The 97,364-nt window shown below is 40.3% G+C and carries 80 protein-coding genes, 12 tRNA genes, 1 rRNA gene and 3 pseudogenes; 84 read left to right on the top strand and 12 right to left on the bottom strand.

The annotated features are described in order from the left end of the window. The first annotated feature begins 4 nt into the window (after nucleotides 1-4). From rrf to L1028_RS19145, 13 genes are all read left to right on the top strand, one after another. Nucleotides 5-121, top strand: a 5S ribosomal RNA gene (gene rrf, locus L1028_RS19205). A gap of 6 nt (nucleotides 122-127) precedes the next feature. Then, nucleotides 128-203, top strand: a tRNA-Asn gene (locus tag L1028_RS19200). A 1-nt stretch (nucleotide 204) separates the two neighbouring features. Beyond that, nucleotides 205-280: transfer RNA gene (locus L1028_RS19195), tRNA-Thr, on the top strand. 11 nt (nucleotides 281-291) lie between these two features. Next, a tRNA-Glu gene (locus tag L1028_RS19190) sits at nucleotides 292-366 on the top strand. Nucleotides 367-406: 40 nt separating this feature from the next. Next, nucleotides 407-482, top strand: a tRNA-Val gene (locus L1028_RS19185). 43 nt (nucleotides 483-525) lie between these two features. Then, a tRNA-Gln gene (locus L1028_RS19180) sits at nucleotides 526-600 on the top strand. Nucleotides 601-605: 5 nt separating this feature from the next. Then, nucleotides 606-678 (top strand) — tRNA-Lys (locus tag L1028_RS19175). Nucleotides 679-693: 15 nt separating this feature from the next. Then, nucleotides 694-777: transfer RNA gene (locus L1028_RS19170), tRNA-Leu, on the top strand. 6 nt (nucleotides 778-783) lie between these two features. Beyond that, nucleotides 784-858: transfer RNA gene (locus L1028_RS19165), tRNA-Gly, on the top strand. Between the two features lie 8 nt (nucleotides 859-866). Further along, nucleotides 867-943, top strand: a tRNA-Arg gene (locus tag L1028_RS19160). Nucleotides 944-972: 29 nt separating this feature from the next. Next, a tRNA-Pro gene (locus L1028_RS19155) sits at nucleotides 973-1,046 on the top strand. Nucleotides 1,047-1,058: 12 nt separating this feature from the next. Beyond that, nucleotides 1,059-1,132 (top strand) — tRNA-Gly (locus L1028_RS19150). Between the two features lie 14 nt (nucleotides 1,133-1,146). Continuing rightward, nucleotides 1,147-1,220, top strand: a tRNA-Pro gene (locus tag L1028_RS19145). A gap of 101 nt (nucleotides 1,221-1,321) precedes the next feature. Here the strand turns inward: L1028_RS19145 and L1028_RS19140 are convergent. Together L1028_RS19140 and L1028_RS19135 are read right to left on the bottom strand one after the other, a co-directional pair. Beyond that, complete coding sequence (locus L1028_RS19140) at nucleotides 1,322-1,735, bottom strand: ImmA/IrrE family metallo-endopeptidase (RefSeq protein ID WP_234537654.1); 414 nt, start codon at nucleotides 1,733-1,735, stop codon at nucleotides 1,322-1,324. A gap of 31 nt (nucleotides 1,736-1,766) precedes the next feature. Beyond that, entirely contained in the window at nucleotides 1,767-2,195 is a 429-nt protein-coding gene (locus L1028_RS19135) for a helix-turn-helix domain-containing protein (RefSeq protein WP_234537635.1), read from the bottom strand. Nucleotides 2,196-2,481: 286 nt separating this feature from the next. Between L1028_RS19135 and L1028_RS19130 the strand changes: the two genes are divergently transcribed. The 21 genes from L1028_RS19130 (at nucleotide 2,482) to L1028_RS19030 (ending at nucleotide 18,205) form a co-directional block, all read left to right on the top strand. Then, complete coding sequence (locus tag L1028_RS19130; protein WP_423803063.1) at nucleotides 2,482-2,976, top strand: ArpU family phage packaging/lysis transcriptional regulator; 495 nt, start codon at nucleotides 2,482-2,484, stop codon at nucleotides 2,974-2,976. A 424-nt stretch (nucleotides 2,977-3,400) separates the two neighbouring features. Beyond that, nucleotides 3,401-3,814 (top strand): phage tail terminator family protein, encoded by a 414-nt coding sequence (locus tag L1028_RS19125; protein ID WP_341482569.1) that lies wholly within the window; start codon nucleotides 3,401-3,403, stop codon nucleotides 3,812-3,814. Continuing rightward, on the top strand, nucleotides 3,811-3,990 hold the full coding sequence (locus L1028_RS19120; RefSeq protein WP_234537626.1) for a hypothetical protein: 180 nt from the start codon (nucleotides 3,811-3,813) through the stop codon (nucleotides 3,988-3,990). The genes L1028_RS19125 and L1028_RS19120 overlap by 4 nt, the downstream gene beginning before the upstream one ends. Continuing rightward, complete coding sequence (locus tag L1028_RS19115) at nucleotides 3,990-5,312, top strand: phage tail sheath family protein (RefSeq protein ID WP_234537623.1); 1,323 nt, start codon at nucleotides 3,990-3,992, stop codon at nucleotides 5,310-5,312. Before L1028_RS19120 ends, L1028_RS19115 begins: the two co-directional genes overlap by 1 nt. Before the next feature lies 1 nt (nucleotide 5,313). Then, on the top strand, nucleotides 5,314-5,784 hold the full coding sequence (locus L1028_RS19110; RefSeq protein WP_042131198.1) for a phage tail tube protein: 471 nt from the start codon (nucleotides 5,314-5,316) through the stop codon (nucleotides 5,782-5,784). Between the two features lie 118 nt (nucleotides 5,785-5,902). Continuing rightward, nucleotides 5,903-6,325 (top strand): phage tail assembly chaperone, encoded by a 423-nt coding sequence (locus tag L1028_RS19105; protein ID WP_042131197.1) that lies wholly within the window; start codon nucleotides 5,903-5,905, stop codon nucleotides 6,323-6,325. A 190-nt stretch (nucleotides 6,326-6,515) separates the two neighbouring features. After that, nucleotides 6,516-8,420 (top strand): hypothetical protein, encoded by a 1,905-nt coding sequence (locus L1028_RS19100; protein WP_234537620.1) that lies wholly within the window; start codon nucleotides 6,516-6,518, stop codon nucleotides 8,418-8,420. Nucleotide 8,421: 1 nt separating this feature from the next. Next, complete coding sequence (locus L1028_RS19095; protein ID WP_234537617.1) at nucleotides 8,422-9,174, top strand: LysM peptidoglycan-binding domain-containing protein; 753 nt, start codon at nucleotides 8,422-8,424, stop codon at nucleotides 9,172-9,174. 9 nt (nucleotides 9,175-9,183) lie between these two features. Next, the gene (locus L1028_RS19090; protein WP_234537595.1) at nucleotides 9,184-10,146 is read left to right on the top strand and encodes an XkdQ/YqbQ family protein; all 963 of its coding nucleotides are present in this window, start codon (nucleotides 9,184-9,186) and stop codon (nucleotides 10,144-10,146) included. 5 nt (nucleotides 10,147-10,151) lie between these two features. Beyond that, entirely contained in the window at nucleotides 10,152-10,448 is a 297-nt protein-coding gene (locus tag L1028_RS19085; RefSeq protein WP_234537660.1) for a DUF2577 domain-containing protein, read from the top strand. Next, nucleotides 10,445-10,876 carry a DUF2634 domain-containing protein gene (locus L1028_RS19080; RefSeq protein WP_234537592.1) on the top strand — a complete coding sequence of 144 codons (432 nt, stop codon included), beginning with the start codon at nucleotides 10,445-10,447 and terminating at the stop codon, nucleotides 10,874-10,876. The genes L1028_RS19085 and L1028_RS19080 overlap by 4 nt, the downstream gene beginning before the upstream one ends. After that, nucleotides 10,869-11,927 carry a baseplate J/gp47 family protein gene (locus L1028_RS19075; protein WP_234537590.1) on the top strand — a complete coding sequence of 353 codons (1,059 nt, stop codon included), beginning with the start codon at nucleotides 10,869-10,871 and terminating at the stop codon, nucleotides 11,925-11,927. Before L1028_RS19080 ends, L1028_RS19075 begins: the two co-directional genes overlap by 8 nt. A gap of 1 nt (nucleotide 11,928) precedes the next feature. Then, nucleotides 11,929-12,342 carry a hypothetical protein gene (locus tag L1028_RS19070; protein WP_042192112.1) on the top strand — a complete coding sequence of 138 codons (414 nt, stop codon included), beginning with the start codon at nucleotides 11,929-11,931 and terminating at the stop codon, nucleotides 12,340-12,342. A 1-nt stretch (nucleotide 12,343) separates the two neighbouring features. Beyond that, entirely contained in the window at nucleotides 12,344-13,366 is a 1,023-nt protein-coding gene (locus L1028_RS19065; protein WP_234537587.1) for a DUF2793 domain-containing protein, read from the top strand. Nucleotides 13,367-13,377: 11 nt separating this feature from the next. Further along, nucleotides 13,378-13,713 (top strand): hyaluronate lyase N-terminal domain-containing protein, encoded by a 336-nt coding sequence (locus L1028_RS19060; RefSeq protein ID WP_234537584.1) that lies wholly within the window; start codon nucleotides 13,378-13,380, stop codon nucleotides 13,711-13,713. Between the two features lie 3 nt (nucleotides 13,714-13,716). Beyond that, the gene (locus L1028_RS19055) at nucleotides 13,717-14,328 is read left to right on the top strand and encodes a putative phage tail protein (RefSeq protein ID WP_234537580.1); all 612 of its coding nucleotides are present in this window, start codon (nucleotides 13,717-13,719) and stop codon (nucleotides 14,326-14,328) included. 11 nt (nucleotides 14,329-14,339) lie between these two features. Then, nucleotides 14,340-16,085, top strand: coding sequence for a hypothetical protein (locus L1028_RS19050; RefSeq protein ID WP_234537577.1), 1,746 nt, complete (start codon nucleotides 14,340-14,342; stop codon nucleotides 16,083-16,085). A 350-nt stretch (nucleotides 16,086-16,435) separates the two neighbouring features. After that, the gene (locus L1028_RS19045) at nucleotides 16,436-16,627 is read left to right on the top strand and encodes a hypothetical protein (RefSeq protein WP_234537572.1); all 192 of its coding nucleotides are present in this window, start codon (nucleotides 16,436-16,438) and stop codon (nucleotides 16,625-16,627) included. 65 nt (nucleotides 16,628-16,692) lie between these two features. Beyond that, complete coding sequence (locus L1028_RS19040; RefSeq protein WP_234537570.1) at nucleotides 16,693-17,202, top strand: phage holin family protein; 510 nt, start codon at nucleotides 16,693-16,695, stop codon at nucleotides 17,200-17,202. A gap of 33 nt (nucleotides 17,203-17,235) precedes the next feature. Further along, complete coding sequence (locus L1028_RS19035) at nucleotides 17,236-17,910, top strand: M15 family metallopeptidase (protein WP_234537567.1); 675 nt, start codon at nucleotides 17,236-17,238, stop codon at nucleotides 17,908-17,910. A 13-nt stretch (nucleotides 17,911-17,923) separates the two neighbouring features. Beyond that, nucleotides 17,924-18,205 carry a holin gene (locus L1028_RS19030; protein ID WP_234537565.1) on the top strand — a complete coding sequence of 94 codons (282 nt, stop codon included), beginning with the start codon at nucleotides 17,924-17,926 and terminating at the stop codon, nucleotides 18,203-18,205. A gap of 103 nt (nucleotides 18,206-18,308) precedes the next feature. Here L1028_RS19030 and L1028_RS19025 read toward each other — a convergent pair whose 3' ends face one another. The 4 genes from L1028_RS19025 to L1028_RS19010 form a co-directional block, all read right to left on the bottom strand. Beyond that, nucleotides 18,309-19,619: an MBL fold metallo-hydrolase gene (locus L1028_RS19025; RefSeq protein WP_234537546.1), complete on the bottom strand. Its 1,311-nt coding sequence runs from the start codon at nucleotides 19,617-19,619 to the stop codon at nucleotides 18,309-18,311. Next, on the bottom strand, nucleotides 19,616-21,295 hold the full coding sequence (locus L1028_RS19020; RefSeq protein ID WP_234537511.1) for an ABC transporter permease: 1,680 nt from the start codon (nucleotides 21,293-21,295) through the stop codon (nucleotides 19,616-19,618). The genes L1028_RS19025 and L1028_RS19020 overlap by 4 nt, the downstream gene beginning before the upstream one ends. Before the next feature lie 5 nt (nucleotides 21,296-21,300). Further along, on the bottom strand, nucleotides 21,301-22,380 hold the full coding sequence (locus tag L1028_RS19015) for an ABC transporter substrate-binding protein (RefSeq protein ID WP_234537657.1): 1,080 nt from the start codon (nucleotides 22,378-22,380) through the stop codon (nucleotides 21,301-21,303). Nucleotides 22,381-22,466: 86 nt separating this feature from the next. After that, nucleotides 22,467-23,435, bottom strand: a complete 969-nt coding sequence (locus L1028_RS19010) for an ABC transporter ATP-binding protein (RefSeq protein WP_234537508.1) — start codon at nucleotides 23,433-23,435, stop codon at nucleotides 22,467-22,469. Nucleotides 23,436-23,601: 166 nt separating this feature from the next. Between L1028_RS19010 and L1028_RS19005 the strand changes: the two genes are divergently transcribed. From L1028_RS19005 to L1028_RS18950, 12 genes are all read left to right on the top strand, one after another. Further along, nucleotides 23,602-24,495, top strand: a complete 894-nt coding sequence (locus tag L1028_RS19005; protein ID WP_234537492.1) for a LysR family transcriptional regulator — start codon at nucleotides 23,602-23,604, stop codon at nucleotides 24,493-24,495. A gap of 236 nt (nucleotides 24,496-24,731) precedes the next feature. Next, complete coding sequence (gene ppc / locus L1028_RS19000) at nucleotides 24,732-27,524, top strand: phosphoenolpyruvate carboxylase (RefSeq protein ID WP_234537488.1); 2,793 nt, start codon at nucleotides 24,732-24,734, stop codon at nucleotides 27,522-27,524. 1,151 nt (nucleotides 27,525-28,675) lie between these two features. Then, the gene (sigW, locus tag L1028_RS18995) at nucleotides 28,676-29,242 is read left to right on the top strand and encodes an RNA polymerase sigma factor SigW (RefSeq protein WP_042192081.1); all 567 of its coding nucleotides are present in this window, start codon (nucleotides 28,676-28,678) and stop codon (nucleotides 29,240-29,242) included. Between the two features lie 122 nt (nucleotides 29,243-29,364). Continuing rightward, complete coding sequence (locus L1028_RS18990) at nucleotides 29,365-29,979, top strand: zf-HC2 domain-containing protein (RefSeq protein WP_234537484.1); 615 nt, start codon at nucleotides 29,365-29,367, stop codon at nucleotides 29,977-29,979. Nucleotides 29,980-30,197: 218 nt separating this feature from the next. Next, nucleotides 30,198-31,028, top strand: coding sequence for a diadenylate cyclase CdaA (gene cdaA, locus L1028_RS18985; RefSeq protein WP_234537481.1), 831 nt, complete (start codon nucleotides 30,198-30,200; stop codon nucleotides 31,026-31,028). Continuing rightward, complete coding sequence (locus L1028_RS18980; RefSeq protein WP_234537459.1) at nucleotides 31,021-32,478, top strand: CdaR family protein; 1,458 nt, start codon at nucleotides 31,021-31,023, stop codon at nucleotides 32,476-32,478. The genes cdaA and L1028_RS18980 overlap by 8 nt, the downstream gene beginning before the upstream one ends. Nucleotides 32,479-32,589: 111 nt before the next feature. Beyond that, a complete protein-coding gene (gene glmM / locus L1028_RS18975) occupies nucleotides 32,590-33,930 on the top strand; it encodes a phosphoglucosamine mutase (RefSeq protein WP_234537454.1) in 1,341 nt (446 codons plus the stop codon). Nucleotides 33,931-34,569: 639 nt separating this feature from the next. Further along, complete coding sequence (gene glmS, locus L1028_RS18970; RefSeq protein ID WP_234537429.1) at nucleotides 34,570-36,402, top strand: glutamine--fructose-6-phosphate transaminase (isomerizing); 1,833 nt, start codon at nucleotides 34,570-34,572, stop codon at nucleotides 36,400-36,402. 519 nt (nucleotides 36,403-36,921) lie between these two features. Beyond that, nucleotides 36,922-37,131, top strand: coding sequence for a hypothetical protein (locus L1028_RS18965; protein WP_234537426.1), 210 nt, complete (start codon nucleotides 36,922-36,924; stop codon nucleotides 37,129-37,131). A gap of 138 nt (nucleotides 37,132-37,269) precedes the next feature. Next, on the top strand, nucleotides 37,270-37,668 hold the full coding sequence (locus tag L1028_RS18960) for a hypothetical protein (RefSeq protein ID WP_234537408.1): 399 nt from the start codon (nucleotides 37,270-37,272) through the stop codon (nucleotides 37,666-37,668). Nucleotides 37,669-37,683: 15 nt separating this feature from the next. Further along, nucleotides 37,684-37,887: a helix-turn-helix transcriptional regulator gene (locus tag L1028_RS18955; RefSeq protein WP_060623236.1), complete on the top strand. Its 204-nt coding sequence runs from the start codon at nucleotides 37,684-37,686 to the stop codon at nucleotides 37,885-37,887. 48 nt (nucleotides 37,888-37,935) lie between these two features. Continuing rightward, nucleotides 37,936-38,142 carry a hypothetical protein gene (locus tag L1028_RS18950; RefSeq protein WP_234537405.1) on the top strand — a complete coding sequence of 69 codons (207 nt, stop codon included), beginning with the start codon at nucleotides 37,936-37,938 and terminating at the stop codon, nucleotides 38,140-38,142. Nucleotides 38,143-38,556: 414 nt separating this feature from the next. Here the strand turns inward: L1028_RS18950 and L1028_RS31335 are convergent, their stop codons facing one another. Then, complete coding sequence (locus L1028_RS31335) at nucleotides 38,557-38,682, bottom strand: hypothetical protein (RefSeq protein ID WP_279306884.1); 126 nt, start codon at nucleotides 38,680-38,682, stop codon at nucleotides 38,557-38,559. 856 nt (nucleotides 38,683-39,538) lie between these two features. Between L1028_RS31335 and L1028_RS18945 the strand changes: the two genes are divergently transcribed. Next, nucleotides 39,539-41,377 (top strand): right-handed parallel beta-helix repeat-containing protein, encoded by a 1,839-nt coding sequence (locus tag L1028_RS18945; protein WP_234537403.1) that lies wholly within the window; start codon nucleotides 39,539-39,541, stop codon nucleotides 41,375-41,377. Between the two features lie 54 nt (nucleotides 41,378-41,431). On the opposite strand, the gene L1028_RS18940 is transcribed toward L1028_RS18945, so the two are convergent. Both L1028_RS18940 and L1028_RS18935 read right to left on the bottom strand, forming a co-directional pair. Further along, nucleotides 41,432-42,997, bottom strand: a complete 1,566-nt coding sequence (locus tag L1028_RS18940) for a response regulator transcription factor (RefSeq protein WP_234537400.1) — start codon at nucleotides 42,995-42,997, stop codon at nucleotides 41,432-41,434. After that, on the bottom strand, nucleotides 42,994-44,829 hold the full coding sequence (locus tag L1028_RS18935; protein ID WP_234537396.1) for a sensor histidine kinase: 1,836 nt from the start codon (nucleotides 44,827-44,829) through the stop codon (nucleotides 42,994-42,996). The genes L1028_RS18940 and L1028_RS18935 overlap by 4 nt, the downstream gene beginning before the upstream one ends. 174 nt (nucleotides 44,830-45,003) lie before the next feature. Between L1028_RS18935 and L1028_RS18930 the strand changes: the two genes are divergently transcribed. The 23 genes from L1028_RS18930 (at nucleotide 45,004) to L1028_RS18825 (ending at nucleotide 82,047) form a co-directional block, all read left to right on the top strand. Continuing rightward, nucleotides 45,004-46,344, top strand: coding sequence for an ABC transporter substrate-binding protein (locus L1028_RS18930; protein ID WP_234537393.1), 1,341 nt, complete (start codon nucleotides 45,004-45,006; stop codon nucleotides 46,342-46,344). A gap of 91 nt (nucleotides 46,345-46,435) precedes the next feature. After that, complete coding sequence (locus L1028_RS18925; RefSeq protein ID WP_234537391.1) at nucleotides 46,436-47,314, top strand: carbohydrate ABC transporter permease; 879 nt, start codon at nucleotides 46,436-46,438, stop codon at nucleotides 47,312-47,314. Nucleotide 47,315: 1 nt separating this feature from the next. After that, the gene (locus L1028_RS18920) at nucleotides 47,316-48,140 is read left to right on the top strand and encodes a carbohydrate ABC transporter permease (protein WP_234537388.1); all 825 of its coding nucleotides are present in this window, start codon (nucleotides 47,316-47,318) and stop codon (nucleotides 48,138-48,140) included. A 74-nt stretch (nucleotides 48,141-48,214) separates the two neighbouring features. Continuing rightward, the gene (locus L1028_RS18915; RefSeq protein WP_234537384.1) at nucleotides 48,215-50,647 is read left to right on the top strand and encodes a glycoside hydrolase family 95 protein; all 2,433 of its coding nucleotides are present in this window, start codon (nucleotides 48,215-48,217) and stop codon (nucleotides 50,645-50,647) included. Between the two features lie 83 nt (nucleotides 50,648-50,730). Then, nucleotides 50,731-53,226, top strand: coding sequence for a glycosyl hydrolase family 98 C-terminal domain-containing protein (locus tag L1028_RS18910; RefSeq protein ID WP_234537381.1), 2,496 nt, complete (start codon nucleotides 50,731-50,733; stop codon nucleotides 53,224-53,226). A 2,058-nt stretch (nucleotides 53,227-55,284) separates the two neighbouring features. Further along, nucleotides 55,285-55,548 (top strand): hypothetical protein, encoded by a 264-nt coding sequence (locus L1028_RS18905; RefSeq protein WP_234537380.1) that lies wholly within the window; start codon nucleotides 55,285-55,287, stop codon nucleotides 55,546-55,548. A gap of 142 nt (nucleotides 55,549-55,690) precedes the next feature. Next, a complete protein-coding gene (locus L1028_RS18900; protein ID WP_234537376.1) occupies nucleotides 55,691-57,391 on the top strand; it encodes a TnsD family Tn7-like transposition protein in 1,701 nt (566 codons plus the stop codon). 64 nt (nucleotides 57,392-57,455) lie between these two features. After that, on the top strand, nucleotides 57,456-59,315 hold the full coding sequence (locus tag L1028_RS18895) for a TnsD family transposase (protein ID WP_234537374.1): 1,860 nt from the start codon (nucleotides 57,456-57,458) through the stop codon (nucleotides 59,313-59,315). 1 nt (nucleotide 59,316) lies between these two features. Continuing rightward, nucleotides 59,317-60,156 (top strand): TnsA endonuclease C-terminal domain-containing protein, encoded by an 840-nt coding sequence (locus tag L1028_RS18890; RefSeq protein WP_234537372.1) that lies wholly within the window; start codon nucleotides 59,317-59,319, stop codon nucleotides 60,154-60,156. Between the two features lie 9 nt (nucleotides 60,157-60,165). Further along, nucleotides 60,166-62,400: a Mu transposase C-terminal domain-containing protein gene (locus L1028_RS18885; RefSeq protein WP_234537354.1), complete on the top strand. Its 2,235-nt coding sequence runs from the start codon at nucleotides 60,166-60,168 to the stop codon at nucleotides 62,398-62,400. Then, nucleotides 62,387-63,484, top strand: a complete 1,098-nt coding sequence (locus L1028_RS18880) for an ATP-binding protein (protein WP_234537351.1) — start codon at nucleotides 62,387-62,389, stop codon at nucleotides 63,482-63,484. Before L1028_RS18885 ends, L1028_RS18880 begins: the two co-directional genes overlap by 14 nt. 29 nt (nucleotides 63,485-63,513) lie before the next feature. After that, complete coding sequence (locus L1028_RS31330; RefSeq protein ID WP_279306883.1) at nucleotides 63,514-63,642, top strand: hypothetical protein; 129 nt, start codon at nucleotides 63,514-63,516, stop codon at nucleotides 63,640-63,642. 93 nt (nucleotides 63,643-63,735) lie between these two features. Beyond that, nucleotides 63,736-64,053: a hypothetical protein gene (locus L1028_RS18875; RefSeq protein ID WP_234537348.1), complete on the top strand. Its 318-nt coding sequence runs from the start codon at nucleotides 63,736-63,738 to the stop codon at nucleotides 64,051-64,053. A gap of 258 nt (nucleotides 64,054-64,311) precedes the next feature. Next, nucleotides 64,312-64,599, top strand: a complete 288-nt coding sequence (locus tag L1028_RS18870) for a hypothetical protein (protein ID WP_234537346.1) — start codon at nucleotides 64,312-64,314, stop codon at nucleotides 64,597-64,599. 38 nt (nucleotides 64,600-64,637) lie between these two features. Continuing rightward, nucleotides 64,638-65,657, top strand: a complete 1,020-nt coding sequence (locus L1028_RS18865; RefSeq protein ID WP_234537343.1) for an RES family NAD+ phosphorylase — start codon at nucleotides 64,638-64,640, stop codon at nucleotides 65,655-65,657. Nucleotides 65,658-65,886: 229 nt separating this feature from the next. Continuing rightward, nucleotides 65,887-68,646: a TrlF family AAA-like ATPase gene (locus tag L1028_RS18860; protein ID WP_234537340.1), complete on the top strand. Its 2,760-nt coding sequence runs from the start codon at nucleotides 65,887-65,889 to the stop codon at nucleotides 68,644-68,646. Nucleotides 68,647-68,886: 240 nt separating this feature from the next. Then, nucleotides 68,887-73,020, top strand: coding sequence for a HEAT repeat domain-containing protein (locus tag L1028_RS18855; RefSeq protein ID WP_234537323.1), 4,134 nt, complete (start codon nucleotides 68,887-68,889; stop codon nucleotides 73,018-73,020). Between the two features lie 405 nt (nucleotides 73,021-73,425). Next, nucleotides 73,426-74,265, top strand: a complete 840-nt coding sequence (locus L1028_RS18850) for a TnsA endonuclease N-terminal domain-containing protein (protein ID WP_234537321.1) — start codon at nucleotides 73,426-73,428, stop codon at nucleotides 74,263-74,265. Between the two features lie 17 nt (nucleotides 74,266-74,282). Continuing rightward, a complete protein-coding gene (locus tag L1028_RS18845; RefSeq protein ID WP_234537298.1) occupies nucleotides 74,283-75,689 on the top strand; it encodes a hypothetical protein in 1,407 nt (468 codons plus the stop codon). Nucleotides 75,690-75,691: 2 nt separating this feature from the next. After that, entirely contained in the window at nucleotides 75,692-76,510 is an 819-nt protein-coding gene (locus L1028_RS18840; protein WP_234537295.1) for a hypothetical protein, read from the top strand. Then, entirely contained in the window at nucleotides 76,503-78,236 is a 1,734-nt protein-coding gene (locus L1028_RS18835; RefSeq protein WP_234537292.1) for an AAA family ATPase, read from the top strand. Before L1028_RS18840 ends, L1028_RS18835 begins: the two co-directional genes overlap by 8 nt. Before the next feature lie 16 nt (nucleotides 78,237-78,252). Next, nucleotides 78,253-80,067, top strand: coding sequence for a TnsD family Tn7-like transposition protein (locus tag L1028_RS18830; protein ID WP_341482568.1), 1,815 nt, complete (start codon nucleotides 78,253-78,255; stop codon nucleotides 80,065-80,067). Between the two features lie 123 nt (nucleotides 80,068-80,190). Next, the gene (locus L1028_RS18825) at nucleotides 80,191-82,047 is read left to right on the top strand and encodes a TnsD family Tn7-like transposition protein (protein ID WP_234537285.1); all 1,857 of its coding nucleotides are present in this window, start codon (nucleotides 80,191-80,193) and stop codon (nucleotides 82,045-82,047) included. A gap of 376 nt (nucleotides 82,048-82,423) precedes the next feature. On the opposite strand, the gene L1028_RS18820 is transcribed toward L1028_RS18825, so the two are convergent. Beyond that, nucleotides 82,424-82,783, bottom strand: coding sequence for a hypothetical protein (locus L1028_RS18820; protein WP_234537283.1), 360 nt, complete (start codon nucleotides 82,781-82,783; stop codon nucleotides 82,424-82,426). A gap of 107 nt (nucleotides 82,784-82,890) precedes the next feature. After that, nucleotides 82,891-83,139 (bottom strand): annotated as a pseudogene (locus L1028_RS18815) (N-acetyltransferase family protein); the annotation flags it as partial. 229 nt (nucleotides 83,140-83,368) lie between these two features. Between L1028_RS18815 and L1028_RS18810 the strand changes: the two are divergent. The 9 genes and pseudogenes from L1028_RS18810 (at nucleotide 83,369) to L1028_RS18775 (ending at nucleotide 93,504) form a co-directional block, all read left to right on the top strand. Further along, nucleotides 83,369-84,655, top strand: a pseudogene (locus L1028_RS18810) (IS110 family RNA-guided transposase). Between the two features lie 421 nt (nucleotides 84,656-85,076). Continuing rightward, nucleotides 85,077-85,187 (top strand): annotated as a pseudogene (locus tag L1028_RS31725) (S-layer homology domain-containing protein); the annotation flags it as partial. A gap of 168 nt (nucleotides 85,188-85,355) precedes the next feature. Then, nucleotides 85,356-86,432 carry a hypothetical protein gene (locus L1028_RS18805; protein WP_234537281.1) on the top strand — a complete coding sequence of 359 codons (1,077 nt, stop codon included), beginning with the start codon at nucleotides 85,356-85,358 and terminating at the stop codon, nucleotides 86,430-86,432. A gap of 95 nt (nucleotides 86,433-86,527) precedes the next feature. Next, complete coding sequence (locus L1028_RS18800; protein ID WP_234537277.1) at nucleotides 86,528-87,880, top strand: radical SAM/SPASM domain-containing protein; 1,353 nt, start codon at nucleotides 86,528-86,530, stop codon at nucleotides 87,878-87,880. Next, entirely contained in the window at nucleotides 87,870-88,103 is a 234-nt protein-coding gene (locus L1028_RS18795) for an acyl carrier protein (RefSeq protein ID WP_234537255.1), read from the top strand. Before L1028_RS18800 ends, L1028_RS18795 begins: the two co-directional genes overlap by 11 nt. A 541-nt stretch (nucleotides 88,104-88,644) precedes the next feature. Further along, the gene (locus tag L1028_RS18790) at nucleotides 88,645-90,510 is read left to right on the top strand and encodes a S8 family serine peptidase (RefSeq protein WP_234537252.1); all 1,866 of its coding nucleotides are present in this window, start codon (nucleotides 88,645-88,647) and stop codon (nucleotides 90,508-90,510) included. Between the two features lie 90 nt (nucleotides 90,511-90,600). Next, entirely contained in the window at nucleotides 90,601-92,358 is a 1,758-nt protein-coding gene (locus L1028_RS18785) for an ABC transporter ATP-binding protein (protein WP_234537232.1), read from the top strand. A 40-nt stretch (nucleotides 92,359-92,398) separates the two neighbouring features. Beyond that, complete coding sequence (locus tag L1028_RS18780; protein WP_234537230.1) at nucleotides 92,399-93,238, top strand: transglutaminase-like domain-containing protein; 840 nt, start codon at nucleotides 92,399-92,401, stop codon at nucleotides 93,236-93,238. Between the two features lie 59 nt (nucleotides 93,239-93,297). Beyond that, a complete protein-coding gene (locus tag L1028_RS18775; RefSeq protein ID WP_234537225.1) occupies nucleotides 93,298-93,504 on the top strand; it encodes a hypothetical protein in 207 nt (68 codons plus the stop codon). An 18-nt stretch (nucleotides 93,505-93,522) separates the two neighbouring features. Here L1028_RS18775 and L1028_RS18770 read toward each other — a convergent pair whose 3' ends face one another. Next, a complete protein-coding gene (locus L1028_RS18770) occupies nucleotides 93,523-93,834 on the bottom strand; it encodes a hypothetical protein (protein ID WP_234537224.1) in 312 nt (103 codons plus the stop codon). Nucleotides 93,835-93,855: 21 nt separating this feature from the next. Here L1028_RS18770 and L1028_RS18765 point away from each other — a divergent pair, with 21 nt between their 5' ends. The 5 genes from L1028_RS18765 to L1028_RS18745 all read left to right on the top strand — a co-directional run bounded on the left by L1028_RS18765 (nucleotide 93,856) and on the right by L1028_RS18745 (nucleotide 97,167). Continuing rightward, nucleotides 93,856-94,674 (top strand): amidohydrolase family protein, encoded by an 819-nt coding sequence (locus L1028_RS18765; protein WP_234537220.1) that lies wholly within the window; start codon nucleotides 93,856-93,858, stop codon nucleotides 94,672-94,674. Between the two features lie 185 nt (nucleotides 94,675-94,859). Further along, complete coding sequence (locus L1028_RS18760; protein WP_234537217.1) at nucleotides 94,860-95,249, top strand: hypothetical protein; 390 nt, start codon at nucleotides 94,860-94,862, stop codon at nucleotides 95,247-95,249. A 114-nt stretch (nucleotides 95,250-95,363) separates the two neighbouring features. After that, complete coding sequence (locus L1028_RS18755; protein ID WP_234537214.1) at nucleotides 95,364-95,687, top strand: hypothetical protein; 324 nt, start codon at nucleotides 95,364-95,366, stop codon at nucleotides 95,685-95,687. Further along, nucleotides 95,678-95,869 (top strand): hypothetical protein, encoded by a 192-nt coding sequence (locus L1028_RS18750; protein ID WP_234537210.1) that lies wholly within the window; start codon nucleotides 95,678-95,680, stop codon nucleotides 95,867-95,869. The genes L1028_RS18755 and L1028_RS18750 overlap by 10 nt, the downstream gene beginning before the upstream one ends. A 962-nt stretch (nucleotides 95,870-96,831) precedes the next feature. Further along, entirely contained in the window at nucleotides 96,832-97,167 is a 336-nt protein-coding gene (locus L1028_RS18745) for a hypothetical protein (RefSeq protein ID WP_234537207.1), read from the top strand. Nucleotides 97,168-97,364: the final 197 nt, after the last annotated feature.

Genomic DNA, 97,364 nt, shown 5'->3' with positions numbered 1-97,364 from the left:
CCCGTTTGGTGGCGATAGCGGAGGGGTTCCACGCGTACCCATCCCGAACACGACCGTTAAGCCCTCCAGCGCCGATGGTACTTGGACCGAAGGGTCCTGGGAGAGTAGGACGTTGCCAAGCGGATATTCCCTGATAGCTCAGTTGGTAGAGCACTCGACTGTTAATCGAGTTGTCACAGGTTCGAGTCCTGTTCGGGGAGCCATGCTCTCATAGCTCAGCAGGTAGAGTGCTTCCATGGTAAGGAAGAGGTCACCGGTTCGAATCCGGTTGAGAGCTCCACAGATTTGCAAGGCCCGTTGGTCAAGGGGTTAAGACACCTCCCTTTCACGGAGGTAACATGGGTTCGAATCCCATACGGGTCACCAACTTTTACTTGTACTTACCCTTAGAGGGTCCCATAGATATGGAGGCTTAGCTCAGCTGGGAGAGCATCTGCCTTACAAGCAGAGGGTCGGGGGTTCGATCCCCTCAGCCTCCACCATAGTCTTCCTGAGAGATTGTGGGCAACATAGAGGTATCATCAATGGGGATTAGCCAAGTGGTAAGGCAACGGACTTTGACTCCGTCACTCATAGGTTCGAATCCTATATCCCCAGCCAAGTGCGAGCCATTAGCTCAGTTGGTAGAGCACCTGACTTTTAATCAGGGTGTCGAAGGTTCGAGTCCTTCATGGCTCACTTTTATTATTACATGCGCGTGTGGCGGAATGGCAGACGCACCAGACTTAGGATCTGGCGTTTCACGACGTGGGGGTTCAAGTCCCTTCACGCGCACCACTTATTGCGGACGTGGCTCAGCGGTAGAGCATCGCCTTGCCAAGGCGAGGGTCGCGGGTTCGATTCCCGTCGTCCGCTCCATAATTTTTGCGCCCTTAGCTCAGCTGGATAGAGCGTTTGACTACGAATCAAAAGGCCGGGAGTTCGAATCTCTCAGGGCGCGCCATTTTTTATTAAGCAATTATAGTATTTTAACGGGATGTAGCTCAGCTTGGTAGAGCACCTGGTTTGGGACCAGGGGGTCGCATGTTCAAATCGTGTCATCCCGATTTTTCACCTTTGCGGGTGTAGTTCAATGGTAGAACTTCAGCCTTCCAAGCTGATAGCGTGGGTTCGATTCCCATCACCCGCTCCATAATTTTATAGTAACGGGATGTAGCTCAGCTTGGTAGAGCACCTGGTTTGGGACCAGGGGGTCGCATGTTCAAATCGTGTCATCCCGATACTCAGCTTAATTGCTCTTAGATAGCTCTTACTTCGGTAAGAGCTTTTTTTGTTATGTATAGAATTAAAATACGCATAAATTCATATAACGTATGTTTTATCATTCTTCTAAAAGAAACTGTACTTCTGGTGGAATGCCAATCCGTAGATAATAACTTTTACAGGATTCTTCTTGCTCAGGATTACTGCCTATGGATAGTAGTTTTACAGCAAAAACGTTAGCTTGACGCTCAAGCTTACCAGGAGAGAAGTAAGAGCTTTCTTCCAGGAAAAAGCGGTTAATCCCCTTGTGAAGGCGGTCATGTCCTAATTCATGCGCACAAACGAAGCGCTGCCACTCAACTGGCAACTCATTATGAATGACGATAAATCTTCTTCTTAGTTTTCGGTAATATAATCCCTTTGTGCCTGTCCCAAGGTTCATGAAACGAATGTGAATACCTAGCGCTGAGGCCAGCTCGAACGGACAGTTGGTTTTATGTTTTTTAATCAGATTATTGATCAGTTCATCCATATTCTTCACCTGCAGCATGTTAGTGTAGTTATTAAGTGTTGTTGGATTTATTTCTCTTGTTCATCTGTTTGGCTTCCCAGAATAAGCCGGTCAGTACATCTTTTATCCTCTGCTTGTCATCCTTGTCTAATGGAATCCCATCAAACATCAGCTCTCCATCATCCTCCAGCATTTTACGGAAGTCACGTTTATCCTTGCTTGTAGCCCACTCTGGGACAACCTCTTCGCTTGGAAGAGCCTGTTCCTGCAAATACCCCGCTTGATCCATTAGCTCCTCGTACGGGACGCCTGTAGCCTCTGCTATTTTGCGTAATGTAGTTGGCTTAGGAACTCCTCTTAGACCATTTTCAATCCGTGAAATCTGTGATCCGCTAATCCCCGCTGCTGCTGCCAATTGATTAATAGTGAGTCCCTTTGTTTCGCGAAGTTGTTTCATATAATCCCCAAATTCCTGTTTCATCTCAACCACTCCTTATAGACTGAAGCTTATGTTATTAATATAAGCCATTTTTGCCAATTGGTAAACAACAAAGCGTATATTATTGCCAAAAGGCAAGATAATGGAGGGAAAGCTATTCTTTTTCGCCCAAAACAGACTAAAACGGGGTTTTACGAGATTGGCAGAGAAGTGGTATATTATAGAAAAATACGAACAGAATACGAACACTTTTATATTTTAGCATATTGCTTAGGAAACTTCCGCAATTTAATCTCATTCTGTCAAACCTAAAGGAGTGCATAAAATGATGAATTTATCCGCTTTACCGGAGCTAGACCGTCGCCGAACCCAGGTCGCTATAGAGAGCATGTTTGAGAAATACCGTATTTTTAAGACCGTTACATTTGAGGCTAAGGAAGCCAGTACTACTTATTCTTATACAGAAAGATTTCATGGTCCTACGAATACTGTTACTGATCAGACTGCTGCGATAGCTTCTTATAATGTGGATATACCAGCTGCTAGGAGGGCTTTTTGCTCGGCGATAGACTCTGTGGTAGAGAGACTCGATACGAGGGAACAGCAATTAGTAAGAGAGCGTTATATGAAAAGAGACGAAACGTACGATTATACGATTTACAATCATGTGTTTGATCCACCGGTAAGTAAGGACACTTACGTAAAGATACGTTCGAAGGCTTTTTATAAGATGGCTTTGGCTTTAACGGATCTCGGTCTACTGTCCCTTAACACTTTAATAACAGCACCTAGAGTGAAGAAAGAGAAGATTAGTATTACTTAAGAGATATAGACGGTTACTAAAGATTGTGTCGTCCGAACGGATGATGCGGTCTTTTTTTATGATTTTTTGTTCCTCCGAAAAACCGCTCTATACCATCCCAAAGCTAGCTTAAACCTCGTCGGTATACCGTCTCTGCAAGGCAAATAGGGGTGTATATTTATAACATGGCAAATGAAGCAAAAAGAACACCGCAAGAGCATGAATGCTCTGCTAATAGTTCCGCCCTAGCGGTGATGAGAACAAATCTAGCGGTGAAAGATTCTTTTGGCATTGGCCTAGTATAGAAGGATATTATCCACCATCGGATAGTATCCTTTTTTGTACTTAGTTTTAGTAGAGGGGGTGTCTTCTTAATGTTAATGCAATTGAAGGTTAACACCATCAAAGATCAGCGAACCGCCGCAGTTCAGAAAGGAATGGAGTGATGTCGGTACAACAATTACGAGAACACATTACGAGTGCGCTGGAGAAGTACTTTCCAGGTGTGCCTGTATATGTGGAGGGGGAGAAACCTCAGACGGCTTATTTTTATCCCGGACTGATCTCAGCGACCCTGGATCGGCAGCGGGAAGGCAGATATTTAGCGGTTTATCGCTTCGGTATCCGTTATGAACAGGGAAGTCTGCTGGAGGCCGAAAGAATGGCTGATAAGCTAAGTGAAGCAATGGCTGGGATGGAGCAAGAGGGTGGCTCCTTTCGTGTAGCTAGGCAAGCCTGGGAAGCTGGGGTAGAGGGGCATGGGCCGCTTTTTACGACGGACTATATGGTGTATTTGCAAAGTGAGAAGCCTGACCCCATTAAGATGGGACAAATGATAGGAGGAGAAAGACTGAAATGAGCACAAAGGTGAGTAATGGAGATCGTTTTGGTAAAGAGCAGATTGTGAATTCATCGCTTTTTACGGCTAAGGAAAAGGATGTGCTGAACGTTATTTTGCAGGATGACAAAAGTTATACGATCGAAGAAGCGAAGCAATCTATGGGATTGTTTATTAATAAGGAGGTTTTGAACTAATGGCAGGCGGAACATGGACAACTCAAAACAAAGTGCGCCCAGGGGTGTACGTAAATGTAGCATCGAATCAAGGTGCCATCGGCAAAATGGGAGAACGCGGGATTACTGCTTTGGCACTTGCCTTATCTTGGGGAGAACCTGGAGTGATCATGGAGATTACCCCGCAGGACGACGTGAATAAGCTACTAGGTTTTGATTTGGAACATCTAACATTGCTGCCAGTACGCGAAGCGCTGAAACGTGCGGGAACGTTACTGCTCTATCGATTGAATGAAGGGGTTAAAGCGGCGGTCACGAACAATGGTCTACAGGTTACGGCTAAATATGGCGGTGTACGCGGAAATGATCTTTCTGTTGTTATTGAGAAGAATATTGAGAATAATACTCTTTTTGATGTAAAGACACTGCTGAATGGAACTGAACTGAATAAGCAAACGGTTGGAACGGCTGAAGAGTTGGTCGCTAACGATTATGTGCAATTCCAGAAAAATGGCGCAGAAGGCTTGAAGCTAACCGCAGGGATGCCGCTTATTGGCGGAGCAAATGGTACGGTGACAAATGGTGCGCACAGCGATTTCTTATCTGCTCTTGAGGTGCTTGAGTTCCAAACGGTTGGACTAGTATCACAGGATAGTACGCTTAAGGCGCTGTATAGCTCTTGGGTAAGACGACTGCGGGATACGGAAGGTAAGAAAGTGCAGGCTGTACTATCGGATTATGCTACTGCGGGTCATGAGGGTGTGATCAGCGTGAAGAATGGGGTAGTACTGAGTGACGGAACTACGATTGATAACAACAATGCTGTTGCTTGGGTGGCCGGTGCTACGGCTGCTGCTGCGGTGAATCAATCGCTGACTTATCAGGGATATGACGACTCCGTTGACGCTGATGTGCGGCTTAGCCATTCTGAGACGACTGCAGCTTTGCTGCAAGGTGAACTGCTCTTTACTTACAGTGGAGGGCGAGCTGTGGTGGAGCAAGATATTAACACGTTTACGGCATTTTCTCCGGACAAAGGCAAAGCGTTCTCTAAAAATCGTGTGCTACGCGTGCTGGATGGGATTGCGAATGATCTGAAGCGTATTTTTGAGAACTACTACATTGGTAAGGTAGCTAATAATGAAGATGGACGGGCTCTGTTCTGGTCACAATGTGCAACTTACATGAATGATCTGCAGGATATGGGGGCGATTGAAAGCTTTAATGCGCAGACCGATGTTGTCGTTGTGGCAGGTACCGATAGCGATAGCATTGTGCTCGACGTGGCTGTGAAGCCAGTTGATTCCGTAGAAAAAGTATATATGAAAGTGAAGGTGGTTTAAGATGGCATTTTTAAAAGCTAGCGATACGATTTCCGGCCAGGAGGGCCGTGCGTATGCCGTGATTGGTACGCAAACTGAAGAGATGTTCTATGTGAAGACGCTTGAAGCAACGGTAGAAAAAACAAAGGCAGAAGTGAAGACACTCGGCCGACGTGGTGTTCAGCATAAAGCGACTGGATGGTCGGGCAGCGGTTCGATGACGATTTTTTATATGACTAGTCGTTTCCGCCAGATGATGCTCGATTATATGAACACAGGTGTCGATCAGTATTTCGATATTGAGGTTACGAACGAAGACCCATCGTCCAGTGTGGGAGCACAACGCATTATTTTAAAAGGCGTGAACCTTGATAGTGTCATCATGGCTTCTCTTGATACAGAATCAGATGCGCTGGAAGAAGAAGTGAGCTTTACCTTTGAAGACGTGCAGATTGTCCAAGCTTTTGGCGCTCCGGCAGGCTCCGGAAAATAACAAAGACAACTAGATAGATAGGAGCAAGTAAGGCCCGGGCGTGCAGGTAAGCGGCGGGTCTCTTCTCTGTCTAGTTAGTAGTACTAGAAGTAACTAAATCAATTTTAGGAGGAAGACAATGAGTGAATTAAGTTTGTTTTTTGCGCAAAATGTAGCATGTGACACGACCGAGGAGTTTGTGGTATCGCAGCGTTTTAAGGATAAGGAAGGGAATGCGGTTGCCTGGAAACTACGTAGCATGAACGAGGATGAGAATCAGGAATGCCGTAAAGCAGCTACCCGTAAGGTCAAAGGTAAGAATGGAGTGTATACCTCCGAGATTGAACCGAATGATTATATGGCTAAGTTGATGACTTCAAGTGTAGTGCATCCAGATCTGAAAAATGCTGAGCTACAGCGTTCTTATGGTGTTCTTGGTGCCGAAACGCTGCTGCGTAAAATGCTGCTTCCGGGTGAATTCGCGGCACTGGGTGAACGGGTACAGGCTTTGAATGGCTTCGGTACAGATATGAACGAGCTGGTGGATGAAGTAAAAAACTAATCAACGAGGGCGATAGCGAAGCTAACTTAGCTTACTACGCCCTCCACGAGCTTCATATTTTACCGCATGAGCTAATGAAGCTGTCTACACGTGAACGTGCCGCAATCTATGCGATGATCGCTGTTCGAGTGGAGAAGGAGAAGCGGGATCAGGCACGGAGTAAGGCGAGGAAGAGATAGGGGGTGAATGAATGAAGATAGAAGCATCTAAAGCCGTAATGCTACCGATGAAATCCCTGGCAATCTGGAAGAGTGTTAATAAACAATGTGTTCGTCTAAACAGTAATCTGGATATCGTTAATCGTTTGGTCAAGGGAATGCATGTGGTTGTTAAGCGGTCAAATGATGAGATGAGTCGTTCTCTGAATCAAGTAAACCAGTCATTGCAGGACATCAACGATACTCTACTTGAGGGCTTTAAACGTCTCCCTCCTAAAATTGTAGTTTCCAGGGATATAGTTATTGAGCAAAGCCAACAAGCAGGGCAATCACAACAATTAGCTCAACGAACGCTGAGTAATTCCCCAGGTGAGCAATTGGGTAAGAAAGAAGAAGAAAAAGCGAAGAAGGTTAATTGGTGGAAGGGATTAAAAGCAAAAGAGAAAAAGAAAGAAGAGGAGAAAAAACCTGAAGTTAAGGCTGATCCAGTTCCTACTCCTAAAATTAATTTGAGAAAGGACCCTCCGGTTCCACCACCCCCACCTTCTCCTGACTCAAGAATTATGAAATTTCTCAAAACAGCAGATGTGATAAAACCATTTAACGCGGTTAAGTCTTTGGGGGAGAAAGCTGTAAAAAAAGCAGCAAAGCCGGGAGACATCGAAGACTGGAATACACTAAATAAGAATACAGACGCTGCCCTTGGGAAAATTGGGGAGAAAGCAATGGGTGCTCTGAGACCAGTAATGGATACCTTAAACAAAGCTCTGACATCAGGCCAATTGTTGCCGATTATAGATGCTATGGCTAATGGTTTTCTCTTCATAGCTAATGTGATTGGTATGGTAGTCGATGGCTTATTATGGCTGGTGGGAGTAGTGCAGGAAAACTGGTCTTGGATTAAACCGTTCCTAGAAGCGATAGCATTTGTCTATCTAGCAGCTATGATTGTGCAGGTGTATTCGCTTGCAGCAGCATGGATGGTAGCGAACTGGCCTATTTTAGTAGTAATTGCTGTTATTGGAGCTCTTATTTTAATTTTTCAGATGTTAGGTGTTTCTGCGGGGGATGTTGTTGGTGCTATAGCGGGGGCATTTGGGTGGTTAAAGGTCTATATACAGAATGTTATTATATATTGGCAAAATGTATTTATCATATTTAAGGATTTTCTTCAGAACTTGTTTATAGATCCAGTATATGCCATTGATAAACTCTTTTATGACTTGGCTGTTAACTTCTTGGATCTTATGTATCAAATGGCAGTTGGTGCTGAAAACTTTGCAGGCGGTTTTATGAAGGTAGTAGCGGATGCTATTAATAAGATGTTACCAGGTGTTAAGAAGCTACTAGATTTCTTGAGCAATATACCAGGATTTGAAGGATTAGCTAATATAAAAATAGATTATATAACTCCTGAGGTACCCCGTGCTGTGAGCGGAATGATTAAAAATTTGAAGGGGCAATTGGTTGCTCCAACAAGTAATAAAGCTGTAAAAAACACTGAGAAGAAAGAATTTTTAGAATATGAGGATACCGTTAATGCTTACACCCAAAAGGGAAAGAATTTCGCTGGGAAATTTGGTGATATGGGAAGGAAAGCGAAAGAATTAATAGAAAATCCCATCGGGAAAATTAATGGATCAAAAACCTCACAATCAGGACTATTAGCTAACCAAAGCAACAACCTCAACACCGTAAACCGGGTGAAGCAACTCGACTCCATCAACGGCACTGTAGACATCTCCAGCGATGATTTGAAAATGCTGCGTGAGCTGGCGGAGATTCAGGCGATCCAGAATTTTGTGGAGCTGACGCCGACGGTGCAGGTGACGACCGGGAATATTAATAATGCCGGAGACATTGATTCGATTATCAACAAGATCGGGCAAAAGCTGAACGAGGAGTTTGTCTCTACAGCACAGGGGGTGTATACGTAACGTGGAAGAGTACGGGATTTTTCTTGGTTTTAATAATCAGGCGGAAGCATTCCGGCTGCCAGTCAACCCGGAGACCTTGGAGATCAAGGAGAGCGGGGATGGAAAAAGCTATACTATTATCGATCTGGGTGAGATCAATACGATTGCTTATCCGAAGCTGACAGAGATCACAATTGAAAGTATCTTTCCGGCACAAAGGTATCCGTTCGTATTGGTACAAGAGGACGGGCTGAAGAGACCCTTTGAATATGTGGAGCTTATTAAGAAGTGGATGACGAGTCGCAGACCTATTCGTTTTGTATTCTCCGGGGTGAGCTATGCGGATGACACGAAAAAAGCTGAGGGAAAGCTAAACGACGCCAAGAAATGGTTAAAGGAATCATCGACTAGTGAGGATAAATCTATAGAGATTGATTTTGGTGTAAATATGGCTATGAGTATCGAAGGCTTCACTTGGAAGCTCAGTGCGGGTACGTCAGGGGATATTGAATATTCGTTGTCTCTCAAAAAGTATGTATTCTATCAGGCTGTAGCTGTAAAAGTTGTCAACGATGAAGTGAAAGTAGAGAAGAAGCGGGCGAATGAAACTCCCAAACCTACTACGTATACCCTGAAATCTGGAGACAGCCTATGGAAAATTGCTAAAGAAAAGCTTGGGGATGGCAAAAGGTGTGGAGAAATCCAGAAACTTAATGGCATTAAAGATAGTGAGCTGAGGAAGCTTCCAATCGGTAAGGTCATTAAGCTGCCGTAGGAGGATGTTATGGAACTGCTTGTGAAGAATAAGGAAGGAAATCTTTGGGATATTTCTGGCATCGTCTCCGATATTTCTTGGAAAACGGCCCGCTCAGGAAAACCGGCAACGCTAGAGTTAACACTTGTGGACAGTGGAATCTATCAGCATCCAAAGTTCGGCGTCAGTAACGGTGATATTATTCAGTTCAGCAAAGATAATGTGGATGTATTCTACGGGTTTGTGTTCAGCATTGATACAGGCTCGGATCAGGAGATTAAGCTGACTGCTTATGATCAGATGCGTTATTTGCTGGGCAATGGCAGTTATGTGTTGCAGGATGTTACGGCTAATGATGTTATCAAAAAAATAACGCAAGATTACGGACTACAGACAGGTGTGCTAGAGGAGACGGAGTACCGAATTCCCTCTTTAATCGAAGATGACAAAAAGCTGCTGGACATCATTATGGGAGCGATCGGCAGTGAGCTTCAGTATAAGGGGCGGCTGATGGCCTTTTACGATGATTTTGGTAAGCTAACGCTGCGAAAACCGGAGTCTATGCTGCTTAATCTGGTGCTGGGAGCGGGGCATTATCTGTACGATTATTCACTCAAAAAAAGTATAGATGATGATACGTACAACACCATTTTTCTATACAAGGATAACGAGAAGTCTGGTAAGCGTGATTTCTTTCCGGTTAGTGATAAGGATAATGTGAAACGATGGGGTATCCTGCACTTGTATCAGAAGGCCGATGACAAAGCGAATGCTGCACAAATTCAGGAGAAGGCAAACAATCTGCTAAAAATGCACAACCGTGAAAAGCTTAGTCTCTCCGTACAGGCGATTGGTGATATGCGCGTAAGGGCTGGTAATTTCATTTATGTCCTGCTTGATGAATTCAAGACTCAGGTGTTTCTGGTGGATCAATGCAGTCATAAGATTTCCGGTGGGGAGCATACGATGGCCCTCGATATTAAGGTGGTGTAGAAATGATGTTGGATATTATAAAAAAAGCAAGCTTAGGAGCCGTGGGAAATACAAATCCCGTGGCTTTTTCTTATGGGACGGTAAAGGAGGCAGCTCCTTTGCAGATCCAGGTGGATCAACGTTTTATTTTATCGGGGAATGCGCTAGTGCTGCCTGAATCGGTAATGGAATGTAAAGTCGAGCTAGAGGGTAGAGAAGTGGTAGTGCGTCGAGGACTTGCCTCTGGTGATCGGGTTCTGATGGTTCGGATGCAGGGTGGACAAAGCTATATTGTTCTGGATCGGCTGGTGAGTCCGATATGATTCCTGAGATTGGAAAATCTGGACCGATAACTGCCCTTCTTGAAGGCGAGGTCAACCTTGAACGTGGGGAAAGCCCCAGTCTAACCTACCGAATGGATTGGGACAGAAAAAGGATCACTGGCCAAGCGGATGGACTTGAGGCAGTGCAGCAGGCAGCGGCCAAAATTCTGCGAACCGATAGATTTGAACATCTGATTTACAGTTCGGATTACGGAACAGAGTGGCAGCTAGTTCTGGGTAAGGATCGGCTGTTAGTCAGAGCTGAAATCAGACGTGTCATTAGTGAGGCCTTACTTCAGGATGAACGAATCCTTAGCTTAGAAAATATTGAGGTTTCGTTTACCGGAGATCATTTAACTTTTGACTGTAAGGTGGTCACACGTTATGGGAACTTTCAGCTGAGAAAGGAGTGGAATGAGGATGTATGAGGATCAGACGTACGAGGCTCTTTTGGAGCGGATGCTGGACCGAGTTCCGTCAAGTCTGGATAAACGCGAGGGCAGCATCATATATGACGCGCTGGCACCGGCAGCAGCAGAGTTAGCGCAGATGTATATAGAGCTGGATGTGAATAATAATCTGTATTTTGCAGATACGGCGACCGGAGAGTACTTGGAGCGAAGTATCGCCTGGTCAGGAATTGTAAGGCGTGAAGCGAGCAAGGCGCAGCTAAAAGGAATTTTTTATAAAGCGGATGGGGGATTTGTGGATGTTCCTCTCGGTAGCCGCTTCTCACTCGATATGCTGAATTATATGGCTGTGGAGAAGCTATCTCCTGGAGTGTATCGGCTAGAAAGTGAAACCGCTGGAGAAGAAGGAAACCGATATTTTGGTTCTTTGCTGCCAGTGGATTATATTTCAGACCTTGCGCGCGGAGAAATAGCTTCTCTTCTGATCCCTGGGGAGAACGCCGAAAGTGATGAATCGCTACGCCAGCGTTATTTGGATTCAGCCAGACGCCCAGCTACTAGCGGCAATAAATATCACTATATGGAGTGGGCGATGCAGGTTGTGGGGGTGGGAGGTGCACGTGTTTTTCCGTTATGGAACGGTCCTAAGACGGTGAAGGTGATTGTTGTGGATGCCGAGAAACTTCCTGCTTCTGAGCTACTGGTGACTAAGGTTCAACATTACATTGATCCGGTCTCTGGAGCGGGTGAGGGGCAGGCCCCCGTAGGTGCTGTTGTAACTGTGGCGTCGGCGAAAGGCAAAAGTATTAGTGTAAGCGCAAAAGTTACCCTTGCTTCAGGTTATGCGCTGCAAGCTGTAAATGATGAATTCAAGGGGATTCTTGAGAGTTATCGCAAGGAGAAGGCTTTTTCAGCAACCTATATTAGCCAGTCAGTAATCGGTGCACTATTGCTAGCTACTGAGGGAGTCGCGGATTACAGTGAGCTGAAGCTGAATGGTGGAGTGGGCAACGTAATGTTGAGCGAAGAAGAAATACCGTTGTTCGGCAATGTTTTACTGGAGGTGTAGCATGGGTTACCCGGAGAAAGTTGATATTTTTCAAGAAAAGCTTAATAAAAAAGCAAACGGTGGCAGCTATGTTATTGAAGAGAGATTACCCCTTGTAAATGGCATGTATAGTGGTGCGCTTGCGCATGACAACATCAATAATCAGACCATCGCAGTGTACACAGGGTCACAATATTCCGGGATCGAGCTGCGTAATTTTACGGTGTCTTTTCCGGATGAGGCACCATGGCGGCGTTTGATTAAGATTTTTGCCGATGTGCCCGAGGTTTATGTGACTTACGAAACCCCCGGCGATACCGTTGAAGCAGAGGATATTAACGGTTTGCAGGAAAGTCTTACTGCTGTTCAAACTGAAATAGAACGGTATAAGAGCAAGGGTCAGATTGACGGGGGATCATTTAGAAGAGAGGTGTAAAATGGCACAGACCATACAAATAAAGCGGGGTACGAAGGCTGAACTAACGAGTTATGGCGTGTTGAAGGCGGGTGAGCTTGGTTTTTGCAATGATACTAAGGAAGTTTATATTGGTGACGGTACGTCCAATTCCATGGTCGGCAGGGCGCTGTCAGGGCCAGAAGCTTCGCGTCCGGTTGCAGGAGCCGTTGGCCGTTTGTATTACGTGACTACGGGTTCGAATAGCGGATATTTATATTTTGATGATGGGGCAGCTTGGCGGCGGGTAAATGCGCAGAAGCTTAGCGATCTGACAGGTACAATTGACGATATCGCCGATGGAGCAACCTATGCGAAGGTGCTTAAAGCGGATATTAGTGCGGGACATATCAACAAAGTATCAGATGGCACGAACGTAAAGACTGCCGCTGAGATCAAGACTCACATTGACGATGTGGCCAAGCACCGGATGATCAATGATGCGGGGACTACTATTACAGACTTGTGGTCTGCGCAAAAGATTAAAAATGAAATTGAGCTGGCCAAGCATAACATCGAACCGCAAGCGTCGGTAAAAGATCAGAACCTGCTGGCTCCACCAGCCAGTCCGGTTGAGGGTGATCGATACATTATTCCAGCTGGAGCAACCGGGGCATGGGCGGGGAAAACGAATCAAATCGTGGAGTACCAATCTGCTGCTTGGGTATTTTATGTTCCTGCCGTAGGCTGGACCGCTTACGTCGATGATGAGCAGAAGATTTATAGCTGGAACGGCAGCGCATGGGTTCGTACGGGTGGTGCATTACAGACCATTACAGCTGGAAACGGACTGATTGGTGGTGGTCAGGCCGATGCTGTGACGCTGAATATTGGTGCAGGCAATGGGATCACGGTTACTGCAGACGCGATTGCGGTTACAGCTGGAAAAGGGATCACTGTAGATGGAGCCGGTGTAGCTGTAAGTGTGGATGGAAGTAGCATCATTTATGATGCGGCGAATGGCAATAAACTTACCGTAGCCAGTATTGATGGCGGAACTTTCTAGGGGGCGGGACAATGGCTTTAAAGACATTGATTCAAATACGCCGCGGATTGGAAAGTGCGATTGGAGCACTGGCTATTGGTGAGCTTGGCTACTGTACTGACAGTGGAAAGCTATTTATTGGCTCAGCTACTGGGAATGTCTTGCTAGTTGCGGCGCAAAGTACCGGGGATATGCTGAAAAGCATTTACGATACGAATAACAATGGCAAGGTGGATTTCGCTCAACAAGCGGATAGTGTAGCTTGGGCGGGGGTAGCGGGTAAACCAGCAGTGTTTCCTCCGGCGGCGCATACACATGATTATTTGCCCAAAGGGCCCCTAACCTGGAATCAACTGAAGGGGGTGTAGAGGATGAGTTACGGCAGCTCTTTATACAGCGAATTGCAATATTCCGCAGATAAAGATTCGAGCCATCCGGGTGAAGTCGAGGCGCCTGATCTAATGCAGTATTTGCCGGATTATTATAAGGATGTCCGTGAAATGGAGAAGCTTCAGGAGACCATCGGGCTAGAAATTGGTGGACTGAAGGTAGGCACTGTAGATGTACTGGATCAGGCGTTTGTTGAAACAGCAACGGTAAGTCTTGGACGTTGGGAGGCTGAGCTTGGACTAAATATCGATTCATCCAAGTCATATGCCACACGCCGAGAGATGATTAAGGCGAAGCTACGTGGAAACGGGACGACAACGCCGGAGATGATCCAGCGGACAGCGTCCGCTTTTTCAGGTGGAGTGGTTGAGGTTAAGGAAGTGCCTGATGAGTATCGTTTTGAGATTCATTTTGTAAGTACGCTGGGCATTCCCCCCAATATGGCAGGGTTGATTCAAATCATCGAAGAGATTAAACCTGCGCATTTAGCTTATGAATTTGTGTTCAGCTATACCTGGTGGGACTCTGTTAAGGCTTTGACTTGGGAGAGTGCTCACAGTAAAACATGGAACGAATTAAGAACTTATAGATAGGAGAGTGACATATGCAAACCACAGGAAATTTGGGCTTAAAGAAGCCAGAGGGAACAGATATCGTTGACATTGCCGATTTGAACGGGAATATGGACATCTTGGATAATGCCGTTAATGGGAAAATGGATAAAGTTACTGGGAAACAGCTGTCTACGAACGATTATACTACGGCGGAGAAGACGAAGCTCGCGGGGGTTGCTACGGGGGCGAATAACTATTCGCATCCTAATCATACGGGGGACATTACTAGTACCGGTGATGGGGTTACGGCTATATCGGCGGGTGTGATTGTGAATGCCGATGTTAATGCTGCTGCTGGGATTGATGCTTCGAAGATTGGCACTGGGGTGGTTTCGAATGCGGAGTTTGGGTATTTGGATGGGGTGACTGGGGGGATTCAGGGGCAACTTGATAGTAAAGTGCCACTGACTGATTACGTTCGGCAACCGGGATATGCCGTAGATTCAGGTACGGCGAATGCAAAGGTTATTACACTATCTCCTGCACCCACTAGCTATGTAGATGGTATGGCTGTTTCTTTTAAAAATGCTGTGCTAAGTACTGGTGCTGCCACAATTAATATTAACGGATTAGGAAATAAGTCTATCGTTAAATCAAATGGAAGTGCACTATCTTCTGGAAACCTTAAAGCAGGTAGCATTTATACTATCCGTTATAACGCGACCACCGGAAATTTTATCTTACAGGGTGAAGGGGGGGAGTATGGAACAGCGACAGCAGCGGATGTAATATCAGGTAAGACGATAGGATCAGATACGGGGCTAGTAACGGGGGTAATACCTCTTAATCCAACAACATTCAGTAATAAAATAGCAACCGCTGATAAAGTGGTTTCTAGTAATAGCGGAGATAGTAAAATGCACGTTTATGTAAGACCGTTTAAAGAAGGAAATACAACTGGAACAACAACCGCATACTCTGGTGATGTGTGGATGGATGTCCTAGCGGACGATTTAAGACCTGAGAATTTTCTAGCTGGAAAAAATATGTTAGGTGTGGCTGGCGCTATACCCACAATCACAGGTACAGATACAGCGGCAACCGTCGCGCATTATCCGAATGATGATTTAGCCGTATATGTGAATCGTGGCTATCGCGCAGGCGGTATAGGTGGCGGTGAGGTGAAAGTGCCAGTTGATATGCTTAAAGGGCAGTACCCTCAAATCAATGCAGATAATTTACGCGCTGGTGTAAGCGCTTGGGGTATTACAGGTGCGCTACAGCCTGCCGGTATGGTAACTCTCAGCAACGTAGGTCCACCAAGCGGACCACAAGCTAATAATAACGGAACATATGAGCTATTACGTATACCGGCAGCGGCTAAATTCGCCGGTCTAATTGGGAGTCTAAAATATTGGGCTAGATCGGGTAGTTCATCGCGTATCATACATTTATTTTTTAGAGACAGTGCCGGCGTTATTTGTAATTGCAAATATACTTCCGCAGGAAATACAGATGACAGTCAAAGCAATGTGTATACTGGATTCTATCTCGACAAAAGTAAAAGAACGATTGTTACAAATAGTGGGCAAGTTAGTTCTGGTTCTACTATGGGTTCAGGCGCGTTAGGTGGATGGGATACCATGTATAATGGAAATGTAGGATTCGGAGCCGGCGGAGCATTGCCCGCAAATTTCAATGTTAATGGAGATATATCACTTCTAGTTGAAATATCTAGTTCCTATGGTGAGGGGTACGACTCAGCTAGAGCAGACGGAATTTTAGTATATTGGTGATAAGGAGGTTAATGCTTATGATATTTGTATCTTACGTAAATAACGTAAAAAAGTTGGTGAATGTCGGGCGATCTACCACAACGCAGGGAACTATGATTTTTCAAATGATACAGGCTTAATGTTGGGAGAGTTAGATAATCCAACGTCTGAAGCTAAAGAAGGATTCAGACCTATATTGATACTGAACTTGGATGGCAACAAATTTTAATATGACTACGTAGCAATTCCTAAAGCGGATAGCGCACGTTTGGACGAGCTTACAGAAGAAAATACAACACTCAAAAGTAGAGTCTCAGACGTTGAAATGACGCTTACTGAAATGATGCTTTCATAAAAAGGAGACGATAAATATGGCATTAAAAGATTTCCAAGCGCGAGTGGTAGCTAATGCGTGTATTACACGAGTAAACAATGGCGAGGGTACAATCGAAGAAGTAACAGCAACTTATAAAATGACTGCTGAAGATAGGGTGAAAGTGCTAGCTCACGTGTATGTGCTTAGACCGGATCTGCAAGAGGAAGAAACACCAAGCGCCGCATAAGGCGTTTTTATTTTGCCCTCGGACAGATTCGGGGGCTATCTTTTTAAAACAGGAGGGAGGAGTTCATGATAGATCATTTGCGTCAATTGGGGACAACGATTACCACGGCGGCTTTAGGTTCAGGGGGGAGGGAGGCGGCAGTGGGAGGAGTAGTATCTGTAGGAGGTTTGGTAGCGCTGGCTACGGGCTGGTTGGGAGGTTATGATAAGTATTTAGAGCTGTTACTAGTGCTTATGCTTGCTGATTATTTAAGTGGAGTTGCTGGAGCAGTGAAGACAAGGACGTTGTCCTCTGACATCATGTTCTGGGGAGGCATCCGTAAGGTGACGGTTCTTTTTGTTGTGGGGATGGCTGCTTTAATTGATGATTGGGTACTGCCGGGAGCATCAGTGTTTCGGCTAGCTGCGATCCTCTTTTATATCGGTAGAGAGAGTCTGTCGGTCATTGAGAACTTTGGTGTTCTAGGCGTACCTATGCCAGATAAACTTAAGGATTTCTTATTACAGCTTAATCAAGATAAGGCGAAGAATAATCCGGCTAAGCCCGATCACCCAGATAATAATCAGCTTTTATGAAAGGTGGAGATAAAAATACTAACGCTTGATCAGGTGAAGCTAAAATCACAGACTCGACTTACAGGTCTGCATCCGGTTCTTATCGCTGCTGCTACAGCACTCATTGAACGTTGTTATGCTCGTGGAGTAAATATTCTTATTACCCAAGGCCTCCGCACAATAGCCGAGCAGGATGCACTTTACGCACAAGGACGTACCAAGCCTGGAGCGATTGTTACCAATGCGCGTGGCGGGTATAGCTACCACAATTTTGGACTAGCCGTAGATTTTGCTCTTTTGCTGCCGAATGGATCGAGTGTGTCGTGGGATATGCGCCGGGACGACAATAACAACCAGATCGCAGATTGGCAGGAGGTTGTAAAAGAGGCCAAGGCACTTGGATTCGAATGGGGAGGCGATTGGACGAGCTTTAAGGACTATCCACATTTCCAGATGGTGTTTGGGTTAACACTCACACAGTTACGAGCAGGGGCAAAACCCTCAACATCCGCAGTGGAGGCAGCGTACAAAATCATCCATCGGAAGGAGGAAGAAGAATTGAAGGGTGAAGTTATTGCCGTCGTAAAGGTTAACGGGGTAAAAGTTGCAGATGGAGTTCTTGAAAAAGGCATCACCTACGTTCCCGTTCGTATTATTGCAGAAGCGCTAGGCGCACAGGTAGGTTATGATTCTGCCACTAGGACGGTTGAGATCAAAAGTACTCACTAAGGAGGTATCTATCATGGAAACTAGGGAGATTTTAGATGATGTTATGGCGTTTGCCTCAATATTATCTGTATTCGTACTGGCTCTGGTTCAATTGGTCAAAAATAGTATCAACATCCCGCGTAATGCAGTCCCAATTATCGGATTGGTTATAGGTTTGTTCATCGGAGCGGCAGCGTATCCTTTTACCGAACTGGATATCGTTCTTCGCCTTTGGTCTGGGGGACTTGCAGGTTTATCTGCGACGGGGTTGTTTGAGCTAGCTTTTAAGGATCGCCCGGGGACGACGAAAGAGTAAGTGGATGATAGGTACGAATCATAAAAAAGGGCTGTTCCAAAAAGTCTGAATAGACCTAAGGAAGAGCCCCATTGTTTTTTTTGCGAGATCACATAGTTAAGCTTCAGAACGAAAGCGTACTTCCAGGCAGCAAAGAGTACAGCCCTGCAAAACCTTCTCCTTCTAATATAGAAGTGACATGATCAATATGCGATTTGGGAGCATGAACAAGCACCGACCGGCGGCTAGGAACCGTTTGAAGCATTTCTCGAATATCCGGTAAGCCTTGGTGGACTTTATAGCGAATGAGTGAGATTGTACATCTCATGTCGCTAGATTCTTCTACCATAGAATGTTTAACGAGACGGTGCCCGAAACTACCTGCCGCCAAATGTCCCGTGAAAATCACATGGTTGTCAGGAGAAGCAGAGAGCTGATGAAAATACTCTTGTGCTTTTGGCGACTGCATCATTCCGTCATTGGTAAACACGATTGAGCTCTTGAGATTCAACAATGCCTTTGCACGTTCCTCTGAATTAGATACAATACACAAGTTCTTTCTATTAAAAAGCATATTAACGCGCTGAATAGCACCCTCTTTCAGCCATTCGGTCTTATCGCTCAAACCTCTTAAAGGTGCTATGAGCTCTTCTTCGACGATCAGTTGATCATCTGGGAAACACTCGCTTGCCCATACGATTAATTCCTGGCTTCTGCCATGGATAGGCACCGGAAGGAGGATTGAACCCCCTTTTTGCAGAGTGTTACAGATCGCTGACTCTAATTGCTGTAACTTTACAAGCTGCTCATCAGGATCAGCGCCGTATGCGGCATCGATAATGGATAGATCGACGACATCTTGAGCTCCGGCTTCCATAATCGTAGGTGAATCTGCCATGAGCAGCAGCGACTCCTTCGTATAATCCCCTGAGAAAAATACGACTGTTCCGTCCCATTCGAGGATCAACCAAACCGAACCTGCTAAATGTCCGCTTCGCCCCCATTGTACTCGAAGATTAGGTGCAATCCTCAGCCAAGTCTGAGGGGGGATATGCTCCTCCAAATACATGAACTGAATAGATTGCTTATCTATTTCTCCATAAGGTAGTGATGCGGACTGAGCAGCCACATATTTATCCCAAGCTTCGAAATAATCGGGAAGCTGTTTAACGGTAGCTTTCGTTGTCCATACCTTACCTGAATATCCATACTTATATAGTAGGGGAAGTGCTATGGAATGATCCTCATGCGCATGGGACAGAAACACTGCCTGCAAATGTGGGATGATGTCTGTATCTAGCAGGGGGTATTCACCTGGGCCTTCTTTTTTTACACCACAATCGAGTAGAATACCAGATTGCCCATCTTTGTCCTGCAAAAGATAGGAGGAACGGCCATGCTCTCCGGCCCCTCCCCAAATCGTTAGTGTGCTCATCGTTGTCTCCGCTTTCTATCTGGGCTTAAATATTCTAATACTAGTAGTAATATAGTGGTAACGCCGACAGAGATTACTGCCATGGCCATCCCCATTGCTACTGCACCTTGTTCAAACTGGGCAAAAATATAGGTCGCCGATGTCTGCATTGAAGGTGGAAGAATGAGTAAGGAAGCTACCAGTTCCCGATTGGAAATGGTGAAGGTCATCATCCAGCCAGCCACCATCCCCGGTAGAATGAGAGGGAGCAGGATACGGCGGAACACATAAAGCTTGCTTCCTCCGAATACTTGTCCCGCTTGCATTAGGGAAGAATCGATCTGCCCATAGCTCGCTTTTACATACTGAACAGTATAGGGGATGAATAGTACAACGTAGGTAAGCACAACCATCCAGTAGGTATTATAGAGCGGGATAGGCATCCAGCGAGCATTCCATAGCAGGATTAGCCCTACTACAATTACAATTCCAGGAACTGTATTGGGAAGTAGGCTGAAGAGATCTGTAATTTTCTGCTTAAATGTAGCTCCTTTTCCTACGGTTAAGGCAAACCAAGTCCCAAGAATAACCGCGATACTGGAAGCAACGATGGCTAATGTGAAGCTATTTAATAAGGCCTCAAGACCTTGAGAACCCGGTGATAGCAGCTCTGCATAATGTTTTAAGGTCAAATTGCTCCAAGATACGCCTTCTCCTCGCAGCTTCAATAATGAGGCTGTTATGATTGAAAAATAAGGAATGCCGATAGATGCTAGAAGTAATAGAACAACATACCCCCAACTAAGAACCCCTACGATTCCAGTACTTTTATAACGTTTGGTACGAGTCCCTTTTCCGCCTATTAGGAGATAAGAGAAGCGGCTGCTAATAAGAGTCTGAATGTACCACATGACGAGACAGACTCCGAGCAGCAAGGAAGCTAGTGAAGTTGCTTTTCCAAAATCTATTGGCCAACTAGAGATATACTTATGGATTTCAGAGGTCAGAACGTAAAAGCCGATCCTACGACCAAAGGTCGCAGGGGTACCAAATTCGGCAATCGTTTTGACGAAGATGAGAAGAGCACCAAGCCCATAGCTGGATAATAGCAAGGGAATGATTACTCTTTTAAATCTGTAAAAGAACGGAGCACCATGAACAGAGGCTGCTTCCTCCAGATTGCCCCCGATCTGCAAAAGCGCATTACGCAGCAGTAAATACAGGAAGGGGAATAAATGCAGGCTCATGATCAGCACCATCCCTCCATAACTAAAGAAATACGGAGTCAGCACGGAGGAAGCGGGCAGAAACTGTTCCATATACCCGCCCGTCTGCATAAATAACATCCAACCCATTGAACCAATGTATGGCGGAGTCATAAAAGGAATTAGTAGCACAACATCCAGCCAATTATGATGCCCTAAGTCCGTTTTAGCCATAATCCAGGCCAGAGGTAGTGCAAATAGCGTAGTTAGTAGAATAACGCTTACCCCGAGCCCGATAGAATTCAGCAGTACCTCTACCAGATCATGACTACTCATAATGGTTCGTAGTGGCGCGGCTATATCCAGCTGCTCATTGGGATAGATACTGGTCCAAAAGATGAGCAGGAGTGGCAGCAGTACGAGCACTGTCAGTATAAATAAAGCAAGTCCGCCGCTCACCCATTTAAATGAGCGTAAAGAGTTAATATTCATTACGCTTATTTAAAAATTTGTGTGAAGGTCGTGGAAACTTCATCGCTGTGTTCGTTCATCCATTCCCATTTCACATCAAATGTCTTAATTTCATCGAGATTCGCACGATTCTCTGCTTTCACATCGGTTCTGCCAGGTAATAAGTAAGCTTTGGCTACAAGGGCTTGAGCTTCATCAGATAGAAGATAGTCGATAAAAGCCTTGGCATTATCTACATTCGGACTTGTCTTAATAATCGCAGCCGGGCGAGGGCTGATCACTGTTCCTTCAGCAGGGTAGACGATATCTACAGGCTCTCCATCAGCTTTTGCCTTATAAGCCATATAATCTACACCTGAGGCAACGACGGATTTAGCACCGGTAATCACCGGATCAAGTGCCTCCTGATTGGCGCCCGCCATCGCTACATCATTGCTTTTATATTGTTTGAAAAGCTCCCAACCGCTGTCCCCTTTAGCGCTTAAATATCCAGTTACGAAATCTAGAGCCGAGCCAGATAGCGAAGGATCTGGAATATTGACGGTTCCTTTCCATTCCGCTTTAGTGAGATCATCCCATGAGGTCGGAGGTGTGCTAACTTTTATAGTATTGTAGACAATCCCCAGTGCGGATGCGCTATAGCTAAAATAATTGCCGTCTGCTGTGTCTGACCAATCGCTAACGAGCTTATCTGCATTGACCGCCTCTTTATATGGAAGCAATAATCCATCATTCTTCATCCCTTGCATGGACGGAAGGGAGGCAAGAACAACAACATCGACTACGGGATTGGACTTCTCTGCTTCCATACGGGCTAATATTTTTCCAGTAGTGCCTTGGAACATTTCGACCTTCAGACCGGTTTTGGCTTCAAAGCCGTCTTTAATTTTATTGGCTAGACCTTCAGGGCCTGCGCTGTAGACGACAAGACTGCCACTCAGAGTTTTCTCTGTGGGTTGTGGTGCTTCAGTTTGAGCTGTAGTGTTAGCGTTTGAAGTTGGATTGCTTGCGTTAGCTGCAGGAGTGTTAGTAGAGCTGCAGCCGGCTAGACTCGCTCCGATTATAGTTGTTAGAAGAAGTGTACTAAGTCCTTTAGTGTTATTCATTGATTTCAATGTGAATGCCTCCCTAATATTTTTTGCATCTTGCTGCATGGAACAGCATCATACGAGCTATTCCATGCAGTGGACGCTTAATTCAGATGATGGATCTGGTGCTCAGAAGCGTAGACCTGGATCGTTTCTCCAACAGGTAGACGTTGATCATGATAAGCGGTCCAAGTAGTTCGGTTCTCCATGTCCAGAATGACCTCATAGCGATCACCCATATAGCTTACATGTCTAATCGTCCCCGTAAAAGGAAGAGAGGAAGCATCCTCCTGAGACCAACGTAAATGTTCCGGACGAAGCATTTGCTTATCGGGAACGATCCAGTTGGATTTTCCAATAAAATGAGCTACAAAAGGATGATTTGGTTTCTGATAAATCTCTTCAGGAGAACCTGTTTGTAAAATAGTTCCACCTTGCATCACGACCACTTCATCTGACATAGACATCGCCTCGGTTTGATCATGGGTGACATATAGAGCGGTAATTCCCATGTTCCTCACCAAGGAGGTTAACTCCAGCCTCATTTCATCTCGCAAGACCGCATCCAGTGCACTTAACGGCTCGTCGAACAATACGAGCTGGGGTCTAGTCACTACGGCTCTGGCAAAAGCAACCCGTTGCTGTTGTCCACCGGACAGCTGATGGGGAAAGCGTAGCTCGAGTCCTTCCAGCTTTACGGATCGAAGGGCTTGCTGAACCCTAATCCGTAAATCCTTTTTCTGCTTAGAGGCACGAAGTCCGAAGGCGACATTCTCGAAGACAGTTAGATGCGGCCAGAGCGCGAAATCTTGAAAGACCATGCCAAAGTTGCGGCTATGGATGGGGCGACTAATTTTTTTGTTGCCTGAGAAAATAAACTCGTCATCCATTAGGATTTCTCCAGCATCCGGTGTTTCTAGCCCAGCAATCAGACGGAGTAGTGTCGTCTTTCCACAACCTGAAGGACCGAGTAATGTCGTAAAGCTTCCAGCGGGAATCTTCAGATCTGCAGCCTTCAAGGCATGCACATCTCCGAATTTCTTTTCCAATCTGTGGATTGTAATTTCCTTCATCTCTATCTACCTGCCTGTTCTTAAGCTTGTTCTTAGTGTAAAGGTAAAGAATTCCCGCTATATTTGCTGAATGTAACTGTGATATTAACTTTTTTGCCGATTTATTTTAACATTCATAGAATTCTTCTATGTTACCGTTTAGTGAATAGGCGAGGAGTGGATGTTAATGAACCTTAATTTAATCAAGCTGGAAATCGTAGAACTGCTAAATAAACATAAGAAAATAACTACAGTAGCCGATAAACTCGGACTGAAGCAGCCCACCGTTACGTACCATTTGAAGAATTTAGAGCAGCAATTGGGGGAGAAGTTATTTGAATCCAGAATGGATAAAATGATTCTTACGGAGAGTGGAAAAGCGTTTCTTCATTATGCGACTAAAATCAATGCACTAGCTGCAGAAGCGGAGCGGGTTGTAAAAGAGTTCAGTCAGGCGGGTCGGGGAACGCTTAAGATTGGTGCCAGTTACGTTCCAGCTACTTATATTCTTCCGAAAATATTGGGGCTGTTTGGAGAACAACATCCGGGGATTACGATCTCTTTATCGGTTAAGCCTTCCCCTGTAATCAAAGAAATGCTGGCTAGCCATGAGATTGACCTTGGTATTTTGTCTACAGAATCTTTTTATCTGCCCGATCTGCATACTCAAGCCTTGTGTGAGGACGAGCTCGTGCTTGTTTTTGCGCCATCTCATGAATTTGCCACATTTTCTAATCTAAACCCGGCTATGATTGCTTCAGCGAGTTTTATATTACATGACAAGGCATCGAGTACACGCCAACTGACGGACAAATGGTTTGAGCGTGAGGGAAATGAACCGAGGACCTATATTCTACTGGATTCACTGGAGGCCATAAAGCAATCGCTTATGAGTGGAAAGTACGTTTCCTTTATATCGCGTCTTGCTGTGGAGGATGAGGTTGCCAGAGGAAGATTGCTAATGCGCACCATTCCAGATTATAATTTTCAAAGACATATTTATTATTCGTATAACCGCGATCGTCATTATTCTCCGCTTATTGGCCTGTTCATCGACCAGATTCGAACGCTCCGTATTTAAATACACATAATGAAGGTATGCCAGAGCCATTATATATAAGAAAGAATACATAAACTATATGGACTGTATAAATTGAGAAATTGATGTATAATCTTAGTTACTGTGTCGCTTTACAGCACAAAAAAGTTGGAGATTTTCACGCAGTTTTATTGTATGATATGAGGAAAGCTTTAATAGGCGATTTTTAGACAGACAATAATTAACACATTGATCCGGAAGAGAATGGGGGGAGCAGCATGACCGAACTTACGACTACCGTCAGCAAAAGCAACTCTAACAATCTGCTGCGACGGGACGTACGGTTCTTGGGGAACATTTTAGGAGAGGTCTTGGTTCACCAAGGCGGTAACGAATTACTAGAGATCGTGGAGAAAATTCGCGAAACCAGTAAATCGCTGCGCTCACTATTTTTACCTGAACTGCACAGTGAATTTAAGGAGTTAATCAATTCTTTGGATCCAGAGAACCGTCATCAGGTAATAAGAGCGTTCGCTATTTATTTTCAGCTCGTGAATATTGCCGAACAGAACCATCGGATTCGCCGCAAACGTGACTATGAACGTTCAGCTGGGGAGACAGTCCAACCCGGTTCTATAGAAAGCGCGATTAAAGAGCTTCGTGAACGTGATTTCTCTCATGAGGAAGTTAACGAGATTATTGCAGGATTATCTCTGGAACTTGTAATGACGGCACATCCAACGGAAGCTATGCGCCGTGCGATTCTCGATATTCATAAGCGGATAGCTGATGATGTTATGGGTCTGGATAACCCTACCTTAACCTTCCGGGAGCGTGAACAGCTCCGTGAGAAGCTATTAAATGAAGTGATTACGCTATGGCAAACGGATGAACTGCGTGACCGTAAGCCTACCGTACTCGATGAAGTGCGTAATGGGATGTATTATTTCCATGAGACGATCTTCCATGTATTGCCCGATGTTTATCAAGAACTTGAACGTTGTCTCAGTAAATACTACCCAGGGCAGAATTGGCATGTACCAACCTACTTGCGTTTTGGTTCATGGATTGGTGGAGACCGTGACGGTAACCCTTCGGTAACCTCTACAGTTACTTCACAGACCTTGCGCATGCAGCGTAAGCTGGCGATTCGGGAATATCAACGGATTATGCGTGAACTCATGAAATATCTAAGCTTTAGCACAAGTATTGTTAAGGTGACGCCTGAGCTAGCAGAATCCATTGAAGCTGATCGTGAGATCATTAATCTTGGCAAGATGGAAGAATGGCGCAATGACAATGAACCTTACCGTATTAAGCTTAGCTATATGATCTCCAAGACACAAAATGTTCTGGATGATGAGAAAAAAGGTACTCCTGAGCGTTATTCTACACCTGAAGAGTTTATCGATGATTTGAACGTGATTGACCGCAGCTTACGGCATCACTATGCCGATTATGTGGCCGACACTTATATTAAGAAATTGATCCGCCAAGTGGAGCTGTTCGGTTTCCATACGGCGACACTTGATGTGCGTCAGCACAGTCAAGAACATGAGAATGCTATGACTGAAATTCTGGCGAAAATGAACATTACGCCGGATTACTCCAAACTGTCTGAAGATGAGAAGATTGAGCTACTGGAGAAGTTGTTGAATGATCCACGTCCAATCACTTCTTCTTATCAGACGTATAGTGAGGGTACAGAGGAATGTCTTGCAGTGTACCGGACGATCTTCGCTTCGCAGGAAGAGTACGGCAAACAATGTATCACTAGTTATCTGATCAGTATGGCAGAAGCGGCAAGCGATATTCTGGAGGTTATGGTCTTCTCCAAAGAGGTAGGACTATTCCGCAAAGATAATGACGGTACAGTCGTATGTACGCTGCAAGCTGTGCCACTTTTTGAAACGATTGATGATTTGCATGAAGCACCACAAATTATGAATAGATTGCTCAGCATGCCTATCTACCGCGATGCAGTAAGAGCAATGAATGATTTGCAGGAAATCATGCTTGGCTATTCAGATAGTAACAAAGATGGCGGCGTGGTTACTGCTAACTATGAACTGCGTGTTGCTCTGAAAGAGATTACAGCTACAGCCGATAAGTTCGGAATCAAGCTGAAGTTCTTCCACGGTCGTGGTGGAGCGCTCGGCCGTGGCGGCATGCCGCTTAACCGCAGCATTCTGGCTCAGCCAGCCTCGACGATTGGCGGCGGCATTAAGATCACCGAGCAGGGAGAAGTGATCTCCTCCCGTTATTCGATGCAAGGGATTGCTTACCGCAGTCTAGAACAAGCGACATCTGCGCTTGTGACAGCAGCGATCAATGCGAGAATTCCACAAGCGGATTTATATGAAGAGAAGTGGGAAGAGATTGTTGCCCGTATCTCTGAAGTTTCGCTTCATAAATATCAGGATTTGATATTCCGTGATCCGGACTTCCTGACTTATTTCAAAGAATCTACACCTCTGCCTGAGGTTGGAGAGCTTAATATTGGTTCACGCCCTTCCAAACGGAAGAACAGTGACCGCTTTGAAGACTTGCGTGCAATTCCGTGGGTATTTGCGTGGACACAAAGCCGTTATTTGCTTCCAGCGTGGTATGCTGCTGGAACCGGACTGCAGAGTTTCTATGAGGGTAAGGAAGAGAATCTGAAGATTATGCAACATATGTATGAGAACTTCTCATTCTTTACTACACTGATAGATACGCTGCAAATGGCTATCTCAAAAGCGGACTTGATCATTGCTAAGGAATACGCCAGTATGGGCAAGAACGAGGAAGCGCGTCAACGGATCTTTGGCCAGATTGAAGATGAATTCAAACTGACCTCTGAGCTGATCCTGAAGATTACTGGCCAACAGGATATCTTGGATAACGTCCCTGTGATTCAGGAGTCGATTAGACTCCGCAATCCTTACGTTGATCCGCTTAGCTACCTGCAGGTTCAATTGCTATCTGAGCTTAGAGCGCTCCGTGAAGTCGATGGAGACGATAGCGAATTGCTTCGCGAAGTATTGCTTACCATCAATGGCATTGCCGCTGGTCTTCGGAATACCGGCTGATATAGTCTTAACACAAAAAGTCCGCCCTTTATCGGGGCGGACTTTTTGTGCTTACATAGGAAATTATGCAGTATCCGGCAGATTCTAAAAGATTACTTTCATGGATTCATGGAAATCCACGGTCATCATCTGCCCAATAGTTTTCATAGAAGCATTATAGACCGAGAATAAAGCGATGCGCTGTGGCACACGAGTTATGGACTTTGCCAGGAATGTGTGCAAAGAATGCACAAAAGGAGCTCTGGAGCCCGTGTTTATTTGCTTCTTTATAGGAATTACTGTCTGCTCGTACACATAAACATTTTTAAGTTTCATATTTCTCTGCTTCAGGGTCAAAATGCTGAACTATAGGGAATTATTACCTGTAATTCGGTATTTCAAGGTCATTTCAATAAAATATAGGGAATTGTTCCCTGTATATCAGCTGAACTTGGTGTAATTAATTGAATTTGGCCAATATACAGGGAGAAATTCCATATAACTTGGTCATAAAACAGCTGTGATCTAAGTTATAGGGAGGTTTTCCCTATAACTCGTTCCATCAAAATGAAATTCTTAACCTACACTGGAGCTCTTACTCGCCAAATCACCGAAAATCCTCCGGAAAGTACAACAATGTCTGCTCCATATGCGACAAATTTAAACTAACGGAAGCCTATTCATCCGACGGGATGATCTTGTTGCCTAATACGAGCTACTTCGCACATAAACTAAATATTGTGCTGCGAAGTGATTCTTTTGTCCTGAAAAATATTGTGGTGCTTTGCCCAATATTGATCTTTCTTGCACCACCTATGTAACCGAGATGTAAGCGGAGGTAAATAGTGTGGCAATTATTATTCAGGTGATGGAGCAGCGTAGAGAATGTTTGGAACTGTAGGAGCGTTAGCGATCGCCTTTATTGTCAGATTTTTACCGCGAGTAGCAGTTTAAATCAGGAAATCTGACAATAACAGCGACCGGAAGTCCAAATATTTCTCGGAGCTGCACTTAATCGCCTATAGCAAGTTGTCCAGTTTTTAACTCAGTTTACAGAGAAGGTTACAATACAATCCTTGATTTTTACACAAACTTGAATTACGATTTAATTGCTTGTACCGTGGATATTTGAAAATAAATACCAAGGGCGGCAAGTCTGGGGGAGTTAACAGGTGGAGAATTTGGAAGGCAGATTGACAAAGCTCGCCTTAAAAGGCGACCAAAGGGCATTTGCCGAGCTTGTGGAACTATATAAAGACAAAATATATCATCTGGCGTACCGGATGCTGAACAATCGCCATGAGGCGGAGGATATTGTTCAGGAGACCTTTTTGCGTGTGTATAGAAACTTGGATCGGTATGATGATAAACAGAAGTTCTCTACCTGGATTTATCGGATTGGAACGAACCTCTGTATTGATAGATTACGCAAACGGAAACCAACCTATTCGCTCGATGCAGATATGAACGATCAGGAGGGCCTAGACGGCTATTCGTTGATTCCAAGTGATAATGTAACACCTGAGACCGAATTACTGCTCTCTGAGACGCAGGGGCTAATCTATGAGGCCATTGACAGTCTGCCTGTGAAATACAGGTCTGTGATGATTCTTAGATACCTGCAGGATTTGTCGCTTCAGGAAATAAGTGATGTGCTCGACATGCCTGTAACCACGATTAAGACGCGTGTACACAGAGGTCGTGAGTTTTTACGTAAAAAATTAGGCCCGAAAATGTAAAAATAGATTTTTTTTTATGAAACATCTTTGGGAGAGCGACGTATGTAAGTTAAGCAAGTCTTATGTGTCCTGACCCTTTGTCTTAGGATAATTAAATAGCACTCATGAAAGGATTGGCTCCTATGGAATGCAAACTGGCCGTCTCTATGATGCACGACTACTTGGATGACGACTTGCCCGATCAGCAGCAGAGGGAGTTGAAGGAGCATCTTCTATCCTGTCCAGATTGCCGTGCAAAGTTTAAAGAATTAGAACAGACAGATATGTTGATGTTCTCCCTAATGCATCAGAATCCTGTTGCCTCAGATGATCTTGTGAGCCGGATAATGAGTTCATTGCCAAAGACCAAGAAAGAAAATGCTTTTGTTACCTGGATCAAGAGACACCCAGCACTTACAGCGGCATCTCTGTTTCTTGTCGTAATGCTGATGAGTTCCGTAACTTTTTGGAGTCCAGATAGACAACTTGTAGTTAGAGGTACAGATCTGGATCAAGTGGTTATCAAAGGGGATACTGTAATCGTACCTTCCGGCAAGATTATTACCGGTGACCTTACCATAGAGAATGGCAAAGCACAGGTATATGGGGAAGTGAACGGCAACGTAACAGTCATTGACGGTTCTCTGTATCAGGCTTCAACAGCTCATATTTCTGGGCAAGTCAAAAGCATAGACCAAGCGGTAAGTTGGCTCTGGTATAAAGTGACGAACATGTTCTCTGAAGTTGCCTACCGTTAAAGAAAGCGACAGTGGTTACCTTGAGCTGGAATATTATTTTGCGCCTCTTTTTCCGGAAAGATGGCGCTTTTTTGTTGCCTAAATTTAGAAAATTCAGAAAATGGGTGAGGGGCTAAACTTGCAACTGGAGCCCGAACGTTATAACCTAGATATTGATACAGATCTAACAGACATTTTACATAAACCCAGCTAATATGAAATGACGGGGGTTTTAGGCAATGAGTTATTTTACAGACTTAACATGGAAAGATTCCATTAAAGATATTATTGATATACTGATCGTCAGCTACATTATTTATAAAGTGCTTAATATGGTCCGCGGAACTCGAGCGATTCAGCTGCTGAAGGGGATTCTGGTCCTGGTTTTGATTTGGGCTGTGAGTACCATGCTAGACCTCTATACGCTCAAATGGCTAATGAATCAAATGTTTACATTCGGGGTGCTGGCGGTCTTTATCATCTTTCAGCCGGAACTACGAAGGGGACTGGAACAGCTTGGACGAGGTAAATTTTTCGGACGGGCTGGGGAAAGTGATGAAGAACTCAGTAAATTAATTGGCGAAGTGATTAAAGCCGTAAATTATTTATCACATAGAAAAATAGGGGCATTAATCGTATTCGAGCGAGAGACAGGCCTTAATGAATATACGGAATCGGGTATCGCCATGCGTTCTTTAGTCAGCTCTGAGTTGCTGATTAACATCTTTATACCTAACACCCCTCTGCATGACGGAGCCCTTATTATGCAGAGGAATCAGATCGCCGCGGCTGCATGTTATTTACCTTTGTCCGAGAACCCTTTTATTAGCAAGGAACTGGGGACAAGACATCGCGCGGCTATCGGGATTAGTGAGGTTGCGGACTCGGTGTCTGTCATTGTCTCGGAGGAGACAGGACAGATTTCTCTGGCCATCAATGGTCAAATTGTAAGGGACATTAAGGAAGAGTCAATGATTTCGAAGCTCCATCAAGAGCTGAGTGTAAGTTCATCGCTGAAGGAGAAAGGTTCAACTTTCTGGAAACGGAAGGGGGACAAAAATCATGGATAAGTGGATGAGCAATAACAATTTCAATAAGATTCTAGCCCTTGCATTTGGGATCATACTGTTTACTATGGTTCGTATCGACACTGCACCTGTTGGACAGACCACGGTCGATACTAAATCGAAGATTATTGAGAATGTAAAGATCGAAGAGATCGGTCTAGATAAAGATAAATTTGTACTGGAATACAAGGATGTAGATAGTGTGAGTATGGAGGTTAAGGGGAAGAACTCGGATATCTCTTTTCAGTTCTCGGACGACTATAAAGTGACCCTTGATCTAAGTAAGGTTGAGCCTGGAGATAATACGTTGCCACTCTCATATTCATTACCTAGAGGTGTAACTCTTGTCAGAATGACTCCTAAAGAGGTCAACGTACATGTAGAGCTGCGAAATACAAAGTCTTTTCCCATAACAATGGTTACTAAGGGAGAACCAGCAGCGGGGTATCAATTAGGTACCCCAGTCTTGCAGCCTACGGATACTGTTGAGGTTACGCTGCCAGATAATGAGTTAAGCAAAGTGGTGAAGGTTCAAGGCACTATTGAGCTAAATGGCGAGAACGAAACCTTTAAAGAGAAGAAATTGAAGCTGCATGCTTATGATAATGAAGGAAAAGAAGTGAAGGATGCCGTCATTGAGCCGGCTACCGTTTCGGTGGAATTGCCAATCACCTTGCCTTTTAAGAGCTTACCGCTGGATATCGGCTTTACCGGACAGCTTCCGGGTTCTCTCGTCTTATCAAATGTGACACCTGAGCTGGAATCAGTCGTCGTATATGGTCAAGCCAATGCATTAGCTACATTATCTACCTATGAAGCTAGTATCGATCTTAGCGCTATAGATTCTGCAGGAACGAAGCAGCTGAAGGTAGAACTTAAACCTCCGGCAGGAACTGAGAAAGTAATGCCTGAAACCGTGAACGTTTCATTAACGATCTCAGAAATTGCTGAACGGACGGTTGAAGCGGTACCCATCAAGTTGCAGGGTGTCGGTGATGAGTTAGAAGGAAGTATTGTTAATCCAACTAGCAAGGATATAGCCCTTACCTTAACAGGTGCGCCTACTTTGCTAAATCAACTAAATAAAGAGGATATAGGTGTTGTGGCTGATGTGACTGGCCTTACTGCCGGGACTCACGAGGTATCTTTACGGGTATCACTGCCTAAGTTCATCGCACTGGCTAATTCAAGTGTGCCTCTTACGGTAACCGTACAGTTGCTGTCACCTGCAACGCCAGTGCCTACGCCTCATCCAGACACGGGTAGTGTAACTACTCCTGAGCCAAGCTCTGAACCTGTTATAGGCGATGAGGAGGCCACTGAGAAGCCTACCCATAGCGGAGAAGCTGGAGCTACAGCGACGCCTGTCCCCACGGATAGCAGTCCTGAGAATAATGGCACAGCTAACACAAGTACGAATTCCGAAAATCCTGTAGGTACAGGGGGAACGTAACCTTTTATTGAAATACGTCTTTTAGGATATGTCCCAAAGGTACACCAAAATAGTATTCAAATCATAGGATAGAACATTAAGCTAATGTAGCGTATTCAAAGGAGAAAAATAATGGGGAAGTATTTTGGAACTGACGGTGTGCGGGGAGTAGCAAACCGTGAATTAACTGCAGAAATGGCTTATAGCATTGGTCGCTGTGGAGGATATGTATTAGCGGGTAACGTGCATAAACCAAAGGTTGTCATTGGGATGGATACACGTATTTCCGGACCTTTGCTCGAATCGGCTCTTATTGCTGGTTTGCTGTCTATCGGGGCAGATGTAATCCGTATAGGTGTAGTGAGTACACCTGCCGTTGCCTATATTACGAGATTATTAAAGGCGGATGCAGGGGTCATGATTTCGGCATCGCATAATCCGGTTGAAGATAATGGCATTAAGTTCTTTGGCGGAGATGGTTTCAAGCTTACGGATGAAACTGAGCTGCGCATTGAAGAACTAATGGATGCTGAAGTTGATGAATTGCCTCGTCCTATCGGCGCTGGTTTGGGTATGGTTACGGTTGATAATGACGCCAAGTACCTCTATCTGGAGTATTTGAAGACAACCATTTCTCAGGATTTCAAGGGAATTAAGGTTGTACTCGACTGTGCTCACGGCGCAGCGTATGAACTTGCACCAAGATTGTTCAGAGAGCTAGGCGCTGAGGTTATTTCTATTGGTGCTGAGCCTGATGGATTGAATATTAATGCTGGATTTGGTTCGACACATCCAGAGACTTTGCGTGAGGAAGTATTACGTCATGGAGCGGATTTGGGACTTGCTTTTGACGGAGATGCTGACCGATTGATTGCGATCGACAATAAAGGCGATGAAGTGGACGGAGATTTTATTCTTTGTATTTGTGGGGATGCAATGAATCGTGCTGGTAAGTTGAAGGATAGCACAATCGTATCAACGGTTATGAGTAATATCGGATTCTACAAAGCTACCGAGAAATTATCCCTCAACACTGCTAAAACAGCTGTAGGTGACCGGTATGTGATGGAAGAAATGCGCCGTGGTGGTTTTAATCTAGGTGGAGAACAGTCTGGACATGTTATCTTCCTTGATTATAATACAACAGGTGATGGTATTCTGACGGCTATCCAGCTGGTAGATACGCTTAAAGCTTCAGGTAAGCAGCTTAGCGAGGTTAAGAGCATGATGACAAAGTATCCGCAAGTACTGGTTAATGTTCGTGTACAGGATAAGACCAATTATCCTAACAACCAGGCTATCGAAGCAGCTATCGCTGAAGTAGAAGGTAAGCTAGGCGACAATGGCCGTGTGCTTGTACGTCCGTCCGGCACGGAGTCTTTGATTCGCGTTATGGCAGAGGGCCCTGATAAGGCAGATCTAGATCTTTATGTGAATCAAATTGTAGAAGTGGTTCAACGCGAATTGGTATAATTCATTACCATACCTTTATAGCCGGTGTAGAGAGTGAGAGCGATTCGGACTCGTTACACCGGTGTTTATTATTTTTGGATGAATCGTCTGAACAGGGATTTGTGAAATTTAGGTTGGTGCAGCATTGCCAAAGTAATGTAAGGTGCATATAATAGATTAAGTGTCATTCTAGAAGGAAAGCGGGGATTGTGAGGTTTGCAATAGCAAGCGCCAGAGCTTGGTCGAGCGCGGGGGAGAAGGGAAAGCTGCTACATGGTTATGTAGACAAGGGCTTGAACGGATCACGGCAGACGTAAGCTGACGAGGTGGAGGTGTTCGAAATGTTCGGCGGGGACCTCCCGGTGATGCACCAGAGCCGTAAATGGAGACGGAAAATGGAAGGGCGACCTTTCACACAACGTTTTCATGGGTGCATAAGAAATATAAAATTCATGTGTGCGCGCATCGTAAAGAAACACGGTAGTTCTGCCACGGCAGAGAAGAAGGCTGTGCATTTCATGAACATAAGATGTAAGTGACAGTTTATTTTGTTGATCCAAAAATACAACAGAATATTTGCTTTTTCTCAAAAACATGCCGCACGGCACGTTTCTTTCCTTATGCCGCCGCATTACGATAACTCGGACGGGGGAAATTATAATGTGTGGTATTGTAGGATATATTGGTAATCAGAATTCGCAGGGGATCTTGGTTGAAGGATTGAAGAAGCTGGAGTATCGGGGATATGATTCCGCTGGTATTGCTGTATTTACCCAAGAAGGACTGCAAGTAGTGAAAGCACAAGGCCGTTTGGCGAATCTGCAGTCGAAGCTGGAAGGCAGCCCACTGGCAGGTAGCGCAGGTATCGGACACACACGCTGGGCAACTCACGGCAAACCATCCGATGAGAACTCCCATCCGCATACGGATAACAGCATGAAGTTCTCTGTCGTTCACAACGGTATTGTCGAAAACTATCTGGATCTAAAAGAAGAGCTGATTGCTGGCGGATGCCACTTTGTCTCCGAAACAGATACAGAAGTTATTTCACACCTGATCGCTCGCGAATATGATGGGGATATCGTGAAAGCTGTGCAAAAAGCGATTACCTACATGCGCGGTGCGTTTGCATTAGGCGTCCTGACTGAATATGAACCAGACAAATTGGTGGCTGTTCGTCAAGCGAGCCCGCTCATTATCGGTCTTGGCGAAGGGGAAAACTTTATCGGGTCAGATATTCCTGCATTGCTTGAGTATACCCGTAACGTATATATTTTGAACGACGGCGAAATGGCAGTCTTGACAAGAGATGCTGTCGAACTGATGACGATTGAAGGAAACTTTATTTCTCGGGAAATGATTACTGTCGATTGGGATGCAGTTACCGCAGAAAAAGGCGGCTATGAGCATTTCATGTTGAAAGAAATCCACGAGCAGCCTAAGGCTTACCGCGACACTATGCGTGGTCGTATTAATGCCGAAGGTAATAAGGTTATTTTGCCAGAATTGAACATGACTGAAGAACAAATCAAGAACATCCGTAACATCCAAGTCGTTGCTTGCGGAACGGCATACAACGCTGGTGTGGTAGGACGTACTATGATCGAATCTTTGGTTCGTATTCCAGTAGAGAATGACATTGCTTCGGAATATCGTTACCGTTCACCAATCGTGACCCCGGAAACTTTGGTTATCGTTGTCAGCCAATCCGGTGAGACTGCAGATACTTTGGCAGCTCTTCGTGAAGCGCAAGCTAACGGTGCACATGTATTGGCGATCACTAACGTAGTGGGCAGCTCTATTGCTCGCGAAGCGAATGATGTGTTGGTAACCTTGGCAGGTCCTGAAATTGCAGTAGCCTCGACCAAAGCCTACACTTCACAATTGGTCGCTTTCGGTTTGTTCGCTCTTTATTTGGCTGAAGTGCGTGGTACACAAACCGAAGGACAAGTGGCTAAGATTCTAGCAGCTATGCAAGCTCTACCAGAACAAGTGGAAGAGATTCTAGCTCAAAAAGAAGCGATCAAAGGTTATGCAGAACAAATTTCTGAGCATAAGAACCTGTTCTTCATCGGCCGCGGCGTAGACTACGCAGTAGCTCAAGAAGGTTCCTTGAAGCTGAAAGAAATCTCTTATATTCACTCCGAAGCTTATGCTGCAGGTGAGTTGAAACATGGTACGTTGGCTTTGATCGAGGAAGGCGTTCCGGTTATTGCCCTGGCAACTCAGGAAGCTGTGCTTGAGAAGACTGTCAGCAACATCAAGGAAGTGAAAGCTCGCGGAGCTGACGTGCTTGCGATCACTCATCAAGAACATTTGACTGACCTGCTTAGATCAGTGGATCAAGTGTTTGTTATTCCTAAGACACTGCCAATGCTCACAGCAGCGTTGTCCGTAGTACCTCTGCAATTATTGTCTTATTATGCTTCTCTTGCGCTAGGTCATGATGTGGATAAACCACGTAACTTGGCGAAGAGTGTTACTGTGGAGTAGGTTATAACCTTTCCCAAAAAAATCTGAATTCGTTAAATATTGTTTGTAACTAAAAAATAAAGTTTGTAACTGAAAAATAAAGTCCGTAACTAAAAAATAAAGATTGTAATTAAACAAATATCAGGAGCCGTCCTTTAAATGTAAAGGACGGCTCTGTTTTGTATGTAGGGGTGAGTATTATTAGAAGAAAACAAAGTGTCAAATGAAAATAGAGTTCTAGACTGAAAAATAAAGTGTTAGACTCGGCAAATAAAGTTGTAGACTGAGAAAATAAAGTATTAGACTGACAATGCTTCATTAAGCTCCCATGAAAATAAAATTAGCTCAAAACTCGAAAAAAAGCATATTAAAGCAGACCCATAATAACGCTTTTTAAAAAAAGGCTGAGCCTCGTGAGTAATCATATAGAGATTGTAGATCTTTAATCACACTGACAACAAACAAAAAGACAAGGCTGGTGCAACAACCAAAAAAGGATTAATCTCCCATGAGTGCTACCCATATAGGGTGCGACATTCTGTGATGCACCGTGGTGGTCGGAGTCAGACTAACGGTTGGGCTCTATGGCACCATAGCTTATCGACCTTCTTCGCCAGCCGTACAAACAGTATAGTCATAGGTATCCATTTTCATCCTCTGTGGTGCAGTGCCGATCTTGCGCTGCATGGATGGCTAACGGGCAGATTAGTTGAACACTATTACAACAAAATTGTTCAAATGATGAAATAATCCGTTACTTAAAGCACTATTATTTACCATTTGTTATTTATTTTGAAATAAGCTATTATGAAGTTAACTTCATATGAAATAAACTTCATATGAAACAAACTTCACCTCAGAAGAATAAGTTAGTTAGGAGAGTTACATTTGAAAAAACTATTCATACAGCGACTTTTATTATCAATCTTGTTAATGGTATTAGGATTTATTCAAATAAATCTCGATACATCGGAAGGATTTAATTTTGGCTATGTCATGTTATTCATAGGTGGAATAATTTTGTTGATTTCAATAATTTCTTACCTTAAATCCCGAAATAACAAAATATTAGAAAAGAAAATGTCAAAGGAATATGATGAAAGAGATATTTTAATTGATGGAAAAGTTTCTCGCTTTTCAATGCGTTTTTTGATGTATGTAATTATAATTATTGTGTTTTTAACTAATTTTGTGGTAATCCCTACAAATACTGCATTATTAATTGTTTTAATATCTTTAATCATTAGTGAATTTGGTTCTAGAAAATATTATAACCATGTCCTTTAATCAAGGAGATATTTAATGAAAAATAGAGTGAAAGAATTACGAGTAGAACAAGGAATAACTCAACAAGAGCTAGCTGATAAAGTAAGTGTATCTTCTAGAACAATCATCTCATTAGAAAAACAAAAGTATAATCCATCTGTGTTACTTGCGTATAAAATAGCTTCAGTTTTTAATTTATCAATTGAAGAAACTTTTATTTTCGATGAGGATGACAAATAATACGTTTCACAAAGATGCACATATTAAACAAACAACGGAGGAATTGTAATGATTTTTATACCATTTATTTTTGGGTTAGTTTTAGTAGTTTGGGGTATTTATCGTATGAGAACAGATGATGGCTTATTTGGAAAAAATCGAAAAAGCAAAAACATATTTAATCTTCTGTTAATGGGAGAAGCTTCAGGATTAGGACAATTTTCGGGTGGAATTCTGTTTATTATAATAGGGATTGTTGCATTTATTGTGAAGTAATAATAAATAAGGAATTTAATTTTTCACTGAAATATTGTGAATGAACTCACTTAAACAAAAGGGATCATTACGCTAACGGGACACTATAGTTGAACGAAACAAGGAACAGTTTGCCTCGGCAGTGTTCCTTGTTTTTATTAAGCTCCCATGAAAATAAAATTAGCTCAAAACTCGAAAAAGCATATTAAAGCAGACCCATAATAACGCTTTTTAAAAAAAGGCTGAGCCTCGTGAGTAATCATATAGAGATTGTAGATCTTTAATCACAGTGACAACAACCAAAAAGGCAAGGCTGGTGCAACAACCAAAAAAGGATTAATCTCCCATGAGTGCTACCCATATAGGGTGCGACATTCTGTGATGCACCGTGGTGGTCGGAGTCAGACTAACGGTTGGGCTCTATGGCACCATAGCTTATCGACCTTCTTCGCCAGCCGTACAAACAGTATAGTCATAGGTATCCATTTTCATCCTCTGTGGTGCAGCGATCTTGCGTGCATGGATGGCTAACGGGCAGGATACGTTAATGAGCAGCTCCATTTTAGAAGGAAATCTATTGCTTTTTACGAATATGTTATACAGAGTGAGGTGAGTGCATTAAACTACCTCGAAATGATTTAGTTTACTCACGCAGGCTCATGAATTCGCAGGATTTCACCTTAAGCTAAATGTGAGATAAGAAGGAAACAGAGGAGGAGGTGGCTTGGGACAACTGTAAGGGCATGCAAGAATAAAGGTGAGAGTATATCACCTAATTTGTTCCATATCCTGCACGTCTCCATGTCGCCCCTAGCGATTTTCACTCCCATGTCTCAACGGGTCTATGTCCTTTCATTCCTTCGTCATATCTAACTAAGGGGTGGAGGTCGGTTTTTCTAACGGAACGGGTCTGAGCCCTTTAAAAGGACAAGAACATGTATCCATAGCCGATGATAAAAATGCAGGTCTTGTAAAATAATAAATGGGCATTTGGAGGAGCCTTCTAAGGCAAGTGAGATGATTGCAAACGGGAATTACGGATGTAATTACACTAGGGAAAAGGGGCTCTTGCAAATCATGACTGGGCTAAGAATTGAGATCCGCTAGCAGCATTTAATCAAGATATGTTATTAAGACCGGATGCAAAAATAAAAGAGTTTGAGGTATAAAAGGTGTCGAGTGACAACAAAATATACAGATTGTCGAAAAGAGCCATGAATATGAGCCGATTATCGTTCTTCTTTTATATTAAGAATTCTATTTTATAATCATAATCAGATGAATCACTCTCTATAACCCCGAGTCAAAAAAGTATAACGGAAAAAGAATAATTTATTTATTTATTAACTTGTCAGCTAGACGTTAAAATAATACTCAATGATTAAATTATCATCTTAAAGAGAAAGGATGTATTTTCATGAGTGTTATGAATCTAGTAACAGAAGCCGAGCTGATTACAATAAATGTCATGCACTATGGTGCACTACCTGATTCTGGCGAAGATTCCACAATGGCAATTCGTCTTGCCATCCAGGCCGCTTCACGCGTCATTGGTCCCGTTATCTTATATTTTCCTAAAGGGCGATATGACATCTATTCTCATCAGGCCATACGAGTACCCTACAATATCTCGAACACGGCTAGCGAGGAAGAAGTATCGGATATTACAAAGACGATTGGACTTTACTTTGATCGCCACCGACTATTAACCATAGAAGGAAACGATTCGTTGCTGATGTATCATGGGAAACAAACCATGATTGCATTCGAAGCTTGTGAGTTTGTCACAATACAAAATTTACGGATCGATGTTGCAAATCCAACGATGGCGGAGATGACTGTTCTTGCCGTTGGTGATCATTATATCGACATGCAGGTGCATCCGGATTCGAGGTATGAAATCTGTCAAGATCGCTTATTCTGGATTGGCTCGGGTTGGTGCTTTCAACACGGATATATGCAGGAAGTTGATCTAGCTTCCAATACGACCTGGAGAGCTGAGAATTTGTGTGAGACTGCCAGTAAAGTCGAGGAGATTGGGGCTAATCATTTAAGATTCCATTTTATTGACCTGCCGTCCGTTCCGGTAGGAAGAATTCTTCAAGTCAGAGATGGAATACGAGATCAAGTCGGTTCCTTCATCCATAGAAGCCGCCATATTTCATGGAAGAACGTAAGTATTCATTTTATGCATGGTCTAGGCATTGTTAGCCAATTTAGCGAGGATATTACATTTGATAATATCAATCTATCTCCACGTACAGAAACCGGACGGACCGCTGCCGCATTCGCGGATCTTATGCATTTCTCAAGCTGCAGAGGTCTGATTAAAATTGAAAATAGCAGGTTTATGGGATCGCATGATGATGCAATTAATATCCATGGCACGCACCTGAAAATTGTTGAGGTGCCAGAAAAACACCATGTCATCGTTCGTTTTATGCATCCACAAACCTATGGTTTAGATGGATTCTATCCTGGAGACGATATTCACTTTGTAAGAGAAAAAACATTAGCTGTATTTGATAAGAATAAGGTGATGACCGTTCAGCGAATTAGTCCCCGCGAACTGCTACTAACCTTGGAGAAACCTGTTCCTGAAAACATTGTCTCTGGTGATGTAATCGAAAACGTAACATGGAATCCGGATGTCGAGATACGTAACAATCATTTTTCCAGAATTCCAACCCGTGGCATCCTTGCGACCAGTACCGGAAAAGTCGTAATTGAAGATAATCTGTTCGAACGCACCGTTATGAGCGGGATCCTGATTGCGAATGACGCGAGTAGCTGGTTTGAATCCGGGAGGGTGAATGATGTTATCATTCGTAGAAACCGATTTATCGAATGCGGGGGCAGAGAGCATCCCGTGCTCTATATCGAGCCCGAAAACCGCAGCGTCGATGTCAATCAACCAGTTCATGAGCACATTCTTATTGAAGATAACTACTTTCAACTAACGGATTCTCTAGTTCTTCACGCAAAAAGCACGAGAGATTTAATGTTTCGAAATAATACCATAACGAAGACGGATGCCGTACAAGCTAGAAACATCCTGAGATTGAACGGTAGCATTGAAATGACGGATCGACAGATGAGTGACGATACGTTGATATCTCTTCATGGTTGCAGCGAAGTAACGATCATCGGCAACGAAATGCCTGAAGAAGACTTCCCGCGTCAAATCCAAATCATGAATATGTCACAACAAGAAATACTTAATGATGCAAGTCAGAGGTTAGAATGCCAGTATTAAGGCGCATTATAACAAGAAGCTGCTTCCCGTTATAGATGGGAGCAGCTTCTTGTGTTATTCCTTATATTCTGTCGTGACATTTGCATTTTTGTAATCAGAGGGTGTTAATCCGGTCACTAATTTGAATACTTTGCTGAAATAATAGGGATTACTATAGCCAACCATATATCCAATGTCTTTAAATTTGTGATTGGATGACTCCAATATAAGCCGTTTCGCCTTTTCAATCCTAAGCTGCGTTAAATATTCGATTGGAGATATCCCTTTTATTTTCTTGAACTCCCGGCTTAGGAATGAAACATTAAAATTGACCATATCCGCAATATCCGCGATAGTAATTTCATCCGCCATATGGTCCTGAAGATATTGGTCTACGATTTCAATTGCGTTTTTCACGGAATTTGAAGCAGAATCCAAACTTCCTTGAGCGTGATGGAAAAACTTCTCGAATAGAAAGGAGACATTTCGAAATAAGGATAGATAATCTTTTGAAATCGAGATGACTTCATCGAGTTCTAATTTTAGATCGCGGCTCACGATATTCTGATGCAACATAGCTTGGCACATGCATTGCAGCATATGCGTTAAGCATAACTCAATGCTTATTTGCGACAATTTAGACCTTTCCCAATCAGCTAGACATAACTTGATTTCGCTTAGAAGGGCTTCTTTATTATTATTTTTCATGAAGGACAGAAGCTTCTGCTTATCAAACGATTTATCCGGATCTATCAGATTCGGAGCATTCAGTGCATAGTCACCCACTTGAATAAGCTTCGACATTCCGAAGACCGCATTATGGCTTAGTATCATCCTCGTTAATTGATATTCAAGCTTCAAATTGCATAGCTTCTCTATACGGTTACTCATCGCAAAGGTAAAAAAGTGCTCTTGCTGTTGACTAAAAGCCTGGTAAAACGCTTCATATAACGGTTCCGTAGGGAAGGCGCTCTCTGTCCCACACCGAAACACGACGACAATCTCATTCATAGCTTCTCCATCAAATACCCACGCATTATCGTAGGCAATAAAACGAATATTGGCAAGAAATCGAGGCATATCAAATTTAAACCAGACATCATGATAAGGGTTTGCAAGATCAATATGAAATTTGGAGATTGCACCCACACAGATAATCAATACGTGGTATGGTTTATTTTCGGCTTCCGGCATGAATGGGGGTGTCGAAATATGTCTGCCTTTCAGTAAATCAGAAATGTATTGCTGCTCCTTAGCACCATATTGCGATAGAGCCAGAAGCGTTACACGTTCTAACACCTCATCCATTGCGTGCTGGGTGACAGGCTTTAACATATATTCCTTGACACCTAGTTGGATCGCTTGCCGAGCATATTCAAAATCACTATAACCGCTAATAATAACGAATATCGTTTCTGGGCATGCTTCTTTGAGCTGCTTAATCAGTTCTAACCCATCCATTCCTGGCATCCGAATGTCCGTAAAAACGATATGTGGTTTAAGCCGAAGGCACATTTCAAATGCGGTCATACCGTCTGAGGCTTCACCTATTACATGAAGCTGTGAATTATAACCTTCAATTTTCTTGACTAAATTTCTAAGTATTGGATGTTTATCTTCTGCAACGATGACCTTAATCATGATGAAATATCATTTCCTTCCTTAGTTGGACGGACACCAAAGACAATCTGGCTTCCTATAGGTTCTAAATTGGTAATGTCGAAATAAAAGTCCTCGCCAAATTGTGTCAGCAATCGAGCATACGTATTCAAGATCCCCATACCTGACACTTGCAGGTTAGCCACCAGCTTGCCTTCCATAAAATTATCCCAATAAGCTGAGAAGGTATTCCTCAATTCTTCAAGCGGCACGGCGGCAAATCCTGATCCGTTATCCTTAATCCTGATGCACCAATCGGATGGTCCATGAAATTGGCCGACGATTTCTATATGCCAAGGGGGCAGACAGGTATCAAATCCATGATTTATTGCATTTTCTACGAAAGGCTGAAGCGACAGCTTGGGAAGGTGAAGTTGAGTCATTTCATCCGGGATACTCACTTGATACAACAAGCTCTCATCATAATGAAGCTTCATCAATTCAAGGTAATAAATGGAATATTTAATCTCATCCGCCAATATAGCTGTTGGTCGAGATGATGAGCCACTGTATCTCATCATTTCCGATAGACGGTAGCACATATCTGCTGCGACCATGGAATCCGTCTCTTCACAATGAACGGCAATCACGTTCAACGTGTTAAACAGAAAATGCGGATTGATTTGAGCTTGAAGTGCCGAATAATTTGCTTCGATGCTCCGGATCCGGGACTCATATTCGGTATTGATCGCAAGCTTGAGCTTATCTATCATTTGTTCGAAGGAACGATTCAATATCATAATTTCATCATAATCACGATTTTCTTCGATAACAGTACTAAACGTTAAATTATTTAAGCTTACAGACCGAACTCTTCTCGTCAGTGTTAATAGCGGATTGATCAGTTTACCAATCGCAAAATAATAGATGATTACAACGGCTAACAAGATAAGCAGCCCGATCATCAACAAGGTTAGACGATAGTTGCGTAAATTTTGCTGCAAACTCACACCGTCATCCATAAGGACTGTCGTCCAATTCAAGTAGTTAGACGTATATGCGCTAATCAGTGAAGAATCACCATCCAGCTTCTGCACGCCATTCGAAAGCGTTTTCTCTCGTATATGTTGTTTGAGTTGCTTCAACGTATTCAGGTCATGTGCACTTGTATTCGTCAACACCGGAAAAATGAGTTCGCCTTCCGCGTTAAAAAGGTATATTTTCTTTTCAAAGGATTGACTATGAATGGTTGCTATCTGTTCTAAGCTTCGGTAAGGAAGTTGAATCTCGACCATTCCGAAATCGGTGGAATAAGGCGTGCTGAATTTCCTAACGACGGAGATGACAGACTCAGGCGTCGTGGACCAAGCATCGAGATGCGGGGGCAGGACGGCAAAAAGCTTGTCATTTCTAAATAACTCTGCCATTTTGATAGAGCTTGTATAGGGATCAGGGATTTGTTTAACAAGATTATCGGCTCTAAAATATGAATAAAAAATATGTTGGTCTACATTAAAGACGACGACTTTGTATAGATCATTGACGACGTTATAGATCGCATTCAGATTGTGAGCGAGTCTAGACAGCGCGACGTAACTGTCATTCTCGTTCGCTGCACCGTTAATCTCTACCATAACGTCCAAATTCTCCTGATTGTTAGTAAATCCTAATGCAGCATAATCTAGCTGTTTGTATAACATATCCAATTGATCGGAAATTTTTTGCGTTGTTGGAACTAAACCGGTAAGTTCCGTTTTTAATAGTGATGATTTCATGTAGGAATAAAGGTAGAGCATGAACGAGAGCAGTATAACGAAGAACACGATCATAATCGTAAGCATAAGTTTGTTCTGCAATCTGAGTTTTTGAAACATATCGATGCTCCTCGAATGGGAATATTCGTCTACTTAATCAACCACATTATAATCAAAAATATATAAATTCGATAGTCAGAATTCTATATTTCATAACTTAAGCACTAACATTATATTTAACTTGAGATTTCAATATACAATATTGAGATCAACTAATAAATAGGGGGTCATAAGATGAACAGATTTGCAAAGAATAGCTGGTTGTTGCTCATGTCGAGTCTAATGGTCGTGGCATTGGCGGGATGCGGAGCAGGATCATCCAACAATGCCGCAACTTCATCGGATTCGGGAACGAGTGCGGGAGAAACGGCTGCTGCGCCGGACAAGAAAGAACCGGTAAAGATTAGTTACATTGGAGCAGCAAGCCAACTGGCTGTAGGCGGTATTAAGGATTTAATCGCGAAATGGGAGCAAAAAACCGGAAACAAAGTGGACATTCAAGCAATACAAGATGATCAGTATGACAACCTTGTAAAAGCGAAGCTTTCAGGCGGCGGTGATGTTGATATCTTCTTCGGTTCGTACCAGAAGTATGATGTTCCAAACCAATTGCTGGAGATATCCGGAGAGGGCTTCGAGAGCCGAGTTAACGATGTCGTTCTTAATTCCCTTAAATATTCAGATGGAAAGATCTACGCATTCCCTTACCCATCTCAGCTCGGGTCATGGGGCGTATTCTACAACAAAAAAGTGTTCTCCGACTTGGGGCTCTCTGTTCCTAAAACGATCGATGAGCTGAATAAAGATCTGGAAGCGATCAAAGCAGCCGGCAAAACGCCATTCTATTTCGCCGCAAAAGACGGCTGGACGATGCTGCAGCATCGAAACGCAGTAGTCGGTATTCTGGGTGGTGCAGATCCACAGGTTTGGGATAAGTTGAATAAAAACGAGATTCAATGGAAGGACATCCCGGATTTTGTAGAACAGTATAAACAAGTAGAGGATTGGGCGAAGAAAGGATATTTCAACAAAGACTTGTTTACAGGAACCTATGAGAAACAACAGCAAGCCCTTGCTAAAGGCGACGCGGCGATGGTCATCCAAGGAGGTTTCATTGTTCCTGAAGTTCTAAAGCAAGATCCGAATGCTCAAATCGGATTCTTCCCTTTACCGAATAAGGATGGATCAGAGACGATTGCCCTTTCTGGCGGAACGCAAGTATTCATCGCGAAGAACAGTAAACATCCTGAAGAAGCGAAGGATTTGTTGCGCTTTATTACGGATAAGGAACAGGCGCAATCTGCCTTAGAGCAAGCACCGGGGATTAGCCCGTTTAAAGATATCGATGTATCGGATAAAATGCCTGAAGTGATGAAGGAAGTCCAATCGTTCGTTAATACTGGAAAGATCGCTAGACACGGTGATGACGCTTATGTTGTACCTATGCCATATGACGATTTGGTAGCAGCGTATATGGAGCTCTTGGCTGGAAAGATCACAGCGGATCAATTCGTGCAATACCATCAAGATATTTATGCGAAAAACGCAAAAATCGCAAAAATTCCAGGATTTTAAACCTTTCATTTCAATAGCATAAAGATAAGGAACTATATCTACGAAACAATAGGTATAGTTCCTACTTTAAGAATACGGAGGAAGAGAAGCTATGCAGGACACTTGCAAGAAAAAGAGATATCCCGTATATTACTTAGTCCCAATCATACTTATTTTTACTGTTTTTTATATCTCGCCAGCAGCGATAGGCTTGTTCTATTCGCTAACCGACGCAAGTATAAAAACTTCCGGGGTTCATTTCGTAGGGTTCGAGAATTACAAGACGCTGTTCAGTGATAGCGGTGCTTTCTTAATAAGTATTTGGAATCAGTTTAAATTTGCCATTCTCGTCGCAGTAGGGAAGACGATTATCGGACTTTTCCTTGCGCTTCTTCTAAACAGGAAGTTTAAGGGGAATCAATTTCTTCGCGCATTGATCTATATCCCGATTATGTTCGGCGTCATTATGGTTGCGCTCATCTTTAATTATATTCTAAGTTACGAGGGATTCCTGAATAATTTCTTAACCTCGATTGGACTATCGTCGCTCGCGAATGACTGGCTCGGAAGCTTCTCAATATCCATGTATTCTGTTGTTGGAGTAGACATCTGGATAGGCGTTGGCTGGTCCATGATGCTGATCTTAGCAGCGCTTCAATCCGTTTCAAAAGATTTGATCGAATGCTCCGAAATCGATGGGGCAGGCGCTTTTAGGAAATTTTTTAATATTACTCTACCGAGTATCTCATCTACATTAAATCTTAGCATCCTATTATCCATTATTTCAGGGTTAAAAGCCTTCGATATTATATATGCCCTAACTCGCGGGGGGCCCGGACATGCGACCGAAGTGATGTCTACCTACCTGGTTAAATCGATGTCATCTGGATCGATCGGCTATCCTGCTGCAATTAGCGTCATTCAATTCGTCATTATTACGATCGTAGCGCTAGCGATTAATTCCCTTACCAAAAGATCGGAGTCGAATTAAGATGAGCAATCGTAAAAAGATCCTACAACTTGGTACCTATTTCGTAGCCATCATCGTTTTTCTCATCTATATCGTTCCATTTCTTCTGATATTAATCACTTCGGTGAAAAGCGAAGCTGAATCTAAAATTATGGATTTTACTCTTCCTTCAACATTTCACTTCGAGAATTTTATAACGTCATTCAATGAAGGACAGATATGGAGAGGACTAACCAACGGATTATTTGTCTCTGTGACTGTAACTTTCTTGACCGTCATTTTATGTTCATATTCTGCGTTTATTATGCAACGCCATCGATCCCGCTTCACTAGCTTTACTTATAAATATCTGCTCGCTGGGATGATTGCTCCCTTTTCGTTTATACCAGCAATTAAATTGCTTCAAATTTTGCATATGGGCAACAATTTTTCTGGATTAATCATGGTTGATTTAGCGAGTCAAATTCCATTTACGATTCTCATTTACTATAGCTTCGTTCATGGTATTCCACGCGAATTAGACGATGCGGCGAATGTTGATGGGACTGGACCGATCCGAATGTTCTTTCAGGTGATTTTCCCGCTATTAATGCCCGTCGTATCGACGAATATCGTTCTGACCTTTACGAACATTTGGAATGATTTCGGCAACGTACTATTCCTTGTACCCAAATCGTCCATGTGGACGATGCCGATGGGTGTGTTTAACTTCCAACAGCTGTACTCATATAACTATGCACTTGTATGTGCTTACATCACAATTGCACTGATTCCAGTGCTTATCATTTATCTTCTCGGGCAGAAGTATATTATTTCGGGAATGACGACAGGAGCGGTCAAGGGTTAAACCATGATCGCTCCAAACGCGATAGAGCATAAATTTAAGACAATCCCTCTAATCTGTCTAAGCAGGAGGCTATCATGATTGAGTCAAGAACGAATTCAAACCAAACACTTTGGTACGATAAACCCGCTTCATCGTGGGAAGAAGCATTGCCAATCGGAAATGGGTTCATGGGAGGAATGGTATACGGCGGTATTTATAACGAGCGAATCGATTTAAATGAAGATACCTTGTGGTCAGGTTTCGCTAGGGATACAAACAACTATGATGCGATTCGCCATCTAGAACAGGTCAGAGACCTGATATTCAAGCAAGAATATAAAGCGGCTGAAGATATTGTTGAGCGTTATATGCTTGGACCATGGCATGAATGCTATTTGCCATTAGGCAGTCTGGACATTCAACACATTACACAAGTTGAAAGCGTTTCTGCATATGAACGCGCGTTACATCTGACAACAGGAGTCGCGACTACCGTCTATTCCATAGATGGTGAGACGTATTCAAGAGAAGCGTTCATGAGCGCCGCGGATCACTGTATGGTTGTGAGATTAACGAGCTCCAAGCCAGAGGGAATATCGATCGCATTAAAGTTAGATAGCCAGCTGAAGCATGATATCGAATATGACGCTCGTTCATCGACGTTTAAACTTATTGGCCAATGTCCTAGCCATGTTGAACCGAATTATATCGAAGATCATCCTCATCCGATCATTTACGAGGAAGGGAGGGGGCTTCGTTTTGTAACGGCTATGAAATGGATTACGGATCAAGGGAATGTTCAATGGAATGAGCATGATTCGGTTATCGAGATTCGAAATGCCAATGCCGTGACGATATTCGTCTCTGCTGCCACTGATTATTCAGAGCTGCATTCGGAAGGCTATGACCGTGATCTAAATCTCAAAGATTTAGTACAAAGCTTGCTTGATCACAATTGCAAGATGACTTATAAAGCATTAAAGGCCAGGCATGCCTCTGAATTTGAAGCGCTATCAACCAGAGTTGAACTGTCTTTGGAGCATACGGATATTTCTGAGTTACCAACAGATCACCGTTTACAAGCTGTCACTCAAGGTGCTAGAGATCCTGAATTGGCAGCGCTTTATTTTCATTATGGACGCTATTTACTAATCTCCAGCTCAAGGGCCGGCTCTCAACCCGCTAGTCTGCAAGGTATATGGTCTCGTGAAATTAGAGCCCCATGGGGGAGCAATTGGACCACAAACATCAATGTTCAAATGAACTATTGGCACGCCGAGACGACCAATCTAGCAGAATGCCACCTGCCATTGTTCGCATGGATCAAACGGCTGGCACAACACGGGAAGAGGACGGCACTGATTCATTATCAATGCAGAGGTTGGGTAGCGCATCATAATGTGGATATCTGGATGGACGCTTCACCGGCAAACGGGCAAGCGGTATGGGCATTTTGGCCGATGGCAGGCGCGTGGCTGTGCAGTCATCTATGGGAACATTATCGTTTCAACCAAGATGAAATATTCCTGAAGGAAGAAGCATTCCCGATTATGAAGGAAGCTGCGCTTTTCTATCTGGACTGGTTGATTTCCGACAACGAAACGGGGTACTTGATTACAAATCCTTCAACCTCGCCCGAGAATAAATTCTTAACACCTGATGGCGAGCCTTGCGCCATCTCAAAAGCAGCGACGATGGACCTGGTACTGATTCGTGAATTATTCACGCAGTGTATTGCTGCGATTGAAGTTCTAAATCAAGATTATGAATTTGCACTACAACTAGATGAGGCGATATCCAAACTTCAGCCTTTACAGATCGGAAGCGATGGTCGACTGCAGGAATGGATATACGAGTACGAAGAGTGGGAACCGGGACATCGACATTTATCGCATCTATATGGCATGTATCCGGGGTCCAGCATTCAAATGGGCCGTCATACCGAACTAAGCGATGCCGTTCGTAAATCCTTAGAATATCGAATGCTACACAGCGGCGGTCGTACAGGCTGGAGCTGCGCATGGGCGATGGCTCTATGGGCAAGACAGCGGGATGGGGAGAGGGCACACGACAATATGCTTGCTTTATTCAGCAACTCGACCTTCATAAATCTATTCGACGGTCATCCATATATGGTCGATACACACATTGATTATACCAGATCCATCTTCCAGATTGATGGAAACCTCGGGACAACCGCAGCGATTGCAGAAATGCTCTTACAAAGCCATACAGATGAAATACTTCTTCTGCCTGCGCTACCTGCCGCATGGTCAAATGGGAAGGTTCGCGGCCTCCGAGCCAGGGGCGGCGTTACGGTAGATATGGAATGGAACAATGGCCAAGTGACGGAAGTGCATTTGAATTCGGATCGGGGAGGCTGTTACCGTGTAGGATCTGCTATACCCCTTAAAACTGACATGCATATCATTCAATCCGTGCGTAAGCACGATAGCTATCAATATGAAATTCAACTGCCAGCACATCAGGTCGTCAGCATGATGGCGATGCAGCCCACAAATCGTTAATTCCAAGAGGGGGTGATTATGGCAAGATCAAAAATGATTGGTTTAGGTAACAAATCTAATGCGAAATAGGAGCTGAAGTTCAAATGACTACTATTAAAGCACGTAAGTACTTATGGATTTTACTTTTCACATCATTTCTATTACTGCTTAGTCTCTTAAATGTTTTCAATTCACAAGCAAAAGCAGAGCCAGCAATGCGTGTAACGGTAAACAATACACATCCTTTGAACATGATCGGGTTCTATTACACGGATTCTTCAACATTAACACAGCTATGGAATTCAATACCCGAGAACCAGAAACCTTATTCTACGATTCTTCTCATTGCAGAAAATTCTCTGAATAACACTGATAACGTTAAAAATTGGATTACTGCACGACTGGATGAGTGTGAAGCCAACCAAATATCCTGTATGGTACAAGCCATAAATGGGGAAACAAGGGAAAGTAAAGCAATCCCTATTAGCTGGTATGAGGGACTTATGCAGAAATATAGCTCTTTAAAAGGCTTTAATGCTGCAGAATTGTATAATTCAACGCCTTGGTTTGGCGAAGCCGAAGGAAATCATTCACAGTATTTGGCAGATCTGCTTAACATGGCTTCTCAATACGGTGGACTATTCGTATGGTCGGATACGAACATCTTTAGCCCGAATGGAACGATGATGGATTGGATCCAGAATAATCCTAATTTAATCAACGCCATGAGAGCACATAAAGAGAATTTTGCTCTCCTATATAAAGAATCTTATACAGATCGATCAACCGAAAGCTTAGGCTTAGGATTATTCCTTGCCGACTTAGCTGGGAATTGGGGAACCAGCTCGGATTGGTGGCACTGGCAGCTAGCAGGTTACGGTGAATTGTTTAGAGGATGGAATGATTTAAACGGTGACTGGAAGCAGGTCTTCTCGTATCCCGAATCGCAATATGTCATGGATATGATTCGCGCTGCCAGTGAAGGCGCGACAATTTTCAAGTCCGAAGCCGGCTGGTATTCAACCTCTAACCAAGGACGCCTTACACCAGGTTATACCCGTGCAGCATTGCCTTTCTTGAACAAAATTGTCGATGGCAGCATACACATTCCTTCGAGAGACGAGGTACTTGCAAAGAACAAATTTGCTTATGTCGGACGTCCGGCTTTTTCTGTTCCTTACACATCACCTTATTCAGAAATCTTTATGAGTACGGGCCAATACGGCATCATTCCGCTGCTTCCGACAAATGTAAACGCGACTGAACTAGCGAATTTCGAGAATACATCGACTATTCCAAAGGATGAAGATTATTTCAAGTCATTATATCCAGAGGAAACCTATTCATCGAACACGTTTGCCTCTAGAAACGGGAATACGTGGTATTGGATGAATAGTAGCGAGAATACGAACATATATCAAAGCTCCAAGCTAAAGCCGGCAATCAATCCCAGCACTTATTTTTATATTGGCGCGAATCCGCATACCTATGCGGTCATTAGCGAATCGTCCGACAAATTTGATATTCATCTTAATAACTATCGCGTTGATAAAAGCTCGATTTACGATGGTACGAGATGGGATCAAGAGGCGATTAATCATTACATTTACAACACATACACAACAAATCCTAATGACAGTGCATTACGTACATCCATTATAAGAGTCAATGGAACCTATGATGAAGGGCGTCCGCAGCTAACTATCAGCGGCGACAACGGGTACACCTATCGTGAACAATGGGATGAAGTCAATAAAGAATATACGTTGACGATTCAACACAATGGTGAAGTAAATATTCAAATTCTTGCCAATCATCCAGGCTCAGTCGATTCGAACCCTGCGATGCAAATTGAAGGCGAGAGCGGGATGCTAGGCGGAGAAGCACTTGTCAAAAACCTTGGTTCTGCTTCCGGCGGAAAATATGTCGGGGAACTTGGCACTAGCAGCGAAAGTTCGGTCACGCTTAATGCGTTTGTGGATTCGCCAGGGTATTATACGATGAATGTCTATAGTATCGTATCAGGCACACGTTCTTTCAAGGTCAGCGTGAACGACAGAATCGGTCAACCATTGACAGTCACAGGCAATTCATGGTCGCAGCCTGCGGCGCCCGTGCCTCTGATAATTTTCTTGGATGCCGGAGCGAATACAATTAAGTTTAATAATAACTCGTCATATGCACCTGATCTTGACAAAATCGTTCTGACAGCAGCTGCGACCAGCAAATCGGGAATTGAAGCAGAAAGCGGTTCACTAAACGGTTCTGCAGCGATCAAAAATCTGAGTACAGCATCAGGCGGTACAGTGGTCAGCCATATTGGCAATGGCGCTGCAAATTACGTAACATTAAACGTAAATGTTGATACCACTGGGAAGTACCGACTCAATGTTTACAGTATCGTAAGTGGAATCCGTACCTTCTTCGTAAGCGTAAATGGTGGAGCGGGGCAGACTTTGAGCTCAAGCGGTAACTCATGGACATCCGTTGCACCGGTTTCCTCGTTGGATGTTGACCTAACTGCAGGAATGAATACGATAAAGATCTATAATGATTCGGCTTATGCACCTGACCTCGATAAAATTGAGATTTTACCGTAGGAAGTGAATTTCATTTAATGAATAAGAGAACCGAAACTCCAAAAAGAAGGAGGCATCGGTTCTCTTTTATTTTCCTAATTCCGAGATTTTGCAGAAGCATTCGGATATTTGCATTGAAATGGATGAATCCACTTACTGCAGCGGACCAGACTTCTTAGGGCAAAATGGGAAAAGAGTTTATGTTGTCGTGGGACAAGAACGATGAGTGTACCTATTGTCGAAAAGAACCAAGAATATGAGCCGATTGTCGTTATTGTTGTTACTTGTAGTCACTATAAACTCCCATGAAAATTAACTCTACAGTCACAGTAAAAGACAACAGTAAAGAAGACCCCACACATACATTTTTTAAAAAAGGTGTGCGCTTTAACTTTTCGAATAGTTGAGATCAGATTTATTAAGAAACGTCAGAGATTTTCACTGAATAACCTAAGTTTTCGAGCCACGAATGGCGTACTTTACTATAGACTCTTGCATCTGTTTATCGAAGTAATCTTCACCTAAGTCTATGTACATTTCCTTACGAGTTAAGAGATAATAAGCAATTCTTAACATAGCATGAGCCACATTTATTGCTGCTCGTTTTTTTCCTTTTCGTGCGGCTGTGCGTCTATACATAGCACCTAAATAATTTTTTGACTCTGCTACGGAATGGGCTGCTTCAATTAGAGCAGATTTAAGGTATTTGTTTCCGTTTTTGGCTTTTGAAGATTTTCTTTTTCCTGATGTACTTATTTTTTGTATGAACCACCTGGTTAAGTTGGAAGTAGAAGTTTCAAAATCAACTCCATGAAATCTCCTTTAAAAACATTAATAGATTTCCTGAATTAGGTGCTCCTTGTTTTGCCGTTTTACCCTTGAGATAAAGCGGCTTTTTCTTTTGTATTTACTATCAAAAGAAAATAAGGAACTATACTCAAAAATAAAGTATTAGATAGCCTGAACGCCTTTCCAAAAGCAGACAAGCGGAACGATCTGCAACAGCCAGCAATTCCGTGCTCCAGATCACTCCAGATGTGGCAGCGGAACGTACCGGGTATATCCTGTAGCTCCGCGCACCAGGTTTATTGTGCAAAATAATAACGTAGTCGTGCGTGCTGATGACTCCATAATTGCATTTAATTAATGCTGGTCTTCGCTTGCCAATAATGTGCTGAAGCAAGTCGCAGTGAATCTAAAATGTACAGCAGTGATTCCTATTTTAGCAGGCGAATTCCTGCTATGCTGACTATTTAGTACTAAAATAAGGAAGAACTATCACTGATAATGAACAATCATTCAAACAGGATGCCTAAGATCATTTCACATCCTGTTTTGTATTGGTGAGCTTAACTTTGCCTTGAGAAGAGTATCGAGCTTATTAGGATGAAATGAACAATTATCGGGTGAGAAAAAATACCTCCGTAACTTGTACAAGGTAGCTTATTCGAATCGAATTATAGACTAACGTCGCTTATAAAGGGAGTTGTTGTGATTGAGCAGCATAAAAATCTAGAGTTATTAAATTATCCTTTTTACGTCAGATTCGTTTGTAGACAAAATCTTATTTTTAAAACTAATCAATTCAGATTATTTAGTGGCTGCAAAGAGACTGAGCATCCAAAAGATATTTGCGACTTTTACAATTTTATAGTTCAAGTTTAATTCTAAGCTTAGCATGAGGCCTATGACTCATTAGGATGACTATAATCAGATGCTGCACTTTAGTCTAGTTCTATAATAGGCTTTTCTTAATTGGTAATTATATCTTGGTATACACGTTTAAGTACATTAAATTTAGTGAAAAATGATGATATTAAACACGAATAAAATAGGAGGAAGAGGGCTTTGAAGGAAAATACAATTATTGTATTAAGTTGCAAAGAGATATTCCAAAATGCTGGAATATACTTTTGCATAAATTAAAAAGTCCAACCCCAACTGAGTTAAAGATATTAATTACCGATGGAATAGTGAATTTTGAAGTGAAGCTTTGGACTGAGAAAAAACTGCTAGAAGCATTAGAATTTGAGTGAGAAATAGGACTTTTATCTGAATTTTGAAGGAGTGTAAATAAACATGAACTATGATGATGTTTATAGGCTTCACTTACAATTGCTAAGCATTTATGAAAAAAACGAGCGATATTCAAGCTCTCATCAGCAGCAAATTAGTTATTACAAGAAGCAGTTTTTTATGTTTGCTGAAGATAATGTTCAACGGATTTTCGTATTAAATCAATTACTAAAAATTCACGAAAAAACTCGAGAAGTTCTTGTTGATAGCTGCGCAGATCGGTACTTTTCTAAGGAAGTATCTGTTGAAGATATCTCTAGTGTGTAATTGATGAGTTGCAAAGCATATACAGTTTTTAACTTTTCACTGCACCTAATATCCGACTATGGATATTAAGTATGTATGTAACATCTGAAAGGCTGCAATAATGCAAATCAGATGGAATCTCGCTATAAGGGAAAGATACTCAATGGAGTACAGCTATTTTCCGGAATTGTACCCGGATGAGCTTTTATACAGTGCTTGCGCAAGGTATCAAATGAATATTGGTAAGCCGGCTCAAAAACTATATATTGAAAAATTATTTGACGTTCGTTCTTGCTGTGCTATTACAGACTTTCCGAGTCATTTATCGAGTTTTGTTGCCAAGATTGCACAGAGCCACAATACAGTAGAAACCATATTAAACAACCACACAAATTACCCATATTATAGGCCATTTATCTCCAAAGAAACTGCCCAAAAAGTACGACATTATATGTTATCACCTAACAATGGTAGGAGAATTCATATGTCTTTAGGTATTACCGCATGTAGTATACCTAAACCCAAATTCCTTAAATATTGTAACAATTGCGTGTTACACGATTTAGGAACGTATGGGGTTTCTTACTGGCGTAGAGTCCATCAACTCCCCGGTGTATATCTGTGCCCTCTACATTCCTCAGTGCTTAATAATTCCAATATATTAATATCAACGATAAGAGGGAAGCATGACTTTATTGATTTTAATACAGTTTATAAGGCTACAGATGCTGAAGTAAAGATAGAATTTGAAAACGAAATGAGCGATATTGCAAAGAGTTCTTTAGACATACTTAATTTAAAGTGTGAAGATAAAATATGTAAGGAAACGTTGAGAGAGTATTACCTAGCTGATTTGGACTCGAAAGGGTATGTTACCGGGAATGGACGGTTACGATTTAAAATGCTAATTGCTGATTTCACGGAGTTTCACAGCTCTTCTTTTCTGAGAACGCTTAAAAGTAATATAGAAGAAGATTCAGAGGATACTTGGCTACATAAGCTGCTGAGAAAGAGCAAGGAGAATTGCCATCCACTGCGCCATATACTATTCACTAAATTTCTAGGTGTCTCATTTAATGATCTAACACTTACAAGAAGACCAGAGTCATTTGGATATGCACCATGGCCTTGTTTAAATAAAACTTCAACACATTATAAAGAATCTGTCGTCCAAAATTGTGTGATTACAACTGGGAGCAAAACGAAGAAACCAACCGGCCATTTCATTTGTGATTGTGGCTTCATCTACGTACGGACTGGGCCTGACTTAAGTTATGCAGACCGTTTTAGAATCGGAAGAATTCAATCTTTCGGTCCCATCTGGTTACAAGCAGCGCAAGAACTACACTCAAATCATAACCTTTCGCAGAGGGAGAAGGCTAAACGACTTGGCGTGGATTCCAAAACCTTTGTTAGAATGATTAAAAAAGGTGAAAAACAAAAATATACTAAGGTTCAAAAGAAAGTAACAGGGAGCAGAAGCGGAAAAGAACATCAGAAAAAATCCCCAGCTCGAGTTAACTGGCAGGAAAGAGATCAAGCGATGAGTGTCAAAGTTTTTGCTGCTGTTACTAAAATACTCGATGAAGCTAAACCAACAAGGATTACTAAAAGCGAGATAGTTAAGAGAGGTCAACTTCATAGTTCAATCATTTACTATCCAAGTAAGTTGCCGGATACAAAGTTGGTTTTGAGTCAAGTAATTGAAAGCTTAGAAGAGTTTCAAATGAGAAGAATAGATTGGGCGCTAAAACAATTAAAGGACTGTAATGAATTAAAAAAATGGAAGGTGCTAAAGTTAGCAGCTATCACAAGCAAATGTACAGAGCAGGTCCGAAATTATCTTGATCGTAGGCTGGAGTAGTGTCAAAATCCAAAGAAATGGGTAATTACCATTAATTAGTCTGAATTAATTGGGAGGGGGAATAATGGAAAAAAAAGCTTACTTTCCAGAGGGGTACCCAGATGAGGACTTTCGTAGCCTGTTATTTCGTTATAAATCTCGGATCGGTGCAGATACACAATATCCATTTAAGAGGATTATGATTGATCTTTTTGATACTAATGCCAACAAGCCCAGTATCTACCCGTGTAATTTGAGCCTATTTGCTGAAAAGATAAATTCATATAAATCTGAAGAGAGCATTATATTTGATCATACATACTATTCGCTATATCACCCCTTTTTACCCAATGAAATAGATAAGCTAATGTTTGAATCCATGTTAATTAAGAAAATGAATGCTAATGCCGCATCCTATATAATGCCTATAGATGAAAAACACTACAAATTTTGTCCTGAATGTTTGTTTTCAGATACTACAAGGTTTGGAGAAAGCTATATCCACCGGGTACATCAAATTAATTTTGTTCATATATGTCCATTGCATCATGTTATTCTAATCAAACATTGTTCATCATGCAAACAACTGTTAGCGGATTCCGACAACAATACGTATCAACCTACCTCTGATTCTTGTCCTCTTTGTAGAAAAACTCTAACACCTATAAAAGCTGAAAATAATGAAGTGAACAATTTCTTATTTAATATGGCAACCGACGTAAAAACATTGTTGCAAATCACAAAGCATCCCCAGCCTTTAACTTTATATAAGTATGATGTCCTTTTTGGACTAAAAGGATATCATACGTATGGAAATCATAAATTCTATAAAAATAAGGTTATTTCTTCGGATATTGTTTCATTTTATAAGATGGAAAATTTGAAGACGATCAATGTCACTGAGAATTATTTAAATAAGCTTAATTTTACAGAAGCTAATGGAATTAAGAGAAATCCCCTCGTTAATATTCTATTAATGAGATTTTTATGTGGCTCTTGTGAAGAGTTTATAAATTATGAGGTGCCGTCATTAAATTGCCCCATATATTGGGGGAACGGTCCTTGGGATTGTATTAATCCTTTGTGCCCAGATTATAACGAAAAAGTTATTAAGTATTGTAAGAAGATGATAAACAAAAATAAAAAAGAAAAACCTCTGCATGCATCTTTTATATGTCCTACCTGTGGCTGTAAATATGTGATTGATGCCGGCGAAAGTAAAACACGTGTTGTTAACAATGGTGATTTGTGGCGTAAAGCTCTGACGGATGCATCTGGATCTCGCCAAAAGATAATGCAATTAGCCGAAAAAACGGGGAAAACAGTTGAAAGAATAAGGATGGATATTAGTGGAATAAGTAACTCTTTCAAAATGAATAGAAATGAAAAACAAGGACCCATCAGAAAAGAAAATACCAAAAAAGAAATTTTAGAGCTTCTAGAGAAGGATGAGTTTTTAACCAGGAAGGAAATAGCTGTTACTATAGGAAACGATTTTTACAAGCTTAGATCAGAAGAGCCTGATTGGCTCCTTAACATTCTTCCTTATGGAAATAATGGCAATGGATTTAAACCAAAAGATTGGGATTTAGAAGATGAGAAGCTTTCAAAACAAGTCATAGAGATTGTTGATGAATTGCGGGAAAATAATCATCCAAGAAGAATTGTTCAATATACAATTATTCGTTGTATAACAAAGTCTGCGTCTAGATTTTCCAATCAAAGTGATAGACTACCAAAGACTTTTGAAACTATAAAAAAACTGACGGAGTCTCATGAAGAATATCTGATTAGAAGAATTCCGATCACAGCAAATCAATTGAAAAAAATAAGAACACACCTGACAATTTCAAGTTTCTTAAATAATTATCGTTATAAGAATTGTTCGGATATAGTTTTAGAGCATGTAACCCAGTTCTTTAATCAAATGAAGGAGGAAGTCTAATATGGCCAAAAGGAAGCGAGAATGGACGGACACCAAAATTAAGGCTCGCATCAAAAAAGGGAAAGGGCAGGGTTTTGGAGTTGATTATAAGCCATGGCTAACAATTCATGATGTTCCTTCAAGTGGGGTAGTTACAAGGATGGATAGTTGGACGGTAGGAAGAATTCATCATCTAATGTCTATTTTTGAAAGAAAATATTTTTATATGGTGGATTGGTCTGATCGAATTACTGACATAAGAGAGCAATATCCTTGTTTGCCTCTAGAAAGAACTTTAGAGATCGCGGATGAGCTAGTAGTTAAACATCATACAGATCCAAAAACAAATGAACCGGTTGTTATCACAACTGATTTTATGTTGTCCGAAGGTAGTGGTCAGCTCTATGCCCGTACATTGAAAGAAGCTGGAGACTTAAGCATTAGGACAGTAGAGAAACTTACAATTGAACAACGATATTATCAAGAAAAAGGGATAGATTTTAAAGTTGTTACTGATTTAGATGTCCCTCGTGCATTTGTGGAAAATATTGAATGGGTTCATCGATCAAGATTTTTGAAATTTGCTCCTTCAGAGCTTAGTACGTCCCTGATTAAGACTATAGCGCCAGAGTTGTTTTTAAGAATCAAGCAAAAAATGCCACTATCAATAATTACTATTGAATTTGATGAAAAGTTAGGCCTGCCTATAGGAACCTCAATGTTTATTGTTCAGCATATGCTTGCCACAAAACAATGGAAGGTTGATATGTATAAAAAAATTTATCCATCGGAAATTATAGAAGTGTATGAAGCCGATTCTTCAATAATCCACCAACACGATCAATTTCCCGAAATTGGTTAGGAGGTTACTATGAAGTTTGTAGAGAATACAGTAATTGAATTTTTTGATGACGAAAGAAAGAGTATTGGAACGGAGCGTATACTTTGGATATCTCCAGACAAGTTGCAGGTAGTTATCATAGATTTGGACAACAAGTCTAGCCTACCCGAATTGAGAAGCTATGAAAGTTTAGAGGAGAGTCTTTCATGTAATAGAGCAAGAATACTTGAAATTGACCCCTATAACATCGCTATAGGATTGTACGAGCCAAGTCCGGAAAATCTTCAATCTCGAGACAAGGCTTGGAATTTAATACATGAATTCGTATTGGATGAGCCAGACATTTATGATGCACGACTTCGCAACGCGATGATAAATGATTACATTGATAGAATGGAAAAAAGAGCGATAAAGATTCATAAAACACAGATTTACCGTAAACTACGTCGTTATTGGATGGGCGGTAAATCCAAAATGGCATTATTATGTGATTATCGGAATTGTGGAGCACCAGGAGTATCCCGTGTTTCAAAGACCGGGATTAAGCGAGGCAGAAAATCTGCTATAACAAAGCTTGATCCAGATAATATTGTTGGTATCAATATAACGGAAGAAGACCTTCAGTTATTTCGCTTGGCAATCACAAGGCACTATCACACGCGAAAGAAGAATCCTTTAAAATATGTTTATGACCGCATGATATATGAATTCTACAATATTGGATTTGCATATGAAAAAGGTGAAAAGGCTCCAATTCTACCCCCTAGCGAAACCCTCCCCCGATTCGAACAATTTAAATATTACTATTACAAAGAAAGAAAGCTAAAGGATGCATTGGTAAAACGTTTTGGGGAACATAATTATAATCTGACAAAGAGGCCTGCTATTGGTAATGCAACAGCTAGAGGTTTTGGCCCAGGTGCCGAGTATGAAATCGATGCAACGATTGGTAACTTTCATCTTGTACATTCACTGAATCGTTTAAACATCGGAAAGCCCATTACATATTACGCAAAGGATGTATTTAGTCGATTAGTCGCTGGTTTTTCAATTGGAGTCAACAATATAAGTTGGCGTGAGGGTATAGTGTGTCTTGAGAATGCCACTACAGATAAGGTTGAATTTTGTAATCAGCATGGTATCCCTATGACATTTGAAGAATGGCCTAGTCGCTACCTGCCTAGACGTTTGTTAGCAGACCGTGGTGAGTTTGAAAGTGATTACGTTGAAGACTGCATAGAAAATTTAGGAGTGAATATTTCCAACACGCCACCTTATAGAGGTGATTTCAAACCATTTGTAGAACAGCATTTTCGCATCATGGATAATCGCACAAAACCATTGGTACCAGGTCGTGTTGAGAAAGGTGTTCCTGAGAGGGGCGAAAAAGATTATCGGCTAAATGCTAAATTATCGATAGAGGCATATATACAAATAATTATTGTTTTAATCAAAGAATATAATCATACAATTTTGTCGGACTATCCATTAGACCAAGATATGGTTAAAGCTGGATTGATACCTACTCCAATAAATTTATGGAATTGGGGAATGAAGCACCGTTATGTTGGACTACACGATAAGCCTAAAGACATTATACGATTAAATCTATTGCCCAATGCCGTTGCATCAGTTACGTATGATGAAGGCATTTATTTTCGAAGAATGAAGTTAGGCTATACCTGTAAAGAAGTAGAAGAAAGAGGATGGTTTGAAAAAGCAAGAAACAGTGGTGTTTGGACTGTGAAAATAACATATGATCCTAGAAACCTCAATTATATTTATCTGCCAAGACCAGATGGTTCAGGTTTTATAAAATGTGAGCTCTTACCTCAATATGCACAACACTTTAAAGGCTTATGCGAAAAAGAGGTTGAGATTCTTCAAATTTCTGAACGGGCTAATGTTCAAATGAGTCAAACAGAACAGCAGAAAATAAAAAGTCGAACTCTTGCGAAAATCGATAGTATTATTGATTCCGAAACGAAAATAACGGATGCAATCAGGAATCCCGATTTGTCCAGAGCCGAAATTATTCGCCAAACTGCCGAAAACAGAATTGACCAAAAGAATAGATCGCAAGTTACATGGGAACTTGGAAAAAAAGAAGATAATTCGGAGACTGACGGCAAGGTTATACCCTTTAGAAGAGAGCACGTTAACGAACATTCTACTGACAAAAAAATAATATTAGGAGAAGAAGATGAAGTCTATGACCTCCTCATGAAGGAAATAAATCGGAGGAATGACGATGAAAAAAATTGACAGGAAGCCTGTTTTAATGGGGACACAAGTCGTAGCACATTATTCTGAACAACTAGTACCGGCGTATAAGGGGAATCCTCTTATAGAAGCGCAACCACATATCAAATCTGCAAACGAGATTGTTAAAGTTTTTGCTCAGTACCCTGAATTTCACAGATCTCAATCTGAGTGGCCTGCTCATATTCGAATGCATTGTGTATATCAGTTGCAACATTACTTGCAGCCATTACCAATGCATTTTGATATGGAAACCCGATTTTCAGTAATGATACGACAAGGATACGTTTCGCGGAATCCCACTTTACCTATCTTTCAAAGACAGTTCTCAATGGGAATAAATAATCTTTTGGAGCAGGGAACAGATGAGAAAGGATATAACATGCTTGGCAACAGACCTTCATCTAATGGGTTTTGTATTATTGGCCCAAGTGGGATTGGAAAATCGACTTCTGTAGAGAAGACTCTGCTTTCCTATCCTCAGGTCATCTTCCATCAGAGTATTAAAGGAATGGGAATGCTAAAGCAACTTAATTGGATCAAGCTAGACTGTCCGTCTGACGGCTCAATAAAGAGTTTATGTATTGATTTTTTTCATACAATTGATGCTATTTTGGGAGAGGACTATACAAGCATTCACGTGAGAGAACGCTCAACAGCAGAAACACTGCCAGTAGCCATGGCTCAAATCGCTGCGCTCCATTGTGTGGGTGTATTAGTAATTGATGAAATACAAAACTTGAATTTATCAAGAACAGGCGGAGAAGAACGGACCCTTAATTTTTTCACCAAATTGGTTAATGTATTGGGTATTCCAGTTGTGCTCATAGGTACAGGGAGAGCTACATATTTGTTTGAGAGCGTTTTTGCGCAGGCAAGACGAGCATCAGGTATGGGGGATATGATACTTGATCGTTTATCAAAAGGAAAGGAATGGGATTTAATTTTAGATTCAATATGGCAGTATCAATGGACTAAAAACTTTGCTGAGAAAACAGAAGAGCTAAGCAATTTAATATATTATGAGTCTCAAGGAATATTGGATATTGTTAAAAATTATTTATGCATGCTCAGTGGAAGGCTATAGCTAAGAGAAAGGAGAAAATCACCGCTGAAATGATTACAAAGGCAGCCAATGAAAACCTGAAGTTAATACAGCCTATGATTCGGGCATTAAGAAGTGGGGATACGGATAGGCTTAATATGATTAAAGATCTTAAACCGGACTGGTTATCGATGAACTAATACATTTTTGATGCAGAGGAGCCTGTTCATTTATATGGAAAGGCAGCTCTTGAACACCAAAGAGCCCAGAATCAACGAGGGGATCTGGAATTTTTGATTGAACTAATGAAACTGGGTGAAATTCTGGGTTTAGGCACAGTTGCAGCTGAGAAACTTGGACGGGAAGTTCTTGAGACAGATATTATCGATGTAACTGCGTTAAAGAAACTATATGCTGATGAAGCTATCAAGCTTCTCGGAGTCCCAACAACTGGTATTTATAAAGGAAAAGGAAAAACTTTGAACAAGAACAAAAAATTATCGGACACTGATGCGCTTTCAATAGTAAAAGAAGGTTTGAAGAAAGGTATGGCGGCAGCGCAATCCTTGAAGGATGCTGGGCTGACGGCTGCTTTTGATGAGTTTGTTTAATATTTTAGATATTATAGAGGGCATTCACTAATGAATTTTCGTCAGTAAAATAAGAAGGTGGATTGAGGAAGAAGGTATAACAATACGAATTATAAAAGAATTATCGCAGGTTCTTAATACATGCTAAAATACAGTTAATGGATAGAATGGATGATATCACTAATAGAACAGTAGAGCGTTGATGAAAGAGATTTTTGTTTTTCTGGAATATAAGTTATAGATCGAGTAATGAATGACGTTGTGTGAGGATGGTACTTAATGAGCGAATTTATGTTAAAGCGAGATCGTGATGCGTGGGCTACAATTCGTGGATATGTATATCAAGTTGACCTAAGCATTAAGCAATGGATTGCTTTAGAGGATAAACAAGTACTTGAATTAGAGCGTGGCGAAGACATCGATGTGGTTAGTGAAATTTCAAAATCAGAAATTCAGGAACGTAAGTTACAACAGATAAAGCATAGGGAAAAGAAAATTACTCTCCGCTCAAATGAAGCTATTGAAGCCTTAATTAATTTTTCATGGAAAGGATCATTTTCAAGATGAGAACTCTTTATAAAAATTTTTATTGAGGGGAACAGAGTATGGATTATTCGGATTATCTACCTATTCTAAATAAAACTGCAGAAAGATATCGTGAAAAAGTACAGAATCTACTAAAGTATTGCGTAACTTGCCAACCGTATGATGGTGGTGATTATGTATGGATACATGGTGAAAAAACTACTGTTGATGATATTATGGATGGCGTTAATTGTCCAGAAAAGTATCGTGATGATATTACCGAACATTTGCATTGTCCTTACTGTGGCTCTTCTAGTATAGAGCGTTATGGAACGGTCGGAACAGAAGATAGGTATCGAATAGATGAAGAAAAGCGGTACAATCGGATTCTAAAACAATATGCTGATAAAATAGAGGGATTTAGAAAGCATCTTGAAGACTATCCTTCTTTAGCACTTGATCATGCTATGGGGAAGAAGATTTATAAAGATATTGTTCAAAGAAAAGCTGAATCTGTAACCATCACGCCTCGTAAATGGTCGAGAGCAAGAGTTGTTGATCGACCTGATGTATTTGATTCTAAAGATTTGCATGCTCCTGGTATTGGCTTATCCTCTGGTGGGAGATTTCACCATTCCGGACAAAGTGTACTTTATATCGCGGATAGTGAGGATTTAGCTATGGTCGAGACATTAAATAATCCCAACAACTCAGCATTAGTATGGTTGCAATCGTATACGCAAAAAGATAGTATAAGTGATATTTTGGATTTAAGACATGAGTGGGAGGAGATAGGTCAAAAAAATAGTGATGTTATGTATGCATTGCTTGCTTCCCGTTGTGTATTTGAGAAAGTCTTAGACAGAGCTAGCAAATGGAAACCGCAGTATTTTGTCACAAATTTTATAGCGGACTGTGCAAGAAAAGCAGATTTTAAAGGGATTATATATTCATCCAGTCGTAAAACATACGGGAATAATTTGGTTTTATTTAATGCTGCTGAGCCAGCTGTTGTACCAGAAGGCCGTCCAAAAGTATATATCTATGAGCCAATTGCCTATCATGAATATAATTCAGATGATCTTACGAGTGTTTTTTAATAGTAGGTTGAGGATTATCATGATGCTAATTATGAATATTCTAAATTGTACTTAGTCGTTATATCTTATAGCCAACCTACTATTTATCCTCTTTATTAACGTTATTTTCTTTCTATCAGTCTTTCCAAAAAAATATTTTTCTTCCATTCAATATTTATTCTAATAATCGACTACTTTAACCCCTCCAGGCGTCATATAATTACAATATATGACACCTGGAGGGGTTAAAGTGAGTTATCAAGGTATGCGATGGTATAAATGTGATTTCCAAATGCAAACACCAGGCGATCATTATAATTGGTGTCCAGATGATCCTGCCTACTTGAAATTTAATGCAACACCTGAAGAAATATCTCATTCCGCTGATATTTATCTTTCACGTTGCCATGAAGTAGGATTAGAAGTGATCTGTGTTACAGACCACAATTTTATTGGCAAAAATTATTTGGAAATGCTTCAACAGAAGAATGAGAGTGTTGCTAGGGGATTAGGTAAAAAACCATTGATTATTCTACCAGGTTTTGAGATAGAAGTTTCTCAAGGACTTGGTATTCATTTATTATGCATATTTAATTATGATAAGCCACTTCAAGATATTGACGATCTTGTAACTCAAATCGGTTTACCAAGAAAAGCTCGGGTTCATCATGGGAGTATTGTACCCGTCGAGACCACTTTTGGTAAATTAGCTAGAATTGTTCAGGAGGAGCATCATGGAATCATTATTGCTGCGCACCCGACATCGGAAAGCGGTTTTTTGAACGATCGCTTTATCACTGATAATTTTCAAAGAGAAATGTTTACAAATCCAACCCTACTGGCGATGGAGGTTCCTAGACCGCTTGATATATTATCAGCTAATTGGAGAAGGTTAATCACAGCAGCACCAGAATGCCATCCTGATTGGAGACGTGAACGTAGAATAGCAGCAGTCATGTCTTCAGATGCGTATCGTCTAACAGAAGGTGATAAAGGTTATATCGGGAAACGTACTACTTGGGTAAAAATGTCTAGTCCTTCTATAGACTCAGTAGTACAGGCATTTCTCGATTGTGACCGTATTAAACTACAAGATAATTCTCCTAATGAAGAGGTTATGCATGATAGAATTATTTCTTTAACAATTGATAATTGTGCTTTCCTTAACAATCAAACCGTTCATTTCTCGCCTAATCTTAATTGCATTATAGGTGGAAGAGGAGCGGGTAAATCTTCTATATTAGAATACATAAAATTATGTTCAACGGATAAAGCGGATATAAAAGCAACAGAACAGCTTTCACGAATAAAAAATACACTGTCCTCTGCTTCGAAAATACAATTAGTTTGGCAAAACAAACACGGGCTTGTAGACACCTTTGAATATAGAAACGAAACTCCCCAAGTAATTAGCAGGGAAGTAGCGGAACCTTTAGCAGTATTCCGAAATTTAAATATCTCAGTTATTAGTCAAAGGGAGATCTCAAATATTGCTCAAGAACAGAGTTGTTTAACGGATCTTATTGATAGTTTAGCTGGACCTCAACTTAAGAGAAAAAAGGAAGAAGAGACCGAGTTAATCTCAGAGATTACACGCGGTTTTCAAAATGAGATGCGAATTGAACGTATCAAAATTGAACGAAACCTTCTTCTCCAAGAAAGAGATGAGTTGAAGCGTCAATGGGATGCATTTGAAGCGGTAAAAGTAGAAAATGATAAAAAAGTTAAAGCAGCTCAAGCTGCTCGATATATTACAGAAGTTCAAGAAGAAGTAATCAAAATTACGGAACAACTAAACGGAATTGTGGAAGTGTTTGAAACCGAATATGTAGAATTAACAAAACAAGACTGGACAGAAACCTCCTATTTCGATCAATTAAATATAGACATACGTGGAGCTAAGTCTGATTTGAAAAATCAGATCAAACAAGCACTGAAAAACTATGAATTAGCGATAAATAAATCTACTATTGAACATGATGATTGGAACGAAATTAAAACATCTATTAATAAAACAGAATCTGATTTTTTGGATGCTTGTAAAGAACAGGGATTAAAACCTGATGAAATGGATAGATTATTCGATATAGAATCAAAGATACGAGAAAAGGATATATTATTAGATGGAAAAGAAGATTTGTTAAAAGATTCTTTTCAAGAAATCGAGACCTTATACAGAAATATCGAATATTTACGTAATAATTGGGCTTATCAGACTGAATTGAAAAAAACTAAAATTAATGAAGTCCTGTATTCAGGTGATATTCCATCAATAGAATCAGGGCATCCTTTCATTGAAGTTGAAATTCTATATATGAAGGATAAAGACCACTTTGTACAGTTATGGGACGAATCCCCTGTACGCCGCAGTGTACGCTTAGGGCGGAATTGGGAAGCTATTGGTGAACACCTTTTTTATCAATTTGTTGAACAAAACGTGAGCGATCCTTGGACGATTTTAAATCTATGGGTTAATCAAGAGGAATTAATGCCAGAAGAAATAAGACTTCACCAAGCTGATTTAACTAAATTCTTTAAAGAAGATCAGAGGGTTTTCTGGCAGAAGCTTCAATCCTCCCGGGTCAATGATTTAATAGACATTACCTTGTACAGAAGTGATGGCTCTCGAGCTGGTTCACTCACAGATAATGGTTTGTCAGACGGTCAAAAAAACACAGCTATTCTAGCTCTCTTATTTGCAGATGGTACAAATCCCATTGTAATAGATCAGCCGGAAGATGAGTTGGACTCTGATTTTATATACAACGAATTAGTACCTCTTTTGAGGAAAGTTAAACACAAACGACAGATAATTTTAACTACTCACAATGCGAATATACCAGTAAATGGAGATAGCGAGCTTGTTTATGCTTTAAGTGCAGTAATGGGTAGAGGGACTGTACGGGCAGAAGGGGGATTGGAAAAACCAGTTCTGCGTAATACAGTATTACAAGTAATGGAGGGATCGGCAGAGGCATTTCGTAGAAGAAGAGAGAAATACTCATTTTAAATGGTATGAGTTAAAAGCTAGCTACTCTTATTTCATACCACTTAAGGTTTTCCTATTCCCCGTTTGATATCAGGATTTTTATATATATATCACTGAAGGGTATTAATTCTAGTATTAGTTAACGAAATGCTAGGTTGCGAATCAACGAACAATAGCAGGAAATGAAATCCATATGCTGTATCGATTTTTCGATTTGCTATAAATAATGGGTTTCTCCCTAATGGATTAGGAGAGATAAGAATGAAAAAGGGTGGATTCGGAACTGCTCCGTACCAAGGATATGAATATCAAATTCATGTTACTGTTTGGCTAGCACTTAAGCTGATCGTTGAATCTAAGTACTGTGATAATCTATTTATAGAACCAGCAACTGGCGAGGATGTATCAGCGGAGCTTGCTGTTGATCCAGATTTATCATCGAGCAACATCGGATTTACAATGGGTGGTAGGTACTTGGAGGTACAGATCAAACGGAAAACTACTGGCGCATGGTCCGTTGCGGAAGTTGCTAGAATGGTGCGAGGAGATTTAGATCCCCGTGCATCTGCAAAGCGTACATGGCCAATCGTTTCACTAATCAATCGAAGCGATTACAAATACTTATTGATTACAAACACGACGGTAGTGAAGTCGTTGAGGCAGTATGTTTTGGAGGACATCCTTGCATTGTCGGATGCGCATTCTTTGCTTCCTTCATTTTCTAAGGGAATGGACCTTCAACATTCCGATTTGATCGCACAACGAATCGGCATACTTGAGCTACAGGACACAACGGTTCTAAATTACAAGATCAAAGAACTACTTCATCATAAAGCTTGTGTTCCTCTAGGGAACATTGATGAATGTTTTTCAGAGTTAATCTCTCAGGTCAGAGAACACCTGTTGGGAATTCATTCTGGAGAGTGGAATAGGAAAGAAATCGAGGCAGTAATCCAAAATTACGGTGGGTTTCCAAATAAACCAGAGCAAGTAGTTAATTTTGTTCCACCTTCCTCTTACCCTGACATGATTCAGGCTCTTGAACAAAAAAATGCTTTGTTACTGTCGGGACCACCAGGTGTGGGGAAGACGATTGCAGCTAATAATTTGGAGTATTTGCATAAGACGATGGATCCTCCCTTTACTATTGTAACCGAACAAAATACTCCAACAGAGATTAGCAGATTGCTTCAGTTACCTGGTAGATATTTGTTTTATTTATCAGATCCATGGGGGCAAAGCAAGTTGGAAGAGAATGCGGTGAAATGGACAAGCGAGCTACCAAAGTTATTGAATCTAGTAAGCGATGATAAACGCTTTCTCATAACAACAAGAACAGCAATTCAGAAGGAAGCAAAGGCTGCAGAACAATTTCAGTTCACTTCTATTACAATGATGTTACTAGCACAGCATTACCAAAAGGATGAAAGATTAAAAATGTTGTGGTTGCATGCTGGAATGGTTAATTCGGTTCAAAAGGACTTTCTCAAGGTCCATCAATATACAATTGTGAAGTCCTTGGTAGTGCCGATGTCTATTTCAGAGTTTGCCCATCGACTGAAACGTTCCGAAATGAAGATTGAAAAGTTGTCTTTAAAAGAGATGCTCGAACAATCTAATGTTGATACGATCAGCCGGACTGTTCAACAGGAGCTCTCGGGTTTGGAGTGGGAGGCAAAACCGGGGGTAATCGTGTTGTGGTCTTTATTTTCCATTAACCGCAGTCCGTCAGAAAGATTGCTAAAGGAATTTGTTACAGCTGTAGAGCGATCAGATTCTACTATAAAACTTCAAATTCGGAAATTGACCAGTTGGATGGTTCATGCGCAATGGTTGAAGAAAGAAGGTTCTTTGTATACTGCCCATCCTACGGTCGTAAAAGGGTTAGAGCTAATCGTTGCAAATGAACCAGATCTTACCGTCCAGGTGACAAGCGCCTTACTTAAAGGAGTGTTCACTGTTAATCGAGAACTGACTTTTGAACTTCTAAAATGCTTTAAAGGGCGGGTTGAAGATGTTCCGGCTAAGGTTCTGGAAGGAATCAATGCTTACTTGCGCTCAGCTATACTGGAAGCAAATGATGAGATGTTTGTCGATGCACTTAGAGAGCTAGCGACTTGGTCCACAGACAATAAAGATCCGATTGTGTTATTAAGTAAAGCCATTTATCGTAGTGAACGTGGGGGGAATATAGGGTTAAATAGATGGAAAACACCTATTTTATCGCCTAATGAAGTAGAGCTTATTTCAGCGTCAGAGGGTGCCCGAAGCATAATGAGTAAATTTATCTCTAGTTTGCTACCGCAGACAAATGTTATATACGGAGTTTCTTTACTATCGTTCATTAAATCGCTTGGCTGGGAGATGGCGGATTCGTTTTTGCGGGGAGTCGGTTCCGTTATTACGGAATCGAGTTTTAATGATAAGGTTGTAATTACTGGTGCTTTAAGTGGATTACATCCGCCATATGAAGAGATATTATCCCTGGCGTTAACGGAATTAAGAGCAGCAGAGCATTGGTACCAAGATTACAAAGATCTAAAACAAAAGGCAGAACAGGCAGAATTAGACGCCTCACATGCTTCTCATGTCTATGATCAACCGAGCGAAAGGTTTTCACCCATTACTGGAGTAATTAAAGAAGTCCTTAAAATTAGAAGACATAGTGAAGGATACAATTGGATTGTACAACATACTCATGTCATGGATTTATTGGAAGAATGGGCGGAAGTTATAGAAGAAGAAGCGTCAGATCAAGAACTAATGGCTATGCTAGATGTATGTCGGACGAATAAAAGAACGGATGTCTTTAGGGTTATAGTTGAGCAGGGTAGAACTAATCTAGTTCCTGTATTAGTTGACTTTTTAGTAACCAGCGAAAATATTGAAATGTATGATTGTATTGACGCACTTGTAACACTATGTGATGAGGAGCAGTGGAAAGAGGTAGCTGTTCAAATAAAAAAAATGACGGACTTCGCAATTCGCGCAAATTTAGCATTCAATTACTGGAGCAAAAGTGCAGTTGACGAGCGAGAAGCTAGATTTCTAGGACTTTTTGAAGCGGATGAGGCAGAGGTGTTTGCACTTTGTTTAGCTATACTCAACGAGGATGAGGACAAGTTACCATACCAAGTGTATGAATCACACCTTACTTTATTGAAAGCTCTTTTAGAACGAACATCGGAAAAATTGGCTTTCTGTGCTACATATGTGTTGTTTATATATGGGGAAGATGTCCATCCCTTTCTTACTCGTCTAGTGCAAAGCGATGATTATCTAATCAGAAAAAATGTAATTATGCTGCTTTCGAACGAAGACTCACAGGTTAATCGTAAAATGATTGGGCAATTCTTGCAAGATTCTGACTATAGATGCCGTCGGATTGCCTTGAGATCCTTAGTACCTCTGTGCAGCCAGGAAGAGAAAATTAGTTTGCTGGCAATGGCTACTGATCGGAGCGCCCCGGTGCGATATGAATTGGCTATTATTTTAAAGGAACAGTTATGGGACGAGGGAATTACAACACTAATCTCATTATTATCGGATACACGAAACTTTAATGAGGGTTATGGAAGTTTTAAAGAATATAAAGTTGCCCGAGCTGCGGTACAAGCTTTAATGGCCTATCCGGTCTTACCAATGTCGCAAATGAATGAGATATTAGATTTTGCCGTGAACGAAACATCAGTCCACCAAGATATAGAACTCCGCTACCAACTCATCAATTTAGTTTCCCTGTTCAAACATGAAGATGTTCCGGGATTATTACGCAGTTGCTTAGAAAATTATGTAGAGATGACCGGTTATAAGGGTGAAGGATTTCCGATGCGTTATGCCGGTGCTTGGGGCTACGTTCATCAGATTATTGAACTGAACTACAAGCTTAATGAAGCGGATATGAATGCCTTATCAGAAGGTGCGCTCCATCACGACTATCGCCTAGCCGGTCCGTGTCTAATCGCACTTGGTTATGCCTCTATCCATACTAAGTCTTATGTCAGAAAGCTTCTTCAAAAACAACTAGATGAGGATCGTTTATTTTTATTATACGCTTCTGCATCTTTAAGCAATAATCAGACTATACCAGATGATCTTATTGAGGAACTAAAGGTGAATGGAGATACTCCAGGTATACTATTTGTTAAATGGTGGCAGAGTCATCAATCTCCAAGCAGTGAGGATTGGAAATCATTCTATATCAGAGATACGATAAATCCGTGGATAGAAAAAATACAAAAAATGGAGACTATAGGACTAAGTATGTGCTATCTTATTTATAAAATGTGCGGAGATGTAATTAACGACACTTTTGTTGTTCAAGATGCACGGAAAAATGACTTGGAGGTAATTATTCCAATTATTAACTTACGAACGATGGCAGGAGGAGAGTAGTCTCGTTTCGCTCTATAGCAGCTAGCAACGTAACAAGTGTTTAGCTAAACTTCAAATCCCTATAGTTATCGGCAATAAATCGAATTTTACATGTTATTCTTCTATTCAAAATATTATTTTAAGAACCTCCAACTGATTACATTCTTTAAATTTGGTTGACATTAAATAAATCGTTATATTATATAGGTTCTTAGTTACAAGGAATATTTAACGCAATCGCTGAATAGTTTATTGGCAGTTGATCTTGGCTAGAATAAATCTAATGACATCTAGAATTGCAAACAACTTATTTCTAATGGCTCTGTCCTTTGTTACTAAAGGACGGGGCCATTAGTCGTTTTTTAGAAAAAGGGGCTATAACAGAGACCTCACTTAGTGGACAACTTTATGGAATGGAGGAGTTTTATGACTAAACGTGCTGATAGAAAAGTAAAGTTACAAAACAATTATCTCAAAAAGGGGAGGGGACAAGGTGTTGGGGAGAACTACCTTCCGTTTATTCAAGCACATGATAATAAAATAGCCTCAGAGGGGTGGTTAACACGACATAAAGGGTGGAAAACAAAACGAACACATCATACCTTGTCGGAGCATGAAAGGAAATATTTATATTATTGTGAATGGTTAGATGGAATATCTGATATTCGAGAGCAATGGCCGCTTCTCCCCTTAGAAAAAACAATGGAGATCGCTGAACAACTTGGCATTATACATCCGCATTTAGATGGTAAATCTGTGATAATGACAACGGACTTTATGTTGACGCTGCGAACAATATATGGATTTCGAAATGTTGTACGAACCATAAAACCTAAAGAGAATTTAACCGTTCGTACTTTAGAGCTCTTTGAAATTGAAAGGATTTACTTTGCAGAGTTAGGTATTGACTGGTGTATTGTTACGGAAGATAAAATTCCATATTTCCTTGTGAAAAATGTTGAATGGATGGCACATGCGAAATATTTGGATACACAACAAGTAGTTAATGAAGAGCTTATTGAATTAATAGCAGATGATATATACGAGATTTTTATCAATGATGCTGCTAAAACATCGATCATGAACCTCTGCATTCGAACAGATAAAGCAATTGGACTGACGAAAGGCAGTTGTATGTTTATCCTGCAGCACATGTTAGCGAATAAAAAATGGGAGACTGAAATGAACAAAAAAATTATTAGAGAAAGTGAACCACTGAGAATTTTTAAGAGCGACATTCAGAATAAAATAATTCACCTAGCTTAAAAAGGAGATGATTATTTGTGCAAATAGTAATTAATTCAATCATTGAGTATTTGTGTGAAGATCTAAAAGCTACTGAGATATTACGTGTATTGTGGATTGATAACAAACAAGAAAATGCTGTTGTCGTAAGCATCGATAACCCCCGGAAATTGTCTTACCCCTATTTCGTGAAGTGTGAAGATCTTTTATATGATATAAGAGAGAGAAAGTGCAGGTTAACTGAGCTAGAAGTTGATATGAGAATTGTTTCACCTGATGAAGAATACCTAAATAAGTACAAGGAAAATAGAGATCGACGTTGGAATCTTATCAAGGATATTGTACAAAAGGAACCAGATATTTATTTATCTAAAAGTAGAGGGAAGTTAATTGAGGAGGCAAATTTAGCTTCTGGTAAACCTAAAAAGGTTATAAGGGATAATTTATTGAAATACTGGTTTTACGGTAAGTCAATAAATGGCTTACTTAATAATTACTTTGATTGTGGTATTCCGGGTAAAGAGCGAGTGTACAAGAAAAAAACTGGCCCAAAAACTACAATTAGACCCATGATAACAGAAGCAGATAAAGAAATTTTTAAATCGGCTATAAATGTTTTTCACATTCGGTTAGGAATGAATATTACTAAAGCGCATGAAAGAATGTGTGAGACGTATTATAAACGTGGTTTTTATCGAAAATACGGCGTTAGAGTTCCGATTGTTAATCCAGACGAAAGCCCGAGTTTACGTCAATTTCGTTACTGGTACAACAATGAGTATCCTAAAGCCTCCCAATACAGAAATAAGCATGGCAAAAGGCGATCAACCATGGATACACGACCAATGGTTGAAGATGCATCCGAAAAGGCAATATGCGTTGGTGCAGTGTTTGAGGTAGATGCAACTAAATCAGACATTTTATTAGTGTCTTTTGATCGTAAGACAATACTTGGAAAGCCACTATTATATGTCGTAATGGATGTATTTAGTAGATTAATTGTTGGTTTTCATGTGAGTTTAGCAGATGCTTCGTGGTTTGAATCTATGTTAGCAGTAGAAAATGCAGCAACTGAAAAAGTAGAATTTTGTGCACGTTATGGTATCGAAATTAGTGAAGAAGAATGGCCATGTCACTATTTACCAAGGAATCTAGTTGGTGATCGCGGAGAGTTGAAAGCGCAACTATCAGAAAGGTTTGTCAATTTAGAAGTCGATGTCTTAAATGCACCATCCTATCGTGGTGATCTAAAACCTTTTATAGAATCAAACTTCCATATAACTAATGAGACGATTAGACAATTATTATCCGGCTCCACAGAAGCTGGAGCACTTGAACGAGGAGATTATAATCCGGCTCCACAGAAGCTGGAGCACTTGAACGAGGAGATTATAATCCGGCTAAGGAATCAGCTTGGACTATCGAAGAGTTTAATCACTTTTTAATTGTGTATTTTTTAACATATAACAAAAGTGCTTTGAGTAAGGATTTCACTGTTACAAAAGATATGTTCACTGATCAAGTTGAACTTACCCCATTAAATGTTTGGAAGTGGAGTAAAGGGCGGAGATTACTTCATCAACGATCTAGAGATGAGTTGCGTTATAATCTATTGCCCCGTGCTTCAGCGAAAGTATCTCGTCGTGGTATTGAATATAGAGGGCTTAACTATACTTGCAGTAAAGGTATTGAAGAGGGATGGTTTGTGGGGAACGGACTTGGAGTAGGTGGGAAAACTGATATTGAAATCACATTTGACCCAAGAAATTGCAGTAGTATCTTTTTTAAGTATGGAAAAGAATTGCTACAGTGTTTACTTACCGGAAAATCCAAGGAATTTGATGGATTACATTTTGATGAGGTGGACAAAATCATGAACTATCGTGATAACCAAATCAAAGAACAAGAAAAACAAGAAAAACAACATCGTTCTGAGTTACATGCCTTTACTGCAGAACTTGATAAATCAGCAACGAAGAAGACAAAAGAAGCTACAAAAGATGTAAGTTTCTATTCTAGAAATCAGAACAAACGTGAGACTAGAACAGCAGATAGCAAAGTTTGGGGGGCAATGGGAGCAATGACTAGCGTATCACTGGAACCGATAATTGCAGATAAAGGTTCTACTACAAATGAGGTTAATATCATACAATTTCCAACTTCCAATGACTTGAATGAGAATACGTATACCACTGAAGATGATAGAAAATCACTATATTCAAGAAAAATTCAAGAAAAAAGAAAGAGAGATGCGGCCGATGAATAACGAAGGGGCTGCTGGGCTAAAAGGAACACATGTTATGGCAAAATATAATGAGCAAGTTCATCCAAGAAATCAAGGTAACCCATTTATAGAAGCTTTACCAGAACGTATCGAAGAAGATGAATTTATTGATATGCTCTATTCAACCCCGCCTCTTGCTTCAAAGTATTCAAAATTATGCACTGAAGATCGATTAGAATTCGTACAACAAATCAAACCGGACTTCTGGTTGCCGCTTCCTAATCACTATGAGAAGTATCGTAATCTATATTCGATGATAAAAATAGGTTATCAGTCAAGAAATCCAATGCACGCGATGTATAATCGTCAGTTTGCTATTGGATGGGATGAAATATATAAAGCTGGGGTAGACGAAACCGGTGCAAATCTAGCTGGAAACATTTCTACAGCACAAAGTCTCGTTGAGATTGCTATTAACGGTTATGGAAAAACTCAATTATACGAGCGAATATTAATACAACTATTTCCCCAAGTAATTCATCATAGTGAATATCAAGAAAGAATGCTACCAAAGACCCAACTTGTTTGGTTAAAAGTGGAGTGCCCATTTAACAAATCAGTTAAGACATTTGTAAGAATGTTTTATTCGGAGTTAGATAAGGTATTAGGGACTGATTACTATAAAAAATTTGCGGAGAAACCTGGAGATACCGGTAAACTAGCCGATAGAATGGTAACCACAGTTGCTGAAACTCATCTCGGCGTATTGTTTATTGATGAAATTCAAAAAATACAAACAGCTTACTCTGGTGGCAAAGATAATATGATCGATTTTATTACTCAACTTGTAAATACAATTGGAGTTCCAGTTGTCTTAATCGGCTCATTTAAAGCGCTTTATTTATTCAAAAATTCTTTAGCGAATAGCCGAAAGTGCTTACCAAACGGTGATGCTGAGAATATATCCGGTTATTTACTTGAGGATAGTTGGGACTGGAATCATTTTATTGAAAACCTCTGGGATATTCAATACACAAGAACTTATACGGAAATCACACCAGAACTAAAGGCAGCAATGTACTATTATTCTTTAGGAATTCCCGATATAGCAGTCAAGCTTTTTATTCATGTGCAATCTCGTACCATTGTAAATGGTGGAGATGAACGTATTCGGTTAAGTGTTATTCGTGAGGTAGCAGAAAAAAATCTTAAATTGGTCCAACAAATTTTTGACAGAATACGATCAGGAGATCCATCCACATACGCAGACTTAGATGATATTAAACCCGATTGGGCTCCTCTCAACGGATATCTAAAAGAGGTATCTCATAGGATTACCATTCACGGAAGCTTAGCAGAAGATCATGCACGAACGCTTCAAAAGAGAAAAAAAGAAGAAATATTGATTGAACTGACTAGATTTGCACTGCTATTAGTTCAATCTTCAACAGAAGCAGAATCGATAGCTAATAAAGTCTATGATGTCAGTTCTGGATTAGCTGAGTTTACATTAATGTATAGTCAAATAGCACAACTTGTTATGGAGAATAAAGATAACTCAGAAATTACAAACAGAAAAGATAAGAACACAAACGTGGAAATTCCCAAAGTTAAAAAAGGGAAGCCATTAAAACCAGCGATTGCAAAAGATGATATCCGTTATGTTGTTCAGTTGGGGCATAAACGGGGGCTAACGACAGAAGAGGCGCTTGAAGAAAAAGGATATATAAGAGCAGTGGACGAGCTGCTAGATTTGATATCACTATAAAATAGTTGATGAAAGGATGATCGAAATGGATAGGATTCTTTCGTTCGTGGAGCCTTTTCCTGACGAAGATTTCCGAAGTATAATCTATAGGTATTATTTGCATTCCGGAGATTTTGAATTTATACATACCCAAAGTAAACTCTTCGGGGTACGTTCTTATAAACAAAAGATATTCCCAAGAGGGCTACAAACAATGTTGAACAATTTACCTGTTGGACACAAATTTACGGTAGAAAAGTTTCTCAATGAGCACACATGGTTTGGATTATATAAAGTGTTTCTTACCCAAGAGAGAATTAGTCAAATGTATCAGAATATATTGCATGGGGCCAATAAAGGAAATGCGAAAGGACAGCTTCAAATATCTGGGGTACAGGCTATTTTATCATCCGAGATTAAATATTGTCCTACTTGTGTGATAAATGATGAAATAATGTATGGTGAAGTTTATGTGCATAGAGAACATCAATTGTCTTTTTTACAAATATGCCCCACTCATCTTGTACCACTGTATATCAGATGTACCAAGTGTATGAGTAAATACGGTGATAATCAGACTGGCCTTTTACTTAAAGGAACAAGGTGTAAATGTGGTAATACCCTTCCATCTGAACAAATAGAAATCAACTCTATGCATAAAATGCAAATAAAGTTATTTAATGATATTGCCTTCGTTAGAAAAAATAATTTGAAACTGAATGTTGATACAGTTATTTTAAAATTTACTCAGGAACTTTTTGCTCATAATTTTATTACTCCGAGAGGAACAATGAAAAAAAATGAAATTCTAACATTCTATAAAACTAACACAAAATCCTTAGATTTTAAGGAGTTGGGATATGACAAAATGGATATGGATAGTAAATACGTTAAGAATAACTTATTTAATCCGAAACAGATGGTGAATTATATTCCGTTTTACTTTCTGCTAGCTCAATTATTATCAGGTTCTTTTAAACTACTAACAGCGTCTGAGAATAGGTACGCTATAAAAATTCCCTATGGAAATGGACCATGGGCTTGCCAAAATTGCAAATGCCCTTTATATGGTATTGAGAGAGTTAGTCATTGTGTTCGAGATGTTAATGATCGTTCAGGGATATATTCGATCAGGTATTATTGTGATAGCTGCAATCATGTAAGTATTATTAAAGGAGATGATATAGATTGTATTAAGAAGAAGAGTAATGAATATGCTAATAATAGACTAATTGCATTAAATGAAATATGTACAGCCTATCAAGAAGTGGCAGTGGCATCTAAAGTAAATTTTGAATTCAAGTTAGAAAAGAAGAGAATGGAAATGATTGAATTATTAACTGATCATACGTGTAGAACACGTAGTGAAGTAAAAAAACAATCTGCATATCTTTATGAATGGCTGATGAGATATGACAAGGAATGGTTAGAATCAAGAATGCCTCCCAAAAAAAATGAAAAAAAATTGGATTTTAATGTTATTGATCAGGATTTACAGTGTAAAATACGTGAAGCAGCTGGGCGTATTTCATCAGATTACTATTTACCCATCCGCAGAGGAACGATTTTGAAAAAATTAGTGCCCTTAGACAGAAATAGGTTCAGACATTATAATGATGATCGGTTACCTTTAGCTACATTAGAGATTGATAAGTATGTTGAAACAACAAAACAATATTTAATTCGTAGTATCCCCAAGCATTATGATAAAATTTCAGCTAACAACAGTAATGAAATGACAGTAAGTCAATTTAAAAATAAAGCTTCTGTTAGGTATTATTTAAATGGTGATGAAGAAGTAGATGAACATATCCGGAAATTTCTTTTTGAAAATAAGTGTTTATCTAAATAATATGAACTCTTTATCTGCGAGGCTTTAGAATAATATCAAAATAAAAATTATGAGACGTAGGAATTATTCATATATGTTATGGGGAAAATATTCTTAATGCCGAGTAGTAGGAGTGAACGCATTATGATAAATTTCCCTTTTTTATTTCCTGATGAAATACTGTATAGTAATTTAGCAAGATATCATAGAGATTCAGGAAGTGAAAACCATAAACAAACAGTAGACGATTTATTTGGAGATAGGAATGTATGTGCAGCATTGTTGTTTCCATCTCACCTAGCCGCTCTTTGTAGAAATATACCAATAGGAAGTAAACTTACACCTGAAGAATTAATAGCTAATCATACATTTTTTCCATATTATGCGCCTTTTCTTTCTCATGAAAAGAATTTAGGTTTGGAGGAGATAATGATCTTGGACAAAGGGGCTAGTGTATATATGCATTTAGGAAAACCAGCCTCGACATTAAAGGCAGAAGAAAATCTAAAATATTGCCCGAACTGTGTTGTTCAAGATCGTGAAACTTATGGAGAAGCATATTGGCATAGATCGCATCAGGCAGAGGGTGTTTTTATATGCCATTATCATAACAATGTTCTGATTAGAAGCAATGTATCTCATGCTAAGCAAAGAAATAAACATGTATTTATTTCTTTAGAAAGTATTTTGGAGGATACAGTCGGACACCAACAGATTTTAATACAACCGCACTCTTTTGAGATAATAGATTATATCGCTAAACAGACCTATATTCTATTAAATTATAGGTTCGAACCACTTGGATTAGAAAATATTAATCAGTTTTATGTTATGAAATTACAACGAATGGGTTTATCCAATCATTCAGGAAGAATTAGATGGGCGGATGTAATTCCTGCATTCACTCAGTTTTTCGGTAAAGAGTTACTTATGAGTCTTCAAAGTTACATTGCACCTTCGCAAGAAGCGACGTGGTTACATAAGTTACTTCGAAAACCACGAGTTACATGCCATCCATTAAGGCATCTACTAGTACTTAAATTTCTGGGTGAGACTGTTGAAAGTACATATAATGGAATATGCCATGATAAGCTATCTTTTGAGCCTTTTGGAAAGGGTCCCTGGCCATGTCTTAATAAAGCTGCAAAACATTATAATGACTCGATAATCCAGTCGTGTGAAGTTACTAGAGACTCCAAAACAGGGAAGCCTGTAGGCACGTTTTCGTGTTCATGCGGGTTTGTTTATTCGCGTAAGGGACCAGATCAAACCATGGAGGATCGTTTTAGAGTTGGAAGAGTGAAAAAATTTGGAGAAGAGTGGAGCGAGAAGTTAAGAGTAATTGCTCAAGAAGATATTCCCTTGAGGGGAATGGCCAGAATACTTGGGTGTGATCCGAAGACGGTGGTTAATAATTTGACTAACAAAGATATCATTGCTGTAACTAAGATTGAGAATCAGCATGAAATTATGGTATATAGAGAAAGATGGAATGGATTAAAAAAGAAAAATAGCCATGCATCAGTAACTGAGTTAAGGAGACTAGATCAGGCTGGATATACATGGTTGTACAGACATGATAGAAAGTGGCTGACTGAAAATACGCCGATTAAGAAATACGAGGCTATTCAGAAAGAACGAGTTAACTGGAAAGAACGGGATGTTGAACTTGCTAAAGAGGTAAAAAATACTGCTGATGCTATATTAAATGAAAAGCATACTAAACTTATCAGAGTTACAAAGACTGAAATAGGGAAAAGGATGGGAAAGTTACCTCTGCTATTTAATATGTTACATAAACTACCTGAGACATCAAATCAGCTAGATAATGTACTGGAGTCGATAGATGAATTCCAAAGTAGGCGAATTGAAATCAGAGCATTAGAATCAATGAAAACAAATACCGTTATTAAGCATTGGGAGCTCGTTCGAGCTTCTGGTTTAAAGGTGGAATTTATAGGAAGTCATCGAGAGCTTCTTAATGGTTTATCTGTTAAATAATTCTAATGTTTTAACATGGTATACTCTCACTAGCCAAATTATAAACCTTGGATTTGATGTGGCTTCTCTCCGCTGATGCCCATAGCAAAATCGATAACTTTGTCCTGGGTGCTTCCCAGATAAAGGCTTAGATTCAATTCATTCAGGCAGATAGTGATGTAGCGATTGGACAGTGATCGAGACTGCTATTTCTGAATATCCTCGAGGGCTGTGGGCGCTAATAATACTGTGTTGGCTGTTCTTCAGCCTGGTACCCTAGGTGCTTTTCACAAATCACACTTACACCTAAAGGAGTCTTCCCCGAATATGGTTCACTTTTTGTAAAGTGTCTACTATCCGGGGTTCAGTTCAACTATTACTCTGTAGTTTTATTTTCTTACTTTAAGTACAGAGAATAAATGTCCAGGATGTTATACAAGCCATCCAACAATTCCTTAACTTCTGGAGTTCTTTCTGAATGTACATATTGATCTGAGTAAGTATACGTTGTTGGAGTCATCGAGCTGTGGGAGGTTATGAAATAGTTATCTGGCAAGTCAAATGTTTTATTGATCTTTTCGATTTGTTTATTGTACAGTTGGGAGTCCAGACTTTCACCTTTGATGATCTGATCAATGATAGGTCGGGAGATGTCTGATAATTTGGACAAAGACAATTTGGAATAGCCTTTCAGCCGAAGAAAAGTTACTAAGTTTTTAGCAATCATTTCACGATAATCGTAAAAATTTAAGCTCATGTTATGACACCTCTTTAATCATTAGATAAGAGTAACTGCTTTAAAAATACAGAGATTATTGTGGTTGATTGGATCCCCTTGCTCAATAATCAATGTGGTAAATAGATTTACAATAGCTTCTCCATAATCATAACATCTATAAAAGCACTATCCATAACGCCTTGTTTCTCAAAAACTCCAACCTCCCTGTAGCCCCTTTTCTGATACAATCCTTGACCTCCTTGGTTGAAGGGAAAGTTAAAAAGTACGATTTTATAAAATTCTTGCTCTAGTGCTGACTTTTCCAAGGATTCGAGAAGGGAGTTTCCTACACCTTGTCCACGAAAGTTACGATCAATGTAAACGTTTAGATCACTGGGATGATGAGAAGTTTGCAGTTTTCGTCCAAGCTTGCAAGATCAAAGGCGGTTTTCAATACCCTTAATAATGCGTCCGTTTTCGTAAAATACGGTACTGGACGAAGAGGATTACGCTAAACATTCCTGTAGGGAATAAGAAATAGGCTTTGTCAAAAAGAGAGCGCCTCGGTATGATGGGTTTGTCGACGGGTTAAATACCCAACACCATCAAGGAGGCGCTCTTACTATGAAGTTTAAGCAATCAGACGGACAAAATCAACGTATTGAACGAATTACTCCTTCGCATCTTGTTATAGGGATCGACATGGCGAAAGAAACACATGTGGCATAGGCAACGAACTTCCGGGGAATCGTGGTTTCTAAACGTCATCTTTCGTTCTCCAATACCATTGAAGGATTTGAAAAGCTAGAACGTTGGATGGCCGAATTACAGCAGAAACACCGATTAATGAAGGTTATCATAGGAATGGAACCTACCGGACATTACTGGTTTAACTTGGCGAATTGGTTAGTAGATAAGTGCCTAAATGTAGTTATGGTGAATCCAGCTACGACTAAACGAAACAAGGAAAACCGAGATAATTGCCCTTCGAAGAGCGATCCCAAAGATGCCCTGGTGATCGCAGATGTAGTTAGCCGAGGCTACTACTATGAATATTCCCGTCAAGCGCTTGTGTTTCAACGCTTACGTACGATGATGAGCGACCGTGAATTCTGGGTGACCAACAGCGTAAGGTTGCAAAACCGAATCGTGCGTTGGTTAGACATTCGGTTCCCTGAATACCCTTCTGTATTCAAAGATTGGACCTGCAAACGTTCCTTGGCGACGCTGAAAGTATTCCCTTGTCCGCGGGATTTGGAGAAATTTACTGTACCCGAAGTCATAGAGGCTTGGAGAGCATATATGCAGCGAGCTGGAGGCTCTACCGGCATGGAGAAAGCCGCACAGCTAATTGCGCAAGCGAGACGGAGTGTGGGAGACCAGACTGCTATCCACGAAGCGAAAATGGATTTACAACGGCTCGTGGAGGAGTATGAGCGGATCATATCAATGCTTGAGCAAATTGAAACAGACGTTGAAGCATTGTTTAGCGAGATTCCGCTGGTTAAGCAACTACGAACCATAAAAGGGCTTGGTACGATCTTCATTGCTGCAATATTGGCTGGTACTGGGGACTTAAGACAGTATGCTCATGGACGTCAGCTTTTACGAAAAGCCGGCTTAAATCTGGCCGAATGTATGTCCGGTAAAAGGAAAGGGAGGATTGTGCTCTCTAAACGGGGAGATTCAATCTTGAGAAAGTATCTGTATCTAGCCACAATTCAACTGGTAGGCAGCAATCTTGTATTCCGCAAGTTGCATGAGCATAACGTCCAGGTTAAGAGGATGAAAAAGCAGCAATCTATATTTAAGCTGCTTGGGAAGTTGGCACGAATTCTAGTAGGTCTTGTTCAGCGAGGGGAAAAATTCTCACCTGAAAAAACAGTCCAGAACTGGGCACAAGCGGCCTAAAACCACAAGTAATCACGTATGTTGACTCGTTCGCAGGATTTCAAAAAGAAAGCACGGAGAACCGAGTTCGTGTCCCAAAAGGGCTCAGACCCATCCGCTAAACGCTATCGGTCTCCACACCTTGGACAGGTGTAACGAAGGAATGTAAGGGCATAGACCCGTTGAGTCGTGGGGGGTGAACCTCCAAGGATAAAGTGCAGTATACGTGTAGTAGAAACTGTCTGGGGAAATATTCCTGAGTATCCCTCTGTTCCCGCATGCCCAATCGCGAACCCATCAGCATGAACTGCATACTTTCCATAGATTCTCCTAATTTCAAGGCGACGAAATCCTGCGAATGAATGAGCATATGTGAGATAAACCCTTAAAACCGAGGGACGGGACACGTTAGTTCAATGAAACAGCGACGGCTAAGGAAGATTTAGCTTTAGCACTCTCGAATGGTATTATTAATGGGTATCCTGATAATACTGTCAAACTTAAGAATAATATTACTTGTGCTGAAGCTGCAGTAATGATCCACGACTTTTAGAAGTGCTAGGATTAACCTGATAGTATAGCAATGTATTTGGAATGCGGCGACGTATCAAGCGCTGTGATCTGTTCGATCCGGAAAATTGTAACATTTATCATTTTTGCTTAATGGCAAATGGTGTATTATAGTTGCTACACCAAAAACTGTTAACACCAAGGAGGCATAATGGAAAAAGTTCTTGCTTTAAACATGAATATCGATCTTACTACTGAATGTTTCACTTTTTTTAGACTTGCAATAGCTTTGTCAAGTGACAAAAATATTCCATGGTATATCGAACATTTTAATAATTATTCATTAGCTAATTATAGGTGGGGAAATAAGTATACAATGTATTATGATAATTATGAATATTTCACACATTTTGATTCGGTATTGGATGTAAAAAAAGTATATCTAGTTAATAATATTGTAACCGATATTATAGAAGCAATTAATAATAACGGCTATTTTATGGTAAATTGTGATTCTTACTATATACAAGGTGACCAAAATTATCAAAAAGAACATGTATTACATGAAATGTTGATATTTGGATATAATGAGGAACAGCAAGAATTCGATTTTGTTTCCGTTAATATTAATAATGTTATATGGGGAAAACACAAGCTCAGTTTTGAGAACCTAAAAGCTGCATATGAAAGCTGTATGCAAATTGTTAAGAATACATATACGGATTATGGATGGATACAAATGCGAAATTTTGATTTACCAACAAGTATTTTTTATTTAAAGGAATACAACAGGCAACCGAGGTTGGAATTGTTTTACGAGCAAATCAGTGCATGTTTACAAGGCGGGGAGTCTCTAAGAAAAGAGATAGACAATGGGAATCCATCTTATTTCCCTACTAGACACGGAATTACCGTATATAAAGGTATTTACGAGGATTTCTTTGGAAATCTAGAAGCACAAGATACTTTCCCCCATGACTACGAATATGCTGTGTATAAGCTGAAATTTTTAACTGAAGTAAAAGAATCCCAATTCAAAAAAATCAGTTATTTAGATCAATCTAGACTTCTTCCGATTAATGAAAACCTTCTAATGAAAGCAGATATTCTATGCAATACTCTTAAGGAAGGGTTTCTTTTGATGTTGAAGTACACCATTACTTCAGATAAAAACATACTTGCTAAAGCTAAGACTAAATATATGGAAGCAGAACTTTTGGATATTCAAGTATTAAGTAAGTTAAAAGATTCTTTGCAAAAAACTTTATGTTGTGAGCTTCATTCATAAGCGAGGAAAATAATTTTTATCAGGAAATAGCATATAATAGTTTGTGATAAAATTCACATAACCATATGTTTAATCAATAAAGGGAGGTAAAAGGTTTGTATAAAACGACACGATTTATGAAGAAAACACTCGATGAAAATGGAAACCTTCTATTGTTGAACACTTATAATGGGCATCTGCTTAAAATCCCTAGAAGCAACAAGGATATGTATGAAAAAATCCTAAAAAACCCCAACTCAGTTCATTCTAACAAACAGATCCATGATTATTTAATGGATAAGGAATTCCTTATTAATAGCCATGTTGATGAGGAGCGGCGAGTTGAGGTTATGTATTTAGAAACTGTTAGATCTCAGGAGTTTTTACACTTAGTTATATTACCAACTGAAGATTGTAATTTTCGTTGTGAATATTGCTATGAATCTTATAATAATGGAAAAATGAAACCAGAAATTATTAGATCAATTAAACTTTATGTAACTAATGAATTGAAAAAATATCAAAAGTTAAGGGTTGAATGGTTTGGTGGTGAGCCTTTAGAAGCACTTGATATTATCGAGGACCTATCAGAACACTTTATTAAGGTATGTAAAGAACAAGGAAAACCATACTTTGCGTCTATAACTACAAATGGTTATAACTTAACTAATGATGTTATAAAAAAATTGATTAAGCTACATATACTCAGGTATCAAATAACTCTTGATGGTCCTCAGGATGTACATGATAAACAGAGAATACACCAAAATAATTCTGGGACATATGAGCAAATCTTAACTAATTTAAGGAATATTAGAGATAAAGAGAAAAATCGTATGTTTTATATTACCATAAGAACTAATATTAGCAAATCAGTTAAAGAGAGAATTGAAGAACATATAGATGTCTTATCAAATGAATTTAGTCACGATAAGAGATTTGGTGTAATTATGAAAGTAATTTGGGATAATGAAAAAGGAGAAACTGATTTTAATAAGATTGAATTATTAGATACTGGCGATCTCCATGAAGTACTTACTCTTTGTAAAGATAAAGGGCTTCAGTTTGGTTTAAATAGAGGACAAATTGCTAATAAAGGATCAGTTTGTTTTGCTGCATTTGCGAATTCATTGGTTATAGGATCAGATGGTAGATTGTATAAATGCACTGTATCCTATGATAAAGATATAAATAAAATTGGATGGTTACTTTCAAATGGTAAAGCTGATATTGACAAAGAAAAGTGGGCTTTTTGGACATCAAGAAAACCTCAAAAAGGTACGTATGATAAGTGCTTGAAATGCAACTTTCAACCAGCCTGTTTAGGAATCTCGTGTCCGTTAAATGCTTTTGATGAAAATGGGAATCATGTTTGTTCAGGTATGAAAAATTATTTGAATGATTACATGATACTCTGTTCTGAGAATGAAGGATTATATACTGAAGTTGGTGATTTCATTGAACATTAAAGAGTCGATAATTGAGTGTTTAGCAGAGTGCGGAATTGATATTAGTAGAGATAATTATGTTGATGAAATTGACTCAGTGACATATGTTAGTTGTTTAGTTGAATTAGAACAAAAGTTTGAAATTGTATTTCCTGATGAATATTTAGCTGAAAATTTCTTTGAGGAGATAGATAAACTAGTAAGTATTATAGAAGCTCTAGTTCAGGATAAAGATAAAGGATAAGTTCAGGAGGGAGGTGAAAACATGAAAAAACTGTTAAAGCCTATACGCAACAACAAAAGAGTTATAGCTTACTCATCAACTGAAAACGGAACAAACTTTGCGTGTAATATTGTAGCGGGATGCAGTTGAAATTTAATTCTAAGGAGGATTCTAAATGAAGAAACTTATAAAACCTATTAAAAATCTTAAAATGGTAACAGCTTACACCGCTTCTGAAAATGCCTCTAATTTTCAATGTAATGTAGTAGCTGGTTGTAGTTAAATCAGAGCTGTAACAAAACTTGGGAGGAATAGTTTATGAAGAAACTTATTAAGCCTTGTAAACTTTTAAAGATCAATTTAGTTGAAGCTTATGGGGTTGAAGGAGGAACTAATTATTCTTGCAACGTTGTTGCTGGTTGTAGTTAATCCATTCGCTAAGCTTTAAATAAATTTATTGATGCAGTCTATTTATAGAATTTTTTATGGACTGCATCATAATAAATTTAAAAGTTATTAAAAAAAAGCGCATTTTTACCTAATTCAGGTTACAGGAGTACATATGAATTATAAAAAAAAATTATGGGAAAGTAATACAGGGAAATCCGTTAATATTGTTGTTTTAGATAGTGGAGTGAACATTAATTCAGAATTATATAACCAGGTGAAGGCTGGGTATGTAGTAAACGGATCTTTGAATGCCTTTACTGTGAGTGAGGGGGAGTATGGGGACACTATTGGTCATGGTACTGCGATTGTGGATATATTAATGCGAAATGTACCTGATGCCAATATATACTGTTTAAAGATGTTTGATGATGATCTTAGTATTTCTATTGAGAAATTTATATATTCACTTAACTTTATATTAAATCATATTGACTGCGATATACTACATATTAGTTCAGGTATTACATGTTTAGAAAACTATGATGAATTTTATAATGTGTGCAAATTAATTTCTGAAAAAGGAATTATTATTGTTTCAGCATTTGATAATGATGGTTCAATTTCTTATCCAGCAGCTTTTCCTTTTGTTATAGGTGTAGATAAAAGTGATAATCCAAATCTAAAAATAAGCGAATATGAATGGGTAGATAATAATGTTATTAACATTAGAGCGAGTAATTCTTTCCATAGAGTAAAATGGTGTACGCCTCCTAATACAATAGTTAGAGGGACGAGTTTTTCTTCCGCATACATTTCAGGTTATGTTGCAAAAATAATTAGTTCCGGTCTCAGTGATATTAAAGATATAAAAGAATACTTAAGAAGCAGTTCGAAATTCGTTTTTCCTTCAAGTCATGTGGAAAATAAAAGAAATATATCGGGTGATATTAAGAATATTAATAAGGCAATCGTTTTTCCTTTTAATAAGGAGATTCATTCTATTGCTAGGTTTGTCGATACTTTACCCTTCGAATTAACAGGTTTTTATGATGTGAAGTATAACGGAAATATCGGTAGGACAATCTCAAGTATTCTTCAATGTGAAGTTGATCATAAAATTATGAACTATGAGATAATTAATTGGGATGATAATTTTGATACAGTTATTCTTGGCCATTGTAAAGAGTTATCAAAGATTATTAATTTTGATTTATTATCATACATGATTGAAATGTGTAAAAAACATCATAAAAAAGTTTATACTTTTGATGATATAAGTAGCTATATTTCAACACTGGATGAAGAGTATCATGACTTGTTTATGTTTCCGTATATTTCAGAAGAACATTTAATAAAAAACCGTTTTGGAAAGATGCGACGTATAAGTAAACCAGTACTCGGGATATGGGGGACTAGTTCAAGGCAAGGTAAATTCACATTGCAATTAATATTAAGAAAGAAATTTATGGGAAGTGGCTATCAGGTAGGACAGATTGGAACCGAACCTTCTAGTCTTCTATTTGGCTTTGATGAAGTCTATCCGATGGGTTACAATTCATCTGTTTATTTGCAACAATTTGATTCGATTCAATACTTAAATGAAAAAATGTGGGAAATCGAGGCTGGTAACCCAGATATTATCATAGTAGGGTCTCAATCAGGATCTGTACCATATGATACCGGAAATATTTTGCAGTATCCTGTGAAACAAATTGATTTTATTCTAGGTACTCAGCCAGATGCATTTGTACTTTGTGTCAATCAGTTTGATGATATTAATTATATAATTAGAAGTATAAAGTTTTTAGAAGGAATTACCACTGGGAAAGTGATTGCTCTTGTTCTTTTTCCGCTCAAAATAAGTGAAAATAATATGGGTTTTGGTTTCAGAAACACTCCAATGAATTACGAAGAGATTGAATTAACGAAAAGCAAATTCACTGAGCAATTTAATATCCCGGTATATTTATTAGGAGATATTGAAGAAATGGATAGATTGTTTGAAAATTGTGTTGATTTCTTTAGTGGGCCACAATAACAGACTTTATCATAGCCTTTTTGAATGTGAAATGATATTAGTGGAATGGGTGGGGGAAATGTGAGATTCAGGAAAATTGTTAGCAATAACATGTTAATGCTAAGTTATGCATGGAAATACTATAAAGCACGATTATTAGGACTGTTTATAATTTCAATTTTTTCGGCAGTAGGGGCTTTAGGAAGTGTCTTGTTTCCTAAATATGCAGTTGATTATTTAGTTACAGATCAGCCATTTAATAAATACGTTTTCTTAGTTTTGATTTTTATGTTTATATTCTTGATGAATATTATTATAAATAATGTATTTAGTATTGTGGTTTTTCAAAAAGGTGACAATATTATCAAGGGCAACGTTTCTAGGGAATTAATGAAAAAAGTACCCTCTATTGATATGGAATGCTATGAGAATCCAGATTTTTTTGATAAATATACAAGGGCTGTTAGTGAAGCTGAGAATAGAGTTATTAGTGTTTTGAATACAGTTCAAGCTTTGTTATCAAATTTATTTACTTTAGGTACATTAATAACAATAATGTTTATTCTAAGTCCTATAACGATTACAATCGCAATTATAGGTGTCATCTTTCCGCTATGGGCAAATGTTAAGAACAATAAACTTCTTTTGGAATTTGAAAATAGCAAAACACATTCAAATAGAGGTGTTGGATATATAAATAGAATATTTTATTTAGCACAATTTGCAAAAGAAATTAGAACTACAAGTGTAGGGGGGTTATTACTAAAGAAGCATAAGAGATTCTGTGAAAAAATTGATGTAATAATCAAGCGCTTCACTCCGAAAATAGCTAAAAATGCAATCTTAGGAAGTGGTTTGTTTACGCTCTTTTATAATGGGGTTGCAAGTATTTTTATAGGTTATGGGATTAAGGAAGGCAATCTTACTGTAGGAGATTTTGCAGCGCTAATTGCAGCAATAAATATTGTCGGTAACAACTTAATTTCAGTATTCAACATTGTACCTGAATGTTATAAACATAGTCTCTTTATTGAGAATTTTAAAACTATTCTCGATTATTCACCTAAAATTGTAAACAATGATAATTCAATTAGTTTAATTACAAAAACACCTCATTCTTTTGTGATTAATAATATTACATTTACTTATTCTAATTATGATAAGCCTATTTTGAAGAATTTATCTTTTAGAATTTGTGCAGGTGAAAAGGTTGCTTTTGTAGGTTTAAATGGTGCTGGAAAAACAACAATGGTAAAGCTTCTTGAAAGATTATATGATCCTGATGAAGGGGAAATTTTAATTGATAGTCAAGATTTAAGGCAAATAAAATTAGAGTCGATTCACAATTCAATTTCAACTGTATATCAAGATTATCAATATTATGCTTTAACAATAGCTGAGAACATACTTATGAGAGAAACACAGGGAAAAGAAGATGAAGATATTGTTTGGTCTGCATTAGAAAGGAGTGGGCTATCTGAAAAGGTGAAAAATCTACCGAAAGGTATTTACACAGAATTGACACAGGAGTTTGACAAGGAAGGAGTAATGTTATCAGGAGGTGAGATCCAAAAATTAGCACTAGCTAGGATGTTTGCATCGGATAGCGGAATAATCATTTTAGATGAACCCTCAAGTGCTCTAGATCCTATAGCTGAACATGAAGTTCATCAACAAATGATTGATGCATCAGACGGAAAGACAGTGATATTAATATCGCATAGATTGTCTACTACTCGTATGGTTGATAGAATATTCCTCTTCAAAGAAGGAAGTATTCATGAAGTAGGCTCTCATAATGAACTTATGGATTTGAACGGTGAATATGCTCATATGTTTAAATTACAAGCAGAAAAATATTTACCTTAGCCAATATGTAAAAAGAAGATAACTTAAAGGAGAATAATAAGTGCAAATTACCGATCAAGAAATTAAAGATAATCATGAAATTTATCTTCATTTTCTTAGGTTTTTTAATGAATACTCCAACAAAGAATTTAAATGGGATGAGGATGGTTTCATATATGATTATCGTGATACCAGATTAACTAAATTAAGAGAAGATTACCGATTAGAATGTGTAGCGGGCAAACATAATAATGAAATTCTACGCTTATTAAACATTATGAGATGGGCAAATGAGATGTTAAGGCATAAAAGAACAGGTGATTTTCCTGAAAGTTCTATTAATGCTCTGAATATTTTAAAATTTAGTAGAGAAAAACGCGTCACCGTTAATTGTGCTATGCATTCAATTGTCTTAACTGAAGCATTATTATCACTAGGTTATCCTGCTAGAAGTATATCTTGTTTACCTATGGATATAGAGGTGTCTGATAGTCATGCAATTTGTGTAGCTTATTCTAAGTCATTAAGTAAATGGATAGCTCTTGATCCATCGTTTAGCATATATGTCACTGATTTGAACAATAATATTCTAGATTTGAATGAAATTAGAAATAAAATTATACAAGGAGAGGACATAACAATAAACCAATATAAGAGAATCAATACAAGTGATTTTGATACTAACTGGTATAAATCATATTTAACAAAGAACTTATTTAGGTTTGCATGTAATCAAAAGACTAACTTTAATCATTTATCTTCCAACGAACATATAGTATATTTTTTACATCCATATAATTACCTACCGAATAATAATACAGAGGCAGTTAAAAAAATGAATGATATAACATTTAAATATAGATATATAAGCAATCCTTCTTTTTTTTGGTCTATACCTTAGTCCACTTACTAAAGCTGAGTTTAACATTTATAATTTTTGAGAAGGAGTTGTACTATCAGATGAATTATCTACATGAAACAACTGAAAAACAGATTCGCGAAGTACTTCTGAAAGGGGTTCCAATACCAGAAGGAATGCTTGAGGATCTTGTTGAAAGGAATTCTTTAAGTACAGATGGAATGATGAGATTGAAAGAAATCATGAAGAACCCTAAAAACGATGTTAAAAGTATAACCGTAACTATTTCAGATGAAAAGATAGACTAATTAGAGGAATTAATTAAGTCAGGACATGTGAGTAATCATAATGAGGGTGACCGCATCCCCTATCTTTCCCATTTTATTGTCGGATTGGATGCGGCCAGCCTGGAAAACAACACGCCGGTTCAGGTTTTTGCTCCAGTGTACGGCGCGGCGAGAAACAGCGATGACGATAAAATGGTGAAAATTGATCGTGACGGCAACAAGGTTAGGCATCAAAGCATGTTTTTTACTTTTCACGCCGGCGAGGACTTCAGGCATTTGAATTCCGGTTTGCGCCGAATCGACGAGGTGATCGATTACTGCAAGTTTCACTCGGGAGATCGCATCGGGCATTGAATTGCGCTGGGTATTTCGGTGGAGGCGTGGCTGAAAGAAAACGGCAAAATCATTATTCCGCAAGGGGAGTATCTCGATAATTTGCTGTGGACATGGGGAGTCTACACCAAAATTTCGGATATCAACTACAAAACACATTCGTACTTGCAGCACAAAATACATGAGGTGGTTAAAAATATATTGGCCGACGAATTTGATTACAGTATTTCCATCGAAATGTTATATGAAATATACAAAAGGCGTTTTAAAGAGATTCCGGACAGCCTAGAAATCGGAAATGTTTCATTTGCGGATACCGGCAGCGGGTTGGGGCAAACGAAATGGAGTCCGGATCGCCTTATGCGTATGTATCACGAACGCGTTTATCTGGAACGGTTCGCCGCTCCTATCTATGTTAACGCTACCGACATCGAGAAGGAAATCACAATGGATATGCAGCGTTACGTCAGGCGAAAAGTAGCCATGAACGGCATCGTCGTTGAAGTAAATCCATCCTCGAACCACACCACCAGCGAAATGAATTCGCTGTTCGATAATCAATTTTTTCAAATCAATAAGCCGCATGACAAAGAGTTGGATAATATTATGATCAGCATTAACACGGACGATCCGATCGTATTTAACACCAATATTAGCAATGAAATTGCTTACTTATATTACGGCATGCTATACCGGGGTATTGGGAAAAGCGCCGCAATTCACTGGATAGAGAGCATTCGGAAATCCGGAATGGATACGTCTTTCATTCGCGACAACATCAGCAATTATGACTACATAGAACAGTTGGATAACTTGATCGCCGCGCTGCAAGATCCCATGTATTGCGAGGATTGTTAGCCTGCACGATCCAACCTTGAGCATGAACGCATTGTCGAACCCGTCCTTTCGTCTTGTCGACGAAGGGACGGTTTTACGTTCAAGGGCGCAACCTACTCTATCATTGCCGGCTCCAACTCCCTAGTGCTCAATTTCTCAAATGACCCAACACTGACAGGGGAATCTTTCCAAGGGTTATTGTACGCTTGATGAACGGAGCAAAGTTCATAGAGGTGATTCCGGTGGTCGGAGGACCAAAGGCAACTGAAATACTGATGAGTGAGAAACAATGCGAAATACCGGAACAACTGATAAGGTGGCGAAATACACCGCAAGCTTTGGCTAAACGGGCGCGCGTAGTGTTGGAGTCGGTCAAAGGCGTCAACAACATAGCTATTAGCGAGCTTTTTGTCATTCGATCGTCCGCAGGTTGTCCTTTGGCGCTGGCGTTGGATTACGTTACCCAAAGTTTTGCCGCATCGAACAGGCGCATTCTGAAGAATTGGAAGATGCCATTGCACAATTACTTCAGGATAAACCTCGCCCCGGAGCACCGACGACCTTTACCGAACAACAAGTACAGCAAATCGTGGTAATTGCATGTGAAGTTCCGACGCTTAACGGACGGCCGTTTAGCAAGTGGACGCCGCACAAGTTCGTGATGAAGCGATCAAACATGGCATTGTCTTATCCATTTCGCTCACACAAGTATGGCGTTTCTTAAAATGAAGCCGATCTTAATCCGTACGGTCGTAAGGTGGGATCAACGCCAAACCACAGGATTCTGTTGTGTTTACCGAGAAAACAGGCACTATCGATTGGCGCCACTGCTTCACACGCTTGGTGTGCACGACGTGCCGATTGACGAAATGACAGGGATACAGGTAATGGAGCGACTTCATTCCTTACTTTCGGTGGGACTGGGAATGGTCCAACGGCAAGAATTTGAATACATCCGTCAAGGCTCGCTCAGACTCATTTCCAGCTTGGCGGTAGTCGTGGATAAAATCGTTTTATCCACACAATGGTGCTGACACATTACGAAAATAAATTTGCCACTTATATCGAGCAGTTGATTCAAAGCGACCCACAAGCCGAACGGGTATTTATCGTCAATGGACTGAACACCCATCAGTCAGAGAATCTGGTTCGACAGGATGCACTGCATTACAGATTGGATGATGCACTCAGGAAGAAAGGCAAATCGGTGTGTTAGCCAGACAAGCCAGCCGGGTTGCATTTTTGTCCGATTCGTCACATCGCATCCGATTTGTTTATACGCCCAAGCACTTGTTCCTGGTTAAACATGATCGAATTATGGTTCAGTATTCTGGTACGTCGCTTACTTAAGCGTGAAAATTTCACCAGTACATTGAACTTAAAGAAACAAATCGTTCAATTTATCGATTATTTCAATGCAACGATGGCTATGCCGTTCAAATGGGCATACAAGGGTAAAGCCCTATGCATAGAATTGTTGGCATATTTGAGCTATGGTGCACTAGTTGAAGTCCAATGCTGTTCCACATTAAGAATAACGATTAGCCTGATTTGTTGGTACTTTCCATCGCCACGCTTATGAACTTGCTGTTATATCCTGCGAGGAGAACCTTTCCAGAAGAAGTGGTAAAATCAGAAGATGAGTTGAGGGTTGGGATGGAATTTGATCGGAATTAATTTAGACACATACTTTAATGTAAATGCTAGACACAAACCTTAATGTCACGACTCATTAGAAGGCTAAGTTCTAGACACAAACTATAATGTAAATTTAGACATGGACCAAAAACCCGGAATCCCTTGATTTTACTGAATTTTTCAGACACCAACAATAATGTCACTGAACAAATCTGTCTGGTGACAATAAAGTTGGTATCTAGACATTAATGTAAGTGCTCAGACACTAAAGTTAGTGCCTTTACAAAATAGTTGGTCCTAGAAGTTGAATAGGCCCATTGAATATCGACATAAAAGTCCCGATGAGTCTTAAATCATCGGGACTTTTTGTCAGAAGAAAATAATGTTTTAGATTGAAAAATAAAGTGTAAGACAGGGGAAAATAAAGTACTAGACTATCGAGTGCATTAAACTCCCGGGCAGGATAGTGGAATTAAGATTTGGGTTGTATAATCAAAATAGTATAAGCATTTTTATAAAATGGATAAATAAGGAGAAAATATGAACACTGAAGATTACAAAGGTAATGATGATTTACAACTGTATGATTCAGTCATAAAGAAACTCATAATTGACCACCAAAACAAGACCGTTGAGTTTTATTTTCTTAAGGTAATTGAGCGAGTAGACAGAAGTGAGCACAGCTTTACCTATAAAGTAAGGGAAGCAAGGCTAAAATTTTCAGGTGTGGTATATGCGAAACTACCTTATTGGATGGAATTTGATGAATGGAGTGAATTTTACCGCTCCGCAGTTATAAAACTTCAAGTGTCCTACAAAGAGTCCCCGAACGAGCACAAAAACACAAAGAACTCCTACATATCTATTTGGGTATAGACAATGGTAATGAATATGTAGAACAAGATATAATCTGCGAAAGTTTTGCAATGGAATTGGAACCAGAAGAGTACATTTTGCATAATGATTTCGACTGGTTATATGAAGAATAATACTGATATGCATTCAACTCCCATGAAAATTAAATCCGCGAAAAACCTCAAAAAGACAATAATAAATTAGACCTAGCCGAATGA

Origin of the sequence: Paenibacillus pseudetheri (genome assembly GCF_924513355.1) — a bacterium.
Taxonomy (GTDB): domain Bacteria; phylum Bacillota; class Bacilli; order Paenibacillales; family Paenibacillaceae; genus Paenibacillus_AQ; species Paenibacillus_AQ pseudetheri.
Note: the sequence above shows the minus strand (reverse complement) of the source record. Positions and strands in the feature narration are given on the sequence as shown.

What these genes read in the sequence shown, in the direction of transcription:
- L1028_RS18825 (WP_234537285.1), top strand. Translation starts at nt 80,191, where the DNA reads ATGATAAATTTCCCTTTTTTATTTCCTGATGAAATACTGTATAGTAAT.
- L1028_RS18955 (WP_060623236.1), top strand. Translation starts at nt 37,684, where the DNA reads ATGAAAAATAGAGTGAAAGAATTACGAGTAGAACAAGGAATAACTCAA.
- L1028_RS18900 (WP_234537376.1), top strand. Translation starts at nt 55,691, where the DNA reads ATGGAGTACAGCTATTTTCCGGAATTGTACCCGGATGAGCTTTTATAC.
- L1028_RS18915 (WP_234537384.1), top strand. Translation starts at nt 48,215, where the DNA reads ATGATTGAGTCAAGAACGAATTCAAACCAAACACTTTGGTACGATAAA.
- L1028_RS18785 (WP_234537232.1), top strand. Translation starts at nt 90,601, where the DNA reads ATGTTAATGCTAAGTTATGCATGGAAATACTATAAAGCACGATTATTA.
- L1028_RS18835 (WP_234537292.1), top strand. Translation starts at nt 76,503, where the DNA reads ATGAATAACGAAGGGGCTGCTGGGCTAAAAGGAACACATGTTATGGCA.
- L1028_RS18890 (WP_234537372.1), top strand. Translation starts at nt 59,317, where the DNA reads ATGGCCAAAAGGAAGCGAGAATGGACGGACACCAAAATTAAGGCTCGC.
- L1028_RS18770 (WP_234537224.1), bottom strand. Translation starts at nt 93,834, where the DNA reads ATGCCCGATGCGATCTCCCGAGTGAAACTTGCAGTAATCGATCACCTC.
- L1028_RS18790 (WP_234537252.1), top strand. Translation starts at nt 88,645, where the DNA reads ATGAATTATAAAAAAAAATTATGGGAAAGTAATACAGGGAAATCCGTT.
- L1028_RS19030 (WP_234537565.1), top strand. Translation starts at nt 17,924, where the DNA reads ATGGAAACTAGGGAGATTTTAGATGATGTTATGGCGTTTGCCTCAATA.
- L1028_RS18905 (WP_234537380.1), top strand. Translation starts at nt 55,285, where the DNA reads ATGAACTATGATGATGTTTATAGGCTTCACTTACAATTGCTAAGCATT.
- L1028_RS19115 (WP_234537623.1), top strand. Translation starts at nt 3,990, where the DNA reads ATGGCAGGCGGAACATGGACAACTCAAAACAAAGTGCGCCCAGGGGTG.
- L1028_RS18750 (WP_234537210.1), top strand. Translation starts at nt 95,678, where the DNA reads ATGGTGCTGACACATTACGAAAATAAATTTGCCACTTATATCGAGCAG.
- L1028_RS18880 (WP_234537351.1), top strand. Translation starts at nt 62,387, where the DNA reads ATGAAAAAAATTGACAGGAAGCCTGTTTTAATGGGGACACAAGTCGTA.
- L1028_RS19110 (WP_042131198.1), top strand. Translation starts at nt 5,314, where the DNA reads ATGGCATTTTTAAAAGCTAGCGATACGATTTCCGGCCAGGAGGGCCGT.
- L1028_RS18935 (WP_234537396.1), bottom strand. Translation starts at nt 44,829, where the DNA reads ATGTTTCAAAAACTCAGATTGCAGAACAAACTTATGCTTACGATTATG.
- L1028_RS18990 (WP_234537484.1), top strand. Translation starts at nt 29,365, where the DNA reads ATGGAATGCAAACTGGCCGTCTCTATGATGCACGACTACTTGGATGAC.
- L1028_RS19090 (WP_234537595.1), top strand. Translation starts at nt 9,184, where the DNA reads ATGGAACTGCTTGTGAAGAATAAGGAAGGAAATCTTTGGGATATTTCT.
- L1028_RS18920 (WP_234537388.1), top strand. Translation starts at nt 47,316, where the DNA reads ATGAGCAATCGTAAAAAGATCCTACAACTTGGTACCTATTTCGTAGCC.
- L1028_RS18940 (WP_234537400.1), bottom strand. Translation starts at nt 42,997, where the DNA reads ATGATTAAGGTCATCGTTGCAGAAGATAAACATCCAATACTTAGAAAT.
- L1028_RS19060 (WP_234537584.1), top strand. Translation starts at nt 13,378, where the DNA reads ATGGCTTTAAAGACATTGATTCAAATACGCCGCGGATTGGAAAGTGCG.
- L1028_RS19050 (WP_234537577.1), top strand. Translation starts at nt 14,340, where the DNA reads ATGCAAACCACAGGAAATTTGGGCTTAAAGAAGCCAGAGGGAACAGAT.
- L1028_RS18755 (WP_234537214.1), top strand. Translation starts at nt 95,364, where the DNA reads ATGGCGTTTCTTAAAATGAAGCCGATCTTAATCCGTACGGTCGTAAGG.
- L1028_RS19075 (WP_234537590.1), top strand. Translation starts at nt 10,869, where the DNA reads ATGTATGAGGATCAGACGTACGAGGCTCTTTTGGAGCGGATGCTGGAC.
- L1028_RS18980 (WP_234537459.1), top strand. Translation starts at nt 31,021, where the DNA reads ATGGATAAGTGGATGAGCAATAACAATTTCAATAAGATTCTAGCCCTT.
- L1028_RS19085 (WP_234537660.1), top strand. Translation starts at nt 10,152, where the DNA reads ATGTTGGATATTATAAAAAAAGCAAGCTTAGGAGCCGTGGGAAATACA.
- L1028_RS19135 (WP_234537635.1), bottom strand. Translation starts at nt 2,195, where the DNA reads ATGAAACAGGAATTTGGGGATTATATGAAACAACTTCGCGAAACAAAG.
- L1028_RS19070 (WP_042192112.1), top strand. Translation starts at nt 11,929, where the DNA reads ATGGGTTACCCGGAGAAAGTTGATATTTTTCAAGAAAAGCTTAATAAA.
- glmS (WP_234537429.1), top strand. Translation starts at nt 34,570, where the DNA reads ATGTGTGGTATTGTAGGATATATTGGTAATCAGAATTCGCAGGGGATC.
- L1028_RS19045 (WP_234537572.1), top strand. Translation starts at nt 16,436, where the DNA reads ATGGCATTAAAAGATTTCCAAGCGCGAGTGGTAGCTAATGCGTGTATT.
- L1028_RS18820 (WP_234537283.1), bottom strand. Translation starts at nt 82,783, where the DNA reads ATGAGCTTAAATTTTTACGATTATCGTGAAATGATTGCTAAAAACTTA.
- L1028_RS18745 (WP_234537207.1), top strand. Translation starts at nt 96,832, where the DNA reads ATGAACACTGAAGATTACAAAGGTAATGATGATTTACAACTGTATGAT.
- L1028_RS19100 (WP_234537620.1), top strand. Translation starts at nt 6,516, where the DNA reads ATGAAGATAGAAGCATCTAAAGCCGTAATGCTACCGATGAAATCCCTG.
- L1028_RS31335 (WP_279306884.1), bottom strand. Translation starts at nt 38,682, where the DNA reads ATGGAGCTGCTCATTAACGTATCCTGCCCGTTAGCCATCCATGCACGC.
- L1028_RS19025 (WP_234537546.1), bottom strand. Translation starts at nt 19,619, where the DNA reads ATGAGCACACTAACGATTTGGGGAGGGGCCGGAGAGCATGGCCGTTCC.
- L1028_RS19015 (WP_234537657.1), bottom strand. Translation starts at nt 22,380, where the DNA reads ATGAATAACACTAAAGGACTTAGTACACTTCTTCTAACAACTATAATC.
- L1028_RS31330 (WP_279306883.1), top strand. Translation starts at nt 63,514, where the DNA reads ATGATTACAAAGGCAGCCAATGAAAACCTGAAGTTAATACAGCCTATG.
- L1028_RS18930 (WP_234537393.1), top strand. Translation starts at nt 45,004, where the DNA reads ATGAACAGATTTGCAAAGAATAGCTGGTTGTTGCTCATGTCGAGTCTA.
- L1028_RS19140 (WP_234537654.1), bottom strand. Translation starts at nt 1,735, where the DNA reads ATGGATGAACTGATCAATAATCTGATTAAAAAACATAAAACCAACTGT.
- ppc (WP_234537488.1), top strand. Translation starts at nt 24,732, where the DNA reads ATGACCGAACTTACGACTACCGTCAGCAAAAGCAACTCTAACAATCTG.
- L1028_RS19125 (WP_341482569.1), top strand. Translation starts at nt 3,401, where the DNA reads ATGTCGGTACAACAATTACGAGAACACATTACGAGTGCGCTGGAGAAG.
- L1028_RS18870 (WP_234537346.1), top strand. Translation starts at nt 64,312, where the DNA reads ATGAGCGAATTTATGTTAAAGCGAGATCGTGATGCGTGGGCTACAATT.
- L1028_RS18950 (WP_234537405.1), top strand. Translation starts at nt 37,936, where the DNA reads ATGATTTTTATACCATTTATTTTTGGGTTAGTTTTAGTAGTTTGGGGT.
- L1028_RS18850 (WP_234537321.1), top strand. Translation starts at nt 73,426, where the DNA reads ATGACTAAACGTGCTGATAGAAAAGTAAAGTTACAAAACAATTATCTC.
- L1028_RS19080 (WP_234537592.1), top strand. Translation starts at nt 10,445, where the DNA reads ATGATTCCTGAGATTGGAAAATCTGGACCGATAACTGCCCTTCTTGAA.
- L1028_RS18885 (WP_234537354.1), top strand. Translation starts at nt 60,166, where the DNA reads ATGAAGTTTGTAGAGAATACAGTAATTGAATTTTTTGATGACGAAAGA.
- L1028_RS18925 (WP_234537391.1), top strand. Translation starts at nt 46,436, where the DNA reads ATGCAGGACACTTGCAAGAAAAAGAGATATCCCGTATATTACTTAGTC.
- L1028_RS19040 (WP_234537570.1), top strand. Translation starts at nt 16,693, where the DNA reads ATGATAGATCATTTGCGTCAATTGGGGACAACGATTACCACGGCGGCT.
- L1028_RS19065 (WP_234537587.1), top strand. Translation starts at nt 12,344, where the DNA reads ATGGCACAGACCATACAAATAAAGCGGGGTACGAAGGCTGAACTAACG.
- L1028_RS19055 (WP_234537580.1), top strand. Translation starts at nt 13,717, where the DNA reads ATGAGTTACGGCAGCTCTTTATACAGCGAATTGCAATATTCCGCAGAT.
- L1028_RS19105 (WP_042131197.1), top strand. Translation starts at nt 5,903, where the DNA reads ATGAGTGAATTAAGTTTGTTTTTTGCGCAAAATGTAGCATGTGACACG.
- L1028_RS18945 (WP_234537403.1), top strand. Translation starts at nt 39,539, where the DNA reads ATGAGTGTTATGAATCTAGTAACAGAAGCCGAGCTGATTACAATAAAT.
- L1028_RS18865 (WP_234537343.1), top strand. Translation starts at nt 64,638, where the DNA reads ATGGATTATTCGGATTATCTACCTATTCTAAATAAAACTGCAGAAAGA.
- L1028_RS18775 (WP_234537225.1), top strand. Translation starts at nt 93,298, where the DNA reads ATGAATTATCTACATGAAACAACTGAAAAACAGATTCGCGAAGTACTT.
- L1028_RS18855 (WP_234537323.1), top strand. Translation starts at nt 68,887, where the DNA reads ATGAAAAAGGGTGGATTCGGAACTGCTCCGTACCAAGGATATGAATAT.
- L1028_RS19120 (WP_234537626.1), top strand. Translation starts at nt 3,811, where the DNA reads ATGAGCACAAAGGTGAGTAATGGAGATCGTTTTGGTAAAGAGCAGATT.
- L1028_RS18805 (WP_234537281.1), top strand. Translation starts at nt 85,356, where the DNA reads ATGGAAAAAGTTCTTGCTTTAAACATGAATATCGATCTTACTACTGAA.
- cdaA (WP_234537481.1), top strand. Translation starts at nt 30,198, where the DNA reads ATGAGTTATTTTACAGACTTAACATGGAAAGATTCCATTAAAGATATT.
- L1028_RS18830 (WP_341482568.1), top strand. Translation starts at nt 78,253, where the DNA reads ATGATCGAAATGGATAGGATTCTTTCGTTCGTGGAGCCTTTTCCTGAC.
- L1028_RS18910 (WP_234537381.1), top strand. Translation starts at nt 50,731, where the DNA reads ATGACTACTATTAAAGCACGTAAGTACTTATGGATTTTACTTTTCACA.
- L1028_RS19010 (WP_234537508.1), bottom strand. Translation starts at nt 23,435, where the DNA reads ATGAAGGAAATTACAATCCACAGATTGGAAAAGAAATTCGGAGATGTG.
- glmM (WP_234537454.1), top strand. Translation starts at nt 32,590, where the DNA reads ATGGGGAAGTATTTTGGAACTGACGGTGTGCGGGGAGTAGCAAACCGT.
- L1028_RS19130 (WP_423803063.1), top strand. Translation starts at nt 2,482, where the DNA reads ATGAATTTATCCGCTTTACCGGAGCTAGACCGTCGCCGAACCCAGGTC.
- L1028_RS19020 (WP_234537511.1), bottom strand. Translation starts at nt 21,295, where the DNA reads ATGAATATTAACTCTTTACGCTCATTTAAATGGGTGAGCGGCGGACTT.
- L1028_RS19005 (WP_234537492.1), top strand. Translation starts at nt 23,602, where the DNA reads ATGAACCTTAATTTAATCAAGCTGGAAATCGTAGAACTGCTAAATAAA.
- L1028_RS18895 (WP_234537374.1), top strand. Translation starts at nt 57,456, where the DNA reads ATGGAAAAAAAAGCTTACTTTCCAGAGGGGTACCCAGATGAGGACTTT.